Origin of the sequence: Arthrobacter sp. zg.Y820, assembly GCF_030125555.1 — a bacterium.
GTDB lineage: Bacteria > Actinomycetota > Actinomycetes > Actinomycetales > Micrococcaceae > Arthrobacter_B.
Genome location: NZ_JASKLX010000008.1, coordinates 1 through 113,067, shown reverse-complemented (window position 1 = coordinate 113,067; position 113,067 = coordinate 1). Strand labels below are relative to the sequence as shown.

Below are 113,067 nucleotides of genomic sequence, written 5' to 3'. Positions count from 1 at the left end.
AACGCCGACCCAGTGCAGATCGAGGCCGTCCGCGAGAATCTGAACCTCGGTGCACCGCTAATTTTGCGCTATGGCGAATGGCTGTTGAATGCCGTCCAAGGCGATCTGGGGGTGTCCTTCACCTCTGGCACCGCCGTCATTGACCTGCTCGTCCGCAGTCTTGGCGCGACGCTTTCGCTGGTAGCGCTTGCGCTATTGATCGCTGTGGTCATCGGAGTTTCGCTCGCGGTCGCCGCCGCCGCACGCCCGCACGGCAAGCTGGATCGGATTGTCAGCGCGGCATCTGCCCTCGCAATCGCGATGCCGACCTTTTGGCTGGGTTTGCTTCTCGTCTCGCTCCTGGCTATCCAGTTTCCGCTCTTTCCGAGTTTTGGGTATGTGTCTCCTCAAGAAGGAATCGTTGCGTGGTTGGCGCACCTTTTCCTGCCGGCACTGGCCCTCAGCGTGCTCCCCGCCGCCGAAATTGTCATGCAGCTTCGATCTTCACTTCTGAACGCCATGACGACCGATTACGTGCTTAACGCCCGGGCCAAGGGGCTGGCGCCCTCGAGCGTGTTGTTCAAGCACGGAATGAAGAATGCGCTCGTGCCTGTCGTCACTGTGTTCGGCTTCCGGGTCGCCGAAATTCTGGGTGGCACCGTCGCGATTGAATTTATTTTCAACATTTCGGGGCTCGGCCGCCTTGCGCTCGATGCCGTCCAATCCCGTGACATTCCAGTCATGCTTGGATTTGTCCTATTCACGACTCTCGTGGTCGTCGTCGTGAACTTACTTGTCGACCTTTCATATGGATACTTGAGCCCGAAGGTGCGCGCATGACCGATCCAGTCCGAGTAATGCCGGTTTCCCCCAAGGAAACGGTCCAGGAGATCCGCCCCGCTCGAGCTAAATCGGGTGGAGTGCGCTGGCTCTGGAAAAAGCCAGCGACGCTGATGAGTGCGCTGTTTATCCTTCTGCTGATCTGCGTCGCCGCGCTGGCACCCGTCATCAGCCCGTACGAACCAGATGCACAGAACTTGGTGGACCGTCTCGCCCCACCGTCTCCCGAACACTGGCTTGGCACCGATGAGTATGGAAGAGACGCCCTTAGCAGGCTGATTTTTGGCGCACGGGTCTCCCTTGTGGCGGCGCTGCAAGCTGTGTCAATCACGCTAATCCTAGGGTTGCCGGCGGGAATCATCGCCGGATACGTGGGCGGCTGGTTCGACACGGTTATGAACCGGATCATGGATGTGCTCATGAGCGTCCCCTCGCTCGTACTCGCTCTGACCATTGTTGCGGTTCTGGGTCCGGGCATAACCGAGGCGATGCTCGCCGTCGGTATCGTGCTGACTCCCCGCACCTTTCGTGTTGCGCGCGCTAGCACGCTCGAGGTTCGAAATGACACCTACATTGAGGCAGCCCGGGCCGTCGGAGCATCAACGGGGCGGATCATAGTGCGCAACGTCCTCCCAAATGTGACACCGCCGATCATTCTGGTTTCGGCCGTCTCTCTAGGAACGGCGGTTTCTGCAGAGGCCAGTCTGAGTTTCCTTGGCCTGGGTGTGCGGCCACCGACGGCAAGCTGGGGCTCGATGCTCGACAATGCGGCCTCGACGATGGGAATCGCTCCCTTGCACGTCTGGCCCCCGGGCATCGCCATCTTCCTTACGGTGCTGGCGTTCACCTACCTGGGCGAAGGAATGCGCGCGGCGCTCATCCGGACCCGTTCGAATGGAGTGGAATCATGACCGAACCAAAGCTGCTGAGCCCGGATGCCAGCACAAGCGGGTCAGCCGGGAGCCTGCTCGAGGTCGAGGGACTCTCGATCGAGGTTACGGGCACCCAAAGTGGAAAAATGCGCATTGTCGATGACGTCAGCTTTTCAGTGGCGCGGGGGTCCAGCGTCGCACTAGTTGGGGAATCCGGTTCCGGAAAGACGGTTACCGCGCTCTCAATCATGGGGCTCAGCGGGGCAACGGGGACAGGGGTCGTCGGAGGCTCCATTCGGTTCGACGGGATCGATATCGTGACAGCTTCGGAGCGAACGAAACGCTCCATCAGAGGTGCACGTATTGGAATGATCTTCCAGCAGCCGACCCGCAGCCTTAACCCTGCGTACTCAGTCGGTGACCAAATCGCGGAATCAGCACGTCGGCATCTTGGGCTCACCCGCAAAGAAGCCTGGAACAGGGCCGTCCAGATGCTTGATCGTGTGGGGATCGCCAACGCGGCGGCTCGGGCGAGGGAGTATCCCCACGCGTTCAGCGGCGGAATGTGTCAGCGGGTGATGATCGCGATGGCCATGGTCTGCGAGCCCGAACTACTCATTGCCGATGAGCCGACTACCGCACTGGACGTGACCGTGCAGAGGAAAATCCTGGATCTCATCACGGAGATCCAGCTGGAAACCGGGGTCTCAGTGCTGTTTGTGTCCCATGACCTGGCCGTCGTGGCAGAATTCTGCCAGCGCGTGGTGGTTATGTACGCCGGAAACGTTGTGGAAGATGGTCCTGTCGACGACGTCTTTTTCGAACCGGCGCACCCTTACACGTCCGGACTGTTGGGGGCGATCCCTCGCCCGGAAGTCGACACGGGTGGGCGCATGCTGTCGATACCCGGTCAGCTGCCCGCAGTCGGCACCGTCTTCCCGGGATGCAGGTTCGCACCGCGCTGCGATTTCGCCGTCGAGGATCTCTGCACGCGCGCGGTGCCGCCGATGCTGCACGTCGGGGCGGCACACGAGGCCAAGCATGCAGCGAAATGCGCGCGGGTCTCTGAGCTCACACTCGCGGGGGTCATCTCGTGAACCTGCTTGAGGTTCAGCATCTTTCGAAAACCTTCGCCAGACGCGGCGCACTGATGAGGCAACAGGTCCCACCCGCCCCTGCTGTCGACGACGTTAGCTTTACGATCCGCGAAGGCGAGTGCCTCGGGGTGGTTGGAGAGTCCGGAGCCGGCAAGTCTACGCTCGGACGTTTGGTGCTTCGCCTTATCGAACCGGACAAGGGCGCGGTTCTCCTTGCGGGCACGGACGTGCGATCCCTGAAGCGGCGTGAGCTGCGCGCCTCGCGCGAGCATATGCAGATGGTCTTCCAGGATCCGTACAGCTCGCTTGACCCTCGAATGACGATTCGTGCATGTGTCGCCGAGCCGCTCAGAGCGCACACTCAAATGCCGCGGATGGAACGCGACCGGCGAGCAGCCGAGCTCATTGAAACGGTGGGTCTGAGTTCCCGTTATCTCGAGCGCTACCCTGCCGAATTATCCGGAGGGCAGCTCCAACGCGTCTCCATCGCCCGAGCCATCGCTTTGAAGCCCAAGCTCATCGTCTGCGACGAGCCGGTGACCGCACTCGATGTGTCAGTTCGAGCCCAGATCATAAACCTGTTGCAGGATCTCCGTGCCGAGTTCAACCTGACCTACCTCTTTGTGAGCCATGATCTGGCACTCGTGGAGATTATCGCTGATCGGGTGCTGGTCATGCGCCATGGCCGCGTGGTCGAGACGGCGACTGCAGCTTCACTCTTCGCAGATCCCCAGGATCCATATACCCGTGAGCTCTTAAATGCCACGCCCAATCCCGTCCCGCCTCGTCGAGGACGGAAATAAGCCCACTCAGTGCGGGGAGGTGCTCACCTCCCCGCAATGCCAGCCGCAGTCGGGGCTGGACCGACGAAAGGACAGAGATGTCACCTCAACGCAGACGCGGCATTCACGCTCTCGCCCCAACCATGGTTATAACCCTGGCACTCGCCGGCTGTGCCGGCGACGCCGCAGATCCAGCAGAGACGAATGTCGGAGCTGAGGCTGATTCCTCAGCTGTCCTCCGGGTCGTCACGCCGATGCCCTCACGGTCGCTGGACCCCATCATGCAGACAAGCGCGGGGGAACAGTCGTTCACGAGTCTTCTCTATGACCGCCTCATCGTTGTCGACACCAACGATATGCTCCTGCCTGGGCTGGCAACTGAGTGGACTTTCGCCGAAGACGGCAGCTATCTTGAGCTCAAGTTGCGAGAGGATGTAACTTTCCACGACGGCACCCCCATGAATTCTGATGCTGTCAAGATCAACTTAGATCGGGGGAGGGAAACACCGGAGAGCGCTGTTCGGCAGTATCTGACGGACATTACGTCCGTCGATGTAGTGGATAACTACACCGTGCGTCTTAATCTCGCCCAGGGCCGCGGAGCGGGCCTTCCCGGTGTCCTAACCACCAACGTCGGCATGATGGTCAGCCCGAAGGCGCTAGCCGAATCGCCTGAAAAAATCGCGACGGGCGGCGTGGATGCAGGCTCGGGACCCTACACCGTCGACAGCTTTGTGGCGAATGAGAAATCTGTGTTTACAGCTGCCGAGAACTATTGGGATGACTCCATCGGACAACTTTCCGGCATCCAGATCGAGAACGTGCCCGACGCAATCACCCGGTTGAACGCGGTGCGAACAGGCGCAGCAGACTTCGCCTCCGTCAGCTCCCCGACCGACATCCTCCAAGCGGAGCAACTCGCCAAGACCAACGCCATCCAGACGACTGACGTTCAGTTCCGTGCCTCGCTGGGCCTGATGATCAACTCATCAAAGGGCGACATGTCTCAGCTGGAAGCACGTCAAGCCGTTGCTTACGCCATCGATCCGGCAAGCATCAATGGACTCTTCAGTGACCGTTGCACGCCGCGGGAACAGATATACCCGGAGTCGGAGTGGCCGGCTATCCAAGACTGGAGCGGCGGCTACACGTACGACCTCGAGAAATCGAAGCAGCTCGTCTCGAAGCTGGGTTCGGTGTCGATCGAGATCACGACACCGGCCGGATCGAATGCAGATCAGGCCGGCAACGCGATCCAAGCACAGCTGACTGAAGCTGGCATTGACGCCGAGCTTGCTCCCGTCCCGGTAAGCGAGGGTACATCGCGTTACATTGCAGGCGACTTGCAGTCGTTTGTGCACGCGGCTGTCGCGCCCCACGCGGACCCTGCGGGGACAGTCGATTCCTACATCACCGCCGGTTACAAGCTCGCCGCAACGCCGGAGCAGCTCGCGGAGGTCGAACCCCTCGCGGTTAAGGCAGCAAACCCACTGCTTAGCCAGGACGAGCGGGCCGAGCTTTACCAGCAGATATGGAAGGTCACGCTCGACGGGGCCTGGTACCTGCCCATCTGCTCGATCGAGGCCATGTACGTTCACTCGGACAAGTTGATGAACACCGAAAACATTCCTTGGGGTAACGCGGGTATTCAGGACCTGCGCTTCCTTGAGTTGGCCAAGTAATCACTTCAGGCCTGCTGCCGCTTAGAGGCTGCCGAGCAAGTGCGGGCAGTCAAGGCGCCGTTGTCTCCACCGTCCACGCATGACAGTTCACCGGAACAAGATCACCATCATCAAAGCGACAACCTAGCGTTTGCTTGGTACAGTGTGAACCATTCGCGCCGTCGCGAAGAAAGGGCAGGGAACCGATGTCGATAACAATCGATCTCACAGGATGGGTCGTACTCGTCACAGGAGGTGCCCGGGGCGTGGGCGCGGGCATCGTCGACGCGTTCGTCGGCGCCGGCGCTGTTGTGGAGATTTGCGGCAGGACAGAACCTGAGCCGTCGGCCTCGACGCGGCCGGCAGTGCATTTCAGCTGCGTCGATGTTCGCGACGACGAGCAGGTGCGCGGCTGGGTGGCCGACATCGTCGAGCGCCGCGGGCGCATCGACGTCGCCGTCAATAACGCAGGAGGGTCGCCGTTCGGGCGTTTTGAAAGCGGCTCCGCCCGCTACCAGCGCGCCATCACCGAACTGAACTTCCTGTCAGCGGCGCACGTGGTCAGCGCGGTGCATCCCATCATGATGGCGCAGGAACAGGGCGGATCGATCGTCAACATCACCTCCATCAGCGCCCGCCGCCCCAGCCCCGGCACCGCCGTCTACGGTGCCGCGAAAGCCGCGCTGGAAAGCCTGACCAGCAGCCTGGCCGTGGAGTGGGCACCGCAGATCAGGGTGAACGCCGTCAGCTGCGGGCTCGTCGCCACCGAGGGCGCCGCGGACCACTACGGCGACGCCGACAGCTACGCCCGCGTGGCAGCAACGATTCCGCGCGGACAGCTGGCCGATCCCGGCGAGGTGGGCGCCGCCTGCGTCATGCTGGCCTCACCGCTGGCCAGCCACATCACCGGCGCAGTGCTCGACGTCGACGGCGGCGGCGAATGGCCCGCTTTCCTGGCGCACACTCCGAACGCCGACATTCTCAAACCTCATGAAGCAGAAGTAGAAGGAGCACACTGATGACCGAAGCAGTAATTGTCTCTGCAGCACGTTCACCCATTGGCCGCGCCAACAAGGGATCACTGCGCGGGATGCGCGGCGATGACCTGGCCGCCCAGATGATCCGTGCCGCACTGGACGCCGTTCCCGGGCTCGATCCGGCCACCATTGATGACCTGATGATGGGCTGCGCCCAGCCGGCGGGGGAGCAGGGCTACAACATTGCCCGCATGGTCGCCATGCAGCTCGGCCTGGACAGCGTTCCGGGAACCACTGTGCACCGGTACTGCTCATCCTCCCTGCAGACCACCCGGATGGCGCTCCACGCGATCAAGGCCGGCGAGGGCGACGTCTTCATTTCCGCAGGCGTGGAGACCGTCTCGCGCTTTGGCTTCGGCAAGTCCGACGGCATGCCCGACACCAAGAACCCCGCGTACTTCGACGCCATGGAGCGCACCAAGGCCCTGGCCAAAGACGCCGACGCGCGCTGGAGCGATCCGCGCGACCGCGGCGAGCTGCCGGACATCTACATCGCCATGGGTGACACCGCCGAGAACGTGGCCCAGTTGCGCGGAGTTTCCCGGGAGGCACAGGACGAGTGGGCAGTGCGCAGCCAGAACCGCGCCGAAGCCGCCGCGGCCCGCGGTTTCTGGAACACGGACATTACGCCCGTCACCCTGACCGACGGCACCGTTGTCTCAACCGACGACGGTCCCCGCGCCGGCGTGACGATCGAAAAGCTCTCGACCCTGCAGCCGGTGTTCCGCGAACACGGCACCGTTACGGCGGCCAACTGCTGCCCGCTCAACGACGGCGCCGCTGCGCTCGTCATCATGAGCGACCGCCGCGCCGCCGAACTGGGACTGACTCCGCTGGCGCGCATCGTCTCGACCGGCGTCGCGGCGATGTCGCCGGAGCTGATGGGGCTGGGCCCCGTTGACGCAGTGCGCCGTGCCCTGGCCAACGCCAAGATGTCGATTGGCGACATGGACATCATGGAGCTCAACGAAGCCTTTGCTGCCCAGGTCCTGCCCTCGATCGACGACATCGGCATCGACCCCGACAAGGTGAACGTCAACGGCGGCGCCATTGCCCTGGGCCACCCCTTCGGCATGACCGGTGCGCGCATGACGACAACGGCAATCCACGCCCTGCAGGAGCGCGACGAGCAGTTCGCGGTTGAGACCATGTGCGTGGCCGGCGGCCAGGGCATGGCCATGATCCTGGAGCGGCTGAGCTAGCTTCCGCACAAGCGTCACCGAAGTATCCGAAAAGGGCGGTTGCAGGAAAATCCTGCAACCGCCCTTTTTGGTGCCGCGGGAAGTTCCCGACAGCTGGCTTACAGCTTGGATTTGAGGACCTTGCCGGTGCCGTTGCGGGGAAAGTCGTTGACGATCACGAACTCGCGCGGCACTTTGTAGTTCGCCAGGCGGGTTTTGCAGAAGCCGGCAAGGTCATCCGACGTGGGCTTCGGATCGGCGTCGTGCAGCAGTGCAACAAAAGCCCTGCCCACCGACCCCATCCGTTCGTCGTCGATGCCGATGACGGCTGACTCGTTGACCGCGGGGTGCTGCCGCAGCACGTTCTCGATCTCTGCGGGATAGACGTTGAACCCGCCCACGATGAACATGTCCTTCAGCCGGTCCGTGATCTTCAGGCAACCGTGCTCGTCCAGCCGGCCGATGTCGCCCGTGTGGAACCAGCCGTCCTTGTCCACGGCGTTGCTGGTGGCCTCGGGATCATCGAAGTATCCCAGCATCACGTTCTCGCCGCGGAGCAGGATCTCGCCGTCCTCGCCGATCGGCAGATCCTTGCCGGCTGCGTCCACCACCCTGATTTCGACGCCGGCAACCGCCGGGCCCGTGGTCTGCTTGGCATGTTCCAGGGATTCGCCGGGCCGGGACAAGGTTGCGACCACGCACTCGGTCATTCCGTACGCCTGCGCAACGGTTTGGAACCCGAGCACCGTGGACATGTCACTGAACAGCGTTTCCGGGGCTGTCGCAGCGCCGGCGATGGCAAAGCGCAGCGACGAAGTGTCGTAGCTTTTCAGCTCGGGATGGTTGAGCAACGAGGTGAAGATGGTGGGCACCCCGGGCAGGACGCTGATGCGTTCCTTCTGGATCAGCTCCAGCAGCTCCGAGGGATTGAACGTCTCCACCGGGTAGATCGTGGCACCGGCCAGCAGCGCTGCGACGACTCCCGCCTTGTAGCCGAAACCGTGAAAGAACGGGTTGACCACTGCATAGCGGTCCTCCGGGGAGAGCTCTGCCCCGGCGGCCCAGGCCCGTGCGACGCCCAGTGTCTGCCGGTGCGCGCTCATGACGCCCTTGGGCAGGCCGGTGGTGCCCGAGGTGTAGAGGATGTCGACGACGTCGTCCGGGCGGACGGCGGCCGCCGCCGCACTCACGGCGTCGTCGGCGACGGTGACGCCGGCGGCCAGGAACGACTTCCACGCGAGTTCGCCCGCGTCGTCGGCCGTCCCGTCGAGGCGGATGACGAGCCGCACCGCCGGCAGCCCGGGAATCGGAAAACCAGAGGTCTCGCCCTCAGCAGCCGCTTCCGCTGCTGCCTCCCGGAGGTGATCCAGCGGCCGGCGGCCAAGGAAATCATCGGCGACAACCAGAATCGACGCGCCCGAGCGGCGCAGGATCAGAGCCGCCTCATGACCGGTGTAGCGCGTGTTCAGGGGCACCACCGCCGCACCGACCGCCTGCGCGCCGAGCATCGCGAGGATGAAGTCCAGGCGGTTCGGAGCCCACAGGGCAATCCGGTCACCCGGCTGCACCCCCTGGGTGAGGTAACCGCGCGACGCCTCGGAAATGCGGTCGGCGAGCTCGCGGTAGGAGACGGCGGTGTCGCCGACGACGACGGCATGGTGGTCACCGAGCCGCGCCATGTCGGTAAGCAACTGGGGAATGGTCCGTGCGTCGGAGAGATGCATCAGGGAATCCTTTCATTCCGTGTGACAAAAAACGCAATGGCGCGGCTAATACAGTAACGTGCCTAAAATGCGAGATAATTGAGCAAATGCTTGGGCATAAAACCTTGGTAATTCCGAATAGAGGAGATTTGATGGCAACGCGCAAAAAAACGGAATCTGCAGCCAGCGAGCAGGGCTCCGACCGGCGGGAACAGCTGCTGGCCATTGCCGCCCACCTGATAGCCACCCGCGGATACTCCGCGACGACGGTGCGCGACATTGCCGACGATGCCGGAATCCTTTCGGGCAGCCTCTATCACCACTTCTCGTCCAAGGAAGCGATCCTGGAGGAAATCCTGCGGTCCTTCCAGGGCGGACTGCGGCAGCGGTCGGAGGAGATTGCCGCCGCCGGCGGCGGGCCGCGGCATGTCTTTGACGAACTCGTCAGGACTGCCTTTGTCACCATCGAGAAACAACCGGACGCCGTTGGCATTTACCAGAATGAGGCGGCGTTTCTGGCCAACCTTCCCGGCTTCGAGTTTGTGGCCGAGGAAGGTGCCCGGATTGAAGGCATCTGGCAGGAAGTGATCCAGGAAGGCCAGCGGGAGGGTGTCTTCCGCGCAGATCTGGACTCGGCGATGACCTACCGGTTCATTCGCGACGCCGTCTGGTCGACGGTGCGCTGGTTCCGCCCCGGCGGCCGGCACTCGGCTGAGAGTGCCGGCCGCCATTTCCTCGAACTGATCCACTCCGGTCTCCTGCAGGACTGATCCGCCAGGGGCCGGTTAGTTCTGGACTTCCCGGGTCCGGCCCCCGCGCGGATCCAGCACCTCGCGGATGAGGCGCAGCTCCTCCGCGGTGGGAACGCGGGTGAGGGGAGCGCCCTCGACGTCGAGCGCAAAACCCGTGTTGTCCACGACCTCCTGCGGATCCACGCCGGGGTGGATCGAAAGTACGGTGACGCGGCCGTCGTCGTCGTAGCCCAGGACGGCAAGGTTGGTGACAATCACGCCCAAGTGGTGGAACCGCATCGATGGTCCCGCGGCCCGCGCCCTGTCGTTTCCGACGCCGGAGACCATGTCGACCGACTCGACAAACAGGCGCGCACTGTGGCGCGAGACCCAGTAATCCACGCGGTGGTTGGCCGTGTTGCCGGGAGCGCCGCGCACGCCGATGAGCTGGCGCTTGGGCTTGTTCCAATCGCCGATCAGTGAAATGTTCTGGTTGCCGTAGCGGTCAATCTGACTGGCGCCCATCATGCTCTGGCGCCGGCCGGTGGCGACGATGTCAAAGACGCGGCGGAACGGAGCCCAGCCCTCGATGATTCCGCCGCCGGCAGCTGATTTGCCGAGGGGCGGCGGCTCGCTCATCATGAAGGCCTCGCCGTCGCTCAGGACCAGGTCGGGGTTGTGCGTGAGCTTGGCCAGGCGGGCGCCGATGGTCGGGATGGTGCCGACGGCGTGCGCCATCAGCTCTCCGGACTCGCGGTAGGTGTCTGAGCACGCCGCAATGCAGATTTCGGCGATGGTGGCGTCTGCGGTCATTACTTTTTCTCCTGTACTGCATGGAAGCGGGCAACGGCCTCGTGGTAGCCGGCCTCGTCGCCGGAGAGGAATTCGTGAACAAATGCGCGCCAGCTTTCGGGATCCTTCGCGGAGGCGGCATAGTGCTTCTGGAAAGCCTCGTCGCGGCCGTAGTCCGGCTCGCAGGTGGTGAAATGGGCGCCGTTGGGGGTCTCAATGACACCCGTGACGTACATGCGGCTCAACATGAGGGTGTGGAATGAGCCCTCGTCCAGGAGGTCTTCCGTTTCCACGATCCGCTCGGTGGTTACAAAGGTGCGGGTGGCAGCCATGGCGAAGAGGTCGTCAAAGTACGGGTCCGGGCCGAGGAACTGCGCGTTGCCGCCGCTGTCGGACCGGTTGACGTGGATCAGGGCAACATCCAGCGGTGTTGCCGGGACCGCGACGTACTCGTCATCGGAGTACGGCGAGGCGATGGTTTTCAGGTGCGGGTTCGCCGCCATCACGTCCGAGCCGAGTCCGGCCAGCGTGGGCAGGAACGAGAGCCGGGAGGCCGCGGCGCGCAGCCCGGTGACAAACATGCCCTCGTCGTATTCGCTGATTTCCAGCTCGCCGCGTTCGCGGGCAGCGGTGAACAGCGGGTCCAGCGCGATGCTGTCCAGCGACACAAAGCCGTAAATCAGCTTGCGCACCTTGCCGGCCGCAACGAGCAGGCCGACGTCGGGGCCGCCGAAGGCGACAACGGTCAGGTCGGTCACGTCGCTGCGCAGCAGCTCACGGACCGCGGCCATGGGCTTGCGCCGCGACCCCCATCCACCGATACCAATGGTCATTCCGGACTCAATGGACGAGATCGCCTCAGTGAGTCCAATCCTCTTGTCGGGCATCCGCTCCTCTTTTCCCGCATCATTGCGAAACCTAGCGCTTGTTTGGTAGTCAGACTAGCATGAGCCGTCCCCGGCCTGGCGGCAGTTAGCCCACTGTGACGCCCAGGAGCACACCCAGACGGCGGCGGTGCGCGCGTGACTGTCCGAAGAGCTGGCCGGTGGCGTGGGCCCGCTTGAAGACGAGCTGGGCATCGTGTTCCCAGGTGATGGCGATGCCGCCGTGCATCTGCACGGTCTCGGACGCCACATGGTCGAGCGCGTCTGCGCACCAGGCAGCGGCGGAGGCGGCCCGCTCGGGCAGGTCGGCAGCATCCGTTCCGGCGGACCAGGCCGCAGCCCAGGCGGCGGTGCGCGCCGTTTCCACCTGGACGAGCATGTCAGCCATCCGGTGCTTGAGCGCCTGGAAGGAGCCGATCGGGCGGCCGAACTGCACGCGCTGCTTGGAATACTCGACCGTCATGTCGAGTCCTCGCTGCGCGGTGCCCACCTGCAGGCAGCTCACCGCGACGATGGCGATGTCACGGATTTTCTCCAGGGCTGCTTCGGCGTCCAGCCGGAGCGGCCGGGCGGGAACCCGGCTAAACGTCATCGTCGAGAAGCGCAGCGTGGTGTCCACTGCGGGGACGTTCACCCGCTGGATGGCGTCGACGTCGAGCACTTCGAACAGTCCGACGCCGTCCGGCGTGGCGGCCACCGCAATGACCGTGTCGGCACTGCCGCCGTCGAGCACCAGTGTCGCCGTGCCGTCAAGCGTCCACGACTCGCCGGGTGTGGCAACGATGCCCGACCCGCGGGTGCTCCAGCGGCCCTGCCCGTCGGCCCAGGCCAGCGTTGCCAGGGAGGTGCCCTCGGCGATGCCGGGGAGCAGCCGCTCCCTGGCCGCTTCGTCGTCGGCCTGCAGGATCGCGGCTGCACCAAGGACTGCGGAGGCGAGCAGCGGGCTGGGAGCCAGGGAGTAACCGAGCGCCTCCAGCACGAGGCCGGTCTCAAACCAGGTGAAGCCGACTCCGCCGTACTCCTCCGGAATGGCGAGCGAGGCGACGCCGACCTCTTCCACCAGGACACGCCACAGCTCGACGTCGTACCCGGCCTCGGATTCGGCGGCTTTGCGCACTGCTGCGGAGGTCGCGTGGCGGTTGAGCACCGCACGGATCGTCTTCACGAGCTCGTTCTGCTCGTCGGTCAGTGAGAAGTCCATGATGTCCTCAGCGGGTGGGGGAGACGACGGGGGAAGGCGCGGGGGAGGTTCCGGGGGACAGCAGGAGCGAAGCGATGCGGTCATAGTGATGGCGGGGAGTGCCCCACACGCCCATTAGGGCGCGCACCCGCGTGATCCACAGGCCCAGGTCGTGCTCCTCGGTGTAGCCGATCGCACCGTGAACCTGCAGCGCAACGCGCGCGGCCAGGTTGGCCGCTTCCCCGGCGGCGATCTTGGCCGCAGAGATGCTGCGGGCACTGTCGGGGTCCCCGAGATTCAGCGCGGCGCCGGTGACCAGCGGGCGGGCGAAGGTGAGGGCAATGCGCACGTCGGCGAGCTGGTGCTTGAGCCCCTGGTACTCGCCGATCGCGCGTCCGAACTGCTCGCGGATCTTGGCGTAGGAGACGGCCTCGGCCAGCAGGCGTTCACCCGCACCCAGCAGTACTGCCGAACACGCCAGCGTCGCCCGGTCGAGGGCCAGGGCCACCACGGCGGGATCAAGTGCGGCGGACTCCCCGGCGGCGGTGAGCTCATGAAGCGTGCGCGTCCTGTCGATTGAGGCGATCCCCGGTCCGGACGTGGCTGACGAAATGGACTCGGCGTCGACTAGGAAATGATGGCTGCTCGCAGCGGCGTCCAGGGCGTAGGGAACCAGCCCGGGCACTGCTGCAGTGGCAATGATCGAACCGTCAACGATGCCGCGGCGCACATCGGCACCGACCAGGTCGGGCAGCAGTGCTCCCGACTCGATGTAGGGCCCCGGCACGGCATGGTAGCCCAGCCGTTCGAAGGCGACCACGAGGTCGACGGCGGTGCCGCCCATGCCGCCGTCGGCCTCCGGAACGCACAGGCCAAGCAGGCCGAGATCGGCGAGTTGGGCCCACAGTGCCTGGCCCGACGCCGGGTCGCCGGCCGCCCAGGTCCGAGCGGCTTTCGTTCCGCCGGCACTTTCGATGATCTCGTCGACGGCTTCCGCCAGGGCCTGCTGTTCTTCGGTCAACACAAATTTCATGACACTCTCCTGCCGTCGCCGCCGCGGGGGAGGCCGAGTAGACGTTCTGCAATGATGTTGCGCTGGATCTCGTTCGTCCCGGCGTAGATCGGGCCGGCGATCGAGAAGAGGTAGTCGTCAACCCAGCGGCCGTCGGCCACGCCGGGGGTGCCGCGCAGCTCAGCCGCGGGGCCGAGCAGGGTCAACGCTGTTTCGTGCAGTGCTATGTCGAGTTCGGACCAGAACACCTTGTTCACGCTGCCCTCGGCGCCGATGTCGCCGCCGTTCTGCAGCGTGCTGACCGTGCCCCAGGTGTAGAGGCGGTAGGCCTCGGCCTTGATCCAGGCATCCACGACGGCGTCCCGCGCGAACGGATCCTCGTGCTGCTGGTCGTTCCACAGATCGATGAGCCGGTCGGCGGCTGCACAGAAGCGGCCGGGGGCGCGCAGGGAGAGCCCGCGCTCATTGCCGGCGGTGCTCATGGCGACGCGCCAGCCGTCGCCGGGGGCCCCGAGCACGTCCGCGTCGGGAACAAAAACATCCTCGAAGAACAGTTCGGCGAAACCCGTTGATCCGTCGAGCTGTGCAATCGGGCGCACGGTGAGGCCCGGGGCGTCCATCGGGAACAGGAAGTAGGTCAGGCCCCGGTGGCGGTCGGCGGCCGGGTCGCTGCGGAAAAGTCCGAAGCCGCGGTCGGCCCACACCGCACGCGAGCTCCAGGTTTTCTGGCCGCTCAGCAGCCAGCCGCCGCGCTCGTCGTCGCGGCGGGCGGTGCTGCGGATCGCTGCCAGGTCGCTGCCGGCGCCCGGTTCCGACCAGGCCTGCGCCCAAATCAGCGAACCGTCGGTCATCGGCTTCAGGTAGCGGGCGCGCTGCTCGTCGGTGCCGTGCTCGAACAGGATGGGCGCCAGCAGGGAGATGCCGTTCTGCGCCACCCGGGTCGGGGCGCCGGAGCGGTAATACTCCTCTTCAAAGAGCACCCACTCAACGAGCCCGGCGCTGCGGCCGCCGAATTCCTCCGGCCAGGCAACGGCCGACCAGCGGCCTTCGGCCAGGGTGGCCTCCCACTTCCGGTGGGCGATAAAACCCTCGGCCGTGTCCATCGACGGCAGCGGGGCCGGCGGCACGTGTTCGGCCAGCCAGGCCCGTGCCTCCGCCGCGAAAGCGTGCTGTTCGTCTGTCAGATCGAGGTTCATTTGGTAACCGCCGCGTCGCGCATGCCCTTGACTCCCATTCCGGCCAGCGAATCCGCGCCGACCTCTGCGTTGTGTGCGTGCGCCGCGTGGTGCAGCCCGAAGACCGAATCCATGCCGGCGCGGAGACCCTGCAGGTCTTCCGACTGATTGACTGCCTTCTTGGCGAGGGCCAGCCCGAGGCGGGGCATGGCGCTGATCCGTTCGGCCATGGCCATCACCGTGTCCTCCAGCTCCAAGGCCGGGACAACGTGGTTGACCATTCCCAGGTCGTGGGCGCGCTGGGCCGTAAAGCGGTCGCCGGTGAAGAGGAACTCCTTGGCGGCACGCGGGTTCATCACCCAGGGGTGGGCGAAGTACTCCACGCCGGGAATTCCCATCCGGACCACGGGATCCGAGAAGAAGGCATCCTCGCTGGCGACGATGAAGTCACAGGACCAGGCCAGCATCAGGCCGCCGGCGATGCAGGCGCCCTGGACCATGGCGATCATCGGTTTCGGGATCTCGCGCCAGCGCCGGCACATGCCGAGGTACACCTCGGATTCCCGGGCGAAACGGGAATCAACGCCCGTGGCGCCAACGTGGTCCCACCACATCACTGCCTTGCGCTCGAAGCTCTGGTCGATGTCACGGTCGGGGGTGCCGATGTCGTGTCCGGCCGAGAAGTGCTTGCCGTTCCCGGCCAGGACGATGACCTTGACCGCGTCGTCCTGCACGGCCTCCGTGAACGCGGCATCCAGTGCGTAGGTGACCTTCGAGTTCTGCGCATTGCGGTACTCGGGCCGGTTCAGCCGCACGATGGCCACGGACCCGCGGACCTCGTATGTAACAACCTCGTTGGAATCGTCGTTCTTCATCGTGGCTCCTCTCTGAGACACTTCCCCCTGTGATGTGGTTCACCAAACAAGTGCTTGGTTTGCTAGCATAGGCGAAGCTCGACTTTATGACCAATGGCGGTGGGCGATGAAAGGTGTTTCGTGGATCTGATCTATTCAGTGGAAGACGACGAGTTTCGTCAGGAGATCCGAGCGTGGCTGGAATCCAATCTCGTCGGCAAGTTTGCGCAGCTGCGCGGCCTCGGCGGATCCGGCCGTGAACATGAGGCCTTCGAGGAACGCCTCGAGTGGAACCGCCACCTTGCCGCGCACGGCTGGAGCTGTGTCAGCTGGCCGAAGGAGCACGGCGGGCGCGGGCTGAGCCTGCTCCAGCAGGTGATCTTCCATGAGGAGTACGCCAAGGCGGATGCTCCGGCACGGGTTAACCACTTCGGTGAGGAACTGCTCGGCCCGACGCTGATCGCGTTCGGCACTCCGGAGCAGCAGGCCCGCTTCCTTCCCCGCATCGTGGCGGTGGAGGAACTCTGGTGCCAGGGCTACTCAGAGCCGGGAGCCGGCTCGGACCTGGCCGCCGTCTCCACCAAGGCCCGGCTTCAGGACGGGCAGTGGGTGATTGACGGGCAGAAGGTCTGGACGTCCCTGGCGCACCACGCCGATTGGTGCTTCGTCATCGCCCGCACCGACTCCGGTCCGCGCAAGCACGACGGGCTCTCGTACCTGCTCGTGCCGATGGACCAGCCCGGCGTCGAGATCCGGCCGATCCTGCAGCTGACGGGTACCTCGGAATTCAACGAGGTGTTCTTCGACGGCGCCGTGACGGCTGCCGACCTCGTTGTCGGCGCGCCGGGTTCCGGCTGGTCGGTCGCCATGGGCACCCTCGGCTTCGAACGCGGTGTCTCCACGCTGGCGCAGCAGATCGCGTTCCAGCGTGAACTGGAGGCCGTCGTCGACCTGGCCCGCAGCAACGGTGCGATCGAGGACCCGATCATCCAGGACCAGATTGTCTCGGCGCACATGGGGCTGGAAATGCTCCGGCTGCACGGGCTGCGAACGCTGAGCGGCGAGCAGGGCATCGAGGCTTCCATCACCAAGCTGCTGTGGGCACCCTGGCACCGGGCGCTCGGCGAACTCGCCATGGCCGTCGCCGGTCCGGGCGGCCTCACCGTCGCTGCGGAGCCCTACGAGCTCGACGCACTGCAGACTCTTTTCCTGTTCAGCCGCGCCGACACCCTGTATGGCGGCTCGGATGAAATTCAACGCAATGTTATCGCCGAGCGTGTGCTCGGACTGCCAAAGGAGGCACGCGCATGAGTTCCTCGCGCATCGCACAACCCGTTCCCGCCTATGTTCCCGCCCACGGGCTGCTCACGGGCCGGCGCGTCGTCGTCACCGCCGCGGCGGGTGCCGGCATCGGCGCCGCGGCAGCACGCCGCTGCCTCGAAGAAGGCGCCGCCCTGGTGGTGCTCGGAGACACGCACGCCGGAAGGCTGGAGTCATCCGCCGCCGAGCTCGGCGCGGAGTTCGGGACCGAGCGGGTTCGCTGGGCCGTCTGCGACGTCACTGTGGAGGAGCAGGTCGAGGCGCTGCTCGACGCCGCCGAGGAGGCCGGCGGCGTCGACGTCATGATCAACAATGCGGGCCTGGGCGGCAGCGTTTCCATCCTGGAAATGACCGACGAGCAGTGGTCCAAGGTCCTGGACGTGACCCTCACCGGCACCTTCCGCAGTGTGCGTGCCGCGGCGCGCCGCATGGTTCGCAACGGAACCAAGGGCGTCATCATCAACAACGCCTCGGTCATTGGCTGGCGCGCCCAGGAGGAGCAGGCCCACTACGCCGCCGCCAAGGCAGGCGTCATGGCCCTCACCCGCTCGGCCGCGCTCGACGTCGCGCCGCACGGAATCCGCATCAACGCCGTGTCACCGAGCCTGGCCATGCACCCGTTCCTGGCCAAGGTCACGTCGGACGAACTGCTGGAGCAGCTCACCGCGCGTGAGGCGTTCGGCCGGGCTGCCGAACCGTGGGAAATCGCCAACGTCATGGTGTTCCTCGCCAGCGACTACTCGTCCTACATGACTGGTGAAGTCGTGTCCGTAAGCAGCCAGCAGGCCTGAGAGGACTTTGCCATGACCACCGCATACATCATCGACGCCGTCCGCACCCCGGGGGGACGCCGCGGCGGCTCCCTCGCCGGCATCCACTCCGCAGACCTCGGCGCCCACGTCATCTCCTCACTCGTTGAGCGCACCGGCATCGATCCCGGCGCCGTTGACGACGTCATCTTCGGCTGCACCGACACGCTCGGCTCCCAGGCCGGCGACATCGCCCGCACCGCCTGGCTGGTCGCCGGAATGCCCGATCACGTCCCGGGCGTGACCATTGACCGGCAGTGCGGATCAAGCCAGCAGGCCGTGCACTTCGCCGCTCAGGGAGTGATGTCCGGAACCGCCGACCTGATTGTGGCCGGCGGCGTGCAGAACATGTCGGCCATTCCGATTTCAGCGGCGATGACCGCCGGCCAACAGTACGGCTTCACCACTCCGTTTGCCGAGTCGCCCGGCTGGGTGGCGCGCTACGGAAACCAGGAGGTGTCGCAGTTCCGCTCGGCGGAGATGATCGCCGAAAAGTGGAACATCTCCCGCGAGAGCATGGAGGCCTTCGCGCTGGAAAGCCACCGCCGCGCGGTCGCCGCTGCGGACGGCGGACGGTTCGCGAAGGAGATCGTTCCGATCGCCGGGCTGGCCCATGACGAGGGCCCCCGCCGGGAGACGTCACTGGAGAAAATGGCGGCGCTTCAGCCGCTCACCGAGGGCGGCCGGATCACTGCGGCCGTGGCCTCACAGATCAGCGACGCAGCCAGCGCCCTGCTGATTGCCTCGGAAGGCGCCGTGGCCGCGCACTCCCTGACGCCGCGCGCCCGCATCCATCACATCTCGGTGCGCGCCGATGATCCGGTCTGGATGCTGACCGGACCGATCCGCGCCACCCGCTACGCGCTGGAGCGCGCCGGCATGAAGGTCGACGACATCGATCTGTTCGAATGCAACGAGGCGTTCGCGTCCGTCGTGCTCGCCTGGGCGCAGGAACTGAACATCGACAGGGACAAGATCAACGTCAACGGCGGCGGCATTGCGCTCGGCCACCCCATCGGTGCGACGGGCACCCGCATCATGGCCACGCTGCTGAACGAGCTGGAGCGCAGCGGCGGACGGTTCGGCCTGCAGGTGATGTGCGAGGGCGGCGGCCAGGCCAACGTCACCATCATCGAGCGCCTCTGACGCACGTCACCCGGGCACGGAAAAGGCGGCACGCATCTTCCGGATGCGGGCCGCCTTTTCCGTGCTGCAGAGGGGAAGGCTACGGCTTGACGGCTTCGCCGTGGAACAGCTTCTCCTCATGGTCCCAACTCGGGCTTGTGGTCACCAGCAGGTCCAGCGGGGCATCGTTCGGAACCGCGTACCCCATTTTCACCGTCTGGGTGCCGCCGGGGAGGATCTTGCCCTGGAACTGACCCTCAAGGCCGCTGCCCGTGTCGAAGACGCGCTTGCCGGCGGTGCCTTCGGCACCGTAATTGACGGAGGCGTTGAACATGGCGGGATCAAAGATCTCTTCGCTGTTGTTGGTGATGCTCACCTCGAACAGGCGCAGCTGGCCTCCGGTGGCTTCTGCACCCGAAGCATACTGGCTCGCTGTCGCGCCTCCGAGGTAGGAGACTTTCACGGTCAGTCCATCCTCATACGTCCACTCTTCACCGAACGCTGCAAGCTCGTCCTGGAGGTCCTTGGACTTGGTCTCGGACGCAGTCGGAGAGGCGGAGGAAGATTCTTTGGGCTTGCTCGAGGCGGAGGCGGATTCTTTGGGCTTGCTCGAGGCGGAGGCGGAGGAGCTTTCCGTGGGCTCGCTTGAGGCGGAGGCCGTCTCGGTTGCCGAGGTGCTTGCAGCCTCACCCTTGGCAGCGTCGGTGGAGCAGGCTGTCATGCCCAGCAACCCGGCGAGGGCCAATGCGGTGAGGGAGTTCTTCATGACGTTCATTGAGTGTGTTCCTTGATGTTGAGACTGACACAAACGGCAGTGTGTATCCTGAGTCACACATTGCCTTATGGAGTGTAACGGGCGGTTAGCCCTGGACGAGAACGGCTCCGCTGGCCGCCTTCAGCCGCAGGACCGCCTCGTCGACGATGCGATCGACCAGCTCCTGGCACGACGGCAATTCGTCGATGACCCCGACCACCTGCCCGGCAGCCAGCATGCCGGCGGAGGTGTCGCCGTCAACGAGCCCGGCCTTCAGGAGCATGGGCGTATTGGCGGCCAGCATCATCTGATTCCAGCTCCGGCCCGTGCCTCGCTTCATCGACAAACCGTCCCGTGCCATCTCCAGCCAGGACTGCCCGGAGAGCTCCTTGAACTGCAGGGAGCGGCGCAGGGTGGGCAGCAGCTGCCGCAGCCTTCCGGTGTCCTCCAGCCCGTTAACGAACTCGGTGCGCAGCAGCCGGTGCGGCATGCCGTCGGCCTTGGTGGTGACCACCGTTCCGTCGAGGCCGAAGGTGAGGTAGCGCTGTTTGATTTCCTCGGGCACCGAACTGTCGCTGGTGAGCAGGAACCGGGTTCCCATGCCGATGCCGACGGCGCCGTAGGCAAGGGCTGCAGCGAGACCGCGGCCGTCAAAGAAGCCTCCCGCCGCTATGACGGGGATGTCGACGGCATCGACGACAGTGGGCAGCAGCAGCGTCGTGGGGATGGCGCCGGTGTGCCCGCCGCCTTCCCCACCCTGGATCATGACGGCATCTGCACCCCAGGCGGCCACCTTTTCGGCATGCCGCGCTGCGCCAACCGAAGGAATCACGACAATTGCGTTCTCCTTGAGCCTGTCGATGAGCTCGCGCTTCGGTGCCAGCGCAAAGGAGGCAACCTTGACGCCGTACTTGATCAGCAGCTCGGCCCGCGCAGGGGCATCGGCCGCATCGGCGCGCAGGTTGACCCCGAAAGGCTTATCCGTGCGGCTCTTGACCGCAACGATGGCCTGCTCCAGCTGGGCGAGCGTCATCGTGGCGGAGGCAAGAATGCCCAAGGCCCCCGCCTCCGCCGTGGCGGAAACCAGCCGGGGCCCGGCCACCCAGCCCATCCCCGTCTGCACGATGGGATGGTCGACGCCGGTGAGTTCGGTGAGGGGGGTGGAGATGCGGTTTGCGGTGCTCATGAAGGGACCTCTTGTTCTCTGCGGTTCCGGGGATCGAGAACCTCCCGGATGAGATGCAGTTCGCGCTCATCGGGAAGGCGGGTGGTGCTGACGGGGCCCGCACTGTGCAGCGGGAATCCGGTCGCGGCCTGGATCTCCTCGAGGGTTACCCCGGGGTGCAGCGACACCAGCGCCATGCTGGAATCAGGTCCGCTGAAATCCAGGACGCCGAGGTTCGTGACAACTTGGTGCAGCCGGTGGAACCGGGCGGCGGTGCCGGCGGCACGGGCGCGGTCGGTGCCGATGCCGGTCACATAGTCCACGTTCTCGACGAAGTTGCGGCGGCTGTGGCGGGGGATCCAGTAGCTCGTGGCGTGGTTCACGGTGTTGGTGGCTGCGGCCCGGGTGCCCAGAAGCTGCCGGGTCGGCCGGGCATGCTCGCCGATGGCGGACAGATTCTGGTTTCCAAAGCGGTCGATCTGCGCCCCGCCCATCACCACGTGGCGGCGACCCGTGGTGATCAATTCGAACAGCTCACGGTACGGCAGGTAACCCGCCGGCGTTGTGCTTGGCCGGTCGACGGCCGGCACATCGCCGAGGATTGTCGACTCGCCGTCGCTGATCATGAGGTCGGGAGCGTGGGTCAACAGGGCGAGGCGCACACCGATGGTGGGCACCACGCCTGCCGGGCTGGCCAGAATGTCGGCCTGGCCGCGGAACAGATCGCTGCAGGCGGTGACGGCAACTTCGGCCCGCGTAACCGCGTTCACCGCACACCGGCCAGGTTCGCCCGGTAGGCGGCGTCGTCCAGATCCAGGTAGCGGGCGCGGAACGTTTGCCAGGCGTCGGGGGAGGACGCCGACTGCGCGTACTCCCGCTGAAAAGCCTCGTCACGGCCGTAGTCGGGCAGGCAGGACGTGAAGTGCGCGCCCAGCGGCGACTCAACCACGTGATCCACCATGGTGCGGTTCAGCAGCAGAGTGGAGGGGTGCGCGTTTCGGGTGAGTTCGGCAGTGGTCACCACCGCCTCCGCGCTGACGATCGTGCGCGCGGCGGCGCGGGCGAACAGGTCGTCGAAGTACGGATCGGGCCCGAGGCACTGGGCGTTGCCGAGTTCATCGGCGCGGTTGAGGTGCACCAGGGCCAGATCGAGGGGAATGGCCGGCATGGCCACCAGCACTTCGCCGTCGTCATAGGGCGAGGTGACCGTGCGGATGTGCGGGTTTCCCGCCAGGGCGTCCGCGCCGAGGCCGGAACGGGTCGCCTCGAAGGGGAGCCGCCGCCCGGCGGCGCGGAGCCCCGACACGAGCAGGGATTCGTCGAGCTCAACGGCTTCGACGGCGCCGGCCTGCCGAGCCGCGGCAAAGTGCGGTTCGATGGCAATCGAGTCAAGCGTGACGAAACCGTAAACCACGCGCTTGGCCTGTCCGGTGGCGCACAGGATTCCGACGTCGGGCCCGCCGAAACTGACGATTGTCAGGTCGCGGACTCCCGAGCGGACGAGGGCGCGCACCAGGGACATGGGCTTGCGCCGCGAGCCCCAGCCGCCGATGCCAATGGTCATCCCGTCGGTGAACTGCTCGATGACCGCCTCGGCATCGAGGACCTTGCTGGTCATTTTCCGGTCATTTCGCGGGGGAGTGGCCGGTGGCGACGAAGTCGTCGCGCAGGTCGTCGGCGACGCCGCCCAGATTGAGCTCGAAGGTGAAACCCTGTTCCCAGCGGTAGTTCTTCACGACATCGACGGGATCAATGCCGTTCAGCGCTTCCTTCGCCGCCCGCACCACGCGGGTGTCCTTGGCGGCGATTTCGTCAGCAAGGGCAAACGCTGCGGCGTCGAGCCGGTCGGCCGGGACCACCTCGGCCACGCTGCCCAGTTCGGCCAGCCGCTGCGCAGTGATGGTCCGGCTGGTGTAGTACAGGGTGCGCAGCAGATGCGCCGGCACGAGGCGGGAGAGGTGGGTTGCGGCCCCGAGGGCGCCGCGGTCCACCTCGGGGACACCGAAGTACGCGTCCTCTCCGGCAACGATGATGTCGGCACTCCCGGCGAGCCCCACTCCGCCGCCGAGGCAGAAACCGTTCACGGCCGCGATGACCGGCACCGGGCACTCGTAGATCGACTTGAAGGCGAGGTAGCAGCCGCGGTTCGCGCCCAGAATGGCGCTGAAGCCATCGGTGGCCTGCATTTGCTTGATGTCGACGCCGGCGTTGAAGCCCCGGCCTTCTGCCCGCAGGACCACAACGCGGGTGTCCGGGTCCTTGCCTGCTTCGTCGAGGGCCTCGCTGATCGCGAACCAGCCTTCCACGGGCAGGGCATTGACCGGGGGATAGTCCATGGTTACCGCACGCACGCCGTCGTGGTGCATCTTCGATGTAATTGCCATAATGTGACCCTACCTAACGTTTGCTTGATAGCCTAGCATTTGCTTGGTAGACGGTACACTGCAGAACATTGCAGTCAACTCAAAGGAGAGCACGACATGACCGGCATCTGTGAAGGACGAGTCGCCATCGTGACCGGGGCGGGCCGCGGCCTAGGGCGCGAACACGCCCTTGAGCTGGCACGGCAGGGCGCGAAGGTCGTGGTCAACGACCTGGGAACCACCCTCAACGGCGTGGCGGAGGCCTCGGGCCCAGCGCACGAGGTCGTGGCGCTGATTCGCGCCGAGGGCGGCGAGGCGGTGGCGAACGGAGCTGACGTCGCCGACTTCGAGCAGGCGGCCGCGCTGGTCCGGCAGGCCATCGACACCTTCGGACGCCTGGACGTACTCGTGAACAATGCGGGCTTTGTCCGCGACCGCATGCTGGTGAACACCTCGGAAGAGGAGTGGGACGCCGTCATCCGGGTGCACCTCAAGGGACACTTTGCACCGTTGCGCCACGCCAGCGAATACTGGCGCAACGAGGCCAAAGCCGGCAGGACGCACGACGCCCGGGTCATCAACACCTCGTCCGGCGCCGGCCTGCAGGGCAGCGTTGGCCAGGCAAGCTACTCGGCCGCCAAGGCCGGAATCGCCGGGCTCACCCTCGTCGCAGCGCAGGAGCTGGGCCGCTACGGAGTAACGGTGAATGCCATAGCCCCCTCCGCCCGCACCCGGATGACCGAAGGCGCTTTTGCTGAGGCGATGGCCATTCCGGAAAGCGGCTTCGACGCCATGAACCCGGCAAATGTTTCTCCGATCGTCGCCTGGCTTGCCAGCGGATCCTCCGCCGCCGTCACCGGCCGCGTGATTGAAATCGAAGGCGGCCGCATCTGCATCGAGGAGGGCTGGAACCATGGTCCCGCCGAGGACGCGGGACAGCGCTGGGACGCTGCGGCCGCCGGAGAGGCGATCGAGCAGCTGCTCGTCAAAGCCGCCACTCCCGAGCCGGTCTACGGCGTATGAGCACGGACCTGACCGGGGCAGGATCCACCGGCACTGAGCTCACCGGGGCCGGCGCCTGGGCCGGGCGTGCGCTCGGCGAACGCACCGTCGGCTATACCGAAACCGACGCCATCCTCTATGCGCTGGCCGTCGGCGCCCCGGCCGGCGACCTTGATCTGGTCTTCGAGGACCGGCTGCGTGTTCTCCCCTCGTTCGGGCTGACCCTGGCGCAGTGGGCACCGGATGTGCTGGCCGAGCAGGGAGCCTTCGACAACCGAGCCGTGCACGGATCGCAGGAGCTGGCCGTCCTCAAGCCGCTGCCGCGGTCAGGGGAGATCCTGCTCAACGCACGGGTGGGTGAGGTGTGGGACAAGGGCGCCGCGGCAGTGTTCAACGTGATCGTTGAATGTGAGTACTTCGTGGCGACGTGGAGCCTGTTCGCCCCCGGTTTCGGCGGTTTTGGCGGGGACCGCGGTCCGTCCAAGTCCGCAGCCCTGACCGAGGAACCCCTCGGCGGCGCAAGCGTGCAGACGGTAGCCAATCAGGCGGCGCTGTACCGCTTGCTGGGCGACCGGCACCACATCCACATCGATCCGCAGGCTGCGGAGCGCATCGGCCAGAAGCGCCCGATCCTGCACGGCCTCGCCTCGCTGGCATCCGCCACACTGCCGCTGGCCGAGCTTGCCGGAGCCCATCCCGCAGACCTCGTCCAGCTTGCCGGCCGCTTTGCCGGCGTCGTGTTCCCCGGGGATGAGATCACCGTGCGCACCTGGGAGGGCGGCCGCTTCGACGCCCGGGTGGGGGATCAGCCGGTGATCACCGAGGGCCTGGCGGTCTTCGGATGAGCACCCAGGGTCGAAGCAAGACCCCCGACTATGACACGAATCACAAGAACCGGCAGGTCTGGGATACGATCGCGGCGGGGTCCGCCGAGCCGAGACCGCGGTTGTGAAGACCATCAACAAAGAGTCTTTGACGACGATGACGAAGGGCACATGATGAAAATTGTTGTACTAATGAAAGAGGTTCCGGATACTTGGGGCGATCGTACCCTGGATCTGGAAACCGGCCTGCTGAATCGGGCCGGCAGTGATCTCGTGCTCGACGAGATCACCGAGCGGGCCCTCGAGGTTGCGCTGACGCACCGCGACAGCAACCCGGGAACCGAGGTTGTCCTGCTTGCAGTGGGCCCCGCGACGGTGCCCAACAGCTTGCGCAAGGGCCTGGCCATGGGCGCGGACCGCGCCGTGCATGTTCACGACGACGCCCTGCTGGGCGCAGACCTGACATTGACCGCCGAAACGCTCGCCGCCGCCATCCGGCACATCGGGTTTGACCTCGTCGTCGCGGGCAACCTCTCCACCGACGGGGGAGGCGGCGTCCTTCCCTCGATGCTCGCCGAACTGCTGGGCGTTGCCGGCATCAGCTCGCTGAGCACTGTCGAGATCACCGACTCGACCGTCGCCGGGCGCCGGAACATCGAGTCGGGCGCCTTCGAGGTCAGCGCTGCCCTTCCGGCAGTCATCTCGATCACCGAGGCCCTTCCCGATGCGCGCTTCTCAAACTTCAAGGGCATCATGGCCGCCAAGAAGAAGCCGTTCGAGACGCTTTCCCTGGCCGATTTGGGCATAACGGTCGACGAGAACGCCGGCCGGTCCATCATTATCGCGGTGGCGCAGCGCCCCGCGCGCACCGCCGGAATCCGCATTGAGGACGACGGCGACGCCGGTCAGCAGATCGCCGATTTCCTCATCCAGAACCAACTCATCAAAGGACGCTCATAATGACCGCCTACCCTGCGAACTCAGTTCTCGTGCTCGTCGATGTCTCACCGGCCGGCCAGCTCCGCTCCAGCGCAGCAGAGGTCATTGGCGCGGCCTCAACCGTGGGCACGCCCGTAGCACTCGCCGTCGCGGCGCCAGGCAACGCGGACCGGCTCAGCGCTGAGCTGGCGGCACTCGGCGCGGGTTACGTGATGATCAGTGAATCAGCCGAGCTCGACACGGCCGTGGTCTCGCCGCTGGTCGATGCACTCAGCGCGGCCGCTGCGGCCGTCTCGCCCGAGGCCGTGCTGGTCTCGAACTCCATCCAGGGCCGGGATGCCGCTGCACGCTTTGCGGCACGCTCCGGCTCGTCCCTGGCCGCGGATGCCGTCGGTGTTTCCCGTGATGAGGAGGGAGTAGTCGCCCACCACAGCGTTTACGGCGGCGCCTATTCCGTCGACTCCGCCGCTGCTGCCGGAACTCTCGTGATCACGCTCCGCCAGGGGTCGTCGAGCGTGCGGGCCGCCGCGCAGGACGCCGAAACAGAGCTGCTGGCTGTGGCTGCGTCCGGAGCACCCGACGCCCTCATCAACAGTTACGAAGAGACAATCGTTGCCTCCTCGCGCCCCGAACTGCGCGGCGCCGAGGTGGTCGTCTCCGGCGGCCGCGGCGTGGGATCCGGTGAGAACTTCGCCCTCGTTGAGAGTCTTGCCGATGCGCTTGGCGGAGCCGTCGGAGCATCGCGGGCAGCGGTGGACGCCGGGTACGTGGCGCAAACCCTCCAGGTCGGCCAGACCGGAGTGACGGTTGCCCCGCAGCTCTACATCGCGCTCGGCATCTCCGGTGCCATCCAGCACCGCGCGGGAATGCAGACCGCCAAGACGATCATCGCCATCAACAAGGACGCCGATGCTCCGATTTTCGAAATCGCCGACTTCGGCGTGGTGGGCGACCTGTTCACGGTAGTACCCCAGCTGGTCAAAGCAATCGAATCGAAGCGGGGATAGTTCCATGGTGAGGAAGGGCCTTCCCCGAGTTCCCGGCGCTCCCGCCGGCGAGGCGGGGGACAAGCAGGAGAATATTGCAACAGCAACACCAGTAACACCAGAAACCGCAACACCAGTGACGCCCGCATCCGATAACACCGCAGCAGCCGGTGCCGTGCCTGCCGGCGCAGCACCGGCTGCTGCGCCGGCTGGCAGGCGTCAGGGCCTGCCCCGCGCTGCCACCGGGACCAGCACCGCCCCCGCGCCGGCAGTCTCTTCGGCCGCCAATGGAAGCGGAGTAGGGGCGGCGGCCACACCAGCGGCAACCGCCACACCGGCTCCGGCAGTGCCGGGGCGACGTCAGGGTATGCCGCGCCCGGCCGCCGGAGGCAGCGGGACGCCGTCGGCTTCTCCTGCCGGTGCCCCGTCAGGTTCAGCTTCGGGTTCTGCTTCAGCGTCCGGTGCTCGGACCCAGGCTCCGGCTGCAGGCGCTGCCTCCGCCGCCGCGGCAGCCAATCCGGCAGGGAAAACGACGGCAAAACCTGCAGCAAAGGCCGGCGCTCCCTCGTCCGGGCGCAGCAGGCTCGCGCGGGGCGGTCTCGCGACTGCTGCGCTGCTCGCCCTTTTCGCCATCGCCGTTTTGGTGGCCAGATGGCTCGTCACCCAGGACTCCGTGCAGGGCTTCATCGCCCAGTACCCGGGTGAAAGCCACCTCCCGCATGACGCCCCCGTCGGGCTGCCGGGCTGGCTTGGCTGGCAGCACTTCTTTAATGCCTTCTTCATGGTCCTGATTATTCGCTCGGGCTGGCAGGTCCGGACGCAGCGGAAGCCGCCGGCATCCTGGACGCCGCGCTGGGGCAAGAATCCGAAGAAGATCAGCATCACCCTGTGGCTGCACCAGTCTCTGGACCTTCTCTGGCTGGTCAACGGGGGAATCTTCGTGGTTCTGCTCGCTGTTACCGGGCAGTGGATGCGGGTGGTTCCCACGAGCTGGGACGTTTTCCCCAACGCCCTTTCGGCCGCCCTGCAGTACCTTTCGCTGGACTGGCCCACGGAGAATGGCTGGGTGAACTACAACAGCCTGCAGGTGCTTGCCTACTTCGTGACCATCTTCATCGCGGCGCCGCTCGCTGCCGCCAGCGGGTTCCGGATGTCGGACCTGTGGCCTTCGAAGGCCAAGCGGCTGAGCACCCTTTATCCGATCGAAGTGGCGCGGGCCATCCACCTCCCCGTGATGTTCTACTTTGTCGGATTCATCATTGTGCACGTCGCCCTGGTGCTATCAACCGGTGCGCTGCGCAATCTCAACCACATGTACGGCGGCCAGGATGCGGTGAATTGGTTCGGGTTCTGGGTCTTCTTCGCCTCGCTGCTCGTGATGGTTGGAGCGTGGTTTGCGGCCCGCCCGCTGATTCTGGCTCCCATCGCCTCGCTATTTGGCAAGGTCGGGCGCTAACTTTCTCTCCAGGTCAGCGACGGAGAACACGAACAAAAACGCGATGAAGACAAGGACTCCGGACGGCGATCGCCGTCCGGAGTCCTTGTTTCGTTGTCGGCTCCTTACATTCTTTGTTTCCTAAGCGCGCTGGCTCTCCTTGACGGCCAGGACGTCAAGGATTTCCTCTTCACGCCACTTCTTGAGCAGGCGGTGGAAGACAACCGGCCCCGGCCCGAAGGAGAAGCTCACGGGCGGCGGATTGCCTTCACGGTTGTAGTAGCCCGGTGTGCATTCGGCCTGGAACTGCTTGTTGTCGTTCGATGTTTCCTGGATGGTCCGGCACCACGCATCTTCGGCTTCCGCCGTCGGCTCAATGTAGTCGGCTCCGGTCTCGCGTCCCTTGGCGATGACGGCGGCAATGTGGTTGGCCTGTTCGAGCAGGATATGCACAAAGTTGACGGAGTTGGCGTTCTGCATCGGGCCCAGGTGGAAGAGGTTGGGGAAGCCATTGGTATAGAAGCCGTGAAGCGTCCTCGGCCCCCGACTCCAGGCCTCGAGCAGCGTGCGCCCGCCGCGGCCGGTGACGGGCATGGCACCGGAGGTCACGCCCGAGACGCCGACCTCAAACCCGGTGGCGAAAATGACGCAGTCCACTTCGTATTCGACGTCGCCCACCACGATGGAGGTCTCCGTCATGCGCGTAATGCCGCCAAAGTCCGCTGTGTCGACCAGCGTAACGTCGGGGCGGTTGAACGCCTCCAGGTAGAAGTCGCTGAAGGTGGGCCGCTTGCACATGTAGCGGTACCAGGGCTGAAGCACTTCGGCGGTGGCGGGATCGGACACCACAGCGCCGATCCGCGCACGGATCTCGTTCATCTTGGCGAAGTCGACCAGTTCGTCGATCCGTTCCCGTTCCTCTGCCGAAACGGTCGTGTCAACGGAACCGCTGATCATCTTGCGCTGGAGCTGCGCCGTGGAAGTCCAGCCGTCGCCGACAAGATCTTCTTCCACCGGCTCGCCCGAGATAACGGAGAGGAAGTTGTCCATCCGCTCCTGCTGCCAGCCGGGCTTCAGGGACGCTGCCCACTCCGGATCGGTGGGGCGGTTGTCCCGGACATCCACCGAGGAGGGGGTGCGCTGGAAAACGAAGAGCTGCTCGGCGTCGCGCGCCACCATGGGAATCACCTGAATGCCCGTGGCTCCGGTGCCAATCACGGCAACCTTCTTGTCGGCCAGCTTTGACAGCCCGCCGAACTGGTTCCCGCCGGTGTAGCCGTAGTCCCATCGGCTGGTGTGGAAGGTGTGGCCCTTGAAGGAATCAATGCCGGGGATGCCCGGAAGCTTGGGCTGCGTCAGGGTTCCGGAGGAGGTAATGACCTGGCGGGCGCGCATCGTGTCGCCGCGGTCGGTCTGCACGATCCACTCCAGGGCCTCTTCGTCCCAGGTCAGGCTGCTGACCCGGGTGTGGAAGACGGCGTCGCGGTACAAATCGAATTTCTTGGCGATGGCCACGGCATGCCGGCGGATCTCCTCGCCCGGGGCGTACCGCTCGCTGGGCATCGTGCCTACTTCTTCAAGCAGCGGCAGGTACAGATAGGACTCAATGTCGCAGCGGATGCCGGGGTAGCGGTTCCAGTACCAGGTGCCGCCGAAGTCGCCGGCCTCATCCATCATGCGGATGTCCTCGACGCCGGCCTGGCGCAGGCGGGCACCGGTGAGCAAGCCGCCGAATCCGCCCCCGACCACCAGGACCTCGACGGAGTCGGTGAGCGGCTCGCGCTCAGTTCGCTCGGTGTACGGATCAGTGGCGTAGTAGCCGAAGGTTCCCGTGGCCGGCTGGTACTGCGTGGCGCCGTCGGGCCGGATCCGCCGGTCCCGTTCCTGCTTGTACTTTGCCCTCAGCGAATCAACATCGAGCGCATCAAGGATTTGACCGTCGTGGCGGGCGTGTCCGCCGGAGGTGGCGGTTGCACTGCGGTTGCTCATTTATCGTCCTTACTTCGTGGAAAAAGCAGCCCCGGCGGTTCCCCCCATTTACAGCTCGCCGGGATGCCCGTGGATCTCAACCATTCGAAAATAGTTAACTTCAGGCTAACTAATTGCACTGGATGTTTCCTGATCGGCTGCCGGCTACTACGGTGAGGACATGACCGATGGAGCCGAAGAGCGGCAGGAACGCGACCAAGTATTACGAAACCTCGAGTCGCTGGCCGATTCGTATCAGGCGACCACGCTGCCGGTTCTCCTCGATTCACTCCTGACAACTGATCTCACCATCCAGCAGCTGAAGGTGCTGGCCGTCCTGGCCACCACGGAGAACGGAACGACAGGCCGCGGACTGGCGGACTCATTCGGTGTTTCACTGGCCTCGATGTCGGGCCTTGTGGACCGGCTCGTCACGCAGGGTGCGGCTGCACGGTCCCAGGATGAACAGGACGGCCGAGTGCGCCGGGTCCATGCCACACCGCTGGGCAGGGCCCTCGTCAGGCGCCTCGTGGCGAACCGGCCCGAACTCAGTTCCGAGATCCTCAGACGGCTGTCGCTGGAAGACCTGCGGGCCTTGGAACAGGGGCTGCAGGCTGTCCATGCCGAGACCGTGCGGAGGCCTCCCGCAGGGCGAATGCGGTAATAGCAGAAGAAAATGAGAAGATAAGAGATGTCCATCGGTTTTGGACGACTCTGCCCGTGTGGGCTCATCACCGCTGACCATCCAAAGGGCGATCAAAGCGGTGACAGTCCGGTGGCCCAAGATGCGCATAGCTGCGCGCGGGCCCGGGGGAGTCGGCTCCGGAACGGACCACTGACCTCCTGGTGCAGCGGCGAACAGCTGCAGCACCCCCGTAGTAAACCCGTACTCGACGAAAGAACTTTCATCCGTGAATAGAACAGCTGCCGCACTAAAAGCCCCCCGGGAACTCGCCAAAGGAACCATGCGCATTGTCGCGCTGGGCGGCATCGGCGAAATCGGCAGAAACATGACTGTCTTTGAATTCGACGGCAAACTGCTGATCGTTGACTGCGGCGTCCTTTTCCCCGAGGAGATCCACCCCGGCGTTAACCTGATCCTGCCTGACTTCTCGTACATCCGTGACCGCCTGAACGATGTCGTTGGCGTCGTCCTGACCCACGGCCACGAAGACCACATTGGCGGCATTCCCTACCTGCTGCGCGAACGTGCGGACATCCCCCTGATCGGTTCCAAGCTGACTCTGGCGTTCGTCGAGGCGAAGCTCAAGGAACACCGCATCACCCCGAAGCTGATCCAGGTCAAGGAAGGCGACCGCCGCACCATGGGCGGCTTCGACCTCGAGTTCGTGGCCGTCAACCACTCAATCCCGGACAGCCTTGCCGTTGCCATTCGCACCGAGGCCGGAATGATCCTGCACACCGGTGACTTCAAGATGGACCAGTTCCCGCTGGACCGCCGGATCACCGACCTGGCCGGTTTTGCCCGTCTTGGCGCCGAAGGCGTGGACCTGTTCCTCACGGACTCCACCAACGCCGACGTGCCGGGCTTCATGGCCTCGGAGAAGGAACTGGCTCCCGCCATCGACACGGTGTTCCGCACCGCGCCGCGCCGGATCATCGTTTCCAGCTTCGCCAGCCACATCCACCGCATCCAGCAGGTCATTGACGCTGCCGACCGTTACAAGCGCAAGGTTGCCTTTGTGGGCCGGTCGATGATCCGGAACATGACCATCGCCGAGGAACTGGGCTACCTGAACATCCCCAAGGGCATCCTGGTGGACTTCAAGGCCCTTCAGCGCTCCGATGACCCCAAGGTTGTCCTGATCTGCACCGGTTCACAGGGCGAGCCGCTGGCAGCCCTGTCCCGCATGGCCAACAAGGACCACCCGATCCGGATCCAGGAGAATGACACCGTGCTGCTGGCCAGCTCGCTGATCCCGGGTAACGAGAACGCCATCTACAGCGTCATCAACTCCCTGACCCAGTTGGGCGCCAACGTGGTCCACAAGGGCAACGCCAAGGTCCACGTCTCCGGCCACGCCAGTGCCGGGGAACTGGCCTACTGCTACAACATCGTCAAGCCGCGCAACGTCATGCCGGTCCACGGCGAATGGCGCCACCTGAAGGCCAACGCGGCCATCGCCGTCGCCACCGGCATGGACCCGCGCGACGTCGTCATCGCAGAAGACGGCGTGACCGTTGACCTGCGCCGCGGCCGCGCGTCGATTTCCGGCAAGATCCCCGTCGGCCTGGTCTTCGTGGACGGCGACAGCGTCGGCCACACCACCGAGGATGACCTCAAGGAGCGCCTGCAGCTCTCCGAGCAGGGTTCCGTCACGGTCCTGGCCCTCATCGATCCGGACACCGGCACGGTTGCCGAGCCGCCGGAGTTCTTCATCAAGGGCTTCGCCTGCAGCCCGGGCGACGTCAAGAAGGCCGAAGCCGTTGTGGAAAAGGCCATCAATGACGCAGCCAACGGCCGCGGCCGCGGTGCCCGCAATGAAGACCCCGAGGTCATCATTGAGCGTTCCGTTGCCAACTGGATGCGCCGCTTCTACAACCGCACGCCTGCCGTCACGGCGATTGTCGTGGATGCCTAAACCCGTCTCGGGGCGGTAGCCCCCTGCAGCGGCAAAAAGAAGGTCCGGCGTCGTAATTCCGACGCCGGACCTTCTTTTTGCTTCTGGCCCTGTCGGTGCTGCGGGCCGGGTCCTATCGTTCCATCAGACCCCGTTCCATCAGACCCGCCTGCAAAGGAGCTGAAATGGACGACGACGGACTTCCGGAGAGCGTACGGGTCCTGCGGCGCATTCTCTTTGAAGGCTTCGCCACGGGCGATACCGCCCTTGTGAACGAGCTCGTCTCTCCGGATCTCATCGAGCACCAGTTCGGGCTCGAGGGCCGCGGACCCGATGCCGTTGCCCACGTTAAAGAGGCCATCCGGCAGGTCCACGAGGCCATGCCGGACATCAGCTATGAACTCGAAGACTGGGCAACGCGCGGCAACACCGCCTGGGTGCGCTTTCGCGGACGCGGCACGAATACGGGGCCGTTTTTCGGACCGCCGAGCGGAAAGACGGTTGAAGTGACGGTAATTGACATCGCCGTTGTCGCTGACGGGCGCATCACTGAACACTGGGGAGTGCCGGACCGCTTTTCGCTGCTCCAGCAGACCGGCGTGCTCAAGCGCTTGAGGCCGGGCGCGGCTGAGGGCTAAGCCCGTGCCACACCTCGTGCGGCAATGATCTGCTCGCGCAGGACGTCCGCATGGCCGCAGTGCTGGGCGAGTTCGCGGAGCACATGAAGATAGATCCACCGCATCGGCAGCGGCCCCCTGCGATTCCCGTGCACAACGTCATGGATTCCGCGGCCCGCTGCCGCGGCCCGCGACGCCGAACAGGCCAGGCTGTACGCGGCGCGGACGGAGGCGATGGTGTCCTCCGGAGTGAGGTCGAACGACTCGTCAGGTCCCGCCGGGCAGCCTATTTCGGCTCGGGAAAGGCACGTGATCGCCTCGTTGAACCACACCTGCTCCACAAAGGTGGCGTGCTTGACCAGTCCCAGGAGAGTCGTTTTTGACGGCACGAGCCTGCTGCGGACCTCCGTTTCGGTCATGCCGTCGAGGCAGTCATAGAGGGCACCGCGGTGGTCGTCGAGAAATACTTGGAACTGCAGTTCCAACGGAGATGCGAAGGCAGCGGAATCATGGCTTGACGGTGTACTCACGAATGCGACCCTACCGCTCCTATACGCTTCCTCCATGCCGCGATTTCACTTCAGTCCCCAGCTCCACCAATCCACAGCTCCGTTCTCCCATTTCGTGCAGCACGGCGACACGGGATACACGGCCGGCATCATTGGACAGCGTCCCGACGACGGCGAGCTGGTTTCGGCCGATGTCGCCGAGCAGTGTGATGCAATGCTGACGAACCTCGAGGCTCTCCTGACGGAGCAGGGCCTGACCTTCAAAAGCCTGGTGCGCGTCACCATCCATTTGACGGACTATTCCGATTTCGCTGCCATCAATGCCGTGTACGCCAGGCGCATCCCGGCACCGCACCCGGCCCGCACCACGCTCCAGGCAGCTGGACTGCCGCTGGGTGCAAAGGTGCAGCTGGATGCGGTCGCCACCGTCGGGTCCCCAGGCTAAGCGGGCCGGGCATCTTCCTAAGGGCGCAGGCCGCGCAGGGTGGCTTCACGGTCCTTGCTCCACGAGCGGGCATACAGCCCCAGCGCGGCTTCCTCCAGCACGTCAAAACCGAGACGGTTGAGCAGTTGACTGCCCTGGTACACAGTGAGGTGCTGGGCGCTTCGACTGACCCGCTCCTTGTCCGCTCGGTACAGGTACCCGTCGATGGCCCGGGACCAACGCCGACGCCAGTTTTCCACCGCGGGTTCCGAAGCCGTAACTGCCATCAGGCGGTGGGCGGGCATGATCCGCGGCGCCAGCCGCGCTGTGAGGTCCTCGCGCAGCTTCGCGGCCTGCGGGCCAACGGATCCGGTGCAGCCGCGCAAATGGCTGTCCCAGTAGTAGTCCCAGGAAACGCTCCTGCGGTCAGCCCAGATGGACGAGCGCGGTCCGCGCATCATTGCGTGTGCGGTATCGAAGAGCAGCAGTGCCGCCAACGGGGAGCGGCTCTGTGCATTGGGAAAGCAGGACAGAGCCCAAGCAGCGAGGTCGGAGGACAGCTCGCCAACTTCAGCCGCCAAGTTCAGGCCCTCCAAGCCGCCGAACTTGGCCAGGGCAGACTCGAAGTTGGGCATCACGGACTCTCCTCCCCAGCAGGACGGGCCAGGGCAGAACCGTTGCTCGGAGATGTCCAGGCTGCCCAGCTGGGCAACAGCGTGATTTACCAGCGCCCGGGTGAAAGACAGCAGACGTTCCAGGACAGCAGGGGGAGCAAGGACACGGACCTGCACGGATGATGTTTCGGGTCCCTGAGACAGCTTGTAAGACCACCGCTCGGCGCCCAGCACCCGGGCCTGTGCAGCCAGCGGCGTCACAATTTGACCAACCACCGGGTCACGGACTTCCTTCCTTGCAGGCTGAATGGTCAGGATCCACCATGTGTTTTTGTGATTCAGTAGACTGGCGCCATTGTCAGGAGTCAATCGACACATTTTCCCCCCCATATTTGCTTATTGCCGGTGATATTCCCTTGCCGGCAGGGAAATCCCCACTCCACAAAGAGTCACACGTAAGAAGCGGGTGGAGATGGTGCATGGGCTTTAATCCTTTGAGGATCGAGAATCCATTGCCAAGTCAAAGTAACTGTGCTCTGCTGAAACAACAGACCACCCAGGGTCACGGGGATCCGGTAAGGACCGCATGACAGACGGTTCATGGGCTCCAGCCCTTGCTGCGTTGCTGGACAACGAACTGACCGGATCCTTCGGCGGGGTTTTGTTCCAGGTGACGGCGCTGACGTCCTTCGACGCGTCCAGCGTGGAGGTGGTGTGGACCGACGGCCCGCCAATGTATGCGGTCGACGTCATTATTCGCCGGTCGGCCGCATACTTTGAGGTAAGTTTCCTCGGGCCCAGACCGCGCCTTGCCCGCGGGTGCATCTCCAAGAGACGAACCATGAGCCCGGAGGCCGAGGAGCAGCTGCTCAGCCTGCTCGGCTCCGCCCTGGGGATTGAGGAGTTCGACTTGGAACATGTCCATCCAACACCGCCGCTGCTCACAGCGCCCGGAGGACGCACCACCGCGGGCACCGTTCCCGAATTCCTGGATGTCCTTTTTGAACGGACCAGCTTTTGCATGCAGTGCCCGGCTCCCAGCTCGGGCGGATCCGTAGCCTGCCCGTGCATTATTCCCAGGGATTAACGGACCGGTACCGCTGAATTTCCGTTAAGGTCCGTCCCGGATCCGTTAGGAATCCGTGAGGAAACGTTAATTGCCCCTTTCCAGGGGATCTACTCGTAAAGGCGCATCCGCGCCCTGCCGGCTGCCGCAGCCGGCAGAGGACAACGATTTGATCCCTGGGGGTCCCCTTGCTTGACGTTCTCATTGTGCTGGGCATCGCGGCATTCTTTGCCGCTCTGTTCCTGAGCATCCGGGCGGTGGAGAAGCTGTGATCTTCTTCGACGTCCTCGCGCTGGCCCTGGCGGCAGCCGCAGCAGTTTATCTGCTCGCGGCACTGATCCGACCGGAGCGTTTCTGATGGGCCTCTGGCCGGCCGTGGCCTCCTTCCTCCTCGTCGCCGTGGTGCTCGCAGCGCTCCACCGCCCATTGGGCGACTACATGGCACGGTTTTATACGTCCACCAAGGACCTCGCCGTTGAACGCGGCTTTTACCGCCTCATTGGGGTCGACTCCGGATCGCGGCAGTCCTGGCAGTCCTACCTGCGGAGCATTCTGGCGTTCTCGGCTGTTGGCTTGCTGCTGGTCTATGCACTGCAGCGCACCCAGCATCTGCTTCCGGGGTCGCTGGGCCTGCCGGCCGTTCCGGAAGGGCTCGCGTTCAACACGGCCGCATCCTTTGTCGCCAACACCAACTGGCAGTCGTACTCGCCGGAAGTCACCATGGGCTACGCGGTCCAGCTCACCGGGCTCGCAGTGCAGAACTTCCTCTCGGCAGCCGTCGGCTTGGCCGTGGCCGTGGCCCTCGTCCGCGCCTTCGCGGCCCGGAAGGAAACGACCATCGGTAACTTCTGGACCGACATGACCCGTTCCGTGCTGCGCCTGCTGCTGCCCGGGGCTTTCCTGGGTGCGCTGTTCCTGCTCATCGGCGGTGTCATCCAGAACTTCAACGGCTTCACCGAAGTTGCCACCCTCAGCGGCGGCACCCAGACCCTTCCGGGCGGGCCGGTCGCCTCTCAGGAGTCCATTAAGCTGCTGGGCACCAACGGCGGCGGTTTCTTCAACGCCAATTCGTCCCACCCGTTCGAGAACCCCTCGGCGTGGACCAACCTGGTTCAGATTGTGCTGATGCTCGCCATTCCGTTCAGCCTGCCGCGCACCTTCGGCACCATGATGGGTGACCGCAAGCAGGGCTACGCCATCCTGGCCGCCATGGCCGGCATCTTCACGGTCTCGCTGGTGGCCATGACGGCACTGGAATTCTCCGCCGCCTCCGGCCAAGCCGGCTCGATGGAGGGCAAGGAACAGCGTTTCGGCATCGCCGCCTCCGCCCTCTTCGGCACCACCAGCACGGCAACCTCCACCGGAGCCGTGAACGCCATGCATGACAGCTTCAGCCCGCTGGGCGGCATGATGGCCATGCTCAACATGATGCTCGGCGAAGTGGCACCCGGCGGCGTCGGGTCCGGGCTCTACGGCATGCTGATCCTGGCCCTGGTTACCTCCTTCATCGCCGGGCTGCTCGTCGGCCGGACCCCCGAGTATCTGGGCAAGAAGATCGGCCCGCGCGAGATCAAGCTGGCCAGCCTCTACCTGCTGACCATGCCCACCCTCGTGCTCGCCGGCACGGCGCTGAGCTTCGCCGTTCCGGGCATCCGCGAAGACGTGCAGGACACCTCCATTCTGAACCCGGGGCTGCACGGCTTCAGCGAGGTGCTGTACGCCTTCACCTCGGCGGCAAACAACAACGGTTCCGCCTTTGCCGGGCTGACCGCCAACACGCCGTGGCTGAACACCGCGCTGGGCCTGGCCATGCTTCTGGGCCGGTTCCTGCCGATGATCTTCGTGTTGGCCCTGGCCGGCTCCCTCGCGTCACAGGACCGGGTTCCGGTCTCCGCCGGCACCCTGCCCACGCACCGGCCCCAGGCCGTCGTAATGCTGGCGGGCGTCACCGTGATCGTGACTGCCCTGACCTTCTTTCCCGTACTCGCGCTGGGTCCCCTGGCGGAAGGGTTGCTCTGACCATGACCACTCTGACGAAAAACTCCCCATCCAGCCGCGGTAAAAACTCTGCGGGCAAAGCCGGAAACGGTCCGGACCAAACGCCGGACGGCTCAGGGCCCGGCGACGGCACGAAGTCCGGGCGGGGCAGCGGCTTCTCGGCCGCCCAGCTTGCCGCGGCCTTTCCCGGAGCCCTGCGCAAACTCGATCCGCGCATCATGTGGCACACGCCGGTCATGTTCATCGTGGAGGTGGGCGCCGCGCTGATTACCGTCATTGCGGTGGCGGAGTCCGTCACCGGCGGTGCCGGAACCTCCGGCGGCAGCGCGGTGCCGGGAAGCTTCACCTGGCTGATCGCCGCCTGGCTTTGGCTGACCGTCGTCTTCGCCAACCTGGCCGAAGCGGTGGCCGAAGGCCGGGGCAAGGCCCAGGCGGCGTCGCTGCGCGCCACCCGCACCACCACCCCGGCACAGCGGGTTGCCGGCTATGACCCGGCCGGCGATCCGTCGGCCTCCCGCACCGCCAGCGAGGAGGTTGCCTCCGCCGATCTGGTGCTCGACGACGTCGTGGTGGTCACCGCCGGCGGAATCATTCCCGGCGACGGCGACATCATTGACGGCATTGCGTCGGTGGACGAGTCGGCCATCACGGGCGAGTCCGCCCCGGTGGTCCGGGAGTCCGGCGGCGACCGGTCAGCCGTGACCGGCGGCACCCGGGTGCTCTCGGACCGCATCGTGGTCCGCATTACCAGCAAGCCCGGGGAGACGTTCGTGGACCGGATGATCCGTCTGGTGGAAGGGGCAGCCCGGCAGAAAACGCCGAACGAGATCGCCCTGGACATCCTGCTGGCCACCCTGTCACTGATCTTCCTGGTCGTTGTGGTGACGCTGAACCCGCTGGCGGGCTACGCCGGCGCCGCGGTGAGCATCCCGGTCCTGGTGGCCCTGCTGGTCTGCCTGATTCCGACCACCATCGGCGCGCTGCTCTCCGCCATCGGCATTGCCGGCATGGACCGCCTTGTCCAGCACAACGTGCTGGCCATGTCCGGCCGTGCCGTCGAAGCCGCCGGAGATGTCACCACCCTGCTGCTGGATAAGACCGGCACCATCACGTACGGCAACCGGCAGGCAGCGGACTTCATTCCGGTGGCAAGCGCGGACCGGGATGAACTGATCCGCGCCGCCGTCCTGTCCTCCGCGGAGGATCCGACGCCGGAAGGCAAGTCCATCGTGGACCTGGCCGCCGGCCTGCTGGCGGGAACTGACAGCGCCGGAAAGGACAGGCTTCCCGTCAAGGAGGCCGACGCCGTCAGCGTTCCCTTCACCGCGCAGACCCGGATGAGCGGCCTGGACCGTGCCGACGGGTCGAAGATCCGCAAGGGTGCCGGGTCGGCCGTCATGGACTGGGTAACCGAGAGCGGCGGAATCAAGGTTGATGTGCTTTCCGACCTGGCTTACCAGGTGGACAAAATCTCTGCCGGCGGCGGCACGCCGCTGGTGGTGGCGGTCCGCGACGCCGACGGCGGCAGCCGGGTACTCGGCGTCGTGCACCTGAAGGACGTGGTCAAGGACGGGCTGAAGGAGCGCTTCGCCGAGCTGCGCACCATGGGCATCCGCACGGTAATGATCACGGGCGATAATCCGCGCACCGCGAAGGCGATCGCAGCGGAAGCCGGGGTGGACGACTTCTTGGCCGAAGCCACCCCGGAGGACAAGATGGCACTGATCCGCACGGAACAGGCCAAAGGTCAGCTGGTAGCCATGACCGGGGACGGCACCAATGATGCCCCGGCACTGGCCCAGGCCGATGTAGGCGTGGCCATGAACACCGGAACGTCGGCCGCCAAAGAAGCCGGCAACATGGTGGACCTGGACTCGGACCCCACCAAGCTGATCGACATTGTCCGGATCGGCAAGCAGTTGCTGATCACCCGCGGGGCGCTGACCACGTTCTCCATCGCCAATGACGTGGCCAAGTACTTCGCGATCATTCCCGCGATGTTCATGGGAGTTTTCCCGGGACTGGCTGTCCTGAACGTCATGGGCCTGCACTCGCCGGCGTCGGCGATCCTCTCCGCGGTGATCTTCAATGCGCTCGTGATCATCGCCCTGATTCCGCTGGCCCTGCGCGGCGTGAAATACCGCGCCGCGAACGCCTCCGGAATCCTCACCCGGAACCTGCTGGTCTTCGGCGTCGGCGGGGTGGTGGCACCCTTCATCGGGATCAAGCTCATCGACCTGGCCGTGTCCCTGATTCCGGGGTTCTGATGCGGCACCCCGGAGCAGGAACTGACCATCAAGCAGATCAACCAAGCAACCCGCGCGTCAACAACCAGGTCAACAACCAGGGAGCATCATGAGTACCGCACGCACGTCCGCCCGTCAGCTGGGAGTGGCGGTGAGGGCCGCAGTGGTCCTGACGCTGGCCCTGGGCATCGTCTATCCGCTGGCTGTCACCGGGATCGGGCAGGCCGTGGCCAACAACCAGGCCAACGGATCTCCGGTCGCCGTGGACGGCGCCACAGTGGGCTCCGAGCTGATCGGCCAGTCCTTCACCGACGAGGAGGGTGCCGCCCTGCCGCAGTGGTTCCAGTCCCGGCCGTCAGCGGCCGGTGACGGATACGACGGCGGTGCCTCCAGCGGCTCCAACCTGGGTCCCACGAACCCGGACCTGGCAGCGGCAATCGATGAGCGCCGCGAGGCCGTCGCCGCCCTCGAGGGAGTGAATCCGAAGGAGGTGCCGGCAGACGCCCTGACGGCGTCGTCGTCGGGCCTCGATCCGCACATCAGTCCCGAGTACGCGCTGCTTCAGGCAAACCGGGTGGCTGCCGAGCGCGGCCTGGACACCGACGAGGTGCGGGCGCTGGTCGAGGATGCGGTGGAAGGGAGGCAGGCAGGAGCGCTGGGGGAGTCCAGGGTGAACGTGTTGCAACTGAACATTGCGCTCGCGCAGTTGGACACTTAGAAGCATGACACGAGGACAACTCCGGGTATTCCTGGGTGCTGCGCCCGGAGTCGGCAAGACGTACACCATGCTCGAAGAGGGCAAGCGGCTGGCCGGCGAGGGCAGGGACGTGGCGGTGGCGGTGGTGGAAACCCACGGCCGCGCCGCCACGGCAGCCATGGCCGAGGGCCTGGAAACGGTGCCTACCATTGCGGTGGACCATCGCGGCCTGCTGCTGTCCGAACTAAATCTGGATGCGGTGCTGGCCCGGCGGCCGGACTACGCCCTGGTGGACGAGCTGGCCCACACCAATGCCCCCGGCCTGGCCCATGCCAAGCGGTGGCAGGACGTCCAGGCCCTGCTCGCTGCCGGAATCAATGTCCTGTCCACCGTGAACATCCAGCACATCGAGTCGCTGAACGACGTCATCGAGCAGATCACCGGCACCGTGCAACGCGAAACGGTGCCGGACTCGGTGCTTCGGGCCGCGGATCAGGTGGAGCTGGTGGACATTGCTCCGCAGCTGCTGCGCGGCCGGCTTTCTCAGGGCATCATCTATCCGTCCGGCCGGGTGGATGCGGCGCTGTCCAATTACTTCCGGCTCGGCAACCTCACGGCGCTGCGGGAGCTGGCGCTGCTCTGGCTGGCGGACGAGGTGGACAGCGCCCTGAACCGGTACCGGGCCGAGAACGGCATTTCGAACAAGTGGGAGGCACGCGAACGGGTGGTGGTAGCCCTGACCGGCGGGCCGGAGGGACAGACCCTGCTGCGCCGGGGCGCGCGCATTGCCGCGCGCTCCGCCGGCGGGGAGCTGCTGGCCGTCCATGTCACCAGCCCCGATGGGCTGAGGGAAACCCATCCGGGTGAACTTGAAGCCCAGCGGGCGCTGGTGGAAAAGCTCGGCGGAACCTTTCACCAAGTGGTGGGCGGGGAGGTCCCGCACGCCCTGGTGGAGTTCGCCCGCGGCGTGAACGCCACCCAGCTGGTCATCGGTGTCAGCCGCCGGCCGCGGATCTGGGCACTGCTGACCGGGCCGGGGATCGGCGCCACGGTGGTGCGCGAGTCCGGAGACATCGACGTGCACATCGTCAACCACCCCGCGGCCGGCGGACGTCCCGTCCTGCCGCGGCTCGGCGGCGCACTGACGATGCGCCGGCGGCTGTACGGCGGAGCGCTTGCCCTGGCCGGCGGGCCCCTGCTGACCTGGTTCCTGGTGACCATGAGCACTCCGGCTTCGATCACCGGCGACGTGCTCAGCTACCAGCTGCTGGTTATTCTGGTGGCCCTCACGGGCGGCATCTGGCCGGCACTGTTTGCTGCGCTGCTCTCCGGCATCACCCTTGACTACTTCTTCATTCAGCCCCTGTACACGGTTACGGTTGCGACTCCGGAGCATGTGCTCGCGCTGATCCTGTATATCGTGAACGCCGTGCTGGTCAGTTTCGTTGTCGACCGTGCCGCCCGCCGTTCCCGCACGGCCGACCGCGCCGCCGCCGAGTCCGACCTGCTGGCCTCGGTGGCCGGAAACGTCCTGCGCGGAGAAGACGCCCTGGCGGCACTGGTGGGACGCACCCGGGAAGCCTTCAACCTCACCACCGTGCGTCTGCTGGCCGACGACGCCGTGCTCGCCGCTGCGGGCACGGTTCCGGGAACTGCGGCCCCCACCCGGCTGCCGGTCGGGGACCGTGCGGTGCTGGAACTGTACGGCCGCGATCTGGAGGCCTCGGACCGCCGGCTGCTGGCGGTGATCACTGCCCAGCTGGAGGCTGCCCTGGATTTCGGCGACCTTACGCAAACTGCCGAGGGTCTCGGGTCCCTCGCGGCCGCCGACAAGGTCCGCACCGCGCTGCTGGCCGCCGTCGGGCACGACCTGCGCCGCCCGCTCACGGCGGCAACTGCCGCAGTCACCGGGCTGCGGGCCCCGGATGTGCAGTGGAGCGAGCAGGACCGCGCCGAGCTGCTGGCCACTGCTGAGGAATCCCTGGCCACGCTGTCGGGGCTGGTCACGAGCCTGCTCGATGTCAGCCGGCTGCAGGCCGGGGTGCTTGGCGTGAGCCTCGCCCCGCTGGAGACGGCCGAGGTGGTGCTTCCGGCCCTGGAAGAACTGAACCTGGGCCCGGCCGAAGTGGAGCTGGAGATTCCTCCGGACCTTCCGCCGGTGCTGGCCGATTCCGTGCTGCTGCAGCGCGTCCTGGTGAATCTGCTGGCGAACGCGGTGCGGTTCTCCCCGTCCGGATCCAAGGTGGTGCTGGCGGCGAGCGCGTTTGCCGGCCGTGTGGAAGTACGCGTCATAGACTGTGGGCCGGGAATCTCTTCCGACCGCCTGGAAGACGTGTTCGTGCCGTTTCAGCGGCTGGGGGACACCGACAACCTGACCGGACTGGGTCTGGGACTGGCGCTGGCCAAGGGCTTCATGGAAGGAATGATGGGAACGCTGGAGACCGAGGATACGCCCGGCGGCGGACTGACCATGGTGCTGTCCCTTCCCGCGGCCGACATTTCGGGTGCGGCTTCGGGTGCGGATGCGGTTGCGATTGACTCAGCCCCGTCCCGCGAATCGGGTGCCCTGTGAAAATCCTGGTCGCCGACGACGACGTGCAGATCCTCCGGGCCCTGCGCATCACCCTCGCCGCCTACGGCTACGAGGTGGCAACGGCTGCCGACGGTGCCGCGGCGGTGCGCAAGGCCGTGGAAGAGCATCCGGACCTGATCGTCCTGGATTTGGGCATGCCCAGGCTCAGCGGCATGGAGGTCATCGAGGCGGTGCGCGGCTGGAGCCGGGCACCGATCCTGGTCATCTCCGGCCGCACCGACTCTGCCGATAAGGTCCGTGCCCTGGACCTGGGAGCCGACGACTACGTGACCAAACCTTTCTCCACTGAGGAACTGATGGCACGCATCCGTGCCCTGACCCGCCGCACTCCGGCGGCTCCGGAGCAGTCCGAAGTGGTCTTCGGCGACGTCCGGGTGGATTTGGCGGCGAAGTCAGTGGTGCGGATTTCCGACGGTTCCGCCATCCGGCTAACCCCCACCGAGTGGCGGCTGCTGGAAGCACTGGTGCAGTACCCGGGCCGGCTCATCAGCCAGCCTTCCCTGCTCACCGAGGTATGGGGTCCGGGCACCACTGACACCGGCTATCTCCGCCTCTACATGGGACAGCTGCGCCGCAAGCTGGAAGCCGACCCCGCCGTTCCGGTGCACTTCGTCACCGAGCACGGCATGGGGTACCGCTTTGTTCCGGCCCGGGCTTAGCCGGCTTTTCCCAGGTTCCATTCCTCCGGGCGCTTGTCTCTGATGCCTCAGGAGCGGCTGTAAGCCCGCGGCAGCTTCAGGCCGCGTTCCTCCATGACCGAGCGCAGCAGTGTCGGGTAGTCGGTGATGAGTCCATCCACCCCCAGATCCATCAGGGCGTTCATGGCATCCGTTGTGTTGACGGTCCAGGGAATGACCGGAAGACCGGCCTCGTGCGCCTCTTGGATCAGCTGCGCGGTGACAGAAGTGGCGATGGGGGAGAGGACGTCATACCCGGCCGCTGCGGCGGCCAGGGCGGGCGATCCGTTGTAATCGTCGATGTCCATGCCGCCCAGCTGGGGCGCGGCGCCGGGCTGGCCCACCTGCAGGGCAACGGCGTTGTGGGCCAACGCCACCAGCTTCAGGTCCGGCGCGATGTCGGCCACCACGTTCAGGGCGGCCCAGTCAAAGGATTGGATGGTGGTGCGGCGTTCCCGGCCCGAGGCTTCAACCTCCGCGACGACGGCACGCGCCAGGGCTTCCATTTCCGGACCGCCCTCCAGACCATCTTCAACCTTGGTTTCGACGTTGAAGCGGATCTTTCGGGCATCGTAGGCATCGGCGAGCGCATACAAGTCCCGGAGTTCTGCAATTCGGTTACCCTCCACCACCTCCTGGTCGGGATAGCCCGGCAGCTGCTGGAAGCCGCAGTCGAGGGTCTTGATCTGCGCCAGGTCCAGAAGTGCCACACGGTCACCCACATAGGGGAACTCGGGGTCCGCAGGCCGGGCAGGGGCGGTGTCCCGGCACTTCTCCGGCATGATCAAGTCGTCATGCCACACGATCACCTTGCCGTCTTCGGTCAAATGCGTGTCCAGTTCCAAGGTGCTGACCCCAAGCTCCAGTGATCGGGCAAAGGCTGTCAGGGATTCCTCCGTGTATTCGCCGCGTCCGCCGCGGTGTGACTGCAGGTCGAAGCGGGTCTTGGGCTTATTCCAGTCCGGAGGATTACCGCCGCCGCCGCCCTCGCCGTCGCCGTCCGCGCCCGCACGCATCACCTGGACCATGACGTCGAAGATACGAGTGTTTTCGTAGACTCCGTTCAGCAGTTCTGATCCCGGCCCCATGGCCGTGAGGGGAACGTCCAGCGCTGTATGTCCGCCGGTGGTCCAGTCCACCATGAACTGCTGGTTCGAGTTCGCCACCGGCAGCGGGCCGTCCTCGGCGGAGGGGCCGTCTCCGGACTCGTCCGGTTCCTCTCCGGGCTCGGGAACATCGACGGCTTCAATGGTCATGCCGCCGGTCTGGTGATCACCCACGACAATGAGCAGGGTGTCGCCGTCCTGTTCCGCAAAATCCTTGGCGAGGGCCACTGACCGGTCGAACTCGATGCCCGATTCAATCGTGAGCTCGGCGTTGTTCACGTGGCTGAAGGAATCGATGCCTTCCTCCTCGACCATGAGGAAGAATCCGTCATTGCCGCGGCTCCCGTTGTCTCCTTGGGCTCGGTCACCGTTATCGGCGTCGTTGCCGTTGCCGCCATCGCCCGCGCCCCCGGAGCCAAGGATTTCGAGTGCCTTGGACGTCATCTCCGTCAGGGGAACTGTGGGCTGGTACAGGGGTTCGACGTCGTCGCCGTACTGGAACATCTCTTCGTTGGAGAAGAGGCCCAGCAGCATGGGCGAGTCGGCTGCCTGCAGGCCCTCGCGATCCCAAACATATTCGTACCCGAGGGACTGGGCCTCCTCGACGAGATTCCCCTCGGTTCCGGCACTCTGCTCGGACGGATCTTCCGGCGGATTGTCCGGATGGCGCCCCGGGTTTCCGGCCGGATACCAGTGATCCTCGCCGCCACCCAGGATGACCTCGGGCCGGCTGCTCTCCAGGAACTGACGCGCAATGGCACTCTGTTCGTCCCGGTCCGCAACATGGGATCCGAAGGCCGCCGGCGTGGCATCGGTGACGGTGCTGGTGGTCACCAGTCCCGTCGATTTGCCCAGCTCCTCGGCCACTTCCAGAGCCGTCGTGACCGGCTGCTGCTCGAGGTCAACGCCAATGGCGCGGTTGTACGTCTTGACTCCGGTGGCCATGGCCGTGGCGGCCGCCGCTGAGTCCGTAACGAAGCTTTCCGGATCCGCGGAGTTGGTGTGCACCCTGCCGGCGGAGGGCAGGGAATCCATCTCCAACTCTCCGGTTAGTCCCACCAAGGCCAGTCGGATGGCTTCGCGCTGACCCGGTCCCATGCCGTCCCCGACCATCAGGATCACGTTCCGTGCTGCGGGGGACCCGCCGTCGTCGCCTCCTCCCTGACCTTCTCCCGTCCCATGCAGCCCGATGAATGGTGCAGTTCCCAAAACGACGGCGGTTGCCGCCGCCGTCGTCACTGCCCGCAGCGTGTGTTTTCCCGCGATTGCCTGTTTCACAGCGAATTCCTCCCAGAGTGCGATGACCAGCCTGCGATGAATGGACCAGCAGTGTTCTGGTCCAAGTCGGCGTCCCCTGTGCCTCCGTGGCGTCAACAGTTCTCATCTGTGAACTGTCCGTCAAGCGAAGTCGTGGACAGCCGGGCGGGATGCGGCCGAATGGAGGTGTTTCCTGCAGTCCTTCTTGTTTTTCCGGGTCTGACTCCCACCCATCCGGTGGAGCCGCAGCGTTCTGCCGGGCGTCAGGTCGGGGAGAACTCAGTGATTGGCGCAGGAGCCGTGGTTACCCGGGCTGTGCCGGAGAATGTGGTGGTCGTGGGCAATCCGGCGCGGGTGATCAGGACCTCTAGGTGGTTTCCGCTGGGGTCTCTTTACGTTTGGGGTCTCAGGACCAGCAGATCTCCGATGGAGCAGTCCAGGGCTCGGCAGATTGCTGTCAGGGTGGAGAAGCGGATCGCCTTGGCCCGGTCGTTCTTAAGGACTGAGAGATTCACGATGCTGACATCCACTCGCTTGCTGAGTTCAGTCAGCGTCAGCTTCCGCTCAGCCAGCAGTTCATCGAGCCTGCAGTGCACTGATGAGTCCAAGTCAACAGGCGGCACTAGACCAGCCCTTCGCCGTCGCGCTGAAATCTGCTGCCGAGGTGGAAGGCTGCTGCCAGCAGGGCCAGGAATATGCCGAACATCAGGATCACCGCATCCAACGCGCCAAAGACGTAACCGTCGGTGAATGGCGCGTTTCTCAGATCGATGCCCGCGTCGGAGAGGATGCGCTCGTTAATGCTGGCGAACACCGAGGGCAGAACTGCGGATCCGGCAACGATCACAGCGGAAGAGACGCAGAAGCCGAGAGTCATAAGCCGCCCAAACGGCTGGCCCCTGTAGACGCGGAGACAGAGGTAGCCAAGAAACGCGGTAATCAGGGCTGGGACGGTGCACCCAATCCCCATCGTGGCCGACCACATCGACAATCCTTCGGACTCAACGTTTTGCAGTGACAGTTGGTAGCTCTCCGAGGATCCGCTGACGATTTGGGGACTCAGGTGCGTCCAAGCGGAGTCCTGTATTGGAGCTGCGGGCAGGGTTAGCTCCACCCGTCCGGACATTGGCATGATGACCGCGGCGACCGCCGCTCCCAGGCACACGAGAGTAGTAAACCCGGAGATCGACATTCCAATCACCAGCCCAACTTTTTGGGCAGTGCGTGCGCTCTTGCGGGTCAGCGGTATGGATGTTGTTGCCATGGGGTCTCCCTGCGCGGAATGGGTTATCGAATACCGTTAACATAACGGTATTCGATAACTGCGGCAAGGGTTGGTCGCTAGATTCTTTCCTTCAGCAGCGTGCGCAGGGTCCGGGCGTTGCGGACCGCGTGGCCTTCGCCGTCGTTGTTGAAATACACATAGACGTCCTTGCCCAGGGCTTCCCACTCGCGGATCCGGTCACCCCACCAGTGCAGGTCCTCGTCGCTGTAGGAACCGGCGTAGAGGTGCTCCGGGTCGGGGCCATGCATGCGCAGATACACGAACGACGCCGTGGCGCGCAGGTTGCACGGAAGGTGAGCTCCGCTCATGACGGTATACGCGGCGTCGTGCCGTGACAGGAGATCGTAGACGTCTTCGGTTTCCCAACTGGGATGCCGGAACTCCACAGCCACCCTGATCTCCCGGGGGAGTGTAGTCAGGAAATACGCCAGCCGCTCGTCGTCGCGCTCCATATCCGGCGGCAGCTGCACGATCAGGACACCGGCTTTATCGCCGAGTTCCCTCCAGCAGCGGCTGATGCGTCCGATCCATTCCTCGGGGTCGCGAAGCTTGCGGCCGTGGGTCAGTCCCCGCGGCGCCTTGACCGAAAACTGATAGCTGGCCGGCAGCCGCTCACGGTAGGCGGCAAAGGCCGGCTCGCGCGGCCAACGGTAGAAACTTCCGTTGAACTCGACCGTGTCGAATTCCGCGGCGTAAGTTTCCAGCCACAGCCGGTTGGGCAGCCCGGGCGGATACAGCACGTGTCGCCAGTCGTTGTAGCTCCAGCCCGAGGTGCCGATGTGCAATGCCATGGCTCCAGCCTGCCACGGGTTCGGCGGCGAGGCGGTTAGCTTCGCCGCCGGAGTGGTTTACTCGAAGCGCGAGGGATCACCGGTGCCACGGCGGACAATTTCCGGCTCACCGCTGGAGAAGTCGATGACGGTGGTCAGATCCGGACCGCAGAACCCGGAATCGAGAACTGCGTCGACCTGGTGGTCTAGCTGTTCCTTGATTTCCCATCCCTGAGTCAGGGGATCTTCTTCGCCGGGCAGCAGCAGGGTGCTGGAGATCATCGGTTCACCCAATTCTTCCAGCAGCGCCTGGACCAGTTTGTTGTCCGGGATGCGGACGCCCACCGTCTTCTTCTTGGGCTGTGAGAGCCAGCGCGGCACGTCCTTCACCGCCGGCAGGATGAAGGTGTAGCTGCCCGGAGTGACGGCCTTGATGCTGCGGAAGATGTTGTTGTCCATCTGCACGAACTGGCCGAGCTGGGCGAAATCCTTGCACATCAGCGTGAAGTGGTGTTTGTCGTCCAGCTGCCGGATGGCCCGGATCCGGTCCAATGCGTCCTTGTTACTCAGCTGGGCTCCGAGGGCATAACAGGAATCTGTGGGATAGGCGATCAATCCGCCGGAGCGCAGAATCGCAACTACCTGTCCGATGGTGCGTTGCTGCGGATTCTCGGGGTGGATGTCAAAGTATCGTGCCATGTCATGAGCTTACCGCTGCGGGCTGGCACTCCTTGTTGGCCAACGAGGCTGGGCGGCACGGAAGGGGTGGAATCGTGACTCACCTCAGGAGCTTTGGCGGCGGTCATAACTGTGGACGAGGTCTGGCCCACGGAAAGTTTGGGTAGTGGCAACGGCTGCGGTCAGTGGGCTGGTGCCGGCGAGTTGGGTCCCCGGGCTGGTGTCGGGCGAGCTGGGTATCTGAGAGGGCCGGACGGAAGAGCGGCCGTCAGAAGGGTGGCGGGTCGTCGCCGTAGTCGTCCGGGTTCACCGTGTTACGGGCAGACGACGGATCTGGTCCCGCCGTATTTCCTTGAACGGTGTCGTTGTTCGCTGTGATCCCTGGCTGCAGATAACCACCGTTATCGCTACAGGTTTCCCGGGACAGGCTCAGCTGCGGTTCCGTCCGGTAACACCTGCCGCCCGGCGAGGTCCACTCAATCACCCCGGGACGAGGCTGCCTGGCCTTCCAGAACCCTTCGGTTTTGAACATGTGATGCCGCCGGCACAAATGCTCCAAATTGTCATGATCCGTGAGCCCGCCCTGAGCCCAGGGCTTGGTGTGGTCAATCTCGGAAATCACCGCATTGGTCCGGCACCCCGGGAACCGGCACGTCCCGTCCCGCACCCGCAGAACCCGCTTCAATCCGTCGGGAACCTTCCGCCGTTTCCCCACCCGCAGGATCTCCTCGGTGTCCGGATCGCGTTCCACCGGCGTCCATTTCATGGCCTCGCGTGCCATCCGCCGAGCCGTTACGGGACTGATCGGCCCGTACCCGTTCAGCTCGGCCGGCTGATCATCGGCACCGAAGAGGGTTTCGGCGTTGATCAGCACCAGAATCTCCGTCCGAGCCCGGGGACCATGGCCAATCCGGCAGGACCCGGACCCCTTCCCGGAGCGGGAACCGGTATCGGAGTCGGAGCCGGCAGCAGAACCGGAACCCTCACCTTGGCTGCTGGCCTTGTTGCCGGAGCCGGAACCCTTGCTACGGCCCTTGCCCCTCTTTGCTCCCGCGCCTGCGCCACCTGCGTTGCGTCCACCACGGCTACCTTTGCTGCCTTTGCCACGGCCGCCACCACCGTGGCCGCAGTCGTCCCCGCATTCATGGTCGTGGCCCCCGAGCAAGTCCGTGAGGATATCCGTGCGCAACTGATCCACCGTGCGCGTGTCTCCGGCGGCCCGCTCACCCCGGGCCGCAACACTGAGCTGAGTAAAAATGGCTTGGGCTTTCTCGGCCGGCAGTAACGCCGAGAGCCAGGACATCCCGTCCGGCTCCGGACGCACCCACACCGTCCGCTGCTCAAACGCCGTCAACTGCCGCTGCACGATGGTTTCCGGATAGTACTTCTCCCGCAGCCGGTGAGCCTTCGCCCGGAACTGGGTTTTGGTCTGGCCCGCAGCCATCCCCAGCAGCTCCGCCTCAAACCCGGGCAGCTCCGCCGGCACCACTCCCACACACTGCTCCACCAGGATCTCCGCGTGCCCGTAACTGATCTGTCCGGCCTCCAACGCCTTCAGCGTGGCCGTGTTCCTGGTGCAGAGATCACCGGCCTGACTCATCAACGCCTTTCCGGTACCGGTGGGAACTCCCAGAATGGTTGCGGCTTCCTCCGCAGCGAGACTGAACGCCATCTCCGCGTCCCGCAACCCGGTAACGGATAGCGTCTCGTCCTCGTAGACGGTCTGCAGCCGGGACAGGACCCGAGCCTGCTGCGCCTGCACCCACCGCGACAAATGATTGAGCCGGGCCAACACCGTCCCGGTTTGCTCCTCGGTCAACGACTCCACATTCTGCAGGACCAGAGACCCGTTCAACCCATTATCAGGCTCACCTCCGGCAACGCCCGGCTCGGCGACAAAGACGAACCGACTGCAACCTGCAGTCTCACCGCCAGTGCCGGGAGTCCCGGCCGAAGATCCGTTCTGATCCATGACTAAAGACTTTCACCCGGCACTGACATTCCCGGTTCGAGAAGCCACAAAACCACTCCAAAACAGCCCCAAAACAGCCCAAAACAGGCCCTTTCAGGACTCACAAATACCCGACTTTTTCGCCGGACTACCTACGCCCCTTAGCCGATACCTGTGCATGCAATAAGACAGCATCTCTGGTCACAGGTCCGGCCCCCTGCGTAGCGACCGCACCACTCACCACCCTTCGCCCTCCAACCACCACCCACCGACCACCGCGCAGCGGCTTACGACCGTGACACGGCGGCATGGGCTTCCACAGAGAGGAAGCGTCCGTACAACGTGGCCGCCGTCTCGACCGCACGCCTCATCTCCGTACCACTCAGCATTTTTACCCCAGGCAATATCGGGCCCACTCGGTCTGGAAACAATGACACGTCCACGTCGATATTTCCCTTTCGCTCCGAGGCCGACCAGATACCAGCCACAACACCGTCGACAACGACGGGCGACCGGAACAGCCCGTTCTTTCCCGGGCCCACAAATGCTTGGTGCTCGGACGCCAGAATCGGCCCGCGGTCGGCATAACCAATGTGGAACTCATCGAAACCCGGCAGGAGATGGACACGCGGAAAGACCGTCACATCGGCGGGAGGGGGCGTAAGTGTGAGCACGACGACGCCGGCAGCCAGTGCCGCCTCGACGTCGCCGCGAGTGCTTCCCGGCGCCCGTTGGCCGACGCTCCACAAGGCGCCGCCAAGGTTTTGGGCCTGCACGGCCAAAAGGCGGCGAACAGTCTCGGCCGCTCCGACGGGTTCGGATGCCACCAGGAGCTGAGACCGCAGCCGAAGCTGCCGCAGGTCGTTCGCCCTAAATGTTCCCGCGTGACGGCCGGTGCTCCGCGTTCATGCCGCAACCCTACAACTGCGGATCCTGGGGGGACTGACAGGGCGGCCCCGTGGCCGGCAGACGCCCACACGAACAGGCACACAGGCCGGCAGGCGCACACAGGCCGGCAGGCGCACAGGCCGCCAGGCGCACCCAGGTCGGCAGGCGCACAGGCCGCCAGGCGCACAGCCCACCAGACGCACAGACGCACTGGTTCCCACTCTTCGTTCAGCCCTGGGGCTGATGTGACCCCAACAGGTAACAGGGACAACAGAGAGTGGGAACCAGTGCGCGGGTTCTCCTAGTAGAGCTTGATGCTTCCGCCGTCGGCCATCAGCGTCTGGCCGGTCAGGTATCGGGACTCTTCGCTGGCCAGGAAGGCAACGATCGGTGCGATGTCCGTCTCGGGATCGCCAAGGCGGCCCAGCGGAACGCCGTTCACTACTTCCTGGTACTGCTCCGGGTAGGCCTTGCTCCACTGGACGATGCCCGGAGTCAGCGCAACAGGGCTGACAACGTTGACGCGGATGCCGTCGGCTGCCCACTCGTTCGCCGCCGTGCGGGTGATGGCCCGAATGGCTTCCTTCGCTGCAGCGTAGGCCACCTGGTTGGGCAGGCCCTTGATCCCGGCACCGGAACCGAAGTTGATGATGCTGCCCCGGGTCTTCTTCAGTTCCGGATGGGCTGCCTGCATCAGGTACAGGGTGGCCAGGGTTCCGGTGCCGAAGGACAGGTTCCAGATCTCCGGAGTGGTTTCCAGGATCGGCGCCTGCTTGGAGGCATGGGCGTTGTTGACCAGGATGTCCAGGCCGCCAAAGCGGGCAACCGTTTCGGCAACGATCTCGGCAGCACTCTCGGGAAGGGAAATGTCCTTGCGGATAAAGATGATTTCACCGATGTTGCCGAGGTCGGCAACAAGCTTGTCGCCCTGCTCCTGGTCGATGTCAACGACAGCCACCTTGGCGCCCTCGGAAAGGAAGTGGCGCACGATGCCCTGCCCGATGCCGCCGGCGCCGCCGGTGACAATGGCGGTCTTGTTGCTGAGTTTCACTTTTGTTCCTTCTCTAAGCCGGATTGCTTTTCTTGCCGCATCCGGACGGTTGTTGAAAGTTGGGTCTCCACGCCGTGCAGGAAGCCGCTCACAGCAAAGTCCAGCGACCTCCTGGAGGCATCATAGGTAATGCCGCGGCCGCGGAACCGGGCAGTGACGGAATCGGGACTGGCGCCGTCGTCGGCGTTAAGGGGCACGACGGCGTTGGGCCGGGTGGGGCGGTACCGCCCCGGCCCGGGGTTCGCAGCCAGCGCGAGGACGGCAGTGCCGATCACGATGGCCGAGACGCCTACGACGCAGTCAAAACACTCGTCCTCCGACAGGCCGGCCGCTTTGAGTGCCTGCAGCAGCACCTCGAGCTCGGCGGTCGGCGCCATGTCCAGGAGCCGGCTGGGACCCAGGACTATCTGCAGCAGCCACGGATGCCGGTGGAAACCCTCCCACTGCGCCACGGCCATGTGCCGCAGCATCTCCTGCCAGGAAGCCGGTTCCGGAGGCAGCAGGACAAACTCCCGGGCCGCCTCGGCGGCCATGGCCAGCAGCAGGGATTCCCGGTTCTCGACGTGGCGGTACAAAGCCATGGCGGAGACGCCGAGAATCTCAGCGACGTTCCGCATGGACACTGCCTCCAGGCCTTCCCGGTCTGCCAGATCAAGCCCACAGGCCGCGATGGCGGCGGCAGAGAGGGGACCGCGGTGGGCGTCCGGAAGGGGGTTCATGCGTACAGCGTATACCGAATGCCGCCGCAAGATCATGTCTGGGGATCCGCGCCGGACATTGGGCCGATCCTTCGCCGGAAGTGGCGGCCGGACGTGTGATCTTTTTCTCAAGGGGCGTGTCGGGAAGGGGCGGACAAGCCCCGGGGAAACACCGGGCCGCGGCGGAATGCGGGGAAGGTTGTACTCCGCACGGCGGGGACCGTCAAGATCGGCCCACAGAAATGGGTTGTATCTTGTTCGAATGCGACAAAACAACTCCTCCATGCTGGCCAGACTCGGCACCTCCGGCCGGCTGGTGTTGTTTCTGGCCGTCAGCGTCCTCTGCGGTGCCCTCGTCGCCGGGATTTTCGTTCCCGCGACAGCGGTGGCAGCCTCCGGCGCCAACCAGATTTTCGACAGCCTCGAGGACCTGCCGGACGAGCTCGAAACCGGCCCGCTCGACGAGGGGTCCAAGATCTACTCGGCCGACGGAAAGCTGATCGCCACCTTCTACGCGGAAAACCGGATCCCGGTGACGCTGGACAAAATCTCCCCGTCGATGCAGGACGCAATCATCGCGATCGAGGATAACCGCTTTTACGAGCACGGGGGAGTGGACGCCAAAGGCATCGCCCGCGCCTTGGCCTCCAACATGACCAAGGACAGCACCCAGGGTGCCTCCACCTTGACGATGCAGTACGTCAACAACGTCCTGATCGACCAGGGCGTCGCCGAAGGCAAGAGCGCCGACGAGCTCACGGTCAGCGGAACCAAGAACATCACCGACAAGGTCCGTGAAGCCAAGCTGTCCCTCGCCGTCGAAAAGGAATTCTCCAAGGATGAAATCCTCGAGGGGTACCTGAATATTGTGCTGTTCAGCGGCCGTACCTACGGCGTCGAAGCGGCAGCGCAGACCTTCTTCGGCATTCCCTCCGCAAACCTGAACATCGCCCAGTCGGCAATGCTCGCCGGGATGGTCCAGTCGCCGAACAACTTCAACCCGATGACAAATCCCGAGGCAACGCGGGACCGCCGGGACGCTGTTCTGGCTGCCATGCTCCGCTACGACAAAATCACGCAGCAGGAACACGACGACGCCGTCGCCTCCGACCTGCAGCTCAACCCGCAGCCCGCGGCACGTTCCGGCTGCGTGGGAGCTGAAATGGCCGAATACTTCTGCAGCTATGTGCAACAGGTTGTGTTGGCCTCCGATGAGTTCGGGGTGGACGAAACGGCCCGCGCCAAGCTTCTGGCCCGCGGTGGCCTGACCATCACCACCACTCTGGATTCCCGGCTTCAGGAACAGGCCCAGGCGCAGATCGAGGCGCAGGTTCCGACCGGCGACCCCTCGGGTGCGGGTTCCGCGATGGTGTCCGTGGAGCCCGGAACGGGCAAGATCCTGGCCATGGCCCAGAACACGAACTACACGCCTGAAGAAGGCAGCGGAAACACGCAGCTGAACTTCAACGTTGACTCCGACATGGGCGGCACCGCGTACGGCTTCCAACCGGGATCCACGATGAAGCCCTTCACCACCGTTGCTTGGCTGGAGAACGGCGGCAGCATCGACGACGTCATCGATGCGTCCCGGACCAGCTACCCGGCCGGATACGACTGGTCCGCCAGCTGCCTGCCCGAAGACGCCTACTTTGACGAGTGGAAGTTCAAGAACGCCCAAGAGGGCTATGAACGCAGCATGACCGTGGGCGAGGGGCTGACCTGGTCCACCAACACGGCAACAGTGGCGCAGGCCTCCCAGCTGGACCTGTGCGACATCGGCGACGTCGCCACCCGCATGGGCGTGCACCGGGCGGTCGACGGCGAACCGCTGGAGGTCAACAATCCCTCCTTCGTCCTGGGCGGCCAGGAAGTGGCTCCCATGACCATGGCGGCTGCCTACGCAACGTTTGCCAGCGGGGGCGAGTACTGCGAACCCATCGCGCTGACGCAGGTATCCAATTCCCGGGGCAAGTCCTTTGAAGTACCCGAGGAACAGTGCACCCGTGCAATGTCCGAGGAGGTCGCCAAGGAGGTCTCGGAGCCGCTCCAGAAACTTGTGGAGAGCGGACCGGGCGCCATTTCACCGCTGGGTGTCCCCGCAGCGGCGAAAACCGGCACCACGGACATTTCCGAACAGACCTGGACCGTCGGCTACACCCAGGGCATCTCGACTGCTTCCTGGGTAGGCAACTGGACGTCCTACTCTTCGTTGAACGACCTGCCAATCAACGGCGTGGCGCGCAGCTACGTGGACGGCTCCACCATTGCCGGCGCGCAGTGGACCGAATACATGCGCTCCGTTGCGAGGCTGTATCCAACGGGCGAACTGACGGATCCCAACCGCAAGTCGGCTCCGGCTCCCGACGCCAAGCCGGAGAACGAATCGGCACCCGAAAAGGAACAGGACAACGCCGAGCCCTCACCGGCCGACGACGAACCCGGCGAAGCCGCCGACTCCTAAGCCGCGACTCCGGCCGGCGACCGGGACCAAGGCCGGCGGTCAAGGCCCGAAACACCGCTAAACCGCAGAATGCTCCGCAGTCCGTTTCAAAGGCTGCGGAGCATTCTGCGTGTGGTGCTTGTGCCTGCGGAAATCTCCCTGCACGCTGGATAACTCATACCCGCTGCTCGACACCGCCGGAGGATCCCATGCACATGAAAACCAAGCACCGTGGCTCCAAGCACCTGCACGGCCCGCATCATCTGCACGCCCAGCATCAGCACCATGGCTCCATGCACCTCCCCGTCCTGGACTTTCCCGGGCTTAGCGCCAGGCGGCTGGCGGTGGGCGCCTTCTCACTGGGCGCCCTCGCGATGGGAGCGGTGGCCGTGGGGGCGCTGGCGATCGGAAAGCTCAGCATCGGCCGTACCGACATCAAGGAACTTTACGTCGGCCGCCTGCAGGTGGACGAGCTGATCGTTACGGAACCTGCCGGCCCCGAGACAACGCTGTAGCGCCGACCGGCTCCGGGCGGTGGTTCCGCCAGGGCCGCAGCGCCTCCACCGCCGCACCGACGGTAAACACGGCGCCGTCATCAAAGGGATGGCCAACAATCTGGACGCCGGTGGGAATGCCGCAGTCGGCCATCCCGCTGGGAACGGCCAACACCGGGCACCGGTTCGCGATGTTGAAGACGCCGGTCATGTGGCCCTGCCAATAGTGCTCCAGGTGGAGGCCCTCTGCTGCGATGCCGTCCAGGTACATCCCGTCGGCGTCGAGCGAGGCCACGGCGGAAGCCGGACAGATCAGGGCGTCAAAGCCGGCCATGGCGGCGGCAAGCTCGCCTTGGATGCGGGTTTCCGCGGTGATGCCGTTCAAGAAGCTGCGGTCCGCCGCGGCTTGGCGCGCATCCGCCATGAAGCGCCGCGTGTAGTCGGCCAGCAGGTCAGTGGAGCCGGCGGTCTCCGCCTCCATGGCCGGCCCCAGCAGATAGCCGAAATGGGTGAACATGGTGCGGCTGATTTCCTCGGAGGTCCACGGCAGGGTTATCTCCTCCACCACGGCACCCGCGGCCTGCAGGGCGGCCGCAACGGCACGCGTATTGGCTTCCACATCGGCTGCCACCGGGTAGTTGCCCAGCCGGAGGCAGAGGGCGATGCGCATGCCGGCAACCGACTCCGCAGCCGCGCCTTCCGCCGGCAATTCGATCGGATCGCCGGACGCGAGCGAGGCATGGTCCCCGGCGTGCTGGCCAGCCATCACATTCGCCAGCAGCGCAGCGTCAGCGACGGTGCGGGCCATGGGGCCGTCGCCCCGGTAGAAGTCGGCGGAGAGCGGAGCGAGCCCGGGAATCCTGCCGTACGGCGCTTTGTAGCCGACCGTCCCAGTGAACGACGCCGGCAGCCGGGTGGAGCCGGCGATGTCCGAGGCAGTGGCCAACGGCGCAAACCCCGCAGCCAGGGCCGCGGCCGAGCCGCCCGAGGACCCGCCCGGCGAGAAGCGGGGGTTCCAGGGATTGCGGGTGACGCCCCACAGCGGACTGTGGGTGACGGTGGCGCAACTGTATTCCGGCGTCGTCGTGCGCAGGTGGATGATGCCCCCGGCGCCGCGGATCCTGCCGATCACCGGGTGGTCGTCCTGCGCCACCTTGTTCCGATGGGCCACCAGTCCCTGCGAGAGGGTGCGGCCCCGCAGGCCGTGCTTTTCCTTCGCTGCCACCGGCAGCCCCAGCAGCGGAGTCAGGCCGTGCCCCGTTTGATACTTGGCAGCGGCTTCGCGTGCGGCGGACATCGCTTCATCGAACAGGGTTTCGGTGACGGCATTGATCGACCCGCCGGCACCCGGGGAGCCGTTGATTTCCTCCGTCCTGGCGATGACCGCCGAAAGCAGCTCGACCGGCGACAGCTCTTTGGCACGAAACAGGCGCAGCGCGGAGGACGCATCCAGGTAGTGCAGATCGGTCATGCCCGGACGGCTCCCGGCAGCGCGGCGGCATTCTCGGCGTCGGCTCCCGGCAGCGCGGAATTCACCGCGTCGGATGAGCCGGTGGCCGAGTTCGCCAGGGCGCCGGAGATCAGTTCGCGGGTGACACCGGTCAGCATGTCCAGGCCCAGGACCATGTCCTCGTCTGTGGTGAATTCACGTTCGCAGTGCGAGACGCCGTCCACGCTCGGAATGAACAGCATGACCGACGGCGCAACGGTGTTCATGGCGACGGAATCGTGGCCGGCCATGGTCTGGATCCGCCGCGAGGACAGTCCCAGCCCTGCCGCGACCTGCTCCGCCAGCTCGAGCCCTTCCTGCGGGAACCGGCGGATGGGGCGGATATCGAAGTCCTTGACGTTGACCTTGATGTCGTATTTGCGGGCCAGTGCATCGATGTCGCCGATCAGCTTGGCACGGGCCGCCTTCACGACCTCCGGGTCGCCGGAGCGCAGGTCGGCGATGAGATGCACCCTGCGGGCCACGACGATGGGGGAGTTGGGTTCCAGGGTCAGCTGGCCGACCGAGGAGACGAGGGCCTCGTCGGCGAACTCCTCGGTGACGTCGTGCACCATGAGGATGATTCGCGAGGCGGCCACCAGGGCGTCGTGCCGGTCCGCCATGGCTGTGGCGCCGGTGTGGGACTGTTCACCGAGCACTTCAATATCGAGTTTCTGCGTGTACCAGCTGCTGTCCACCACGCCGATGGAGATGCCTTCACGTTCCAGGATCCGGCCCTGTTCGATGTGGATCTCCGCATAACCGGCCGCTGGGGGCGCTTCCGCCGTGCCCAGGTACCCGATGCCTTCAAGTGCCTCGGAGACCGAGGTGCCCTGCAGGTCGGTCACAGCCAGCATCTGGTCGCGGGACAGCAGGCCGGCGTAAACCGAGCTGCCCATGATGCTCGGGGCGAAGCGGCCGCCCTCTTCGTTGAACCAGTTCACCACCGCCAGGTTGAACCGCGGCAGCTCGCCGCCGGCATCGACGTCGGCGCTGATTCGCCGGGCCGCGTGGAGCGCAGCAATGACACCGTAGGCTCCGTCGAAGCGGCCGCCCAGGGGCTGGCTGTCCAGATGGGACCCGATGATCACAAAGGGTGCGCCCGGGGTCCATTCGAGCAGCGCAAACATATTGCCGATGCTGTCGACCCGGAGTTCCCAGCCGGCCTCCTGCACCCAGGCAGCGAACCAGTCACGGGTCAGGGCGTCCTCCGCGGTGGCGGCCTGGCGGTCCACCCCGTTGTTGGGCGTGGCGCCGATGGCGGCGACGGCATGGAAGTCGGAGAGGAATGATGCTGACGTCATGGGAAGTCCTTTGGAAGTTTGGAGATGTGAAGTTGGGAGATGTGAAGTGTGGAGATCTGCGGCGCGCGCGGGGGCGCGCGGGGACGGCGGGATCAGCCCATCCGGCCGCGGGTTTCGGGAACCTTGGTGAAGACGATCAGGAGGAAGACGACGGCGGACGCGGCAGCCATGTAGAAGCCCGGTGCATGCGCTACTCCGGTGCCTCCGACGAGCGCCGTGCCGATGAACGGAGCCGTGCCGCCGAAGATCGCGTAGGCGCCGTTGTAACTGATTGCCGCCGACGTGAACCGGGTCCGGGTCGTGAAGATCTCCACAAAGAACGTGTAGCAGCCGCCGCCGTAGATGCAGAGGGCCACCACAAAGAGGGACTGCCCGGCAAGGGCCAGCGGCAGGCTGCCGCTGGTGACCAGCATGAAGCTGGGCACCGAGAGTGCAGCCAGCGCCGCGGAGCCGGCGATGAGCATCGGCTTGCGGCCAACGCGGTCGCCGATCCGCCCGCCGACCGGCAGCAGGACGGCGTAGAGCGCCAGGGCGGCGGCGTTGACCATCAGGGACTGCTCGCGGCTGAGCTGGCCGGCGGTTTGAACGTAGGAGACAAAGTAGGCGGACAGGAAGTAGAAACCCATCGCCGTCAGGCCCATCACGAAGATGACCTGGACCATGCGGAGCGTGTTCTCGCGCAGTGCTTCCTGCACCGGGCTGAATTCCTTGGGCTGAGCCGCTTTAGCGTCCTTGAAGGCTTCGCTTTCCACGGTGCGGCTGCGGATCCAGACGCCGAACATGGCGAGCGGAAGCGCGAGCAGGAACGGCAGGCGCCACCCCCAGGATTCGAAGGATTCGTCGGTCATGGACTGGCTGAGGATGAGGATCATTGTTCCGGCCACCACGGAGGGAAGAGCGGTGGCGGCGATGGTGATGTTGAGCCAGAAGCCGCGTTTGTTGACGGGCGCGTGTTCGAAGACAAACGACGGCGCCCCCACGGATTCTCCGCCGGCGGAGAAGCCCTGGATCAGCCGGCACAGGACCAGCAGCGCCGGCGCCCAGGCGCCGATCTGCGCGTAGGTGGGAAGCATGCCCATCAGGGCAGTTGCTCCGCCGATGGCGATCAGCGTGATGCTCAGGACCCTGCGCCGCCCGATGCGGTCTCCCAGGACACCGAAGAAGAGGCCGCCGAGCGGGCGGACCACAAAGGCGACGCCGAAGGTGGCGAACGTGGCGAGCATCGCGGCGATGGGGTTGCTGCCGGGGAAGAACAGCTGCGACAGGGTGACGGCGGTGAGGCCGTAGAGGGTGAAGTCGTAGAACTCGATGAACTGTCCGATGCTTCCGCCGAGCAGGACCCGCTTCTGCATCCTGGTGGTTCCCGGCGTTCTGGTGGGTCCCGGCGCCGGGACCTGTGTGGCCGGAGCTGTACCGACCGTCCCCGATCCCGGCTGTTCCGCTGTGCTGTCGTGGATTGTCATGAGAGCAACGCTAGGGGGATCGTGTTTCCGTAAACGCGGGCAGTGTTACGGGGCGGAAAAAGAAAATCCGGCCTCATTACAGCTTTATTGCGGGCATCCCGAAGTCCGGAAACTTCCCGGACTTGCGACTCTGGCGTCGGGACCATCGATTCTCCCTTGATTAAGCGGCCTGGAGCCGGACAAGCCGACAAAAGGCCTGACCAGCGGGCACTGATCTTCCGGATTCAGCACCACAGCATCAACTGTGGTGATGCCGCTCACAGTTGTCCAATCGGTTGTTTAGGGTAAAGCAATCGATTTAGCCAATGGCTCGGCGCAGTGCGGGTCGGTTTACTGCCCGGATGCGCCGTAAAGCCGGAGGCAGGTTTCTTCAAAGGCCAGGGTGCGGCGGGTTGGCTGCACGCCGTCGGAACGGACCAGCATTACTTCGATGGGCGGGAAGTCATCGGTCAGGGTGAGCACCGCCACCTGGCCGCCGGAATAGGTCAGGTCACTGTGCAGCCGCTGGTTCAGCACAGCGTAGCCGTGTCCCTTGGCCACGAATGACCGGACGGTTTCATATCCGGCGAAGCGGTGCCGGACGTTGGGCACCAGTCCGGCAAGGGTGTAGAGCTGCTCGTAGTATTCCCTGCTGTGGGGGAGGTCAAGCACCACCGACGGCTCACCGGCCAATTCCCGGAGGGCGACGCTCCGCTCCGGCCGGGTGGCGGCGGGATGTCCCGCGTGGACCAGCACATGCGGCGGCACACGCTCCAGCACCCTGGTGGTGAAGCCGGGACCTAGGCCTAGGCCGTAGGTCAGCGCAACGTCGCACTGTCCTTCCCGCAGGGCGGTCTGCAGCCCGGCCAGGTCCGTTTCCAGAATCGAGACAGCCACTCCGGGATGCTGGCGCTCAAAGGACTGGAGGATGGCCGGAAGCCGAAAAGGAGCCAGCGGTGAGAACACCCCAACCTTCAGTTCACCGACAACGCTGGCGGCAAGTCCCCGGGCCGACTCATAGAGCGAGTCGGCGTGTTCCAGGAAGACCCCGACATCCCCGGCCAGTTGCCGGCCGGCCGGTGTCAGCCGCAGGCCCCGCGCCAGACGCACAAACAGCTGGGTGGCGAGGCTGGCTTCGAGCTGGGTTATGGCTGTGGACAGGGCGGACTGCGTGATGCGCAGACGCTCGGCGGCCGCCGTCATGTTTTCCACCTCCGCCACCACGGCGAAATACCTCAGCTGGGTCAGTGTGAAGGGTTTCGGCACGGCTCAGCGCTCGCATTCTGTTGGGTGGTTCCAGGCGGTGTTGGGTGGTACCAGACAGTGTTGGGTGGTTCCAGACAGTCACAGGGCACGCAGCCGGTAAACGAGCAGGGCGACGTGCAGCGACGTCCGGGACTCGGCGTCGTCCAGGTCCACTGAGAGCAGTTCCTCCAGCCGGCTGAGCCGGGCGTATAGCGTCGGCCGGCTGAGGTAACTGCTCCGGGCCAGTGCGGTCTTGTTGCCGCCGGACTCCAGAAACTGCCCGAGCATCTCCAGATAGCCGTGCTCGCCCCGGGCCTCGGCCTGCAGGACCCCGTGCAGCTCGGACTCGACGAACTGCTGGACACGCGGGTCCTTGCGGAGCAGGGCCAGGAGCCCCCGCAGCCGGATATCCGTGGCCCGATGGAAAAGCCGGTCCTGTCCGGGCAGCGTCGCAGCGGTTTCAGCGACGTGCGCCGCTTCATCGATGCCTGCCGCAGCTTCCAGCAGGGAGGCTTGCAGGCGTCCGACGCCAATGGTCCAGTGCCCGACGCCGATGGTCCAGTGTCCGGCGGCCGGAGCCTCCGGCCCGTCCTCCGCCGCCAGGGCCAGTGCGCCGGCGAGCGCGGTCAGCACCTCGTCCTCCAGCTGCTGCGAGGAAAGGGCCAGCAGCATGCCCACGGAGCCGGACCGGATGACGGCACTGATGGCAGTGCAGGGAAGGGTCTTGAGGACGCGGGCGAGCTGCTCGAGCAGGGCACGTTCCTCCTGCTGCCCGGCTAGCGGGTCGCCGGACGGTTTTCCAGACGTCGGCGCGGCACCCTGAAAACCGGACGGTGAGCCGCTGCGGAAGACAACCGGAAGGTAGAAGGGCGAGCGCCGCAGGCCCAGCGCAGCAGCCCGGGTCTGGGCCTCGCCCTCACCCAGGCCGCGGGGCTGACGCAGTGCATTCAGGAGCCCGGCCTGTGCCTGCTGGTTCAGGTCATGCCGGTCCCGTTCCGCGAGCCGGTTGATGGCCAGGGTCTGGGCGGCGCGTTCGAGCACCATGGCGGCCGCGTCGTCGTCGTCCAGCGGCACCGGAACCACCAGCCGCCCCCATACCTGGCCCCGCACGCCAACCGGAGTCTGAAGCCAGGCGCCGTCGCCCGTCCGGGACGTTTCGGCCGCGGAATGCGTGGTCCGCGACCGGCGTTCCCAGTCTTCCAGCAGCACTGCGGTCTCCAGCTGCCGGGCCGCATACGCCAGGACCAGGTGCGAGAGGTCCTCCAGCACCACCGGAGCGCCAATCATGGCCGCGGCCTGCTCCACCACCTGCTGCGTTCCCGCGCTTTCCAAGCTGAGCAGCGTGAACGCTTCATGCACGGCGCGGGCACGCTCCACCCGGCTCAGCTGCTCGGCCACGATGAGCCGGTGCACAATTTCGGTGATCTGGACAAAACGCACCCGGTGCCGGACGACGACGACGGGCAGGTCCGCGGTCAGCGCCGCCAGGTGCAGGGCATCCAGGCTGCGCTGCCGGTCGCCAACGGCCTCCATGATGAGGCCGGATGCCCCGGCGTCCTGCAGCGACCGCAGAAACGAGGCGGTCCGGCCGGGATCCTTCTCCAGTTCCAGGCCCGTGGTGAGCACCAGCTCTCCGCCGGACAGCAGCCCGGAGACATCAAGGACCTCGCTGACATGGACCCAGCGCACCGGATTGTCCAGGGCGGTGTTTTCCGGGCCCGGTCCGAGGATCCGCGGCGCGGCGTCGCGCAGGACGGGGAGGTCCAGAACGGACCGAACTGTGGGCAGCATTTACACAGGGTAAAGGAGGAAGAGAGAAGACTTACACATCGTTACTTTTGCCGACCCGCGGGAACCGCCAGACTGGACGAAACGCTCGCACGGCTGATTGACCGTCATCAGCACCGGCCGTCAGCCACCTCCGGTCACCGGCAACGACCCCTTCTCAAGGAGAACCTTGGACAGCATCAAGCACTGGATCAACGGCAGCTACGTTCCGGCCGGGTCGAACACGGCGCCGGTCACCAATCCGGCCACGGGCAAGGTCACCGGCCAGGTGTCCCTGGCCACCCGCGAAGAGGGCGCTGCCGCTGTCGCCGCGGCTGCGGCAGCCTTTCCCGGCTGGCGGGACACCTCCCTGGCCCGGCGGACGCAGATCCTCTTCGCCTTCCGCGAGCTCCTCAACGCCCGCAAGGGCGAGCTGGCCGCCATCCTGACGGCCGAACACGGCAAGGTGCTCAACGACGCCCTGGGTGAAGTGAGCCGCGGCCAGGAAGTGGTGGAATTTGCCTGCGGCATCCCGCACCTGCTGAAGGGCAGTTTCACCGAAAACGCTTCCACCAGCGTGGACGTGCATTCCGTTCGCCAGGCGCTGGGGCCGGTTGCGATCATCAGTCCCTTCAACTTCCCGGCCATGGTTCCCATGTGGTTCTTCCCCATTGCCCTGGCCGCCGGCAACACAGTGGTCCTGAAACCGAGCGAAAAGGACCCGAGCGCAGCCAATTGGCTGGCCGAGCTGTGGAAGGAAGCTGGACTGCCGGACGGCGTCTTCAACGTCCTGCACGGCGACAAGGTGGCGGTGGACACGCTCCTTACCCACCCGGGCATCAAGGCCGTTTCCTTCGTCGGGTCGACGCCGATTGCCAAGTACGTGTATGAAACGGCAACAGCCAACGGCAAGCGGGTCCAGGCACTGGGCGGCGCCAAGAACCACATGATCGTCCTGCCCGACGCCGATCTGGACCTCGCCGCCGACGCGGCCGTCAACGCTGGCTTCGGCTCCGCCGGCGAGCGCTGCATGGCCATCTCGGCGCTGCTCGCGGTGGGAAACATCGCCGATGAGCTGGTGGCCAAGATCGCCGAGCGCACCAGGGAACTCCGCACCGGGGACGGCAGCCGCAACTGCGACATGGGGCCCCTGGTGACGGCGGCCCACCGGGACAAGGTGGCGGGTTACGTCGACGCCGGCGAGGCAGCCGGCGCCACCCTCGTAGTGGACGGCCGCACCGTCACTCCGGACGCCGAGGGCGACGGTTTCTTCGTTGGCCCCACGCTGTTCGACAACGTCGCACCGGAGATGTCGATCTACCGGGATGAGATCTTCGGACCGGTCCTGTCGGTGGTCCGCGTGGACAGCTATGAGCAGGCGCTGCACCTGATCAACACCAACCCGTACGGCAACGGCACCGCGATTTTCACCAACGACGGCGGAGCGGCCCGCCGGTTCGAGAACGAGGTGGAGGTGGGCATGGTCGGCATCAATGTCCCGGTCCCCGTTCCCATGGCCTACTATTCCTTCGGTGGGTGGAAGAACTCACTTTTCGGCGACACCCATGCCCACGGAACCGAAGGCGTTGGCTTCTTCACCCGGGGCAAGGTGGTCACCACCCGTTGGCTGGATCCGAGCCACGGCGGAATCAACCTCGGCTTCCCGCAGAACGCCTGACCCGGCCGCACCTGAAAGGTACTGGATATGACTTCCACGATCGACGGCGGAGCTCCGCCGCTGCTGGACGCTGAAGGCGCACGCCGCGCCTACGAGCTGGACCGCAAGCATGTCTTCCACTCCTGGTCCGCGCAGGACCTGCTGGATCCCATGGTCATCAGTGCGGCCTCCGGATCCCACGTGTGGGACGGGGACGGCAAGAAGTACCTGGACTTCTCTTCCCAGCTGGTCAACACCAACATCGGTCACCAGCATCCCGCCGTCGTGTCCGCGATCGCCGCCCAGGCGGCGAAGCTGTGCACCATTGCGCCCAGCTACGTCAATGACGCGCGCTCCGAGGCGGCCCGGCTCATCGCGGAGCGGACGCCGGGGGAGCTGGACCGGATCTTCTTCACCAACGGCGGCGCCGACGCCAATGAGCACGCCGTACGCATGGCGCGCCTGCACACCGGACGCCAGAAGGTGCTGTCGGCGTACCGCTCCTACCACGGCGGCACCCAGCTCGCCGTGAACCTCACCGGCGACCCCCGGCGCTGGTCGAACGACTCCGCCAGCACCGGCACCGTGCACTTCTTTCCGCCGTACCTGTACCGCACGGCGTTCCATTCCAGCACCGAGGCGGAGGAAAGCTCCCGCGCCCTGGAGCACCTGGAACAGCTGATCGCCTACGAGGGGCCGGCAACCATTGCCGCGATCATCCTGGAATCCATCCCCGGCACCGCAGGCATCTACCTGCCGCCGCCCGGCTACCTGCAGGGGGTGCGCGAGCTCTGCAACCGGTACGGCATTGTGCTCATCGCCGATGAGGTCATGTCCGGGTTCGGCCGCACCGGCAAGTGGTTCGCCGTCGAGCACTTTGATGTGGTGCCGGACCTGCTGACCTTCGCCAAGGGAGTCAACTCCGGCTACGTCCCCATGGGCGGAGTCGCCATCAGTCCCGAGATCGCGGCGACCTTCGGCACCCGGGTCTATCCCGGCGGGCTCACGTATTCCGGGCATCCGCTGGCCGCTGCGGCCGCCGTGGCGACCATCAACGCCATGGAGGACGAGGGCATGGTGGAGCATGCGGCGGAACTGGGCCGCAGTGTCATCGGCCCGGCGCTGGCGGGCTTCGCCGAGCGTCACGCATCAGTCGGCGAGGTGCGCGGAACCGGGGTGTTCTGGGCCATCGAACTGGTGCGGGACCGGGCCACCCGCGAACCGCTGGCACCGTACGGCGGTTCCAGCGGGGAAATGAACCAGCTGCTGGCCGCTTGCAAGTCCCGCGGGCTGCTGCCGTTCGCGAACTTCAACCGCATCCACGTGGTTCCGCCGTGCAACACCAGCGTGGCCGAAACGGAAACCGGGCTGGGCATCCTGGACGAAGTGCTGGAGATCGCCGACGGCCTGGTCGGCTAGCGGGGTTCGGCGTGCGGGGTTCGGCTAGGTTTTCACCTGCTTGATGATGTTCCGTATGGCGTTCTCCAGGGCTTGGGACGTCTGAGCGGCGGCGTCGCGCAGTTCGGGACCGCAGAGGCGGATCAGGGAATCCGGGGCCAGGTGGTGGACCCGGGTTACCTGGGCCTGCGGATCCTGCCGGACCACGACGTTGAGTGGCAGTACGACGCCGGCGTCCCGAATCATTTCGACGGCACCTCGGGCCAGGGCGGTGTGAAGCACGCCGAGGACCTGGTAGTTTCCCAGCTGCTTGGGTGCATCCTGGCCGAGTGCCGCGGCCAGGTCCGAATCACTGATGATGGTGAAGCCATGATGGGCCAGGGATCCCTTCGTGAGGCGCAGGGCCTCCTTGAAGGGTGCGCGTATTTCGATGCTCAGGGTGTTTTCCACGGTGCCACCTTCCGGTTTGGTGCCCGCATCCTGCGCCGGGCTGCCTCTCCTGCCAGAATAGGTGGGGACGGACGGAGGGTGAAGGGCTCGGGGCCGGGCGGCCCCTCCGGGGTCCGGGTCAGGCATTCCCCTAAACGAAGTGGGCCGGAAGCCGGCGTCCACCTTAGGATAGTCAGGATGCTTATCACTTTGGGCGGTTCCCGCAACGGGAGTGCAGCCCTCTTCAGAAGGAGATCACCATGATCGGATTCATCGTCGCAGGACTCGTTATTGGCGCCCTGGCCCGCCTGGTCAAGCCCGGAAAGCAGAACCTGAGCCTGCTGGCCACGTTGATCCTCGGTCTGGTGGGATCAGTCGTCGGCGGCGTGATCGCGAATCTGCTGGACACCGGGGACATCTTCGAGCTCAACATCCTGGGGTTCATCGTTGCCGTGGTAGCGGCCGTCCTGCTGATTGGCGTGGCCGAGTCCGTGGCCGGCCGCGGCAAGGGACAGGTTCGCCGCTGACGCGAAGCCGGAGGAAGTGCCGGCGTTCGAACCAGCAGTGTTGGAGCCCCGGGTACCGTCCCTGGGCTCCTTCGCATTTAACCGCGTTTAACCCGGCCGTTCCGCGGCTTCAGGGATTCTTGAGAGGAGGAGCCGGACGCCCGGTATTCTCCAGTTCGAGGTCAAACAGCTTCCGTTCCATCGAGTCGAGCCGGCGCTGGAGGGCCCGGTTCGCGTCCAGGCTCTGCTGCAGTTCGCGTGATGCGGCAACCGCCGGGGCCCGCTTGCTCTTGAGCACCATCCGAACAGTCTCGGTGAGCCCGAAGACAGCGATTCCGGCCAGAGGTATGAGTCCGTACCAGGGGATGTAGTCCATGGGGTGATCCTAGGCGGGAAGCCAGCCAAAAGCACGAGATGTGCCCGGCGTTTTCCCAGCGGTTGCCGGACACCGGAGGGTGCACTCAATCTTTGGTTAGCCGAGGACGTGCCGGGCCAGAAATGCGTTGCGGAACTTGCCCTCCGGATCCATGTTGTGAGCCAGATTCCGAAAGTCGGCAAAGCGCGGATACAGCTCCTGCAGCTGGGCTTGCTCCAGGGCGAACAGTTTGCCCCAGTGCGGCCGCGCCCGCAGCGGAGCAAGGGCGGCTTCCATGTGCGGAAGCAGCTCCTCGACGTCGGCCTGGCGCGGTTTCCAGGTGAAGTGGAAAGCCACCGTCTCCTGCCCGTAGCTGTTGCTCAGCCACAGGTCGTCACGGGCTATCGTCCGGATTTCGCAGACCTGGAGCAGGGGAGCGATCTTGGCCGACAAACCGCGCAGGACCCGGATGGCTTCAACGGCGGAGCTTCGCGGCACAAGGTACTCGCTTTGCAGCTCATCCCCGTTGCTGGGCGTGAAGGCCAGCCTGAAATGCGCCAGCCGGTCCGACCAGGAACCGGGAACACCCATCTGCTGGGAGCAGTTCACTGCGCTGATGCCCGGCAGCGGGTGCATCGGTTCTTCGGCAGCGGTTCCACCAAAAAACTCAGCGGCACCGGCGTAGGGCAGGTCCGTGTCGGTCCGGCTCTTGAGCCACACCTGGGATGCGGCCGGGCCGGTGAGCGAACTGAAGATGCTGACGCTGTACGCGGCGGACGTCACTGCGTCGAAGTTCTCCTCCACTGATGCCCACGGAACGTTCGTGAACACGTCCTGGCGCACTTCGTATGCCGGTTCAATGTCCAGGGTGATGCCGGTGAAGATGCCCAGGGCGCCGAGGGAGACCACCATGCCGTTGAAGTCGGGGGAGGAGCGGTCCGCCCGGACCAGGCTGCCGTCCGCCGTCACCAGCTCCAGCGCCGCCACGGCGGTGGCCAGGTTTCCGTTGCCGTTGCCGGAACCGTGGGTGGCGGTGGCGACGGCGCCGGCCACCGAAATGTGCGGCAGCGAGGCAAGGTTGTGCAGCGCGTACCCGTGCCGCACCAGGAAGGCGGCCAGGTCCCCGTAGCGGGTGCCTGCGCTCACCGTGACTGTGCGGGCCTGCTCATCGAGGACCGGCAGGCCTTCGAGCCTGTCCAGGTTCACCATGATGCCGGAGCTGTCGGCGATCCCGTTGAAGGAGTGCCTGGTGCCCACGGGACGGACGGCCGACGCCGCGGCAACCAGGACGCGCAGCTCGTCAACACTGGAAGGCTGGGCCATTTCCGCCGCGGAGTACCGCAGGTTTCCGGCCCAGTTGTATTCCTCAAGCACAGCAGACTCCCTCGGCAGCAGTTCCAGTGACCTTCATTTTTGTTCCAGTGACGGCCACGGGAACCCGGACGGTTTCAGGGGTCAGAAACCCTGTGCCAGCCGATAGTACGCCGAGTTCAGCTTCAGTTCATTGACGAAGGACTTGGTGGTGGTGGTTTCGTCGATCAGGGCCAGTTCCACCCCGGCGATCTGCGCAAAATCCTCCCACACCTCCCGGCCCAGCGCGGTGGACATCACCGTGTGGTGCGCACCGCCGGCGGAGAGCCAGCATTCCGCCGAGGTTTCCAGATCCGGGGCAGGCTTCCAGACAGCGCGGGCCACGGGGAGATTGGGCAGGTCCTGTTCGGGAACCACGTTCTCCACCAGGTTGGCAGTGAGCCGGAACCGTTCACGCATGTCGGCGAGGGAGACGACGACGGCGGGGCCCGGGTCCGCGGTGAACACCAGACGCACCGGGTCATCCTTGCCGCCGATGCCCAGCGGATGGATCTCCAGCGCGGGCTTGGAGGTGGTGAGCGAGGGACAGACTTCGAGCATGTGAGCGCCGAGGATGACTTCGCTGCCGGGGACCAAGTTGTAGGTGTAGTCCTCCATCAGGGACGCCCCGCCGGGCAGGCCCTCACCCATCACCTTGGCGATGCGGACCAGGACGGCGGTCTTCCAGTCGCCCTCGGCGCCGAACCCGTAACCGTCGGCCATCAGCCGCTGCACGGCCAGGCCAGGCAGCTGCTGCAGGCCGCCCAGGTCCTCGAAGTTGGTGGTGAAGGCGCCGAAGTTCCCGGCTTCCAGGAAGGAGCGCAGGCCCAGTTCCTGCCGGGCGCCGTAGCGCAGGGACTTGTGGCGGCCGCCGTCGCGCCTCAGCTCGGGAACGACGTCGTACAGCTCTTCATACTCGGCGACCAGCGCGTCCACTGCCTCCTCGCTGACCGCGTCCACGGCGTCGGTCAGCTCGTTCACCGACCAGGTGTTGACGGAGACCCCGAACTTCACCTCGGCCTCGGTCTTGTCACCCTCGGTGACGGCCACGTTGCGCATGTTGTCGCCGAAGCGTGCGAGCTTCAGGCTGCTGATCTCAAACCAGCCGGCTGCGGCGCGCGCCCAGGAATCGATCTTGGCCTGGACGCGGGGGCTGGAGACGTGCCCGACGACGGTCTTGCGGCTGATGCCCAGGCGGGACTGCATGTAGGCGAACTCCCGGTCGCCGTGCGCGGCCTGGTTCAGGTTCATGAAATCCATGTCGATGTCCGCCCACGGCAGCTCGACGTTGTGTTGGGTGTGCAGGTGCAGCAGCGGGCGCTGCAGCTTGGTCAGGCCGCGGATCCACATTTTGGCCGGTGAGAAGGTGTGCATCCAGGCAATCAGGCCGATGCAGGCCTCCGAGGAGTTGGCGGCTTGGATGGTCTCCAGGATTGCGTCGGAGTCCTTCAGCACCGGCTTGAAGACAATGCGGTACGGGATGGCGTTGGCGTCGTCGAGCTGGCGGGCGATGTCGCTGGCCTGCTCCCGAACCTGGGCCAGGGTGTCTTCGCCGTAGAGTCCCTGGCTGCCGGTGAGGAACCAGATTTCGCGGGTGGGGGTGGTGCTGATGGTCATGGAATCGTCCTTTGGAAACGGGCCTGGCGGGGGGCCGGGGAACAGGGGTGAAGCAGTTGAACAGGTCGGACACTGTGCAGTTACTTTTGGCCGTACACGTTCTGGTAGCGCGCGTACAGGTGATCGATGTCCGGCTGCGGGATGGGCAAAAGCTCGCCCAGCTGGCGGCTGATGTGCACGGTGCGCGCGACTTCCTCGCACAGGACGGCGGATTTCACCGCCGAGCGGGCATCCTTGCCGACGGTGAACACGCCGTGGTTCTGCATCAGGATGGCGGTGGAGCGGTGCCCGGACAGCACCTCGACAATGCCGCGGCCGATGGAGTCGTCACCGATCAGGGCGAACGGGCCCACGGGGATTTCCCCGCCGAATTCGTCGGCCATCATGGTCAGGACGCAGGGAATGGCCTCTCCCCGGGCGGCCCATGCGGTGGCGTAGGTCGAGTGCGTGTGCACAACGCCGTGGACCGCCGGCAGGTGCCGGTAGACATAGGCGTGGGCATCGGTGTCCGACGACGGTGACCCGCCGCCGTCGACCGCTTTGCCGTACAGGTCGGTGAGGACCATGCGCTCGGGGGTGAGCTCCTCGTAGGAGACACCGGAGGGCTTGATGACCATCAGGTCCTGGTCCGGAACCCGGGCGGAAACATTGCCGGCGGTCCAGACGACGAGTTCGTTGCGGGTCAGTTCGGCGTGCAGGTCGCTGACCTGGCGGCGGAGCCGGTCCACGGTGCCCAGGACATCGGAGGTCAGGGTCACAGCACAGGCTCCAGGGCTGCGGCAGATTCGTCCGGTCCGGTTTCCGCCGCTGCTATCGGCACGCCCGCCGCGGCCGCGCGCTGCATGCTCTTCAGCCGGTGCATGACCTCGTTGGCGCCGCGGCCGAAGTAGTCGTGCAGGGTCCGGTACTCGGCGAACAGGGCGTTGTAGGCGCTGACGTTTCCGGGGATGGGCTGGTAGACCCCGCGGCGGACGCGCCCCATGGCTGCTGCGGCCGTTCGGACGTCCGGGTAGGCTCCGGCGGCAACTGCGGCGTGGATCGCCGAGCCGAGGGCCGGGCCCTGTTCGGAATCGATGACCGAGAGCGGCAGGTTGATGACGTCGGCGTAGATCTGCATCAGCAGCGGATTCTTGAGCAGGCCGCCGGCCACCACGAATTCCGTGACCGGGACGCCGCTGGCGTTGAAGGCCTCGATGATGGTGCGGGTGCCGAAGGCCGTGGCTTCCAACAGCGCCCGGTACATGTCCTCGGGGCGGGTGGCCAGGGTCTGGCCGATGAAGATGCCGGAGAGTTCATGGTCCACGAGCACTGAGCGGTTGCCGCTGTGCCAGTCCAGTGCCACCAGGCCGTGTTCGCCGATGGCCTGGCGGGAGGCGAGTTCGGTGAGGTATTCGTGCACGCCGGTGCCGGCGTCGTCGGCCGCGCTGACGTAGCGGGGCGGAACGCAGTTGTTCACGAACCAGCCGAAGATGTCTCCGACCCCGCTCTGTCCGGCTTCGTAACCCCAGAGCCCCTCCACGATGCCGCCCTGGACGGCGCCGCACATCCCGGGAACCTCGTGGATTTCCTCGGCATTCATAACATGGCAGGTGGACGTGCCCATGATGGCAACCATCTGGCCCGGCTGCACGGCGTTGGCCGCCGGTGCGGTGACGTGAGCGTCCACGTTGCCCACGGCGACGGCGATGCCCTCGGGCAGGCCGGTCCATGCAGCGGCGCGGGCGGAGAGCGTGCCCGCGGGCGAGCCGAGCTGGCCGATGGTGTGTTCAAGCTTGTCAGTGACAAAGCCGGCGAAGCCGGGGTTCAGCGCCGCGAGGTAGTCCGCGGAGGGGTAGGCGCCGTCCTGGTAGATGCCCTTGTAGCCGGCGGTGCAGGCGTTGCGGACGTAGGCGCCGGTCAGCTGCCAGACGATCCAGTCCGCTGCTTCGACCCAGCGGTCCATGGCCGCGTAGATTTCGGGGTCTTCCTCGAGGATCTGCAGCGCCTTGGCGAATTCCCACTCCGAGGAGATCAGCCCGCCGTAGCGGCCCAGCCAGGTTTCTCCGCGCTCTGCGGCGAGGGTGCTGATCCGCACGGCCTGCGCCTGCGCGGCGTGGTGGCGCCAGAGTTTGACGTAGGCGTGCGGGCGGCCGGCGAACTCCGGCAGCTGGTTCAGGGGCGTTCCGTCTCCGGTGACGGGAACCATGGTGCAGGCGGTGAAGTCAGTGGCCAGGCCGATGACGGCGGCCGGGTTGATCCCGGCGCTCGCCACAGCTTCCGGAACGGCGTTGCTGAGGACATCAACGTAGTCCTGCGGAACCTGCAGCGCCCAGTCCGGCGGCAGCCGGACCTCCGATCCCGGAACGCTCTCGGTGATCACGGCGTGGGGGTACTCGTAAACCGCGGAGCCCAGTTCCGTCCCGTCGGCGACCCGCACCACCACAGCGCGCCCGGAGAGCGTGCCGTAATCCACTCCGATAACGTACTGCTCCTCCGGATGGGTACTGCTCATGGGGGCCTCCTGCTGCGGCGGGGCCGCGGAAATCGTCATTGATCTTGTTAGCGCTAACAATTAGATGTGAGGCGTGTCTCATTGTCAAGGTGAAGGGGCAGTGGGGCGCTCGACGGCAAGGGAGGTCCTGCGGCAATTAGCCGGAACGTCTTCCCTTGCCCACCCGGGGCATCAGGGATGTGGCCTCACTTCGGCGAGGAGGGTGCTCACTGCATTCAGCATTTGGGTGAATCCAGGCTGCTCGACGGGGAAGTGGCCGCAGCCTTCCAGCACGACAAGCGATTTCTCTGCTGCAACGCGGTTAAAGAAGGGCTGACTGACCTCCAGGGGAGTCCACCGATCGTTGCCGGGGTGGATCATCAGGACCGGCGTATCAGTGAACCGCTCCGGCTCAACAAGCGGCAGGGATTCGAGGAAGCTGCGCATCCATCCGAGAGGTACGCGTCCGCCTCCGCCGCTCTTGTCAGCAATGACTTCATCAACAAGTCCCTGGCCGTTGGCTACATGCCGCATGTCTGCAATCCATCGAATGGGCACACGCACGTTCGCGAGCGGGCCTGCTGCGACTGCCATTGCGGGGGCAGCCATGCTCGCCAGGGCCGGATGCCACGTCAGGCGTCGGCGCACGCCCGGGTCGCGCGGGTCAAGCAGGCAGGTGACGACCAAACGGGACGCCAGTCCTGTTGCTGCTGCCGCATCGTAGGCAAGCATGCCACCCATGCTTGCTCCCATCATGACAAGGGGGCGCTCATCGTCTTCTTTCCGCACCAGATCGACCAGAAGCTGCTGCCAGTCTCCGTACCGGACTCGTCCGAGCTGCCTCGTTGTTGTTTTGCCGTAGCCGGGAAGATCGGCAACCGTTACGTGAGCGCCCAGCTTCGAGAGGTGGGCGGCGTACGGCCACATTGCCGCACTATTGCCACCGGCGCCGTGGACAAGCAGCATCCGCACGGGAGCCTCTGGAGAGCCAATATGTTCGACGTGAACGTGGGAATCCCGCCACTTCCATGTGGAAGTCGATCGCAGAACCGCTTCACCGATCAGTGCGGGAATGTGCTTTTCGTAGCGGCGCTCATCTCGGAGTTCTGCGGGTAAATGACAGGCACGCACCTCACGCACCTCCTTAGTGCGGGGGAGCGGTGCTGCCCCGCACGATGAGCTCGGGTGAGGGTGGAGATCCGGGGCCGGAAGCACCCGACCCTGCGATCTGCTGCAGGAGCCGGTCAATGCAGTACCTGCCCATGGCGCGGAAGTCCTGGCGGATGGTCGTCAGCGGAGGCAGGAAGTATGCGGCTTCGGGCTGGTCGTCGAAACCGACAACGCTGATGTCCCCGGGCACGCTGATGCCCCGCTCGTGCAGTGCCCGCGTGAATCCCAGCGCCATCTGGTCATTCGCGACGAAGACTGCAGTGTGGGCGGCAACGTCGAACTCCAGTCCGTTGCGGTAGCCCGACTCGGAGCCCCAGTTTCCGGTCATCGGCGGGGCTGCCGCCAGCCCCCGTGCCTGCAGCTCCTCGCGCCAGCCCGCTGCCCGCCGCTGCGCGTCCATCCACTGTTCCGGACCGGCCAGATGGGCGATGGTGCGGTGTCCAAGGTCGGCAAGGTGCGCCACCGCCAGGCGCGCTGCGTATTCCTGGTTCCCCTCGGGAGCCAGGCCGTTGGCCGCAATCTCGAGCGGGATCTTCAGTTCCAGGTTGCTGAAAAGGTCCACCGTGGCCTGGGCGGGAGCCACCACCACGATCCCGTCCGGTGCCTGGTTCAGCAGATGGTTCACCGACTCCAGCATGGCCTTTCGGGTCATCCCGCGCAGGCCGGCGACGCTGACAAAATAGCCGTTCCGGAAGGCGGCTTCCTGCAGCCCGAGCAGGGTGCTCGCCGGCCCGTACTGCTCAAGCTCGGTGATGATCACCCCGATGACTTTCGAGGAGCGCGTGACGAGCGACCGCGCCGCCGCATTGCGCCGGTAGCCGAGGTCCTCAATGGCCGCCGAAACCCGTTCCTTGGTGGCAGGGCTGACATTCGGGTGGTCGTTCAGCACCCGGGAGACCGTCTGGTGGGAGACGCCGGCCAGGCGGGCGACGTCTTCCATGGTCGGCGCCGAGCCGGACGGCCTGCGGTGTGACGGGGGCATGGGCTGCTTTCAGTAGGTGCGGCACTGTGAGGTGTGGAGGACGAGGTGAAGCGGAGTGCGGTGAGGCGGGGAAGAGAAAAGGCTACCCGGCGCTGATGGAGTACGAAAAAGAATGGCGGTCGCCCGGCTCCAGGATCACCAGGTCCGTGCCGGTGTTGAAGGCATCCGGCGGGCAGGTCATGGGTTCCACCGCCATGCCGCGCCGGCCGAGTTCCTCCCCGGAATAAACCTGCAGCCAGCCGGACCCGCCCGTCCCGCCCGCCGAAGTCAGGACGCTCGCGGCACCGGTAGCGGGGTTCCGCAGGGTGACGTGCCAGAGGGCGGGCAGGCCGGTGAAGGCGTGGTCCAGGCTCATGGTGCCCAGGGTCCGGGGATGCGCAAAGTCGAACTCGGTGCCTGCCGTTTCCTTCAGTTCCAGGGGCAGCAGCCGGTCATCGGTCATCAGCACGTGCGAAGCCGTGAAGGCCACCTCGCAGTCGTCCACCGGAGCGCCGTCCACTGTGAGGTAGGGATGCGAGGACACTCCGTACGGCGCCGCGGTGCGGCCGGCATTTCTCGCCTCCACCACCAGGGTCAGTCCGGTCTCGGCATTCAGTGTGAACTCCGCGCGCAGCAGCAGCTGGTGCGGGTAGCCCGGCTGGCCGTGCAGCGTGTGTTCAAGCACGACGGCGTTGGCTGAGCGGGCGGCCACCGTCCAGTCCGCCCACACGACCAGCCCGTGCAGGGCGGTTGCGGTGGACGCCTCGTTCACGGGAACCGAGTACTCCACGCCGCGGAAGCTGTACGTTCCGGAATCAATCCGGTTGGGCCAGGGAGCCAGCGTCTTGCCTGCGTAGGCATGCGGCACCAGATCCGGATCGAACGGCAGGACGAGGTCCCGCTCCCCAAAGCGCAGGCTCTGGATTCCGGCCCCCACCGTCGCGATGCCCGCCGAGTACTGCCCCGCTTCGAGCACAATGATCTGCCCGTTGGGGGTGGTTAGTGGATTGTTCATGTCCGGCTCCTGTCGGCGGCGGGGTTATCCCCGGTGTCCTGGGAACTGCCCGGAATGCGTCCTGCGTGCACTGCGATTCACGAGTTTACCTGTGAGCGCTAACAGGGCCCGATTCCGGGCTGCCCAGCCACCCAAATGGAAGGGAATTCTTGCGGAGATGAAGACGTTTATCGAACTGGGGCGTCATGATTCTGACCATTGCCGGCGGCAACGCCCGCCGCCCCGGCCAGGGAGCCGCCGACCCGTCGCCCCTATTTGCTGGAAGGAAGGAGCCTTGGAAATAACGACCACTCTCCGCCGGATCGAGCCTCGCGCGGCTGCCGACGGATCCCAGATCTTCGCGCTGGCCACTGACGCCGGGCTGCTGCTGACGGAGCCTCATAACCTCGCCCCGCGCAGGCTCGCCGAAGTGATGCCGCTGAACCGGCGCATCCGCGCCCACGTTGCACTGACCGTCGATGACCATGACCTTGCTGTCCGAGACTGGCGGATCGCCCGCTCCGCCGAGCTGCTGCCGGAAGTGGCGCTGGCGGACGTGGAATGGGATGGCCGGTTCGGGATGCCCGTCGACTACTACGACCACGACGCCGCTGCTGCCGCAGCGCCGGACACCCGCTGGTCCGTCGTTCGGCATGGCCCTGATCGCCGCTTTGTGATCGACCCGACCGCCGACTACCGCCGCGCTTTCACTGTGGCCCGGGAGCATAATCTGGGCGACGACTACCGCGCGGACTCATTCGATGATCGGTTCGTCGTGGTCGCCGCGTCACTCGCCGAATGGAACTGTTACGCCGCCAACGGACCCCACGCCGACTGAAAGGCCGCCAGCCGCGGCGCAGCGTGGTGCGTCCGGCGTCGTCCAGCGCGGCGGTGTCGGTGCCGGCAGAGCCGTGCTGATCCTGACCACATATGACAGCGACGCCGACATCCTGGCAGCGATCGATGCCGGAGCTGCCGGCTACATGCTCAAGGACGCGGCACCGGAGGAGATGCGCAGCGCCGTGGCGGCAGCCGCCGAAGGACGCACGGCTCTGGCCCCGCAGGTGGCCGGGCGCCTGCTCGGACAGCTGCGGAGCCCGGAAACCACCCTCAGCCCGCGTGAGCTGGAGCTGCTGGAACTGCTCGCGGACGGCATGTCCAACCGCGCCATGGCCCGGCAGCTCTTCATCTCCGAAGCCACCGTTAAAACGCACCTGCACATTTACGAGAAGCTGGGCGTGGACAACCGCACTGCCGCCGTCAACGAGGCCCGCAAGTGCCGCATCATCCGGCGCTAGCGCCGATTAGGGACGGCTAACTGCCATCAGGCGGAGGACAGGCTGTGGACCCGCGTTTCCCAGGGCCGCAGCACGTCCGGATCACCCGGCTCCGAGTAGTTGCCGAGCACCAGCTGATGCCGGTTCAGGTAGGTCGGCACCGTCAAGAGTCCACCGGAGACATTGCACATCACTGCCAATTCCTCATTTCCCAGCCGGCGCCGAAAGGCAAAGAGCACCGGATCGCTGGGATCCATCAGCTCGAAGTCGCCCAGCGAGACCACTTGAGAAGCGTGGCGCAGGGCAATGAGCCGCTGGTAATAGCGGAACACCGAGTTTTCCGCTGCCCGGTCCGCCGCGGCGTTGACGGTCCGGTAGTTGGCATTGACATCGATCCAGGGCGTGCCGGTGGTGAAGCCGGCGTTCGGCCCGTCATCCCACTGCATGGGTGTGCGGGCATTGTCCCGGCTGACCCGGTTCAGGGTGGCCAGGATGTGGTCACGGCTCACGCCGCGGGTGAGCGCGAAATCGTAGTAGGCCAGTGTCTCCAGGTCGCGGTACTGCTCCAGGGAAGTGAACCCGGCGTTGGTCATCCCGATCTCCTCGCCCTGGTAGATATAGGGCGTGCCGCGCTGCAGATGCTGCAGTGTTGCCCACAGGGTGGCTGATTCGTAGCGGTACTCGGTGTCATCGCCGAAACGGGAGACCGCCCGGGGTTGGTCATGGTTGCCCAGGTACAGGCTGTTCCATCCCCGGTCCGACAGCGAGCGCTGCCACCGGTTCCAGATGGTTTTCAGGTCCTGCAGCCGCATGGGCAGCGGATCCCACTTGCCGCCGGGTCCGCGGTCCAGGCGCATGTGCTCGAATTGGAAGACCATGTCCAGTTCGCCGCGCAGCGCATCGGTGAAGAGCACAGCCTCATCCACGGTGACACCGTCGGTTTCCCCGACCACCAGGTAATCCGTGTCCCGGTAATTGAAGACCGCCCGCATCATTTCCTGCAGAAACTCATGCACCCGGGGGCCGGAAACATAGGAGGGGGCGCCGTTGGCGTACATCCCTCCGGCACCCACCGGACTGTCAGGCAGGGAGGGCCGCTTGGAGATGAAGTTGATCGCGTCCATGCGGAACCCGTCAATGCCGCGGTCCAGCCACCAGTTCATCATGTCGTAGACCCGCCGGCGCACGCGTGTGCTTTCCCAGTTCAGGTCCGGCTGGTGGGGGCTGAACAGGTGCAGATAGTACTGTTCGGTTCCCGGATGGTAGGTCCACGCGCTCCCGCCGAAAATCGAGCCCCAGTTGTTGGGCTCGGCACCTGGTTCATCGGGTGAGAACCCGCGCCGGGGATCACGCCAAAAATAGGAGTCCCGCGACTCGTTGCTGCGCGAGGACGAAGAGACCTTGAAGGCCGAGTGCTGATCGGAGGTGTGGTTCACCACAAGGTCCATGATCAGCTTCATGCCGCGCCGGTGCACTTCGGCCAGCATCCTGTCGAACTCCTCCTCGGTACCGTACAACTCGTCGATCCGCCGGTAGTTGCTGATGTCGTAGCCGTTGTCGTACTGGGGGGACTCATGGATGGGCGAGAGCCAAAGGACGTCCACCCCCAGCTCCCTGAGATAGTCCAAGCGGTTTATGATGCCGGTGAGATCACCCACACCGTCGCCTGAGCTGTCGGCGAAGCTCCGGGTGTAGATCTGATACACCACGGCGTTGGTCCACCACGCCGGCTGATAGGGATTCCTCATCGAACTTCCGGTCCTTTCGCAGGCCCACACAACGGGCGGCGCGCACGGCCCCCGGGACAGCGCACCGGCTGAACCCAGCTTAGGTTCCGGCGCTGCCCGCTTACAGGGTCAGGCAATCCTGCGCAGGCTCAGGACAGGGAATGCACCGGCGCCGGTGTCTCCGGCGACCGGCCCGGTTTTTGTTCAACAAGTGGACAGGCGTAACGTAGTTGCGCCGGTCCGGCAATCGAACGGAACCGGAAAATTTCCACATTCAGAGGAGTACCTGGTGACGCGCGGCGGTCAGAAACTATGGACCACGGGGTTTATCCTCGCAATTATCACCAATTTCTTCGTGTTCCTGGTGTTCTATCTGCTGATGACCACCATGGCGCTGTACGCCGTGGAACAGTTCTCCGTCTCGGACAGCTCCGCGGGTTTCGCCTCCGGATCCTTCGTCGTCGGCGCGTTGGTGGCCCGGATTTTCAGCGGCAAATTCCTGGACTTCATCGGGCGGCGGAAGCTGCTGCTCGGCGGCCTTGCTCTCTTCACCGCCGCGGCGCTGCTGTACCCCCTGGCCGACAGTTTTGCCGGACTGCTGGCCATCCGTCTGGTGCACGGCGCGGCGTTTGGTGCGGCCAGCACCTCGATTTCCGCGTCCGTCATGGGGCTCATTCCGGTTCACCGCCGCGGCGAGGGCACCGGCTACTTCGGCATCTCCACCACGCTGGCCACCGCCGTCGGGCCCTTCCTCGCCGTGCTGATCGTGGACAGCATGACGTATGACTTCCTCTTCCTGGCCAGCGCTGCGTGCGCCGCCCTGGCGCTGATCGTCGCCCTGATGCTGAAGCTCCCCGAGCGCACGCCGACCCCGGCGGAACGGGCCCGCAAATGGCGGCTGCGGTTTACCGACATCCTGGATCCGGCGGCTCTGCCCATTGCCTCCATCATGTTTGTCGCCGGTGCGTCCTACGCCGGCATCCTGACCTTCATCAACTCCTACGCGAAGTCGGAGAACCTGGTGGCGGCCGCCAGCGCGTTTTTCCTGGTGTATGCCGCCGTCGTGCTGGTATCGCGCCTCTTCATGGGCCGGCTGCAGGACACCTATGGTGACAACGCAGTCATCTATCCCACATTGGTGTCCTTCGCCGTCGGACTGGCCCTGGTGGCCTGGGCGCCCAACGCCTTTGTGCTCGCCGCCGCCGGTGTGTTTGTCGGCATCGGCTTCGGTGCCCTGGTCCCCACCGGCCAGGCCATCGCCGTGACCATGGCGCCGCCGCACCGCATTGGCCTGGCCACCTCCACGTACTTCATCATGATGGACGCGGGGGTGGGCCTGGGTCCGCTGGTCCTGGGCGCGCTGATCCCCGTAACCGGCTTCCACGGCATGTACTGGCTGCTGGCCGGCTGCATCGTGGCCACCACGGTGCTCTACCACTTTGTCCACGGGCACAAGCGCTACCGCCGCGGCGCCGAGCCTGCAACGGGCACTCCCGCCTGACGCCGGCCGCAGGCGTGACGCTCCGGAAAATCCGGAGTAGGTTATCGCCATGGCCGGCAAAGCAACCACCCTCACTGTCCCTGGTCCGCACGGCGAGCGGGAAATGCGCATTTCCAGTCCGGACCGCATCCTCTGGCCCGAAATGGGGCTGACCAAGCTCGATCTGGCCCGCTATGTGGCCGAGGTGGGCAATGCGTTCATCGCAGCAAACGGCGACCGCCCGGTCTCGCTGCAACGGTTTCCGGACGGCGTCGACGGCGAACAGTTCTTCTCGAAGAACCCGCCCAAGGGCGCCCCGGACTTCATCCGGGCCGTTACCGTCACCTATCCCAGCGCCCGCGCCCATCCGCAGCTCGTCCTCGACGAGCCCGCCGCCGTGGTCTGGGCGGTGCAGATGAACACCGTGGTCTTCCACCCCTGGCCGTCCCGGGCGGAGGACACCGACAACCCGGACCAGCTGCGCATAGACCTGGATCCGCAGCCCGGCACCGGGTTCGACGACGCCGTCCCCGCCGCCGTCGAACTGCGCAAGGTCCTGGCGGAGGCCGGTTTGGAGGCGTTCATCAAGACCTCGGGCAACCGCGGCCTGCACGTCTACGCACCGATCAGCCCGGCCCACGAGTTCCTCGACGTCCGGCACGCGGTGATCGCCGCCGCCCGGGAACTGGAGCGCCGAATGCCGGACCAGGTGACCACCGCCTGGTGGAAGGAGGAGCGCGGGGAAAAGGTCTTCGTGGACTTCAACCAGGCCAACCGGGACCGCACCATCGCCGGCGCCTACAGCCCGCGGGCGCTGCCGCACGCACCGGTGTCCACCCCGCTGGGCTGGGACGAACTGGAAGCTGCCGATCCGCGGGACTTCACCATCCGCACCGTTCCGGAGCGGCTGCGCACGGTGGGGGACCCGTGGGCGGACATGGGTGCCAGCCCGGGCAGCATCGAGGTGCTGCTGGAATGGTGGCAGCGGGACCTGGACAACGGGCTGGGCGAGATGCCGTTTCCGCCGGATTATCCCAAGATGCCCGGCGAACCGATGCGGGTCCAGCCCAGCAGGGCCCGGAAAACGGAGTAGCCGGGACAGGAATGGTTCCGGAACACGGACCGGCCCCGTCCACAGCGTTTTTCCGGGTTCGGGGGCATGTCCCGTAAGGTGGAGCGAAGGTGCGCCGGGAAGTCTGGTCGGCAATAACATTGTCGACCGCTTTTTCAGGAGCACCCATGCAGTCCAACACCTCCCCGGAAGCAGCTTCGGGCCCGGGCGACGCCCCGAACACTTCCGGCGGCCCCAGCATCTTCAGCCGCGGCAGCTACACCGAAAAACTCCGCATCGGCGAGATCCTGCGCAAGGAAACCGTTGGCGGCCTGCTGCTGGTGGCAGCCGCCGTCATCGCCATCATTTGGGCCAATTCACCGATTTCCGGCAGCTACTTCGCCCTGCGCGACTTTGAGATCGGCTACGAACCGTGGCATCTGAAACTGAGCCTGGGCACCTGGGCCGCCGACGGCCTGCTCGCCGTGTTCTTCTTCCTGGTGGGCCTGGAGCTTAAACGGGAATTCGTCGCCGGCGATCTGCGCAACTTCAGCAAGGCGATCGTTCCCGTGGCGGCAGCGGCCGGCGGCGTGATCGTCCCGGCCGCCATCTACGCCGCCGTCAATCTCGGCAGCCCGGAAACCCTCTCCGGCTGGGCCATTCCCACGGCCACCGACATTGCCTTTGCCGTGGCCGTGCTGGCCATCATCGGCTCGCACCTGCCGTCTGCCCTGCGGATCTTCCTGCTGACCCTGGCCGTCGTTGATGACCTGCTGGCCATCACCATCATTGCCGTGTTCTACACCGAGGAACTGAAGGTCACGCCGCTGCTGCTGGCCCTCGCCGGGCTGGCACTCTACACCTTCCTCGCACAGAAGTACCGGCGGTTCTTCCGCCTGAAAGCCTCCGCCGCGTGGTTCATCCTGCTGCCGATCGGCGTCGTCGTCTGGGCCCTGGTGCATTCCTCCGGGATCCACGCCACCGTTGCCGGTGTGCTGCTGGGCTTCGCTGTTCCCGTGCTGCGCAGCAAGGCCAGCGGCGGACCCGAGGCCGGCCCGGGCCTCTCCGAAATCTTCGAGCACCGGTTCCGCCCGCTGTCCGCCGGTTTTGCGGTCCCCGTTTTTGCCTTCTTCTCCGCCGGCGTGGCGGTGGGCGGCTGGAACGGCTTTGTTTCCTCGCTGGCCGATCCGGTCGCCCTCGGCATCATCGCCGGGCTGGTGCTGGGCAAGCCGATCGGCATCCTGGGCACCACCTGGCTGCTGACGAAGCTCACGAGCGCCCGGCTGGACACCTCGTTCAAGTGGATCGACCTCTTCGGCGTTGCGGTGCTGGCCGGCATCGGCTTCACCGTTTCGCTGCTGGTCGCTGACTTGAGCTTTGGACAGGGCACCCTGCCCAATGACCATGCCAAGGTGGGCATCCTGGCCGCCTCTGTGCTGGCAGCCCTGCTGGCCGCCCTGGTGCTGACCGGCCGCAACCGCCACTACCGTGCGATCGAGGACGAGGAAAACACCGACGACGACGGCGACGGCGTTCCCGACGTCTACCAGCACCCGAACGTCCGCTGACCCCACCCGCCGAGGGTGCTGAGCCCGCGGCCGGCGTGCGGGAGCAATCCGCCGCCGCCCGTTCCCCGGTGGGCCCGCACCATGGTCCCGCCGGGTGGCCTCCCGCTACAGTCGGAGCACCATGCCAACTATCTCGGTGGTCATCCCGGTCCGCAACGACGCCCCGATGCTGGCTGCCTGCCTGGCCGCCCTGGACCGCCAGACCCGGGCGCCGGAGGAAATCGTGGTGGTGGACAACGGCAGCACCGATGACACCGCCGCGGTCTGCGCGTCCGCGGGAGTGCGCCGCGTGTACCAGGAAGTGCCCGGCATCGCCGGTGCGACGGCGGCAGGGTTCGACGCCGCCGGCGGCCAAATCCTGGCCCGGCTGGATGCCGACTCGGTTCCGCCGCCCCGGTGGCTGGAACGCGTGGAAATGCGGCTCGCCTCGTCCGGCCCGCTGACGGCGGTGACCGGTCCGGGAGACTTCTACGGCGCCGGCCGCTTCACCTGCTGGGTGGCCCGGAACATCTATATCGGGGGATACATCCGCGCGGTCGGGCTGCTGCTGGGCCACCCGCCCCTGTTCGGATCGAATTTCGCCCTGCCCGCGCCGATGTGGGCCGCCCTCCGGAACCGTGTCCACCGCGACCGGCCGGAGGTGCACGATGACCTTGACCTGAGCTACCAGATCCGCCCGGACATGTCGGTCATTTATGATCCCCGGCTGCGTGTCGGGGTCTCCGCCCGCCCCTTTTACAGCTGGCGCGGCCTGGGCCGCCGCATCCTTCGGGCCTACCAAACGTTCGACGTTGATTTCCGGGCCGAACCTCCCGGCCGCCGGCTCCGCGAGCGGCACCGGCTGCGGCACCGGCGCCGGGCCGGACGGAAGGCTACTCCGCCGCCGCGTACAGCGCCAAAAGGTCACGGCTGAGCTGGTGGGGCGCGTCCTCGCAGGGTGCGTGACCGGTTCCGTAAACGGCAAACCCGGCGCCGATCGAATCCGCCAGGGCTTTGTGCAGGTGCAGCGGCCAGACGTCAGCGCGGCCCACCGCCACCAGCTTGGGCTGCGGTGCAGCAGCCAGGAGACCGCGCAGGTCCGGGGACTGCTTCATCAGTGCCACGATGTCCTGCAGCGACTGCTTCCTCGTGTACTCGAACCGGCGGCGAATGAATTTCATCCGGGGCTCCGGTACCCGCACGAAGTTGCGGCGGATGCCCCACATGATCAGGTCAGCATGCACCTTGTCGTTGACGAGCGGACTGAACCTGCCCACCCGGCTGACGGTGCGGAAGCTCTGCCCGGGAACCGGCGGGCAGCTCAGCAGGCACAGTGAACGGACGAGGTCCGGGCGCCGGACGAGGGTCATCTGGGCGACTATTCCGGCGAACGAGTATCCCAGCAGATGCGCCGGCTCGCCCAGGGACTCCAGGAGCGCCACAAGATCATTAATAAACAGTTCATATCCGTAGCGGGTTCCCGGCGGCGTCAGCTGCTCCGGGCCCGCTACCGCTGATTCATATTGCCCGGCCATGTCATAGCTGAGGACGAAGTAGCCCGCTGCTGCAATGACCGGCAGCATCAGGGAGAAATCCTCCTTGGACCCCATGACTCCCGGAACGAGAACAACCGGAGGATCGGTTTCGGCGCCCATCGTCAGCAGTGCCAGATCGCCGCTGGGCGCCCGGAACCAGGCTGCGCGGGAACCCTCCGGGTGTACTGCCCAATCCGTCACGCCCAGCCGCGCGTCAAGGGTTTCCGCCTCATCCGGAGCGGCTGCCGCGGTTGCCGTCTGCGTCGCCGCGACCGCTGCCGCACCGCCGCCGCTGCGCGCCCGGGCCAGGATTCGCCATGCCATATCCAACCATAACCGCGCGCCGCGGTTGGAGGGACAGGGCGGCGGGGCCAAATGGCCCGCAGGCCCCGCAAGCCCGTTCCGCAGAGCCGCTGCAGAACCGATAGAATCGAGGCCCGCCGGAATACGCAAACAGGAGATGACGTTGAAGTTTTCCCCCAACAAGTACGTCTACCGCACCATCGTCCTGACAGGCGTGCTGTCGATCAAGTTGTTCCGTGTTCCCGTTCTTCCCTCCGGCCTGGAGAATCTGCCGGCAGATGAGGAGATTTCCGGCTTGAACCGGAAGGTGGTTCCCGGCAAGGGTGCCGTCGTGGCCATCACGCACTTTGGCTACCTTGATTTCGTGTTTGCTGAGTACTTGGTCTGGAAAAAGCTCAAGGCGCACATGCGGTTCCTGGTCACGAAGAAGGCCGCCCGCAAACCGTTCGTCAACGCTGTCTGCCAGATGTGCGAGCACATCATCGTGGACCGGTCCGACGGCGCCGCCGCCTACGCCGAGTCGGTGGCGGCCCTGCGCCGCGGCGAATATTTGGCCGTACTGCCCGAAGCCGGAGTCAGCCGCAGCTTCAGCGTCCGCAAGCTCAAGACCGGAGCGGTCCGCATGGCAGCCGAAGCCGGAGTGCCGATCATCCCGATCTCGGTCTGGGGCGGGCACCGGATGCTCACCCGCGGCGGTCACGGCCTGAGCCGGAAGTCTGTCTGGAAAACACCGGTCCGGATGCACGTCAGCCCGATGATCAGGGTGGCCCCTGACGCTCCGGTGATCGAAGAAACCGAACGGCTGCAGCGAACCCTGCAGGACGGCATGGACCATTGCATCGACACGTACCCGGAGACCCCCGAGCCCGGCGCGTGGTGGATGCCCGTCAGTCGCGGCGGCAGCGCCATGACCGTTGAGGAACAGCTGATCCTGGACGAAGAAGACCGGAAAAAGTACAAGATCACCGGCTAGAAGCAGGGTCGGTTCCGGCCGGGCACCTGTTCGCAGTACCTGGCTGAGTTACAGCTAGTCCTTGAGGAAATCGAGCAGGGCCGCATTGACTTCATCTGTGTGGGTCCACAGCAGGCCGTGCGGTGCGCCTTCGATTTCCACGTAGCGTGCCTTCGGCAGGGCTGCTGAGAACATCCGTCCCGTGGAATCGATGGGCAGGACCTTGTCTGCCGTTCCGTGCAGGATCAGTACCGGAAGTCCCGAGTCGCCCACCTTGGCGACGTCGGCGCGGAAGTCCGTGATCCAGGAGGGCACGACGGCGTAAGCGGCCAGCGGGGCGCTGCCGGCGGCCACGTTCCAGTTCCCGCGCACCGCCTCCTCGCTGACGCGGGTGCCCAGGTTCTCCGGAAGGTTGTAGAAGTCGGATAAGAAATTGGTGAACCACGCGTAGCGGTCGGCCTGTGCGGCCGCGGCAATGCCCTCGAAGACCTCGGCCGGCACGCCAGCCGGGTTGTCCGGGGTTTGCAGCAGGAACGGTTCCAGCGAGGCGAGGAATGCCAGCTTGCTGATGCGGCCGGTTCCGTGCCGGCCCACGTAGCGGGCAAGCTCCCCGGTGCCCATGGAAAACCCGACCAGCACCACCTCCTGCAGGTCCAGCTCGGTGAGGATCGCGTCCAGGTCATCGGCGAAGGTGTCGTAGTCATAACCCGTGGTGGGGTGGCTGGAGCGTCCAAAGCCGCGCCGGTCGTAGGTCAGGACGCGGTAGCCTCCGCCGAGCAGGGCCCGGGTTTGGCGTTCCCAGGAATCCCCGTCCAGGGGATAGCCGTGGATCAGCAACACAGGCTGTCCGGACCCGTGGTCCTCGTAGTGGAGCTCGATGTCTCCGGTATTCTCCGTACCTACCGTGATGTGGGGCATGGCTGGTCCTCTCAGCATCAGTGCACCGCGTAGCGGTGCAAAAGGTTGGAAAGATTCTGGCGGCGGCGGGTCCAAAGAACAAGGGAACCAGATGGATAACGGAATCACAGGGGCCGACTCAGCGGTGCTCTTCCTCGGCGGCCGCTCCGGAGTGGGCAAAACCAGCGCAGCCCTTGAACTGCATTCCCTGCTCACCGCGCTGGATGTGCGCCACGCCGTCATCGAGGGGGACAACCTCGACCTGGCGCATCCGGCTCCGTGGAAACATCCGGTTCCCTGGGACCGCGGCCTGGCAGCCCAAAACCTTGCCGTGATGTGGCAGAACTACCGCGCCCTGGGCTACCGCCGGTTGATCTACACCAACACGGTCTCGGTCCGTGAAACGGCCGAACTGGCAGCCGCCATGGGCGGCAGCCCAAGCATCTGCGCCGTGCTGCTGTGCGGCTCCGACGAAACCGTGCAGCGCCGGCTGGCCGGGCGCGAATCCGGCTCCGCCCTGCAGGAACACCTGCTGCGGAGCCGGGAAGCCGCCGCCGCCCTGGAGCTGCACACCCCGGCCTGGGTCCACCGGATTCCCACGGACGGCCGGACAGCGGCCGACGTCGCTGCCGAGGTTCTGTCGCGCACCGGCTGGGCTGTGCCGGACCCCGCGTGAACGCCCGGCCCTAACCGCCGATACCCACGACGGCGATCATCACCGGCACAATCGTGATGATCAGGATGGCACCGAGAACGTCGAAGAACAGGCCGGTCCGGATCATCCGGGTGATGGGCACGGCACCGGTGCCGTAGACGATCGCGTTCTGCGGAGTGGACACGGGAAGCATGAATCCGAATGAGGCGGCAAAAGTGGCGGCCAGCGCGGGCACGAAGGGATCAACGCCGATCGCCTGGCACAGCGGGATCACGATCGGCACAATCACGGCGGCTGAAGCAGTGTTTGACGTGGTTTCCGAAATGATGATGGCCAGGACGGCCGAGAACACCGTGATGGCAACGACGTTGGTGATGTTCAGGTTTTCCGAAGCGCCCTTTCCGATGGTTTCCGCCAGTCCGGTTTCTGCCAGCAGCGCCCCGAAGATAATGCCGGTGCCGAAGAGCAGAATGGTTCCCCAGTCGATCTTCGCCGCGTCCGACCAGGTCAGCGTGGCCTGCCGCTGCTTCCAGTTGACCGGAAGGATGAACAGCAGGGAGGCGCCCAGCACCGCAACGATTCCTTCGTCGAGGCGGTCGTCGAGGAAGATGTAGGCCTCGGACTCGGTGCCGCCGATGAGGCTCGCCACCGCCGGCGCCAGCCAGAGCGTGACGGTCACTCCGAAGGCGATCAGCGTATTGACCTCGGCGCGGGACATCTTGCCCTGGGCCTCCCGCTGCTCCCGCACGTACTCTTCGACGCCTTCCAGCCGGCGGATTTCCGGCTTGTTCAGCAGCAGCATGACCAGGGCCAGGACCACGAACATTGCCAGGCACACGGGGGCGGCGATGGCCATCCACTGGGCAAAGGAAATGCGGACTCCGGTGGCTTCCTCGATCAGCCCGCGGCCGATCAGGTTCGGCGGCGACCCGACCGGGGTAAGCAGTCCGCCCACGCTGGCCCCGTAGGCGAGCATCAGCAGCAGGGCGGCGCCGATCCGCAGCCGCAGCGGATCGAAGTCCGTCTTGACCACGCCGCGGTCCTGCATCAGCTGCGCGATGACCACCAGCACGCCCAGCGCCGTCGGCATCAGCATGGCCACGGTCGCCGTATTGGAGACGAACGCCGAGAGCATGCAGGTGATCACGCCGAAGGCAATGACCACACGGTAGGTGGACTTGCCGACCCCCGGCATCGACAGCACCGCAAAGGCGAGCCGCTGGGCAATGCCGTGCTTGAGCATGGCCTGCGCCAGGATGAACGCCCCAATAAACGTGAAAATGGTTGTCGATCCGAACGGCGCCAGCACCGCGCTGGCCGGAGCAACTCCGAGGATGACAATGGCCGCTACGCCGATCAGCCCGCCAATCGGAATGGGCACCGGCTCGCAGATCCAGAGGATGATCACGCCCAGCAGCACGGCGGCCAGCAGATGCTGCTGGCGTTCCAGGTTGAGGGGGAGCAAGGCGAAGACGACGGCGACGACGGGGGCCAGGAACAGGCCGATCGTCTGCCGGGTCCGTTCGAATTTCTCTTCCCGCGGAGAGAGTGTCTGCTCGCTCAGGCTGCGGAAAGTGGTTCCGCCCAGGAGTGCGGCGCGGACATCGGTTCGTTGCGGGGCGCCCGGATCTTCGGTTGGAGCCGGCTGCTGCGTATACACAATCCTGGTCCTTCCTCGTTGAATGCGTTCACTATGCAGCAGCGCCTTGTGCCGCGTCCACAACCTGTTGTCTACTCACCCATAGGAGAAACCAATAGTTTGCGCACCGGAAATGGTCCATCCGAATGCAAGGGAGCTTTCGTGGACGTCAGGCACCTCAAGTACTTTCTCGCTGTCGTTGACCATCAGGGATTCACCCGGGCCGCGGAACGGCTGCTGATCGCCCAGCCCTCGCTGTCCCAGACGATCAAGAGCCTGGAACGCGACCTGGGCGTTCCGCTGTTTCACCGGGTGGGGCGCAACGTGGTGCTCAGCGAGGCCGGCCGGGAGCTGGTGGGCCCGGCGCGCGTCGTCGTCCGCGACCTGGAGGCAGCCCGCGCGGCGATCGACGAGCTGAAGGGAATGCGCCGCGGACGGCTGGATGTCATAGCCATGCCCTCGCCGGCCATTGAGCCGCTGACCTCGATCATCACCGCCTACGCCCGGACCCATCCCACGATCACCGTCAACGTTGACGCAGCGTTCACCCAGGACGACGTCGTCGCTGCCGTCCGGGATGGAAGCTCCGAAGTTGGGCTGCTGGGCTCGGACCGGCCGTTCCGAGCCGCTGACATTGATGTCCTGCATCTGGGCCGGCAGCCGCTGATGCTGGTCCTCAATCCGGAGGAGGCCTTGCCCGGCGGAGAAGCCGTCGGATGGGAGGAGCTCTCCGGCCACCGCATGATCGTCTCGCAGCGCGGGTCGCTGATGCGGTGGGCGGTGGATGAGGCCCTGGCCAACGGCGTTGCTCTCGAAATCGCCGTCGAAGTGGCACACCGGACGTCAATTTTGCCGCTGGTCCTGGCCGGAATCGGCCATGCCGTCCTGCCGTCGGCGTGGGCTCCGCTGGCCCGGCAGGCGGGACTGCGGACGGTGCGGCTTGAGCCCGAAACGCTCTTGCACATCTCTGCCCTGAGCCGGGCCGCCGAGCTGACCCCGGCCGCACTCGCATTCCTCGCCGTGGCCGCCGCAACGGAGACGGTTCCTGCCGCGGCGCACGGCTAGGGACGCGTACGGCCAGCGGACAGCACGGATAGAGAACACCTATGCATCGGATCCGGATCCGGTCTTGGACGCTGCCTGTCCGTGAGCTGTGTAGTGGGAGCGAGCAGTCGAATGCGTGCGGAAAGAAGGGAGCAGGGCATGCCTGAGCGGAGGGTGTACCGGATCGCATCGATTCCGGCAGACGGCGTAGGCAAGGAAGTCATCGCGGCGGGCCGGCAGGTGCTCGACGTTGTGGCGGAGCAGTCCGCGGTGGCTGAAGAACCGGCCGCGGCATCCGGGCCGGGATCCCCTCCGGGCTTAGGGCCGCAGGGCCCCTTTGCTTTCGACTGGACAGACTTCCCCTGGGGGTCGGAATACTATGCCGAGCACGGGGTCATGATGGACCCGGACGGCCTGAACCTGCTGCGCGGGTTTGACGCCATTTACTTCGGCGCCGTCGGCTGGGAGAACGTTCCGGACCATGTCAGCCTGTGGGGGCTGCGGCTGAACATCACGCAGAACTTTGACCAATGGGCCAATGTTCGTCCGGTGCGGTTCCTGCCCGGCATCGAATCACCGCTGCGGAAGGCCGACCGGGTGCCGCTGGACTGGGTGGTGGTCCGCGAGAACAGCGAGGGTGAATACGCCGGACTGGGCGGCCGCAACCTGTCCGGGCGGGGCCCGGGCAATGAGGTGGCAGTACAGACAGCCCTGTTTACCGAGAAGGGCTGCGAGCGCATCATCCGCTTCGCCTTTGACTTGGCGCGCACCCGCGCCGTCCGCAAGGTCTCCAGCGTGACCAAGTCCAACGCCCAGCAGTATGGCTCCGTCCTGTGGGACGACGTGTTCAAGCGGGTCGCCCGGGACTATCCGGATGTCCGGACGGAAAGCGTGCTGGTGGATGCCATGAGCGCCAAGTTCGTGTTGCGCCCGGAAGACCTCTCGGTGGTGGTCGCCTCCAACCTGTTCGCGGACATCCTGTCCGACCTGGGTTCGGCGCTCGCCGGCTCCCTGGGCCTGGCGGCCAGCGCCAACCTCAATCCGGAGCGCAGGTTTCCGTCAATGTTTGAACCGGTGCACGGCTCGGCGCCGGATATCGCCGGGCAGGGCATCAGCAATCCGGTCGGCGCCATCGCCAGCGCCGCCCTGATGCTTGACCACCTGGGGCTTCCAGCTGCCGCCCGGCGCGTGGAAGCCGCCATCGAGTCCGTCACGGCCGCCGGAATCCGCACCCGGGACGTGGGCGGAACTGCCGGCACGGAGGAGGTCACGGCCGCGGTGATCGACGCCCTGAAGCTCTCCTCCGTACCGCCGGAGTCCGCCTAGGAGGTCAGACCGTGCTTCCGGACCCGATCCGGGCCAGGATCTCACGGGTGAACTCCTCGGTGCCGGCGGTGCCACCCAGGTCCCGGGTCCGGACCGGCGAGTCGGCCAGCACGCCGAAGACGGCCTCGAGCACCTCGGCTCCGGCTTCCGGGTGGCCCAAATGATCCAGCATCATGGAGGCGGACCAGATGGCGCCCAGCGGATTCGCGATGCCCTGCCCGAAGATGTCCGGGGCTGACCCGTGCACCGGTTCGAACATGGAGGGGTACTCCCGCTCGGGGTTCAGGTTGGCGGACGGGGCAATCCCGATGCTGCCGGCAATCGCCGCTGCCAGGTCGCTGAGGATGTCACCGAAGAGGTTTGATCCCACGATGACGTCGAAGCGGGACGGATTCAGGACCACCTTGGCCGCCAGGGCATCGATATGCTCCGAGTTCCACTGCACCCCGGGGTAGTCCGCTGCGCGTTCACGCACCAGCTCATCCCAGAACGGCATGGTGTGGATGATGCCGTTGGACTTGGTCGCCGAAGTCAGCACGCCACGGCGCTGCCCGGCCAGATCGAAGGCATAGTCCAGGATCCGGGTGACGCCCTGCCGGGTGAACACCGATTCCTGAATGGCCATTTCAGAGGGCAGTCCGCGGTTCAGGCGGCCGCCGATCTCCGAGTACTCGCCCTCGTTGTTCTCGCGGACCACCACAAAGTCGACCCCGGGATCGGTCAGTTCGGAACGCAGCGGGCTGGGAACTCCCTGCAGGACCTTGATCGGCCGCACGTTGACGTACTGCCGGAACTCGCGCCGGATGGGGATCAGCAGCCCCCACAGGCTGACGTGGTCCGGCACCCCCGGCCAGCCCACCGCGCCCAGCAGGATGGAATCGTGTCCGCGGATGGAGTCCAGCCCGTCCTCGGGCATCATGGCTCCTTCCGCCAGGTACCGGCGGCAGGACCAGTCGAACTCGTCGTAGGTCAGGTTGATCCCGTGGCGGCGCGCGACGGCGTCGAGCACGGCGCAGGCTGGAGGCAGGACTTCATGGCCGATTCCGTCGCCGGGAATCAGGGCAATGCGGTAATTCTTCGTCATGATGCCATCCCACGGTAAGGGAGGCCCAAAGTCAAAGACGGATGACGCCGTTAGCGGTGCTGCCGGCTGGCTTCCGAGTGGTTGGCGCCGGATGCGGGGAGTCGCCGCCGCACCGGAAGGATGAGAACCAGCAGCCCGGCCAGGACAAGCGCCGCACCCGTCCAGCCCGCCGGGATCAGGCGCTCGCCGACAATGACGACGGCAAGCACCGCCGCCACCACCGGCTCCGCCAGCGAGATGGCGGTCGCCGTACTGGGCAGGACCCGGGCCAGGCCCCAGCCGAAGAACAGATAGCCGGCAAACATCGGCACCAGCGCCAGGTAAAGACCCACAGCCGCGGTGGTCCCGGAGGCCAGCAGCGGGGCACCGGTCAGCGCGAGGACCGGCATCAGCAGGAGCCCGCCGGTGCCGAAGGTCGCTCCCATCGCCGCACGGGACGGGATTCCCCGATTCATCAGCCGGTGAGCGGTCCAGGAATACAGCGCGTAGGTGGCACCCGCCACCAGCCCCAGCAGGACGCCGGCGACGACGGCGTCCGGTTGCCGTTCGCCGTCGTCGCCCGCTGCCGCCGTGGCCTCCGCCAGGCACAGCAGCACTGTTCCGGCGATCGCGACACCTGCTCCCGCCACCCAGCGAAGGGTCATCCGCCGGCCGTCAACGATGCGTTCGAGCACTGCCGAGGCCAGCGGAGCCGAACCGATGCTGACCACGGTGCCCACAGTGACTCCGGCCAGGTGCATCGATGAGTAAAAGGCCAGCGGATAGACCGCCACGGCGCCGCCGCCCAGGAGCACGGTCCAGCGGTGGGCGTGCAGGGAAAGGCGGGCGGCCCGGAGCAGGGGAACCGCGGTCACGGCTTGCAGCACCCCGCCGATTCCCATGGCGGCTGCGCCGATGGCCAGCGGACCGACATCCGGTGCGAAGGTCGCCGCTGTTCCGGTGGTGCCCCACAGCACCGATGCGGCCAGCACAAAGAGTGCCCCCAACATTGCGCTGCGGACCGGGGAAGGCTGGTGTCCGCGGGGCTCATTCATGCCTTCCATTCTGGCAGGCAGCTTCGGGCATCACGGCCGGCAGCCGGTCGGCGCCCCGGCCGGCCCTGAAGACGGACGGATTCACTTGGCAACAAGGGTTGACGCGCCGATGCCGTCAACCTAGGCTGACGGCATGGAACCAGAAAGTGACCTCATCGGCAACGGAACAAGTCGGGATCCCGCCGTCGGGCTGCGTGCGGTGGCGGCTCTGCGGCGCTTGGTGGAGCAGCTGGAATTCCTTCAGGTGCAGAACGCCCGGAGGCAGGGCTGGTCGTGGGCGGAGATCGCCGCCGCCATCGGAGTTTCCAAACAGGCAGTGCACAAAAAACACGCGGGGCGCGTGGCAGTGTCCGCGGAGAGAGGAGAACACGATGTTTGAACGTTTTTCACCGGCTGCCCGTGCGGCCGTGATTGGAGCACAGGAGCAGGCCAGGCAGCTGGGAGACCACGAAATTACCGCCGACCACCTTCTGCTCGGCATCCTTGACGGCGGGGACAATCCTGCCGCCAGGGCCCTGCACCGGCTCGGCATCGGGCATGATGCCGTGGCGCAGCGGGCCCAGGGGCTCGGGGCCGCCGACGCGCAGGCGCTCGAGGCCATTGGCGTGGATCTGGAAGCCATCCGCACAAGTGCTGAAGCCAGCTTCGGCCCCGGCGCCCTGGACCAGCCCCGGCATCGGCGTTCGGGCCTGCTGGGCCGGCGCAGCGGAGGACACATTCCGTTTACCGCTTCGGCCAAGGCGGTCCTGGAGCAGTCCCTGCGGCAGGCCATTGCCTTGGGGGACAAAGTCATTGGTGCCGAGCACCTCCTGCTGGGGATGGTGGCCGGGGACAACGACCAGGCAGCACGCACGCTCAGGGCCCTGGGCGCCGAGCCCGCCCGGGTGCGGTCCGAAGTACTCCGGGAGCTCGGACGGGCCGCCTAGGGGCGGGCGGCGGCGTCGGGCGGCTAGGGTCGGGCGCAGCCTAGGGTCCGCCGTCGGGCGGCGGACCCTAGGCTGAACCCAACCCGAACGGGCCCAACCCGACTAGGCCCAACCAGGTTAGGCCCGGGTTGCCCGGTTCCGGGCTGCCCGGGCCAGGACCCGGGCAGCGGCAAAGGCGGCGGCGGCGGCCAGGATCCACGGTCCGGCCACGAACACCGGCGCCAGCGCCTGTCCCTTGAGATCTGCGCGCTTCTTGCCGAATCGGGAGGAAATTCCGTGACGGGTGAACTCGCTCAGGATCCCGGTTTCGGTGAGGGGATTGTCCGGGTGCAGGGTGAGGAAGGAACGCAGGTGGCTGCCGCCGGCGTCGACCCGGTCTGCGGCGATCAGGATGAGCCAGTGGGCCGCCCGCGCCTCACTGTATTTGTAGGCATAGCGGCGCATTGAACCCGACAGGCCCTTCAACGGAACGGAGGTGCCGAACACGGGGGTCAGGAACTGGTGCTCGATGGAACGTTCGCGCGGCTGCCTTTCCTCCTGCCGTTCCGGGAAGTCCCAGTGTGCGCCTGTCGGCAGGTCCATCCGTTCCTTCGGGACAGAGGGCCGGTCGCCGGGATCCAGATCGGCGCCCCAGCCGGGGATGCGCTGCCGCAACTGATCACTGCTGACTTTTCGCTGTCCCTGTCCGGCGAGATACGGCGTGCTCGGTGTTTCGGACATTGTTTCCTCGCCTTCAGTACGCGCTGGGGATCAGGAGCGGCTTGATGCAGTTATCGAGCTTGGCGGAGAACATGTGATAGCCCTCCGCTGCATGCTCCAGGGGTATGCGGTGCGTGATGATGTCGCTGGGTTTGAGGTAGCCGCTGCGGAGGTGCTCAAAGAGCCGCGGCCACTGCCGCTTGACCGGACACTGGTTCATCCGCAGGGTCAGGCCCTTGTTCAGGGCGTCACCGAATTTCACCGCGCTGAAAATGGGGCCGTAGGCGCCCACCACTGACACCGTGCCTGCCTTGCGCACCGAGTCAATCGCCCAGTTCAGGGCCACCGGCGACCCGCCCTGCAGCTTCAGCTGAGAGGCAGTGACGTTCTGGAGGAAGCTGCCGTCCGCCTCAGCCCCGGCCGCATCGATCACCACATCGGCACCGAGGTAATCGGTGGTCTTCTTCATTTCCACCACGATGTCCTCGTACTCGGCAAAGTTCCAGGTCTCCGCGTGCGCAAAAGTGCGGGCCTTCTCCAGCCGGTATTCCAGGTGATCGACGACGATGACCCGGCCGGCGCCCATGAGCCAGGACGACTTGGCCGCAAACAGCCCCACCGGGCCGGCACCGAAGACGACGACGGTGTCGCCTTCGCTGATACCACCCAGCTGGGCACCGAAGTATCCGGTGGGGAGGGCATCAGTAAGCAGCACCGCGTCTTCTTCGTCCATCCAGTCCGGAATCAGCGTGGGTCCCACATCCGCGAACGGGACCCGCACAAATTCGGCTTGGCCGCCGTCGTACCCGCCGCAGGTGTGGGAGTACCCGTAGATGCCACCGACTGCGGTGGCGTTCGGGTTCACGTTGTGGCAGTTGGAGTAGAGCCCGCGCTCGCAGAAGTAGCACGATCCGCAGTAGATGTTGAAGGGAACCATGACCCGGTCGCCGACGCTCAGGTGCTCCACCGAGGAGCCAACCTCATGGACCACCCCCACAAACTCGTGCCCAAAGGTGGTCCCCACCCGGGTATCCGGCATCATGCCGTGATAGAGGTGCAGGTCAGATCCGCAGATCGCGGACGCTGTCACACGCACAATGGCGTCATTGGGATGTTCAATCCGCGGGATGTCCTTTTCTTCGACCCGGACCTTGTACGGTCCGCGGTACACCATTGACCTCATCTGTCTCCCCGGTTTCGAAGCATGCTGCTTTTGAAAGCCCCCTGATGGATTCACCAGACTGCCTCCCCGGGCGGGAAGTCGTCAAGGGTGGCCAGCTGACGATTCCCTATCGTCTCCGATGGGCGAGGGCAGCTTGCGTGCCTCTGCTGCCGCCGGGGGAGTTGAGGTGAGGAGCTCGCTGTAGACAGCTGCCGCATCGGCCACCGGCCGCAGCTCTCTCCGCACCGATTGCCCGCGTGCCACCGCAAGGATCAGGCGCACCGTCAAACCCACGGCGAGCGCGCCCCAGAAGCAGGTCAGCAACAGGTTCACCACCACAGCGGCGTCCCGGCCCGCCGCCGTCAGCCCCACGACGACGAGCAAAGCGGCCGCCCCGAGGACCAACGCCAGACTTCCGATTCTCCGCATACCTGCACCCCCTTTCTGCAGAGGGTACGTCACGACAGCGGCCGTGTGCCCGGCCGCCGCCGCCCCTCCCAGCTGGGCACTCCTAAACATCCCTTGCTAAAGCGTTCTTTAGAATGCGCACTGTGGGCATGATTCCTGCCCCGAACGACAACAGCGATGCCTCCGGCCCCGACAGCCCCTCTACCTCGCGTACGGGGACCTATGCGGCGCGGGCCGGGGAGGAGGTCATCGCGGATCCAATCCGCATCAGGGCCCTGGCCCATCCGCTGCGGCTTGAGCTGCTGGACTTTTTGGACGACGTTGAGCAGGCAACGGCAACAGAGTGCGCAGCGGCGACAGGTGAATCCGTTGCCAGCTGCTCCTATCACCTGCGCATGCTGGCCAGGCACGGCTACATCGAACAGGCCGGCAGGACGGGCCGGGAGAAGCCGTGGAAGGTTCTGTCCCGGGGGAGATCCCATGTGCCCGACCGAAGCATCCCCGGCTCAGTGCATGCACTCTCCACAATGGCGGCCATCCATGTGAACCGGCAGCTGGACCGCATCCAGTCCTGGCTCCGCCGCGCGCCCCAGCTGCCCTTTGAGGACATGGACGTGGCAACCATCTCCAACTCCAGCTTTTATGCCACTCACGAGGAAATCCGAAAGCTGCGCGATGACTTGATCCGGATGGGCGGCCGGGCGCAGCCGGGCAACAGTCTGCACCCGCGGGCGGCAGCGCATGAGCCCCACAGCTTCCGGATCCTCCGTCACCGATATTGGCACCAACCGTGAGGCCCTCAGTCTCCCGGCGTTCCGTCGTCTGGCCCTGGCCTGGCTGTTCTCCAACTTCGGTGACTCCGTCCTGTACCTGACGGCGGCGATTTGGGTCAAACAACTCACGGGCAGCGACGCGGCCGCCGGTTTGGTCTTCGCCGCACTGGGGTTGCCGGCGCTCCTGTCTCCGCTGACCGGAAGGCTCGCTGACCGGTACCGCCGCAAGCCCCTGGTGATCATCAACAACATCTGCGCTGCCGCCGTCGTCCTGGTCCTGCTCGCCGTCCGCGATGCCGATCAGCTGTGGCTGGTCTACGCGGTGGTCTTCGTCTATGCGAACTCGTCCTATGTCACCGCTGCGGCGCAGTCCGGCCTGCTCCGCGATCTGCTGGCGGACCGGCTCCTGGCGCCGGCCAACGGCATCCTCAGCAGCATTGACCAGGGCCTGCGGATTGTCTCACCGTTGCTGGGCGCCGGCATGCTGGCGCTGTGGGGCATGGAATCCGTGGTGCTGCTCGCATGCGGGTGCTTTGTGGTGGCCGCAGGCATACTCACCACTCTGCGGATCAAGGAGTCGGTTTTCACGGAGGATGGCGAAGAGACCTTCTGGCAGAGCACGACGGCGGGGTTCCGCTTCCTGGCCCGCCACCCGCTGCTTCGACCGGCGCTCGTCACCATGTCCATTGCGGTTGGCGCTGTGGGAGTCATCAATGTGACCATTTTCGCCACCACTGAGCAGGGCCTGGGACAGCCACCTGAGTTCCTCAGCGTACTGCTTGGCGTGCAGGGGGCGATGTCAGTCCTTGGGGGCCTTGCTGCTTCCCGGGTAATCCGCAGGTTTGGCATCCGGACCACGATCGCTTTTTCCGTGGCAGTGCTGGCTGTGGGCGTCCTCCTGACGGCGTCGCCCTCGCTGCCGGTTGTTTTCGGCGGCACGGTATTGCTGGGTATCAGTGCTCCCTGGGCAGTCATCCCCTTTGTCACGCTGCGCCAGCGCGAAACGCCCGCCCGAATGCAGGGCAGGACTGCGGCAGCAACACATGTGGTTCTCAATGTTCCCCAGGTAGCTGTATCGATGGCAGCGGCGGCGGTGATCGGCGTTGTCGACTACCGTGTGCTGATTGCAGCGACAGCGGCCGTGTGCCTGGCGGCCGTACTGCCACTGCTGAGCCCGCGGACCCGCGCGGAGGCGGCTACGGAGGGAACTTCGGGGCCATAGGGCTGCCCGCTGGGATGCGATCATCGAACAGGTGTTCGATCAATCAGCGGTGTGTGTTCCGAGGTGCTTTCCACGGGGACGGCACTCGACACGGGGCACTCCTGCGCTCGCCGCCAGTTTGCCAGTTGCCAGGCGCTCGCTGATCATCTCAACCAGCCGCTAAGTCATTCCGAGTGGCCATATCCGTTGATGGTCCCTGTCGGTCGTCGTGGCGCTAATGACCGGTACACATGACCAGTGGGCGTCCGCGTCAGCACAGGGTGCCGCCCCAAGTACTGGAGGGTGGCCGTGAACGCTCCGGTTGCCGGTATGGACGGTAGGGGCGGCGTCCCCGGCGCCGTCAGTGACCACCTTGGCTTGATTGCATGCCACGCACAGCCCCTGAATATTCTCCGCCCTGGTGAGACCGCCCTCTCGGAAGGGACGGATATGGTCATAGTGCCGGATTGGTGCACCGCACCACGGCATCCGGCAGACCTGGTCACGGGCAGCGATCAGCCGGGCCAGACCGTCGGGCACCAGCCGCGCCCGGGAGTCCATGCCGGTGAGCCGGCCGGTGTCGGGAGCGACATAGAGACGGCGGAGCCAAACCTCAGTTTGCGGATCCGGGCGAAGCGGCTTCCTGCCCCAGCCGGCATTGTTGCCCGCTGCCCCAGCTGCACCGCCCGGATCATCCTCATCGGATGCATTGTCCGCATCGCCGGGTGACTTATCCCCGCCGGGCCGGGAGCCGCGGACGAGATCCCGCGCCCACTGTGCCGGCACCGTTCCATAGCCGTTCAGCACTGCAGGTTCAGCCCCATCGGGAACAAGACTTGCGGAATCTCCGCCTGAACGGCCCCCAGTCATCTCGTTGCCGGCTGCGGCTCCAGCATTTGCGGCGGGTGCGACATGGCTGGCAGCGGATCTGCTGCTCTTTCCGGCCTTGGCTGGACGGAAGCCGGAGATGGGAATGAGTCCGTGCAGCATCGTCCGATCCGTCATGATCAGCTGCACCTCAATTCGTGCATCCTCGGCCCGGGCCTGCCCGGTCACCCGTTCGACCAGTGTGTCCACCATGATCTGGCCTCGCCCCCGCGGATCTCCGGACGCACGCAGCCGGTCAGCCTCCCGCGACAGGGCAGCATAGACGCCAACACCCTGAGTCACGGGCAGCAAGCCGGTCAGATAGGTCATGGTGTCAGGTGCAGGGCGACAAGAGACATACCGTTCCGAGACGGCCTTTGCGGCACGGTTAACCACACTGTGCGGATCCAGGCCATAGGAGAGGGCCTTGACCCTGGCGATCAGCTTCGCATCCCCGAGCTGTTCAAGCTCGGCGAGGTTTCCGGCGATCTGCTCGTCCACACACTGCCGGTCCGGCAGGCTGAGGCAGGCCGTTTCCCGTACGAGGATCGTGGCCCGATATTCACTGATCGCCCCTTGGGAGAGGGCATTCAAGGTATGGGGCATCTCGGTGGTGAGGATTCTCGCCAAGCCCAGCAGCTGGGTTCCGCGGCGGGGAGACTCCCGCCGAGCCAACCCGATCTGAGAGCCAATTCCCCGGCCGAGCTGATCAGCCTTCAGCCCGGCGCGGGCCTGGGAGCGACGGCTCGAGGCATCGAACGCCGCCGTTGCGCGTGCCTGCGCTGCCGCGACCGCTGACTTCAGGTCTTCCAGGGCACGGATTTCGTCGATCAGCCGGGCCCGCTCAGCAGCCTCCAGATCCACCAGCGCAGGGCCGGAACCTGCTGCGGCTCCCAATACGCGCTCGCTTACGTCTGTGAATCCAGTGCTTCGGTTGCCGCCTTCGGCAGCTCGAGAGTAGTACATGCGTTCGATTTTAGTTGCGAAGGCCACACTTTACGGCGTTCCGAATTACCGGACATCCGGCGAAAGTACCTGTTTTTTGGAGTCGTGAGACCCGATCTGCGACTGAGCCTGCAGCCCCGCCAGCCAGAACCCGCCGTCGTCGTTCCTGCCAGGAGGCGGCGGACGGGACTGGAGGGGTAGGGAGACAGGGGCCAGGCACTCTGGACGGGGGACAGGGGGCAAGGGTAAGGAACAAAGGCCAGGGAACAGGGCATGGGCTCTGGAGGCGGACCAGCTGCGTGGCTAAAGTGCAAACGTGGAGCCCTCCCATCATCAACGGCTCAGCCGAACTTTCGTGTGGGTCGCGTGCGCCGCGGGTGCGGTGCACGCAGCCTTCAGCCTGTACTGGGCCGTCGGCGGCAGGTGGCTTCTGGCCACAGTGGGTGCATGGGCTGTCGAGCACGCAACCCAAGCTCCGCTTGAGGCGGGTCTGGTGCTGGGCGCCATCGGCACGGCAAAGCTGCTGGCCGCCGCGATTCCGCCAGCGGTTATCTACGGGCAACTGCCGTGGCAACGGTTCTGGCGTGCCCTGAGCTGGATCGGCGGCATCTTTCTGACAATCTACGGGGCGGCTAACACCGTCACCGGCGCTGCGGTGCTGGCGGGAGCCATCCGTCCGGCAGGCGGTTACGACGCCGCCGCAATGGTTGGCCACGCCTGGCTCTGGGATCCTCTGTTTCTCGTGTGGGGTGCAGCGTTGTGTCTGGCCCTCTGGTTCTCCCGCAAGGAGCCACAGTCTCTTCCGTAAATCAGTGTCTTCCTTAAATCAGGGTCCCCACTGAATCAGCCCCCGGCCGCCCGCCGTTCCAGCATCTCGCGCTCGCGGACATTCTTGGCCAGTGCTGCGGCTGCGGCGAATTCTCCGCGCGCCTCCTCCAACCGGCCAAGACGAACCAGCAGTTCGGCACGGACGCCGGGAAGCAGATGCGACCGGCGGAGGGTACCCTGAGCCACAAGCTGGTCCACGATGGCGAGGGCGGTGGCCGGCCCCGTGGCCATGGACACCGCCACGGCTCGGTTGAGCTCGACCACCGGGCTGGGCGCCACCTGCCCGAGCGCCTCATACAGCAGCACAATCTGCGCCCAATCGGTGCCGTCAAGACGGGGAGCCACGGCATGGCATTCCGCGATGGCCGCCTGCAGGGCGTAGCTTCCCCGCCCCCGGCCCAGCGAATCGGCCCGGGCAAGGGCGGCCCGGGCGCGCTGGATCTGAGTCCGGTCCCACTGCGTCCGGTCCTGGTCGGCCAGCAGCACCGCAGAGCCGTCGGGCCGGGTCCGGGCCGAAAAGCGCGAGGCCTGGAACTCCATGAGGGCGACGAGCGCCTGGGCCTCAGGCTCCTGCGGCACCAGTCCGGCCAAAATCCGCCCGATCCGCAGTGCTTCACCGGCCAGATCAGGTCTGATCCAGGTGTCCCCGGAAGTTGCAGCGTACCCCTCAGTGAACATGAGGTAGACGACACCCAAAACACCGCCGAGCCGTGGCCCCCATTCATTTGGTTCGGGGACTTCGAACGGAACCTTGGCGGCGGCAAGGGTTTTCTTGGCCCTGACAACGCGCTGCTGCACGGTGGCAGCCGGGAGGACGAAAAGCCGGGCGATCTGTTCGGTGCTCAGGCCGCCGACGACCCGCAGGGTCAGGGTGACCTGAGCCTGCCGGGACAGCACCGGGTGGCAGGCAGTGAACATCAGGCGGAGCACATCGTCGGGCACCGGATTCCAGTCCACGCCGCCTTCGTCCGGCATTCCGGTTGCCAGCACCTGGTACCGGTCTTCCAACCTGTCGGCCCGCCGCCAGGCATCGATGGCCCTGCGCTTGGCGACGGTGGTGAGCCAGGCTGCCGGATTGCGCGGCACTCCGGCCTGCGGCCACTGCGCCAGGGCCTCGGCAACGGCCTCCTGGGCGACGTCCTCCGCAAGACTGACGTCACCGGTGACGCGGGCCAACGCCGAGACAATGCGGGCACCCTCGATGCGCCAGACCGCCTCAAGGCGGCGGCTCACAGCCGCCGCCGGGGGAGAGGCAGCTCCGGGCTGATCCGTGGCCATGGCTCGCTCCTTCACCGAAGTAAGGACGCTGTGCAGGAACACTGTCTGCGTCTTCTACTATCCCGTCGATTCGAACTCAGGGATATCGACGGCAGCTGGAAAAATAGCGGCGCCTTCCACAGGCTGTTCCTCCTCGCTGCACCGCGCTCTGCCGCCTGGCTCTGGATGCTGGCGCTGGCTGCCGTTTTCAGCCAGACCGCGATCAACCTGGCCCGCCCGCTCATCTCCTACAAGGTCCTAGCCCTCCGAGGTGACGCGGCGGCGGTGGGCGCGGTCTCGGCGTCGTTCGCTCTGCTGCCCGGGATGGCGGGACTGGCCGCGGCTCCGCTGGGACCCAGCGGAGCCGTCTGGACTTCCTGTTTGGTGATGTCGCTGAGTGCTGCCGTGAAGGCGCCCTCGGCGAGGCGGGGCAAGGACGCCTGACCCGGGGCTCGTCGTTGTGGTGAGCCGCCGCTGTTCAGCTACCCGTTCTCAGCGCGCAGCTTTTCTTCGACGTCGCGCCATCCCTCTTCCTTTTGGATGTACTCGTTGTCCGCGAAGTCGGCAAAGTCCGAGGCATCAGTGACCCGGCGGACTTCCAGCTTTGATCCGGGTCCGAGGGGGCAACGGCCCGCCCACCCCGCAGCCTCTTCCTTCGAGGCGGCCTGAATGATCCAGAAGCCGTTGAACAGTTCATGAGTCTCGCCGTATGGTCCGTCGGTTACCAGCGGCGGATCCTCGGCGAAGTCGACGACAAAGTTGTCCTGGATTGCGTCGGCCAGCCCCTCGCCGGCCAGCAGGACGCCGGCGTTGATCATTGACTCGTTGTAGGCGCCCATCTGGTTGATGACCTCTTCCATGGGCAGCTTTTGATAGGCCGCCTTGGCCTCGTCGGTGGAACGCATGATGAACATGTACTTCATGGCCTGCTCCTTAGTCGCGGTGGGGGACACGCTGGGGGAAGCACTGTGCGTCTTCCACTATGTCGTCGTTCGGGGCTCCGGAATATCGACAGCGGCAAAAAACTGCTTAGCCCTTCACCGGCCCGCGCGCCGCGGCCGCATCAGTTCTATTGACCAGGTTGGGACATGGCCGCGACTGCTCGTGGCTGCACCTTGCGGTAGATCGCAGGGCGGGAGATGGCAAGCAGTTCAGCCAGTCCAGCCTGGGCGTGCTCACCTTTGTCGTGCAGTGATGTTCCCGGCGTCAACCCCGAAGGGCGCCAATACATCCCACTGAGCTGTGGGGCCGTGTTCGTTAGTCGAGCCGCGTGCAATCTTTCGCTCAGACAATGCAGATAAGGTGCCCTTACCGTGCATGTCACCGTACGGGTCTTACATGCATCGGCGGTGGCTATGGAATGTGGAGCTTTGCAGGAATGCTGAAGTGCACCGTGAGGGAGCTTTGCGGGAATGCTGAAGTGCACCGTGAGGGACCGGCTTACGGGCTACAAGAAGCTCGCTCACGAGGGCTGCTGGCAAGAGACTCTTAATCTGCGGCCCCTCGTCTAGGCTTCACCTATGGCGAATAACCAGGGAAATAAGAACTCGGCTCCTTCTATGTTTCTGCCATTGACCTTCAGCCTGGTGGTACTCATTCTCGGGTTGTGGGTAAGCGTCGCTACCGGCGAGTGGATTGCGATGATTTGCGCCGCGGGACTGGTCGTGATCCCAGCAGGAACGTATGGTGGTGCACGGCGTCGACCAAGGACCCCTGGCAAGTAGCCGGAAAGCAGCGGGTCGCTTCACCACCGAGGCCTCACCGCGATCCCATGGAGGATCGACTTTAGGGCGGCTCATCTCAGAATATCTGCGGCCGTTAGGCTGTGGATATGACTGCATGGAGCAGCTATCTGTTTGGGGTCTCGATTGTTTTCGGGGTGGCACGATAATGCTTGCTGAGAAGCTGCCGGAATGGTGGCGGCCGGTGCTGGACCTTGCCATGGTGCTAGCTGCTTCTGCTTTCCTAACGTGCTCCGTTCTGGAATATCGACGTCGGAGCGGGCAGCCGGCATCGTTTCCGTGCACACTTTGCGTCTAAGGTGCGTGGGGTCTGCGGATTGCAGCCGAATAGGAGAAATTTCGTTCTAGAGCGCCACGATGGTCCCTAAGACAAGTGGAAAGACAACAACGACACTCAGAAAAACGACGACGGCCGTGCGCCCCTTGGAATTACCCACGTTCACCGTCAAGCCGGTGCCTGTACCGGTGCGCTTGGGGACCAGGACGTGCGGATCCTCGGGATTGTTGTAGAACCCGCCCACGGTCCAGAGCTTTTCCTCTTCCTGCTCTGCTGCAGTGGGCCGGATTCCCCTATCCAATGCGGTGCGGCGCGCCCAACGTGAAGCGGCCGCGTAGGAGGCCAAGACGACTCCAAGGATCAACGCGGTTAGTAAAAGCGCTGGCCACAAAGGAACATGATCCGGATTCTTCCAACCTGCCACCGTCAGAAATCCGACAATGACGGCTAACAGGACGGAGGTGCCGCCCAAGGCTGCCACCGTGCCGCGGATCATTCCTTCCCTGCGGTAGAGCCCCCACGGAGTAGCGTCCCTATCTGGGGGAACCATCATGGGCACCGCCGCGGTGATCAGAGACAGAAAGATACTGACTCCGGCCCCCATCATCAAGGGGAAGAACACCGAGTTAAAGGACTTCGGGGACCAGGCATCAGGGTGCCCGCCTGCTCCCCAGTGGGTTGGAACTGTATCTGGAAGCGAGTCATAGTTGATTGCCCCGTAGGCGAAGCAGGACGCCAGGATAAGGATCGCTATGGGATGCAGCAGCCAGACCGGCCCGCGGCCGCGAGTGGTCGGTGTCTCAATGCCGGCAATCATGATGGGTAGCCTAACCGGGGTGGGGACCGATGCATAACTAGATCGATCCGGGCGCGTTTCGTAACGACAGGCACGTCTGCCATGCCATGTTCCTGTCGACAGCCTCCCGCCCCGGGTCGCGCTGGGGGATCGGCTTACGGGCACGGAGAGGTGCGTTGATCGGCACCTGGACCTTACGACAGAATGACGCGATGAGCAGCGACGGCGGGTGGTGGGACATCTTGGACACCGAGGGAACGCCGACCGGAGAGATCTTTCGCAGGGGTGCTGAGGGGTGGCCGTCCGGATGCTTTCATCTGGTTGTCGCGGTCTGTGCACAGCGTGAGGAAGGCAATTGTGCTTACCCAGTGTGCAGCTAACGAGTTCCCATTCAGTTGGGAGCTCCGTTCCCGGGCCGGAGTGCTCTGGCTGGTGAATCGAGCGCGAATGCAGCGAGCCGGGAACTGCGGGAGGAGTCGGGTCTAAATGTGGAGCCGTCGACACTGACACACCAATTGGCCGGTTTCGTCGAGACCTCAGCTCTCCTCGACTTCTACGTCACGCGCGAGGTCGAATGCGCGGCTGACGTTGCAACGTAGCGAAGTCATAGCGGCCGAGTGGTTGATGCCGGAGGTGATCGAACGGCGGCTGGCGGCGGCGTAATGGCAGATCCCTGGATCAACCGGCTGGACCCGCTATGGCCTTTGGTCAAGCGTGCGCTGAGCATTTCTCACTGAGGGATCGCCCTATGGGACAGCCCGGAGGAAGGCTCTGGCTAGAATCGGGGGCATGACAACGGGGGATCGACGAACAAGAGCAGCAGCACGCACCGAGATGAACATCCGACGAAGCACGTATCTCAGGTCACCGAGTGGACAACTTGGCTCGACGACTGCGGGTCTGGTGTTCGGTCTCGGACTAGCGGTCGCTGGCTGGTTCGCCATAGGACCCGATCACTTCGTCTACGCATTCGTTGTCCAGAGCGCCTTTCTCTTCATGGCGCTCCTGACAGGTCCAGCACTGGTGGACGTTGCCCGCTACCGCTACCGGGTCAGACCGTTCGAGCCACGGATTTACACCCTGCTGGGAGCGGAGGCACTCCGACGATTACTCGGCCTCGTCGGCTGGAACAGGATCATCGAACAGATGCGTCGAACAGAGCAAGGAGCATCAGTCACAGCCCGCTTCCTTAGAGGGACTGAGCAGTCCGAAACCGGTCACCTTCTCGGCTTCTCCGCCACCGCAGTACTGGCCATCATGGCCGCGGCTACATCACATCCTCGAGGTGCTGCACAGATTCTGCTTCTCGGGATGATCCTTCACTTGTATCCCGTCATGATCCAGCGCATCACGCGCTTTAGAATCACCAGCCGTCGAACCAACATCAATGGAAGCGGACACTGAAGGATCCTTCACCGGATGCTTCTTCCGGGCCCAGGTTGTTTCACGGGGCATGCTTGTTTTCGTGCCTTGGGTGTTTCGGTAAACGAGTTGGCGCATCACGCCAAACCATCGCTTCTCTTGAAAGCGGACAATTCGACCCGGGTTACCCCCTGCTTTCCGTGTCGCTCACCTTTTCCAAGTATCGGTCGAACTCCTTTTCACCCCGGACCCGGAAGATCTTGAATCCGTCCAAGATCTGCCGAAAAGATGCTGACTTGTAGTCTGATTTATGCGGCAAGTAGATTTGCTAAATGGACGCAAGGGTTCCTGCCGTTCATTTCGACAGCTGTCTGGCAGTTGTGTTTTAGGGTGAAGCCATGACCCCCGCCACAGCTGACGTTTAGCGGCGCTTCGCAGAGATTGAAGCGCGTCCCACCTCGCCGATGTACGCGGAGTGGGCGTCGTCCATTTCGGACGATCCGGCCGTGCTGGAATTGATCAGCGCGCTCCCGGGCATTAAAAAGCAGCCCAACCTGGTCTTTGCCGGCGCACGGTCCGCCGGTGCGCCGCTCGCCCCGTATCCCGAATTCCGCCATTGGCTTCTCAGGCATTGGCCCCGGGTTGAACCGATCATCAGGTCCCGGATGACCCAGACGAACGAGGCCAGCCGGTGCGCCGTGCTGCTGCCGCTGCTCAGCAGGATTGAGGGGCCGCTGGCGCTCATTGAAGCGGGAGCGTCGGCTGGTCTCTGCCTGTATCCGGATCGATACAGCTACCGCTATCGGAGCACGGCGGGGGAGCACCTTCTGCATCCGGCGGACGGACCCAGCGCCGTCGAGCTTCCCTGCTCCTTCGACGGCCCGACTCTGCCCTCCCGGCTGCCCGATGTGGTGTGGCGTGCCGGGATCGACCTGAATCCCCTGGACGTTCGTGACAGCGCGGACCTTGAGTGGCTCGACACGCTCGTGTGGCCGGAACACGAGGCCCGCCGGACCCGCCTCCGGGCGGCGGCCTCCATCGTCGCAGCCGACCCGCCGCACCTGGTCCGGGGCGACATGGTGGAGGCCCTGCCCCGCCTGGTCTCCGAGGCTCCGAAGGACGCCACGGTGGTCGTGTTCCACAGTTCAGTGCTGGTCTACCTGGACCAGGAGCGTCGCTCCCGCTTCCTGGACCTGGTGCAGTCCCTGGACGTGACCTGGATCAGCAACGAGGGGGAGCAGATTGTTCCGGCCATCGCAGCCCGCCTTCCCCGCGGCGCCGGCGGCAGGACCGTCCTGGCTCAGGACGGGACTCCCCGGGCGTTCACCGGACCGCACGGACAAAGTTACGAGGCGTTCGAGCCGCTGGCAGCACTCGGGAAGTGACAACCAGGGCGCCGCGCCGGGTTCACCCAAGTACACTGTGTACACAACTGTTCACAGGAGGACGTATTGGCATCGAATCCGGCGGGTAATCCGTTCCGGCCCACTGCAGGAGCCGAACCACCGCAGCTGATCGGCCGCGCCGGACTGCTGGACGAGTTCGCGTACGGACTGCGCATCCGTTCAGGCGCCCCGGGACTCCTGACCATCTTTACCGGCGCCCGGGGCATCGGCAAGACGGTCATGCTGGGCGAGGCGGAGGATGAGGCACGCAGCCAGGGCTGGGCCGTCGTCTCGGAGACCGCAACGCGCGGTTTCCTGGGTCGCATCGGCGAGTCCATGCGCGCGCACGCCGAGGAGCTCGGCGACGGGCCGCCCGGGCGCAGGATCACCGGAATCAGCGCCGCCGGTTTTTCGCTGACCACCGAACTGCCGCCCGAGCAGCAGACCGGATGGCGCCAGGTGGGCGAGCAGTTGTTGCGCCTGCTCGACGCCCAAAAAACCGGGCTGGCCATCACCCTGGACGAAATTCACGGTGCCGACCGGGATGAACTGGCCCAGCTCGCCGCCTCCGTGCAGCACTTCATCCGCGACGGGCTGCCGATCGCGCTGGTCTTCGCCGGGCTTCCCGCGGCGGTGTCCGACCTGCTCAATGAAGGAGTGGCCACGTTCCTCCGCAGAGCCGATCGGATCGATCTGCACGCTGCGGCCATCGACGAGGTGGAGGAGTCCTACCGGGAGACCTTCGCGGGTCTCGCCCATCCGCTGGATCCGGACCTGATCCGAACGGCCGCCGTGTCGACCGGCGGTTATCCGTTCCTGATCCAGCTCATTGGCTACCACCTCTGGCAGCTGGCCGAGGGCACCGACGGCCCGATGACCGCCGAAACCGTCGATCTGGCCCTAGCCGCCGCCCACCGGCGGAACACGCGCGTTGTCATCGGTGCGGCGCTCTCCACGGCGTCGCCCAAGGACCTCGACTTCCTCCGGGCCATGTCCGAAGATGACGGGCCGGCGTCCACCGCGGATATCGGAAAGCGGCTCGGTGACCAGAAAAACACGATCGGCAACTATCGGGCCCGGCTGATTGACGCTGGCCTGGTCCAGCCGGCCGGCCGAGGACTGCTGGACTTCGCCATTCCGGGGTTGCGGGAGCACCTGCGCCGCACCTGACGTCCGGCACGGCACGGACTTATCCGGAAAACCGGCTCTCCGGCCGGGCGGGAAGGTCCTCGAGTTCACTGACCAGCGGGCTGGTGGCGGCGTCGTGCGTGATGGCCGAACCGAGCTCCGCCGCAGCCTGGTGGTAGGTCCCGGCAGCCACGACGTCGGCGATGGCCCGGGCGATCCGCGGCGTCCGTGCACGGCGGGGGAGTGCGACGCCGGCACCTCTCACCGTGACACGCACGGCGTTGTCCGACTGGTCGCGGCCATGGGCAAGAATAACCATCGGCACTCCCGCAGCAAGTGACTTCATCACGGTGCCGTGGCCGCCGTGCGTGACCACGAGGCGTGCCTGCCGCAATATCTCCTGATGCGGAGCGGAGGCGACGACGGCGACATTGGCCGGCGCTCGAATCGCGTCCGGCCGGACGGCCGGCCCGGTGGTCACCAGCCCGCGCAGGGGAAGGCTCCCAAGTGCGTCCACAATGCGCTGCAGGCACTCGGCCTGGTTCTGGAATGTTGAGGACAGTGCAACGAGCACCAGCGGGTCATCACCGGACGTCGGCGCCCAGCTGTCGTTGACCGCCCATGACGGGTCGTCCAGCACTGGTCCGGCATAGCGGACGTTTGGCGGCAGCGGCGCGGGGAAGTCGAACGAGGCCGAGGTGAGCACAAGCTCACGCCTGGCGTGATGAAGCTGGTCCCAGGAATGTGCAATTGGCGCGAGCCCGTACTCTGCGCGAAGGGCATTGATGCGGGGCAGGGCATACCGGTCGAACACAGATGTGCTTGCCGTGTCCGCGGCCCAATCCCGCACGCGGCCCAGTGGGCCGCGGGCTGGCTGCAGCCCTGCACCGAACGGCGGCCGGCCCGGCGCGGGCAGGGCGTACAGATTCGGGAACAGGACGTCGAAGGGGACACCGCGCCCCTCGGCAGCGATCATGGCTCCGATGGCGGGGAAGGAGGTCAGCACCAGGTCCGGCGCCAGCTGCTCGAGGGCCCGGACCGTGTCCCGCGCCTGCGCCGGGGCCGGACCGGCAAACATGTGGTCGACGGTGCCGCGCAGCAGGCTCCTCGGGGTGCGGAGCTGCCAGTCCTGAAACTGGCCCCGGCTCTCGGTCCAGGGAATGAACGAGGCACCGGTGGCGTCCACCTGGTCGGCCATCGATTCCTCCGCGAGAACGGTGACCCGGTGGCCGCGGTCGAGGAGCCGCCGGGCGACGCCGAGTTCGGGCGGCACGGTTCCTCCGCCGTCCGTCAGCGCAAACAGATAATTGTTGACCGGTCCGGCCGGAGGGCTTGGGGCTGATGTCTCATTCATTGGCTTGACTCCCGGATTCTGCGTGCTGCTTCATCGGTCGCCGCTCAGCTACCCCGATTGTCCCACCGCCACAGCAGCGCGTCAGCAGGCCCCGGAAAGCCGGCAGGGGAGCCCCTTCTCGGCACTACTTGACATAATGTAGATTATCGGCGTTATATCCAAGCCCGCCGGAAGGGGTTTACCGTCAAATCAGCAACCTGGTGTTCGGGCACTCAATCCCCCGGATTTCGGCCTTTATTTCCGCGGCCAGCAGCTGCTGGCAGCTGCTCTTCCGGGCCCGCCGGCCGCTCCGGGCCGCAGCAAGCCAGAATGGGCCCAGACTGCACCTACAGGTCGCACCAAAACGCGGCACAACCCCTCCCGGATGCCCTGCCGAATGAGTTGACATAACGTCCCCCGGCATCGACGAACGAGTAAATTCTCCTGAGCCTGCTTGTTGACATAACGCGTCCCCCCCCCCGGGTCAGCCGGCCCCGCAGCTCACCCGCCAGCTTGTCATAACGTCCGTTCCGGCGTCCGGACAGCGAAGCCCAACCTGACATAACCGACAGTCCCGGCCCGTCCCCCCGCAACGTTCCCGGCCCGTTCGCAAGCCCGAACTTCCTTAAAACTGCCCAAAAAATAGGACGCCGATCACTTCCGCAGAAGCACAACAGGCCCTAAGATATGCCGTCACGCCTTCAGTTGGTGAAATCGGCCCATCTGCCTATATGATCTACGCTCAACCCCCCAAAATTCAGGAGATAAGCACTTTCCATGGCTACTGATTACGATGCTCCGCGCGTCAAGGAAGAAGACCGCCCCAGCGACTCCCTTGAAGGACTGAAAGCCCAGCAGCGCGGCGGCGCAATGACGGCTGTTCGGGACGTCGCTGACGAGACGGATGCCATCGACGGTTTCGAACTTCCCGGTGCTGACTTGTCCGGCGAAGAACTGCTCATCAAGGTTGTCCCGGCCCAGGCTGACGAGTTCACCTGCATGTCCTGCTTCCTGGTGCGGCACCGCTCACAGATCGCCAAGGAGAAGAACGGCGACGCGTACTGCGTGGACTGCGAAGGCTAGGACCACTGCTCCCCCGGCCCGGGGGGGCGGGGGGGCCCGGCGCCGCCCCGGCCCGGGGGGTTTTTTGGGGTGTTGTGTG

Annotated in this window: 102 protein-coding genes and 3 pseudogenes (1 of these 105 only partly in view); 53 read left to right on the top strand and 52 right to left on the bottom strand. The window is 65.6% G+C overall.

The genetic code is table 11. The annotated features are described in order from the left end of the window. The 7 genes from QNN99_RS08030 to QNN99_RS08000 form a co-directional block, all read left to right on the top strand. A protein-coding gene (locus QNN99_RS08030; protein ID WP_331461765.1) for an ABC transporter permease crosses the window boundary here: on the top strand, positions 1-819 show its 3' portion. Its footprint begins 180 nt before the window's first position; only the last 819 of its 999 coding nucleotides appear in the window; its start codon lies off the left edge, out of view; it ends in the stop codon at positions 817-819. Beyond that, positions 816-1,730: an ABC transporter permease gene (locus QNN99_RS08025; protein WP_229965945.1), complete on the top strand. Its 915-nt coding sequence runs from the start codon at positions 816-818 to the stop codon at positions 1,728-1,730. Before QNN99_RS08030 ends, QNN99_RS08025 begins: the two co-directional genes overlap by 4 nt. Continuing rightward, entirely contained in the window at positions 1,727-2,788 is a 1,062-nt protein-coding gene (locus QNN99_RS08020; RefSeq protein WP_229965944.1) for an ABC transporter ATP-binding protein, read from the top strand. The genes QNN99_RS08025 and QNN99_RS08020 overlap by 4 nt, the downstream gene beginning before the upstream one ends. Then, on the top strand, positions 2,785-3,591 hold the full coding sequence (locus QNN99_RS08015; protein WP_229965943.1) for an ATP-binding cassette domain-containing protein: 807 nt from the start codon (positions 2,785-2,787) through the stop codon (positions 3,589-3,591). Before QNN99_RS08020 ends, QNN99_RS08015 begins: the two co-directional genes overlap by 4 nt. A gap of 122 nt (positions 3,592-3,713) precedes the next feature. Then, positions 3,714-5,252 carry an ABC transporter substrate-binding protein gene (locus QNN99_RS08010; RefSeq protein ID WP_229965942.1) on the top strand — a complete coding sequence of 513 codons (1,539 nt, stop codon included), beginning with the start codon at positions 3,714-3,716 and terminating at the stop codon, positions 5,250-5,252. A 185-nt stretch (positions 5,253-5,437) separates the two neighbouring features. Beyond that, on the top strand, positions 5,438-6,250 hold the full coding sequence (locus QNN99_RS08005) for an SDR family oxidoreductase (RefSeq protein ID WP_231712724.1): 813 nt from the start codon (positions 5,438-5,440) through the stop codon (positions 6,248-6,250). After that, a complete protein-coding gene (locus QNN99_RS08000) occupies positions 6,250-7,470 on the top strand; it encodes an acetyl-CoA C-acetyltransferase (protein ID WP_229965940.1) in 1,221 nt (406 codons plus the stop codon). The genes QNN99_RS08005 and QNN99_RS08000 overlap by 1 nt, the downstream gene beginning before the upstream one ends. A 98-nt stretch (positions 7,471-7,568) precedes the next feature. Here QNN99_RS08000 and QNN99_RS07995 read toward each other — a convergent pair whose 3' ends face one another. Continuing rightward, positions 7,569-9,173, bottom strand: coding sequence for an AMP-binding protein (locus tag QNN99_RS07995; RefSeq protein ID WP_229965939.1), 1,605 nt, complete (start codon positions 9,171-9,173; stop codon positions 7,569-7,571). 131 nt (positions 9,174-9,304) lie between these two features. On the opposite strand from QNN99_RS07995, the gene QNN99_RS07990 reads away from it, so the two are divergent. Beyond that, positions 9,305-9,922, top strand: a complete 618-nt coding sequence (locus tag QNN99_RS07990) for a TetR/AcrR family transcriptional regulator (protein WP_229965938.1) — start codon at positions 9,305-9,307, stop codon at positions 9,920-9,922. 15 nt (positions 9,923-9,937) lie between these two features. Here QNN99_RS07990 and QNN99_RS07985 read toward each other — a convergent pair whose 3' ends face one another. The 6 genes from QNN99_RS07985 to QNN99_RS07960 form a co-directional block, all read right to left on the bottom strand. Beyond that, positions 9,938-10,696, bottom strand: a complete 759-nt coding sequence (locus QNN99_RS07985) for a CoA-transferase subunit beta (protein ID WP_229965937.1) — start codon at positions 10,694-10,696, stop codon at positions 9,938-9,940. Further along, a complete protein-coding gene (locus QNN99_RS07980) occupies positions 10,696-11,562 on the bottom strand; it encodes a CoA transferase subunit A (RefSeq protein WP_229965936.1) in 867 nt (288 codons plus the stop codon). Before QNN99_RS07980 ends, QNN99_RS07985 begins: the two co-directional genes overlap by 1 nt. An 85-nt stretch (positions 11,563-11,647) precedes the next feature. Next, positions 11,648-12,760 carry an acyl-CoA dehydrogenase family protein gene (locus QNN99_RS07975; RefSeq protein WP_229965935.1) on the bottom strand — a complete coding sequence of 371 codons (1,113 nt, stop codon included), beginning with the start codon at positions 12,758-12,760 and terminating at the stop codon, positions 11,648-11,650. Between the two features lie 7 nt (positions 12,761-12,767). Then, on the bottom strand, positions 12,768-13,772 hold the full coding sequence (locus QNN99_RS07970) for an acyl-CoA dehydrogenase family protein (RefSeq protein ID WP_229965934.1): 1,005 nt from the start codon (positions 13,770-13,772) through the stop codon (positions 12,768-12,770). Further along, the gene (locus QNN99_RS07965) at positions 13,769-14,947 is read right to left on the bottom strand and encodes an acyl-CoA dehydrogenase family protein (RefSeq protein ID WP_229965933.1); all 1,179 of its coding nucleotides are present in this window, start codon (positions 14,945-14,947) and stop codon (positions 13,769-13,771) included. Before QNN99_RS07965 ends, QNN99_RS07970 begins: the two co-directional genes overlap by 4 nt. Further along, a complete protein-coding gene (locus QNN99_RS07960) occupies positions 14,944-15,801 on the bottom strand; it encodes an enoyl-CoA hydratase (protein ID WP_229965932.1) in 858 nt (285 codons plus the stop codon). The genes QNN99_RS07965 and QNN99_RS07960 overlap by 4 nt, the downstream gene beginning before the upstream one ends. A gap of 120 nt (positions 15,802-15,921) precedes the next feature. On the opposite strand from QNN99_RS07960, the gene QNN99_RS07955 reads away from it, so the two are divergent. Genes QNN99_RS07955 through QNN99_RS07945 form a run of 3 tightly spaced genes read left to right on the top strand, consistent with a single transcriptional unit; the run spans position 15,922 to position 19,055 of the window. Continuing rightward, positions 15,922-17,091: an acyl-CoA dehydrogenase family protein gene (locus tag QNN99_RS07955; RefSeq protein WP_229965931.1), complete on the top strand. Its 1,170-nt coding sequence runs from the start codon at positions 15,922-15,924 to the stop codon at positions 17,089-17,091. Then, on the top strand, positions 17,088-17,891 hold the full coding sequence (locus tag QNN99_RS07950) for an SDR family oxidoreductase (protein ID WP_229965930.1): 804 nt from the start codon (positions 17,088-17,090) through the stop codon (positions 17,889-17,891). The genes QNN99_RS07955 and QNN99_RS07950 overlap by 4 nt, the downstream gene beginning before the upstream one ends. Before the next feature lie 12 nt (positions 17,892-17,903). Further along, entirely contained in the window at positions 17,904-19,055 is a 1,152-nt protein-coding gene (locus tag QNN99_RS07945; protein WP_229965929.1) for an acetyl-CoA C-acetyltransferase, read from the top strand. A gap of 79 nt (positions 19,056-19,134) precedes the next feature. Here QNN99_RS07945 and QNN99_RS07940 read toward each other — a convergent pair whose 3' ends face one another. The 5 genes from QNN99_RS07940 to QNN99_RS07920 form a co-directional block, all read right to left on the bottom strand. Continuing rightward, entirely contained in the window at positions 19,135-19,809 is a 675-nt protein-coding gene (locus QNN99_RS07940) for a hypothetical protein (protein ID WP_229965928.1), read from the bottom strand. Positions 19,810-19,894: 85 nt separating this feature from the next. Further along, complete coding sequence (locus QNN99_RS07935) at positions 19,895-20,974, bottom strand: NAD(P)H-dependent flavin oxidoreductase (RefSeq protein WP_229965927.1); 1,080 nt, start codon at positions 20,972-20,974, stop codon at positions 19,895-19,897. Next, on the bottom strand, positions 20,971-21,723 hold the full coding sequence (locus QNN99_RS07930) for a CoA-transferase subunit beta (RefSeq protein ID WP_229965926.1): 753 nt from the start codon (positions 21,721-21,723) through the stop codon (positions 20,971-20,973). Before QNN99_RS07930 ends, QNN99_RS07935 begins: the two co-directional genes overlap by 4 nt. Next, a complete protein-coding gene (locus QNN99_RS07925; RefSeq protein ID WP_229965925.1) occupies positions 21,720-22,571 on the bottom strand; it encodes a CoA transferase subunit A in 852 nt (283 codons plus the stop codon). Before QNN99_RS07925 ends, QNN99_RS07930 begins: the two co-directional genes overlap by 4 nt. A gap of 7 nt (positions 22,572-22,578) precedes the next feature. Beyond that, positions 22,579-23,337 carry an enoyl-CoA hydratase family protein gene (locus QNN99_RS07920; RefSeq protein ID WP_229965924.1) on the bottom strand — a complete coding sequence of 253 codons (759 nt, stop codon included), beginning with the start codon at positions 23,335-23,337 and terminating at the stop codon, positions 22,579-22,581. Between the two features lie 96 nt (positions 23,338-23,433). Here QNN99_RS07920 and QNN99_RS07915 point away from each other — a divergent pair, with 96 nt between their 5' ends. The 5 genes from QNN99_RS07915 (at position 23,434) to QNN99_RS07895 (ending at position 28,523) form a co-directional block, all read left to right on the top strand. After that, positions 23,434-24,339 (top strand): SDR family oxidoreductase, encoded by a 906-nt coding sequence (locus tag QNN99_RS07915; protein WP_229965923.1) that lies wholly within the window; start codon positions 23,434-23,436, stop codon positions 24,337-24,339. Continuing rightward, a complete protein-coding gene (locus QNN99_RS07910; RefSeq protein WP_229965922.1) occupies positions 24,336-25,163 on the top strand; it encodes a MaoC/PaaZ C-terminal domain-containing protein in 828 nt (275 codons plus the stop codon). Before QNN99_RS07915 ends, QNN99_RS07910 begins: the two co-directional genes overlap by 4 nt. A 153-nt stretch (positions 25,164-25,316) precedes the next feature. Then, the gene (locus tag QNN99_RS07905) at positions 25,317-26,102 is read left to right on the top strand and encodes an electron transfer flavoprotein subunit beta/FixA family protein (protein ID WP_229965921.1); all 786 of its coding nucleotides are present in this window, start codon (positions 25,317-25,319) and stop codon (positions 26,100-26,102) included. Then, positions 26,102-27,088: an electron transfer flavoprotein subunit alpha/FixB family protein gene (locus QNN99_RS07900; protein WP_229965920.1), complete on the top strand. Its 987-nt coding sequence runs from the start codon at positions 26,102-26,104 to the stop codon at positions 27,086-27,088. The genes QNN99_RS07905 and QNN99_RS07900 overlap by 1 nt, the downstream gene beginning before the upstream one ends. Positions 27,089-27,434: 346 nt before the next feature. Further along, positions 27,435-28,523, top strand: coding sequence for a cytochrome b/b6 domain-containing protein (locus QNN99_RS07895; RefSeq protein WP_229965919.1), 1,089 nt, complete (start codon positions 27,435-27,437; stop codon positions 28,521-28,523). A gap of 120 nt (positions 28,524-28,643) precedes the next feature. Here QNN99_RS07895 and QNN99_RS07890 read toward each other — a convergent pair whose 3' ends face one another. Then, positions 28,644-30,491, bottom strand: coding sequence for a flavin-containing monooxygenase (locus tag QNN99_RS07890; protein ID WP_229965918.1), 1,848 nt, complete (start codon positions 30,489-30,491; stop codon positions 28,644-28,646). A gap of 160 nt (positions 30,492-30,651) precedes the next feature. Between QNN99_RS07890 and QNN99_RS07885 the strand changes: the two genes are divergently transcribed. The 3 genes from QNN99_RS07885 (at position 30,652) to QNN99_RS07875 (ending at position 33,690) form a co-directional block, all read left to right on the top strand. Further along, complete coding sequence (locus tag QNN99_RS07885) at positions 30,652-31,134, top strand: MarR family transcriptional regulator (RefSeq protein ID WP_229965917.1); 483 nt, start codon at positions 30,652-30,654, stop codon at positions 31,132-31,134. Positions 31,135-31,435: 301 nt separating this feature from the next. Next, positions 31,436-33,073 carry a ribonuclease J gene (locus tag QNN99_RS07880; protein ID WP_229965916.1) on the top strand — a complete coding sequence of 546 codons (1,638 nt, stop codon included), beginning with the start codon at positions 31,436-31,438 and terminating at the stop codon, positions 33,071-33,073. A gap of 164 nt (positions 33,074-33,237) precedes the next feature. Further along, positions 33,238-33,690 (top strand): ester cyclase, encoded by a 453-nt coding sequence (locus QNN99_RS07875; protein WP_229965915.1) that lies wholly within the window; start codon positions 33,238-33,240, stop codon positions 33,688-33,690. Here the strand turns inward: QNN99_RS07875 and QNN99_RS07870 are convergent. Further along, the gene (locus QNN99_RS07870) at positions 33,687-34,199 is read right to left on the bottom strand and encodes a DinB family protein (RefSeq protein ID WP_229965914.1); all 513 of its coding nucleotides are present in this window, start codon (positions 34,197-34,199) and stop codon (positions 33,687-33,689) included. The genes QNN99_RS07875 and QNN99_RS07870 overlap by 4 nt on opposite strands. A 34-nt stretch (positions 34,200-34,233) precedes the next feature. Between QNN99_RS07870 and QNN99_RS07865 the strand changes: the two genes are divergently transcribed. Further along, the gene (locus QNN99_RS07865; protein ID WP_229965913.1) at positions 34,234-34,623 is read left to right on the top strand and encodes a RidA family protein; all 390 of its coding nucleotides are present in this window, start codon (positions 34,234-34,236) and stop codon (positions 34,621-34,623) included. A 17-nt stretch (positions 34,624-34,640) separates the two neighbouring features. Here the strand turns inward: QNN99_RS07865 and QNN99_RS07860 are convergent, their stop codons facing one another. After that, a complete protein-coding gene (locus tag QNN99_RS07860; RefSeq protein ID WP_331461764.1) occupies positions 34,641-35,594 on the bottom strand; it encodes a lantibiotic dehydratase C-terminal domain-containing protein in 954 nt (317 codons plus the stop codon). A 208-nt stretch (positions 35,595-35,802) separates the two neighbouring features. Between QNN99_RS07860 and QNN99_RS07855 the strand changes: the two genes are divergently transcribed. The 7 genes from QNN99_RS07855 to QNN99_RS07825 all read left to right on the top strand — a co-directional run bounded on the left by QNN99_RS07855 (position 35,803) and on the right by QNN99_RS07825 (position 44,475). Further along, the gene (locus QNN99_RS07855; RefSeq protein WP_229965911.1) at positions 35,803-36,303 is read left to right on the top strand and encodes a hypothetical protein; all 501 of its coding nucleotides are present in this window, start codon (positions 35,803-35,805) and stop codon (positions 36,301-36,303) included. Positions 36,304-36,550: 247 nt separating this feature from the next. Continuing rightward, entirely contained in the window at positions 36,551-36,640 is a 90-nt protein-coding gene (locus tag QNN99_RS07850; RefSeq protein ID WP_229965910.1) for a potassium-transporting ATPase subunit F, read from the top strand. Continuing rightward, on the top strand, positions 36,640-38,301 hold the full coding sequence (gene kdpA / locus QNN99_RS07845) for a potassium-transporting ATPase subunit KdpA (protein ID WP_229965909.1): 1,662 nt from the start codon (positions 36,640-36,642) through the stop codon (positions 38,299-38,301). The genes QNN99_RS07850 and kdpA overlap by 1 nt, the downstream gene beginning before the upstream one ends. Before the next feature lie 2 nt (positions 38,302-38,303). Then, a complete protein-coding gene (kdpB, locus tag QNN99_RS07840; protein WP_229965908.1) occupies positions 38,304-40,547 on the top strand; it encodes a potassium-transporting ATPase subunit KdpB in 2,244 nt (747 codons plus the stop codon). Between the two features lie 88 nt (positions 40,548-40,635). Continuing rightward, positions 40,636-41,244, top strand: coding sequence for a potassium-transporting ATPase subunit KdpC (gene kdpC, locus QNN99_RS07835; RefSeq protein WP_229965907.1), 609 nt, complete (start codon positions 40,636-40,638; stop codon positions 41,242-41,244). 4 nt (positions 41,245-41,248) lie between these two features. Beyond that, positions 41,249-43,795 carry a DUF4118 domain-containing protein gene (locus QNN99_RS07830; protein WP_229965906.1) on the top strand — a complete coding sequence of 849 codons (2,547 nt, stop codon included), beginning with the start codon at positions 41,249-41,251 and terminating at the stop codon, positions 43,793-43,795. Further along, the gene (locus QNN99_RS07825) at positions 43,792-44,475 is read left to right on the top strand and encodes a response regulator (protein ID WP_229965905.1); all 684 of its coding nucleotides are present in this window, start codon (positions 43,792-43,794) and stop codon (positions 44,473-44,475) included. Before QNN99_RS07830 ends, QNN99_RS07825 begins: the two co-directional genes overlap by 4 nt. 47 nt (positions 44,476-44,522) lie before the next feature. On the opposite strand, the gene QNN99_RS07820 is transcribed toward QNN99_RS07825, so the two are convergent. Then, a complete protein-coding gene (locus tag QNN99_RS07820) occupies positions 44,523-46,877 on the bottom strand; it encodes an alkaline phosphatase (protein ID WP_229965904.1) in 2,355 nt (784 codons plus the stop codon). 198 nt (positions 46,878-47,075) lie between these two features. Between QNN99_RS07820 and QNN99_RS07815 the strand changes: the two are divergent. After that, a pseudogene (locus tag QNN99_RS07815) lies at positions 47,076-47,222 on the top strand (sugar O-acetyltransferase); the annotation flags it as partial. Between the two features lie 26 nt (positions 47,223-47,248). Here QNN99_RS07815 and QNN99_RS07810 read toward each other — a convergent pair. The 8 genes from QNN99_RS07810 to QNN99_RS07775 all read right to left on the bottom strand — a co-directional run bounded on the left by QNN99_RS07810 (position 47,249) and on the right by QNN99_RS07775 (position 54,198). Further along, entirely contained in the window at positions 47,249-47,479 is a 231-nt protein-coding gene (locus QNN99_RS07810; protein WP_229965903.1) for a helix-turn-helix domain-containing protein, read from the bottom strand. Further along, a complete protein-coding gene (locus QNN99_RS07805) occupies positions 47,479-48,120 on the bottom strand; it encodes a hypothetical protein (protein WP_229965902.1) in 642 nt (213 codons plus the stop codon). Before QNN99_RS07805 ends, QNN99_RS07810 begins: the two co-directional genes overlap by 1 nt. A 77-nt stretch (positions 48,121-48,197) precedes the next feature. Next, on the bottom strand, positions 48,198-48,932 hold the full coding sequence (locus QNN99_RS07800) for a DUF72 domain-containing protein (RefSeq protein ID WP_229965901.1): 735 nt from the start codon (positions 48,930-48,932) through the stop codon (positions 48,198-48,200). 57 nt (positions 48,933-48,989) lie between these two features. Beyond that, positions 48,990-49,610, bottom strand: a complete 621-nt coding sequence (locus QNN99_RS07795) for an L-threonylcarbamoyladenylate synthase (protein ID WP_229965900.1) — start codon at positions 49,608-49,610, stop codon at positions 48,990-48,992. A 247-nt stretch (positions 49,611-49,857) separates the two neighbouring features. Beyond that, positions 49,858-51,408 (bottom strand): HNH endonuclease signature motif containing protein, encoded by a 1,551-nt coding sequence (locus QNN99_RS07790; RefSeq protein ID WP_229965899.1) that lies wholly within the window; start codon positions 51,406-51,408, stop codon positions 49,858-49,860. 419 nt (positions 51,409-51,827) lie between these two features. Further along, positions 51,828-52,316 carry a DNA glycosylase AlkZ-like family protein gene (locus tag QNN99_RS07785; protein WP_229966094.1) on the bottom strand — a complete coding sequence of 163 codons (489 nt, stop codon included), beginning with the start codon at positions 52,314-52,316 and terminating at the stop codon, positions 51,828-51,830. Positions 52,317-52,729: 413 nt separating this feature from the next. Continuing rightward, positions 52,730-53,479, bottom strand: a complete 750-nt coding sequence (locus QNN99_RS07780) for an SDR family NAD(P)-dependent oxidoreductase (RefSeq protein ID WP_229965898.1) — start codon at positions 53,477-53,479, stop codon at positions 52,730-52,732. Beyond that, on the bottom strand, positions 53,476-54,198 hold the full coding sequence (locus tag QNN99_RS07775) for a TetR/AcrR family transcriptional regulator (protein ID WP_229965897.1): 723 nt from the start codon (positions 54,196-54,198) through the stop codon (positions 53,476-53,478). The genes QNN99_RS07780 and QNN99_RS07775 overlap by 4 nt, the downstream gene beginning before the upstream one ends. 241 nt (positions 54,199-54,439) lie before the next feature. On the opposite strand from QNN99_RS07775, the gene QNN99_RS07770 reads away from it, so the two are divergent. Continuing rightward, complete coding sequence (locus QNN99_RS07770; protein WP_229965896.1) at positions 54,440-56,638, top strand: transglycosylase domain-containing protein; 2,199 nt, start codon at positions 54,440-54,442, stop codon at positions 56,636-56,638. Between the two features lie 194 nt (positions 56,639-56,832). Beyond that, positions 56,833-57,132 carry a hypothetical protein gene (locus QNN99_RS07765; protein WP_229965895.1) on the top strand — a complete coding sequence of 100 codons (300 nt, stop codon included), beginning with the start codon at positions 56,833-56,835 and terminating at the stop codon, positions 57,130-57,132. On the opposite strand, the gene QNN99_RS07760 is transcribed toward QNN99_RS07765, so the two are convergent. From QNN99_RS07760 to QNN99_RS07740, 5 genes are all read right to left on the bottom strand, one after another. Next, positions 57,098-58,582 (bottom strand): amidase, encoded by a 1,485-nt coding sequence (locus QNN99_RS07760; RefSeq protein WP_229965894.1) that lies wholly within the window; start codon positions 58,580-58,582, stop codon positions 57,098-57,100. The genes QNN99_RS07765 and QNN99_RS07760 overlap by 35 nt on opposite strands. Then, positions 58,579-59,904, bottom strand: coding sequence for a M20 family metallo-hydrolase (locus tag QNN99_RS07755; RefSeq protein ID WP_229965893.1), 1,326 nt, complete (start codon positions 59,902-59,904; stop codon positions 58,579-58,581). The genes QNN99_RS07760 and QNN99_RS07755 overlap by 4 nt, the downstream gene beginning before the upstream one ends. Positions 59,905-59,996: 92 nt before the next feature. Beyond that, positions 59,997-61,367 carry an MFS transporter gene (locus QNN99_RS07750; RefSeq protein ID WP_229965892.1) on the bottom strand — a complete coding sequence of 457 codons (1,371 nt, stop codon included), beginning with the start codon at positions 61,365-61,367 and terminating at the stop codon, positions 59,997-59,999. 330 nt (positions 61,368-61,697) lie between these two features. Further along, on the bottom strand, positions 61,698-62,612 hold the full coding sequence (locus tag QNN99_RS07745; RefSeq protein ID WP_229965891.1) for a LysR family transcriptional regulator: 915 nt from the start codon (positions 62,610-62,612) through the stop codon (positions 61,698-61,700). A gap of 78 nt (positions 62,613-62,690) precedes the next feature. Further along, entirely contained in the window at positions 62,691-64,382 is a 1,692-nt protein-coding gene (locus tag QNN99_RS07740; RefSeq protein ID WP_229965890.1) for a PucR family transcriptional regulator, read from the bottom strand. Between the two features lie 166 nt (positions 64,383-64,548). Between QNN99_RS07740 and QNN99_RS07735 the strand changes: the two genes are divergently transcribed. Further along, complete coding sequence (locus QNN99_RS07735; RefSeq protein ID WP_229965889.1) at positions 64,549-66,036, top strand: CoA-acylating methylmalonate-semialdehyde dehydrogenase; 1,488 nt, start codon at positions 64,549-64,551, stop codon at positions 66,034-66,036. A 27-nt stretch (positions 66,037-66,063) separates the two neighbouring features. Continuing rightward, positions 66,064-67,434, top strand: coding sequence for an aspartate aminotransferase family protein (locus QNN99_RS07730; protein WP_229965888.1), 1,371 nt, complete (start codon positions 66,064-66,066; stop codon positions 67,432-67,434). A gap of 24 nt (positions 67,435-67,458) precedes the next feature. Here QNN99_RS07730 and QNN99_RS07725 read toward each other — a convergent pair whose 3' ends face one another. Then, positions 67,459-67,863 (bottom strand): DUF302 domain-containing protein, encoded by a 405-nt coding sequence (locus QNN99_RS07725; RefSeq protein ID WP_229965887.1) that lies wholly within the window; start codon positions 67,861-67,863, stop codon positions 67,459-67,461. 239 nt (positions 67,864-68,102) lie between these two features. Here QNN99_RS07725 and QNN99_RS07720 point away from each other — a divergent pair, with 239 nt between their 5' ends. After that, a complete protein-coding gene (locus QNN99_RS07720; RefSeq protein ID WP_229965886.1) occupies positions 68,103-68,369 on the top strand; it encodes a GlsB/YeaQ/YmgE family stress response membrane protein in 267 nt (88 codons plus the stop codon). 109 nt (positions 68,370-68,478) lie between these two features. Here the strand turns inward: QNN99_RS07720 and QNN99_RS07715 are convergent, their stop codons facing one another. From QNN99_RS07715 to QNN99_RS07680, 8 genes are all read right to left on the bottom strand, one after another. Then, a complete protein-coding gene (locus QNN99_RS07715) occupies positions 68,479-68,724 on the bottom strand; it encodes a hypothetical protein (protein ID WP_229965885.1) in 246 nt (81 codons plus the stop codon). A gap of 96 nt (positions 68,725-68,820) precedes the next feature. Continuing rightward, positions 68,821-70,026: an FAD-binding protein gene (locus QNN99_RS07710; RefSeq protein ID WP_229966093.1), complete on the bottom strand. Its 1,206-nt coding sequence runs from the start codon at positions 70,024-70,026 to the stop codon at positions 68,821-68,823. Between the two features lie 132 nt (positions 70,027-70,158). Next, on the bottom strand, positions 70,159-71,670 hold the full coding sequence (gene araA / locus QNN99_RS07705) for an L-arabinose isomerase (RefSeq protein ID WP_229965884.1): 1,512 nt from the start codon (positions 71,668-71,670) through the stop codon (positions 70,159-70,161). A gap of 80 nt (positions 71,671-71,750) precedes the next feature. Then, positions 71,751-72,428 carry an L-ribulose-5-phosphate 4-epimerase gene (locus QNN99_RS07700; protein WP_229965883.1) on the bottom strand — a complete coding sequence of 226 codons (678 nt, stop codon included), beginning with the start codon at positions 72,426-72,428 and terminating at the stop codon, positions 71,751-71,753. Then, positions 72,425-74,161, bottom strand: a complete 1,737-nt coding sequence (gene araB, locus QNN99_RS07695) for a ribulokinase (RefSeq protein WP_229965882.1) — start codon at positions 74,159-74,161, stop codon at positions 72,425-72,427. The genes QNN99_RS07700 and araB overlap by 4 nt, the downstream gene beginning before the upstream one ends. Before the next feature lie 171 nt (positions 74,162-74,332). Further along, on the bottom strand, positions 74,333-75,280 hold the full coding sequence (locus tag QNN99_RS07690; RefSeq protein WP_229965881.1) for an alpha/beta hydrolase: 948 nt from the start codon (positions 75,278-75,280) through the stop codon (positions 74,333-74,335). Between the two features lie 4 nt (positions 75,281-75,284). Continuing rightward, positions 75,285-76,292 (bottom strand): LacI family DNA-binding transcriptional regulator, encoded by a 1,008-nt coding sequence (locus QNN99_RS07685; RefSeq protein WP_229965880.1) that lies wholly within the window; start codon positions 76,290-76,292, stop codon positions 75,285-75,287. An 82-nt stretch (positions 76,293-76,374) separates the two neighbouring features. Further along, positions 76,375-77,286 carry an aldose-1-epimerase gene (locus QNN99_RS07680; protein WP_229965879.1) on the bottom strand — a complete coding sequence of 304 codons (912 nt, stop codon included), beginning with the start codon at positions 77,284-77,286 and terminating at the stop codon, positions 76,375-76,377. Between the two features lie 274 nt (positions 77,287-77,560). Between QNN99_RS07680 and QNN99_RS07675 the strand changes: the two genes are divergently transcribed. Both QNN99_RS07675 and QNN99_RS07670 read left to right on the top strand, forming a co-directional pair. Continuing rightward, the gene (locus tag QNN99_RS07675; RefSeq protein ID WP_229965878.1) at positions 77,561-78,103 is read left to right on the top strand and encodes a hypothetical protein; all 543 of its coding nucleotides are present in this window, start codon (positions 77,561-77,563) and stop codon (positions 78,101-78,103) included. 64 nt (positions 78,104-78,167) lie between these two features. Then, positions 78,168-78,563 (top strand): annotated as a pseudogene (locus tag QNN99_RS07670) (LuxR C-terminal-related transcriptional regulator); the annotation flags it as partial. 26 nt (positions 78,564-78,589) lie between these two features. Here QNN99_RS07670 and QNN99_RS07665 read toward each other — a convergent pair. After that, a complete protein-coding gene (locus tag QNN99_RS07665; protein WP_229965877.1) occupies positions 78,590-80,290 on the bottom strand; it encodes an alpha-glucosidase in 1,701 nt (566 codons plus the stop codon). A gap of 268 nt (positions 80,291-80,558) precedes the next feature. On the opposite strand from QNN99_RS07665, the gene QNN99_RS07660 reads away from it, so the two are divergent. The 4 genes from QNN99_RS07660 to QNN99_RS07645 all read left to right on the top strand — a co-directional run bounded on the left by QNN99_RS07660 (position 80,559) and on the right by QNN99_RS07645 (position 85,281). After that, positions 80,559-81,770 carry an MFS transporter gene (locus QNN99_RS07660; RefSeq protein WP_229965876.1) on the top strand — a complete coding sequence of 404 codons (1,212 nt, stop codon included), beginning with the start codon at positions 80,559-80,561 and terminating at the stop codon, positions 81,768-81,770. 49 nt (positions 81,771-81,819) lie between these two features. Then, positions 81,820-82,842, top strand: coding sequence for a non-homologous end-joining DNA ligase (gene ligD, locus QNN99_RS07655; protein ID WP_229965875.1), 1,023 nt, complete (start codon positions 81,820-81,822; stop codon positions 82,840-82,842). Positions 82,843-82,988: 146 nt separating this feature from the next. After that, on the top strand, positions 82,989-84,368 hold the full coding sequence (gene nhaA, locus QNN99_RS07650; protein WP_229965874.1) for a Na+/H+ antiporter NhaA: 1,380 nt from the start codon (positions 82,989-82,991) through the stop codon (positions 84,366-84,368). A 121-nt stretch (positions 84,369-84,489) separates the two neighbouring features. After that, on the top strand, positions 84,490-85,281 hold the full coding sequence (locus tag QNN99_RS07645; RefSeq protein WP_229965873.1) for a glycosyltransferase family A protein: 792 nt from the start codon (positions 84,490-84,492) through the stop codon (positions 85,279-85,281). Here the strand turns inward: QNN99_RS07645 and QNN99_RS07640 are convergent. Beyond that, positions 85,241-86,206 carry an alpha/beta fold hydrolase gene (locus tag QNN99_RS07640; protein ID WP_229965872.1) on the bottom strand — a complete coding sequence of 322 codons (966 nt, stop codon included), beginning with the start codon at positions 86,204-86,206 and terminating at the stop codon, positions 85,241-85,243. The two genes, QNN99_RS07645 and QNN99_RS07640, sit on opposite strands and share 41 nt — an antisense overlap. A 136-nt stretch (positions 86,207-86,342) precedes the next feature. Here QNN99_RS07640 and QNN99_RS07635 point away from each other — a divergent pair, with 136 nt between their 5' ends. After that, positions 86,343-87,158, top strand: a complete 816-nt coding sequence (locus QNN99_RS07635) for a lysophospholipid acyltransferase family protein (protein WP_229965871.1) — start codon at positions 86,343-86,345, stop codon at positions 87,156-87,158. A gap of 54 nt (positions 87,159-87,212) precedes the next feature. On the opposite strand, the gene QNN99_RS07630 is transcribed toward QNN99_RS07635, so the two are convergent. Next, positions 87,213-88,055 carry an alpha/beta fold hydrolase gene (locus QNN99_RS07630; protein ID WP_229965870.1) on the bottom strand — a complete coding sequence of 281 codons (843 nt, stop codon included), beginning with the start codon at positions 88,053-88,055 and terminating at the stop codon, positions 87,213-87,215. A gap of 91 nt (positions 88,056-88,146) precedes the next feature. Here QNN99_RS07630 and QNN99_RS07625 point away from each other — a divergent pair, with 91 nt between their 5' ends. Continuing rightward, positions 88,147-88,710, top strand: coding sequence for an AAA family ATPase (locus tag QNN99_RS07625; protein ID WP_229965869.1), 564 nt, complete (start codon positions 88,147-88,149; stop codon positions 88,708-88,710). 10 nt (positions 88,711-88,720) lie between these two features. Here the strand turns inward: QNN99_RS07625 and QNN99_RS07620 are convergent, their stop codons facing one another. Continuing rightward, positions 88,721-90,349 carry an SLC13 family permease gene (locus tag QNN99_RS07620; protein ID WP_229965868.1) on the bottom strand — a complete coding sequence of 543 codons (1,629 nt, stop codon included), beginning with the start codon at positions 90,347-90,349 and terminating at the stop codon, positions 88,721-88,723. 141 nt (positions 90,350-90,490) lie between these two features. On the opposite strand from QNN99_RS07620, the gene QNN99_RS07615 reads away from it, so the two are divergent. Both QNN99_RS07615 and QNN99_RS07610 read left to right on the top strand, forming a co-directional pair. Beyond that, positions 90,491-91,393, top strand: a complete 903-nt coding sequence (locus QNN99_RS07615) for a LysR family transcriptional regulator (RefSeq protein ID WP_229965867.1) — start codon at positions 90,491-90,493, stop codon at positions 91,391-91,393. Positions 91,394-91,531: 138 nt separating this feature from the next. After that, the gene (locus QNN99_RS07610) at positions 91,532-92,698 is read left to right on the top strand and encodes an isocitrate/isopropylmalate dehydrogenase family protein (RefSeq protein WP_229965866.1); all 1,167 of its coding nucleotides are present in this window, start codon (positions 91,532-91,534) and stop codon (positions 92,696-92,698) included. Positions 92,699-92,702: 4 nt separating this feature from the next. Here the strand turns inward: QNN99_RS07610 and QNN99_RS07605 are convergent, their stop codons facing one another. Both QNN99_RS07605 and QNN99_RS07600 read right to left on the bottom strand, forming a co-directional pair. Beyond that, positions 92,703-93,782 (bottom strand): tartrate dehydrogenase, encoded by a 1,080-nt coding sequence (locus QNN99_RS07605; RefSeq protein WP_229965865.1) that lies wholly within the window; start codon positions 93,780-93,782, stop codon positions 92,703-92,705. Positions 93,783-93,832: 50 nt separating this feature from the next. After that, on the bottom strand, positions 93,833-94,816 hold the full coding sequence (locus QNN99_RS07600; RefSeq protein WP_229965864.1) for a DMT family transporter: 984 nt from the start codon (positions 94,814-94,816) through the stop codon (positions 93,833-93,835). A gap of 133 nt (positions 94,817-94,949) precedes the next feature. Between QNN99_RS07600 and QNN99_RS07595 the strand changes: the two genes are divergently transcribed. Together QNN99_RS07595 and QNN99_RS07590 are read left to right on the top strand one after the other, a co-directional pair. Continuing rightward, a complete protein-coding gene (locus tag QNN99_RS07595; RefSeq protein ID WP_229965863.1) occupies positions 94,950-95,195 on the top strand; it encodes a helix-turn-helix domain-containing protein in 246 nt (81 codons plus the stop codon). Further along, positions 95,188-95,742: a Clp protease N-terminal domain-containing protein gene (locus QNN99_RS07590; RefSeq protein WP_229965862.1), complete on the top strand. Its 555-nt coding sequence runs from the start codon at positions 95,188-95,190 to the stop codon at positions 95,740-95,742. The genes QNN99_RS07595 and QNN99_RS07590 overlap by 8 nt, the downstream gene beginning before the upstream one ends. 117 nt (positions 95,743-95,859) lie before the next feature. On the opposite strand, the gene QNN99_RS07585 is transcribed toward QNN99_RS07590, so the two are convergent. From QNN99_RS07585 to QNN99_RS07575, 3 genes are all read right to left on the bottom strand, one after another. Continuing rightward, positions 95,860-96,462, bottom strand: coding sequence for a hypothetical protein (locus QNN99_RS07585; protein ID WP_229965861.1), 603 nt, complete (start codon positions 96,460-96,462; stop codon positions 95,860-95,862). Between the two features lie 13 nt (positions 96,463-96,475). Then, positions 96,476-97,624 carry a zinc-dependent alcohol dehydrogenase gene (locus QNN99_RS07580; RefSeq protein ID WP_229965860.1) on the bottom strand — a complete coding sequence of 383 codons (1,149 nt, stop codon included), beginning with the start codon at positions 97,622-97,624 and terminating at the stop codon, positions 96,476-96,478. An 81-nt stretch (positions 97,625-97,705) separates the two neighbouring features. Continuing rightward, positions 97,706-98,032: a hypothetical protein gene (locus QNN99_RS07575; protein ID WP_229965859.1), complete on the bottom strand. Its 327-nt coding sequence runs from the start codon at positions 98,030-98,032 to the stop codon at positions 97,706-97,708. A 128-nt stretch (positions 98,033-98,160) separates the two neighbouring features. Between QNN99_RS07575 and QNN99_RS07570 the strand changes: the two genes are divergently transcribed. After that, positions 98,161-98,805 carry a winged helix-turn-helix domain-containing protein gene (locus QNN99_RS07570; protein ID WP_229966092.1) on the top strand — a complete coding sequence of 215 codons (645 nt, stop codon included), beginning with the start codon at positions 98,161-98,163 and terminating at the stop codon, positions 98,803-98,805. Then, positions 98,753-100,006 carry an MFS transporter gene (locus QNN99_RS07565; protein WP_229965858.1) on the top strand — a complete coding sequence of 418 codons (1,254 nt, stop codon included), beginning with the start codon at positions 98,753-98,755 and terminating at the stop codon, positions 100,004-100,006. The genes QNN99_RS07570 and QNN99_RS07565 overlap by 53 nt, the downstream gene beginning before the upstream one ends. A gap of 159 nt (positions 100,007-100,165) precedes the next feature. On the opposite strand, the gene QNN99_RS07560 is transcribed toward QNN99_RS07565, so the two are convergent. Beyond that, positions 100,166-101,818 (bottom strand): HNH endonuclease, encoded by a 1,653-nt coding sequence (locus QNN99_RS07560; RefSeq protein WP_229965857.1) that lies wholly within the window; start codon positions 101,816-101,818, stop codon positions 100,166-100,168. Positions 101,819-102,113: 295 nt separating this feature from the next. Here QNN99_RS07560 and QNN99_RS07555 point away from each other — a divergent pair, with 295 nt between their 5' ends. Then, on the top strand, positions 102,114-102,605 hold the full coding sequence (locus QNN99_RS07555; protein WP_229965856.1) for a DUF3995 domain-containing protein: 492 nt from the start codon (positions 102,114-102,116) through the stop codon (positions 102,603-102,605). Positions 102,606-102,640: 35 nt separating this feature from the next. Here the strand turns inward: QNN99_RS07555 and QNN99_RS07550 are convergent, their stop codons facing one another. Next, entirely contained in the window at positions 102,641-103,903 is a 1,263-nt protein-coding gene (locus tag QNN99_RS07550) for an RNA polymerase sigma factor (protein WP_229965855.1), read from the bottom strand. Between the two features lie 165 nt (positions 103,904-104,068). Here QNN99_RS07550 and QNN99_RS07545 point away from each other — a divergent pair, with 165 nt between their 5' ends. Next, positions 104,069-104,326: a hypothetical protein gene (locus QNN99_RS07545; RefSeq protein ID WP_229965854.1), complete on the top strand. Its 258-nt coding sequence runs from the start codon at positions 104,069-104,071 to the stop codon at positions 104,324-104,326. A gap of 38 nt (positions 104,327-104,364) precedes the next feature. Here the strand turns inward: QNN99_RS07545 and QNN99_RS07540 are convergent, their stop codons facing one another. Beyond that, on the bottom strand, positions 104,365-104,805 hold the full coding sequence (locus QNN99_RS07540; RefSeq protein ID WP_229965853.1) for a YciI family protein: 441 nt from the start codon (positions 104,803-104,805) through the stop codon (positions 104,365-104,367). 1,163 nt (positions 104,806-105,968) lie between these two features. Further along, positions 105,969-106,718, bottom strand: coding sequence for a DUF1648 domain-containing protein (locus tag QNN99_RS07535; RefSeq protein WP_229965852.1), 750 nt, complete (start codon positions 106,716-106,718; stop codon positions 105,969-105,971). A 768-nt stretch (positions 106,719-107,486) separates the two neighbouring features. On the opposite strand from QNN99_RS07535, the gene QNN99_RS07530 reads away from it, so the two are divergent. The 3 genes and pseudogenes from QNN99_RS07530 to QNN99_RS07520 all read left to right on the top strand — a co-directional run bounded on the left by QNN99_RS07530 (position 107,487) and on the right by QNN99_RS07520 (position 110,614). Then, the gene (locus tag QNN99_RS07530) at positions 107,487-108,101 is read left to right on the top strand and encodes a glycosyl-4,4'-diaponeurosporenoate acyltransferase CrtO family protein (protein WP_229965851.1); all 615 of its coding nucleotides are present in this window, start codon (positions 107,487-107,489) and stop codon (positions 108,099-108,101) included. Between the two features lie 395 nt (positions 108,102-108,496). Next, positions 108,497-109,444 (top strand): annotated as a pseudogene (locus QNN99_RS07525) (DUF2332 domain-containing protein); the annotation flags it as partial. Positions 109,445-109,510: 66 nt separating this feature from the next. Then, positions 109,511-110,614 carry an ATP-binding protein gene (locus QNN99_RS07520; RefSeq protein WP_229965849.1) on the top strand — a complete coding sequence of 368 codons (1,104 nt, stop codon included), beginning with the start codon at positions 109,511-109,513 and terminating at the stop codon, positions 110,612-110,614. Positions 110,615-110,633: 19 nt separating this feature from the next. Here QNN99_RS07520 and QNN99_RS07515 read toward each other — a convergent pair whose 3' ends face one another. Beyond that, the gene (locus tag QNN99_RS07515) at positions 110,634-111,926 is read right to left on the bottom strand and encodes a glycosyltransferase (protein WP_229965848.1); all 1,293 of its coding nucleotides are present in this window, start codon (positions 111,924-111,926) and stop codon (positions 110,634-110,636) included. A 756-nt stretch (positions 111,927-112,682) separates the two neighbouring features. On the opposite strand from QNN99_RS07515, the gene QNN99_RS07510 reads away from it, so the two are divergent. Beyond that, positions 112,683-112,988 carry a DUF4193 domain-containing protein gene (locus tag QNN99_RS07510; protein WP_229965847.1) on the top strand — a complete coding sequence of 102 codons (306 nt, stop codon included), beginning with the start codon at positions 112,683-112,685 and terminating at the stop codon, positions 112,986-112,988. Positions 112,989-113,067 lie beyond the last annotated feature (79 nt).

Bases quoted from the DNA above. Each gene is read 5' to 3' on its own strand.
- QNN99_RS07605 (WP_229965865.1), bottom strand. From the start codon at position 93,782: ATGACGAAGAATTACCGCATTGCCCTGATTCCCGGCGACGGAATCGGC.
- QNN99_RS07680 (WP_229965879.1), bottom strand. From the start codon at position 77,286: ATGAACAATCCACTAACCACCCCCAACGGGCAGATCATTGTGCTCGAA.
- QNN99_RS08020 (WP_229965944.1), top strand. From the start codon at position 1,727: ATGACCGAACCAAAGCTGCTGAGCCCGGATGCCAGCACAAGCGGGTCA.
- QNN99_RS07645 (WP_229965873.1), top strand. From the start codon at position 84,490: ATGCCAACTATCTCGGTGGTCATCCCGGTCCGCAACGACGCCCCGATG.
- QNN99_RS07600 (WP_229965864.1), bottom strand. From the start codon at position 94,816: ATGAATGAGCCCCGCGGACACCAGCCTTCCCCGGTCCGCAGCGCAATG.
- QNN99_RS07875 (WP_229965915.1), top strand. From the start codon at position 33,238: ATGGACGACGACGGACTTCCGGAGAGCGTACGGGTCCTGCGGCGCATT.
- araB (WP_229965882.1), bottom strand. From the start codon at position 74,161: ATGAGCAGTACCCATCCGGAGGAGCAGTACGTTATCGGAGTGGATTAC.
- kdpC (WP_229965907.1), top strand. From the start codon at position 40,636: ATGAGTACCGCACGCACGTCCGCCCGTCAGCTGGGAGTGGCGGTGAGG.
- QNN99_RS08000 (WP_229965940.1), top strand. From the start codon at position 6,250: ATGACCGAAGCAGTAATTGTCTCTGCAGCACGTTCACCCATTGGCCGC.
- QNN99_RS07990 (WP_229965938.1), top strand. From the start codon at position 9,305: ATGGCAACGCGCAAAAAAACGGAATCTGCAGCCAGCGAGCAGGGCTCC.
- QNN99_RS07740 (WP_229965890.1), bottom strand. From the start codon at position 64,382: ATGCTGCCCACAGTTCGGTCCGTTCTGGACCTCCCCGTCCTGCGCGAC.
- QNN99_RS07980 (WP_229965936.1), bottom strand. From the start codon at position 11,562: ATGCCCGACAAGAGGATTGGACTCACTGAGGCGATCTCGTCCATTGAG.
- QNN99_RS07945 (WP_229965929.1), top strand. From the start codon at position 17,904: ATGACCACCGCATACATCATCGACGCCGTCCGCACCCCGGGGGGACGC.
- QNN99_RS07545 (WP_229965854.1), top strand. From the start codon at position 104,069: ATGCTGGCGCTGGCTGCCGTTTTCAGCCAGACCGCGATCAACCTGGCC.
- QNN99_RS07940 (WP_229965928.1), bottom strand. From the start codon at position 19,809: ATGAACGTCATGAAGAACTCCCTCACCGCATTGGCCCTCGCCGGGTTG.
- QNN99_RS07535 (WP_229965852.1), bottom strand. From the start codon at position 106,718: ATGATTGCCGGCATTGAGACACCGACCACTCGCGGCCGCGGGCCGGTC.
- QNN99_RS07515 (WP_229965848.1), bottom strand. From the start codon at position 111,926: ATGAATGAGACATCAGCCCCAAGCCCTCCGGCCGGACCGGTCAACAAT.
- QNN99_RS07925 (WP_229965925.1), bottom strand. From the start codon at position 22,571: ATGACCAGCAAGGTCCTCGATGCCGAGGCGGTCATCGAGCAGTTCACC.
- QNN99_RS07770 (WP_229965896.1), top strand. From the start codon at position 54,440: ATGCGACAAAACAACTCCTCCATGCTGGCCAGACTCGGCACCTCCGGC.
- QNN99_RS07565 (WP_229965858.1), top strand. From the start codon at position 98,753: ATGAGCCCCACAGCTTCCGGATCCTCCGTCACCGATATTGGCACCAAC.
- QNN99_RS07995 (WP_229965939.1), bottom strand. From the start codon at position 9,173: ATGCATCTCTCCGACGCACGGACCATTCCCCAGTTGCTTACCGACATG.
- QNN99_RS07985 (WP_229965937.1), bottom strand. From the start codon at position 10,696: ATGACCGCAGACGCCACCATCGCCGAAATCTGCATTGCGGCGTGCTCA.
- QNN99_RS07710 (WP_229966093.1), bottom strand. From the start codon at position 70,026: ATGGCCCAGCCTTCCAGTGTTGACGAGCTGCGCGTCCTGGTTGCCGCG.
- QNN99_RS07910 (WP_229965922.1), top strand. From the start codon at position 24,336: ATGAGCACGGACCTGACCGGGGCAGGATCCACCGGCACTGAGCTCACC.
- kdpB (WP_229965908.1), top strand. From the start codon at position 38,304: ATGACCACTCTGACGAAAAACTCCCCATCCAGCCGCGGTAAAAACTCT.
- QNN99_RS07560 (WP_229965857.1), bottom strand. From the start codon at position 101,818: ATGTACTACTCTCGAGCTGCCGAAGGCGGCAACCGAAGCACTGGATTC.
- QNN99_RS07975 (WP_229965935.1), bottom strand. From the start codon at position 12,760: ATGGACTTCTCACTGACCGACGAGCAGAACGAGCTCGTGAAGACGATC.
- QNN99_RS07950 (WP_229965930.1), top strand. From the start codon at position 17,088: ATGAGTTCCTCGCGCATCGCACAACCCGTTCCCGCCTATGTTCCCGCC.
- QNN99_RS07570 (WP_229966092.1), top strand. From the start codon at position 98,161: ATGATTCCTGCCCCGAACGACAACAGCGATGCCTCCGGCCCCGACAGC.
- QNN99_RS07625 (WP_229965869.1), top strand. From the start codon at position 88,147: ATGGATAACGGAATCACAGGGGCCGACTCAGCGGTGCTCTTCCTCGGC.
- QNN99_RS07905 (WP_229965921.1), top strand. From the start codon at position 25,317: ATGAAAATTGTTGTACTAATGAAAGAGGTTCCGGATACTTGGGGCGAT.
- QNN99_RS07595 (WP_229965863.1), top strand. From the start codon at position 94,950: ATGGAACCAGAAAGTGACCTCATCGGCAACGGAACAAGTCGGGATCCC.
- QNN99_RS07900 (WP_229965920.1), top strand. From the start codon at position 26,102: ATGACCGCCTACCCTGCGAACTCAGTTCTCGTGCTCGTCGATGTCTCA.
- QNN99_RS07865 (WP_229965913.1), top strand. From the start codon at position 34,234: ATGCCGCGATTTCACTTCAGTCCCCAGCTCCACCAATCCACAGCTCCG.
- QNN99_RS07775 (WP_229965897.1), bottom strand. From the start codon at position 54,198: ATGAACCCCCTTCCGGACGCCCACCGCGGTCCCCTCTCTGCCGCCGCC.
- QNN99_RS07920 (WP_229965924.1), bottom strand. From the start codon at position 23,337: ATGGCAATTACATCGAAGATGCACCACGACGGCGTGCGTGCGGTAACC.
- QNN99_RS07805 (WP_229965902.1), bottom strand. From the start codon at position 48,120: ATGGCAACAACATCCATACCGCTGACCCGCAAGAGCGCACGCACTGCC.
- QNN99_RS07630 (WP_229965870.1), bottom strand. From the start codon at position 88,055: ATGCCCCACATCACGGTAGGTACGGAGAATACCGGAGACATCGAGCTC.
- QNN99_RS07590 (WP_229965862.1), top strand. From the start codon at position 95,188: ATGTTTGAACGTTTTTCACCGGCTGCCCGTGCGGCCGTGATTGGAGCA.
- QNN99_RS07970 (WP_229965934.1), bottom strand. From the start codon at position 13,772: ATGAAATTTGTGTTGACCGAAGAACAGCAGGCCCTGGCGGAAGCCGTC.
- araA (WP_229965884.1), bottom strand. From the start codon at position 71,670: ATGACCATCAGCACCACCCCCACCCGCGAAATCTGGTTCCTCACCGGC.
- QNN99_RS07765 (WP_229965895.1), top strand. From the start codon at position 56,833: ATGAAAACCAAGCACCGTGGCTCCAAGCACCTGCACGGCCCGCATCAT.
- QNN99_RS07540 (WP_229965853.1), bottom strand. From the start codon at position 104,805: ATGAAGTACATGTTCATCATGCGTTCCACCGACGAGGCCAAGGCGGCC.
- QNN99_RS07860 (WP_331461764.1), bottom strand. From the start codon at position 35,594: ATGTGTCGATTGACTCCTGACAATGGCGCCAGTCTACTGAATCACAAA.
- QNN99_RS07880 (WP_229965916.1), top strand. From the start codon at position 31,436: ATGCGCATTGTCGCGCTGGGCGGCATCGGCGAAATCGGCAGAAACATG.
- QNN99_RS07895 (WP_229965919.1), top strand. From the start codon at position 27,435: ATGCCGCGCCCGGCCGCCGGAGGCAGCGGGACGCCGTCGGCTTCTCCT.
- QNN99_RS07750 (WP_229965892.1), bottom strand. From the start codon at position 61,367: ATGACAATCCACGACAGCACAGCGGAACAGCCGGGATCGGGGACGGTC.
- QNN99_RS07510 (WP_229965847.1), top strand. From the start codon at position 112,683: ATGGCTACTGATTACGATGCTCCGCGCGTCAAGGAAGAAGACCGCCCC.
- QNN99_RS08025 (WP_229965945.1), top strand. From the start codon at position 816: ATGACCGATCCAGTCCGAGTAATGCCGGTTTCCCCCAAGGAAACGGTC.
- QNN99_RS07610 (WP_229965866.1), top strand. From the start codon at position 91,532: ATGCCTGAGCGGAGGGTGTACCGGATCGCATCGATTCCGGCAGACGGC.
- QNN99_RS07550 (WP_229965855.1), bottom strand. From the start codon at position 103,903: ATGGCCACGGATCAGCCCGGAGCTGCCTCTCCCCCGGCGGCGGCTGTG.
- QNN99_RS07830 (WP_229965906.1), top strand. From the start codon at position 41,249: ATGACACGAGGACAACTCCGGGTATTCCTGGGTGCTGCGCCCGGAGTC.
- QNN99_RS07965 (WP_229965933.1), bottom strand. From the start codon at position 14,947: ATGAACCTCGATCTGACAGACGAACAGCACGCTTTCGCGGCGGAGGCA.
- kdpA (WP_229965909.1), top strand. From the start codon at position 36,640: ATGGGCCTCTGGCCGGCCGTGGCCTCCTTCCTCCTCGTCGCCGTGGTG.
- QNN99_RS07800 (WP_229965901.1), bottom strand. From the start codon at position 48,932: ATGGCATTGCACATCGGCACCTCGGGCTGGAGCTACAACGACTGGCGA.
- QNN99_RS08010 (WP_229965942.1), top strand. From the start codon at position 3,714: ATGGTTATAACCCTGGCACTCGCCGGCTGTGCCGGCGACGCCGCAGAT.
- ligD (WP_229965875.1), top strand. From the start codon at position 81,820: ATGGCCGGCAAAGCAACCACCCTCACTGTCCCTGGTCCGCACGGCGAG.
- QNN99_RS07580 (WP_229965860.1), bottom strand. From the start codon at position 97,624: ATGAGGTCAATGGTGTACCGCGGACCGTACAAGGTCCGGGTCGAAGAA.
- QNN99_RS07915 (WP_229965923.1), top strand. From the start codon at position 23,434: ATGACCGGCATCTGTGAAGGACGAGTCGCCATCGTGACCGGGGCGGGC.
- QNN99_RS07755 (WP_229965893.1), bottom strand. From the start codon at position 59,904: ATGACGTCAGCATCATTCCTCTCCGACTTCCATGCCGTCGCCGCCATC.
- QNN99_RS07885 (WP_229965917.1), top strand. From the start codon at position 30,652: ATGACCGATGGAGCCGAAGAGCGGCAGGAACGCGACCAAGTATTACGA.
- QNN99_RS07685 (WP_229965880.1), bottom strand. From the start codon at position 76,292: ATGCCCCCGTCACACCGCAGGCCGTCCGGCTCGGCGCCGACCATGGAA.
- QNN99_RS07585 (WP_229965861.1), bottom strand. From the start codon at position 96,462: ATGTCCGAAACACCGAGCACGCCGTATCTCGCCGGACAGGGACAGCGA.
- QNN99_RS07530 (WP_229965851.1), top strand. From the start codon at position 107,487: ATGACAACGGGGGATCGACGAACAAGAGCAGCAGCACGCACCGAGATG.
- QNN99_RS07665 (WP_229965877.1), bottom strand. From the start codon at position 80,290: ATGAGGAATCCCTATCAGCCGGCGTGGTGGACCAACGCCGTGGTGTAT.
- QNN99_RS07960 (WP_229965932.1), bottom strand. From the start codon at position 15,801: ATGAAGAACGACGATTCCAACGAGGTTGTTACATACGAGGTCCGCGGG.
- QNN99_RS07575 (WP_229965859.1), bottom strand. From the start codon at position 98,032: ATGCGGAGAATCGGAAGTCTGGCGTTGGTCCTCGGGGCGGCCGCTTTG.
- QNN99_RS07730 (WP_229965888.1), top strand. From the start codon at position 66,064: ATGACTTCCACGATCGACGGCGGAGCTCCGCCGCTGCTGGACGCTGAA.
- QNN99_RS07855 (WP_229965911.1), top strand. From the start codon at position 35,803: ATGACAGACGGTTCATGGGCTCCAGCCCTTGCTGCGTTGCTGGACAAC.
- QNN99_RS07890 (WP_229965918.1), bottom strand. From the start codon at position 30,491: ATGAGCAACCGCAGTGCAACCGCCACCTCCGGCGGACACGCCCGCCAC.
- QNN99_RS07935 (WP_229965927.1), bottom strand. From the start codon at position 20,974: ATGAGCACCGCAAACCGCATCTCCACCCCCCTCACCGAACTCACCGGC.
- QNN99_RS07720 (WP_229965886.1), top strand. From the start codon at position 68,103: ATGATCGGATTCATCGTCGCAGGACTCGTTATTGGCGCCCTGGCCCGC.
- QNN99_RS07715 (WP_229965885.1), bottom strand. From the start codon at position 68,724: ATGGACTACATCCCCTGGTACGGACTCATACCTCTGGCCGGAATCGCT.
- QNN99_RS07795 (WP_229965900.1), bottom strand. From the start codon at position 49,610: ATGGCACGATACTTTGACATCCACCCCGAGAATCCGCAGCAACGCACC.
- QNN99_RS08005 (WP_231712724.1), top strand. From the start codon at position 5,438: ATGTCGATAACAATCGATCTCACAGGATGGGTCGTACTCGTCACAGGA.
- QNN99_RS07760 (WP_229965894.1), bottom strand. From the start codon at position 58,582: ATGACCGATCTGCACTACCTGGATGCGTCCTCCGCGCTGCGCCTGTTT.
- QNN99_RS07635 (WP_229965871.1), top strand. From the start codon at position 86,343: ATGACGTTGAAGTTTTCCCCCAACAAGTACGTCTACCGCACCATCGTC.
- QNN99_RS07640 (WP_229965872.1), bottom strand. From the start codon at position 86,206: ATGGCATGGCGAATCCTGGCCCGGGCGCGCAGCGGCGGCGGTGCGGCA.
- nhaA (WP_229965874.1), top strand. From the start codon at position 82,989: ATGCAGTCCAACACCTCCCCGGAAGCAGCTTCGGGCCCGGGCGACGCC.